The organism is Campylobacter concisus (assembly GCF_015230015.1).
GTDB classification, from domain to species: Bacteria; Campylobacterota; Campylobacteria; order Campylobacterales; family Campylobacteraceae; genus Campylobacter_A; species Campylobacter_A concisus_AF.
The window spans coordinates 1-84,269 of the sequence record NZ_JAAKZC010000008.1 but is presented as its reverse complement, the minus strand read 5'-3'; the positions used below and the strand labels follow the sequence as shown (position 1 = coordinate 84,269).

General features: G+C 39.1%; 84 protein-coding genes, 6 tRNA genes and 1 pseudogene. 23 read left to right on the top strand and 68 right to left on the bottom strand.

Features of this window, described 5'->3' with window-relative positions; genetic code table 11:
* Positions 1-273: 273 nt before the first annotated feature.
* From G6W42_RS05985 to mqnE, 5 genes are read right to left on the bottom strand one after another with little or no spacing between them, the layout of a single operon-like run.
* Entirely contained in the window at positions 274-960 is a 687-nt protein-coding gene (locus tag G6W42_RS05985) for a type II secretion system protein (RefSeq protein WP_194173312.1), read from the bottom strand.
* A 3-nt stretch (positions 961-963) separates the two neighbouring features.
* The gene (locus G6W42_RS05980) at positions 964-2,181 is read right to left on the bottom strand and encodes a hypothetical protein (RefSeq protein ID WP_194173311.1); all 1,218 of its coding nucleotides are present in this window, start codon (positions 2,179-2,181) and stop codon (positions 964-966) included.
* 9 nt (positions 2,182-2,190) lie between these two features.
* On the bottom strand, positions 2,191-2,631 hold the full coding sequence (locus G6W42_RS05975) for a phosphoribosyltransferase (protein ID WP_103636256.1): 441 nt from the start codon (positions 2,629-2,631) through the stop codon (positions 2,191-2,193).
* A 13-nt stretch (positions 2,632-2,644) separates the two neighbouring features.
* Positions 2,645-3,937, bottom strand: a complete 1,293-nt coding sequence (locus G6W42_RS05970; RefSeq protein ID WP_194173310.1) for an NCS2 family permease — start codon at positions 3,935-3,937, stop codon at positions 2,645-2,647.
* A gap of 11 nt (positions 3,938-3,948) precedes the next feature.
* Positions 3,949-5,013 (bottom strand): aminofutalosine synthase MqnE, encoded by a 1,065-nt coding sequence (gene mqnE, locus G6W42_RS05965; protein ID WP_194173315.1) that lies wholly within the window; start codon positions 5,011-5,013, stop codon positions 3,949-3,951.
* A 110-nt stretch (positions 5,014-5,123) separates the two neighbouring features.
* Between mqnE and G6W42_RS05960 the strand changes: the two genes are divergently transcribed.
* From G6W42_RS05960 to G6W42_RS10365, 7 genes and pseudogenes are all read left to right on the top strand, one after another.
* Complete coding sequence (locus G6W42_RS05960; protein ID WP_194173309.1) at positions 5,124-7,622, top strand: HD domain-containing protein; 2,499 nt, start codon at positions 5,124-5,126, stop codon at positions 7,620-7,622.
* Positions 7,623-7,625: 3 nt separating this feature from the next.
* Positions 7,626-9,437 carry a glutamine--fructose-6-phosphate transaminase (isomerizing) gene (glmS, locus tag G6W42_RS05955; protein WP_194173308.1) on the top strand — a complete coding sequence of 604 codons (1,812 nt, stop codon included), beginning with the start codon at positions 7,626-7,628 and terminating at the stop codon, positions 9,435-9,437.
* Between the two features lie 146 nt (positions 9,438-9,583).
* Positions 9,584-10,372 (top strand): peptidoglycan-binding protein, encoded by a 789-nt coding sequence (locus G6W42_RS05950; protein ID WP_194173307.1) that lies wholly within the window; start codon positions 9,584-9,586, stop codon positions 10,370-10,372.
* 1 nt (position 10,373) lies between these two features.
* On the top strand, positions 10,374-10,796 hold the full coding sequence (locus G6W42_RS05945; protein ID WP_103641681.1) for a gamma-glutamyl phosphate reductase: 423 nt from the start codon (positions 10,374-10,376) through the stop codon (positions 10,794-10,796).
* Between the two features lie 137 nt (positions 10,797-10,933).
* Positions 10,934-11,164, top strand: a pseudogene (locus G6W42_RS10820) (DUF4172 domain-containing protein); the annotation flags it as partial.
* Positions 11,165-11,242: 78 nt separating this feature from the next.
* Complete coding sequence (locus G6W42_RS10520) at positions 11,243-11,464, top strand: hypothetical protein (protein WP_242042702.1); 222 nt, start codon at positions 11,243-11,245, stop codon at positions 11,462-11,464.
* A 97-nt stretch (positions 11,465-11,561) separates the two neighbouring features.
* On the top strand, positions 11,562-11,783 hold the full coding sequence (locus G6W42_RS10365; protein WP_196779949.1) for a hypothetical protein: 222 nt from the start codon (positions 11,562-11,564) through the stop codon (positions 11,781-11,783).
* Positions 11,784-11,814: 31 nt separating this feature from the next.
* Here the strand turns inward: G6W42_RS10365 and G6W42_RS05930 are convergent, their stop codons facing one another.
* Together G6W42_RS05930 and G6W42_RS05925 are read right to left on the bottom strand one after the other, a co-directional pair.
* The gene (locus G6W42_RS05930) at positions 11,815-12,309 is read right to left on the bottom strand and encodes a hypothetical protein (protein WP_194173306.1); all 495 of its coding nucleotides are present in this window, start codon (positions 12,307-12,309) and stop codon (positions 11,815-11,817) included.
* Between the two features lie 11 nt (positions 12,310-12,320).
* Positions 12,321-13,520 carry a tetrahydrodipicolinate N-succinyltransferase N-terminal domain-containing protein gene (locus tag G6W42_RS05925; RefSeq protein WP_194173305.1) on the bottom strand — a complete coding sequence of 400 codons (1,200 nt, stop codon included), beginning with the start codon at positions 13,518-13,520 and terminating at the stop codon, positions 12,321-12,323.
* 161 nt (positions 13,521-13,681) lie between these two features.
* Between G6W42_RS05925 and G6W42_RS10515 the strand changes: the two genes are divergently transcribed.
* Both G6W42_RS10515 and G6W42_RS10510 read left to right on the top strand, forming a co-directional pair.
* Positions 13,682-13,912: a hypothetical protein gene (locus G6W42_RS10515; RefSeq protein ID WP_242042701.1), complete on the top strand. Its 231-nt coding sequence runs from the start codon at positions 13,682-13,684 to the stop codon at positions 13,910-13,912.
* 20 nt (positions 13,913-13,932) lie between these two features.
* Positions 13,933-14,079 carry a DUF1440 domain-containing protein gene (locus G6W42_RS10510; RefSeq protein WP_242042703.1) on the top strand — a complete coding sequence of 49 codons (147 nt, stop codon included), beginning with the start codon at positions 13,933-13,935 and terminating at the stop codon, positions 14,077-14,079.
* A gap of 195 nt (positions 14,080-14,274) precedes the next feature.
* On the opposite strand, the gene G6W42_RS05915 is transcribed toward G6W42_RS10510, so the two are convergent.
* The 6 genes from G6W42_RS05915 to thiC form a co-directional block, all read right to left on the bottom strand.
* Positions 14,275-14,964: a cytochrome-c oxidase gene (locus G6W42_RS05915; RefSeq protein WP_194173304.1), complete on the bottom strand. Its 690-nt coding sequence runs from the start codon at positions 14,962-14,964 to the stop codon at positions 14,275-14,277.
* A gap of 123 nt (positions 14,965-15,087) precedes the next feature.
* Positions 15,088-15,552 (bottom strand): hypothetical protein, encoded by a 465-nt coding sequence (locus G6W42_RS05910; protein WP_194173303.1) that lies wholly within the window; start codon positions 15,550-15,552, stop codon positions 15,088-15,090.
* Between the two features lie 121 nt (positions 15,553-15,673).
* Positions 15,674-17,011: a PFL family protein gene (locus G6W42_RS05905; protein WP_194173302.1), complete on the bottom strand. Its 1,338-nt coding sequence runs from the start codon at positions 17,009-17,011 to the stop codon at positions 15,674-15,676.
* Between the two features lie 9 nt (positions 17,012-17,020).
* Positions 17,021-17,287: an ACT domain-containing protein gene (locus G6W42_RS05900; protein ID WP_002939508.1), complete on the bottom strand. Its 267-nt coding sequence runs from the start codon at positions 17,285-17,287 to the stop codon at positions 17,021-17,023.
* 136 nt (positions 17,288-17,423) lie between these two features.
* Positions 17,424-18,524, bottom strand: a complete 1,101-nt coding sequence (locus G6W42_RS05895; protein ID WP_194173301.1) for an Mrp/NBP35 family ATP-binding protein — start codon at positions 18,522-18,524, stop codon at positions 17,424-17,426.
* Positions 18,518-19,816: a phosphomethylpyrimidine synthase ThiC gene (gene thiC / locus G6W42_RS05890; protein WP_194173300.1), complete on the bottom strand. Its 1,299-nt coding sequence runs from the start codon at positions 19,814-19,816 to the stop codon at positions 18,518-18,520. The genes G6W42_RS05895 and thiC overlap by 7 nt, the downstream gene beginning before the upstream one ends.
* 148 nt (positions 19,817-19,964) lie before the next feature.
* Between thiC and G6W42_RS05885 the strand changes: the two genes are divergently transcribed.
* Genes G6W42_RS05885 through G6W42_RS05870 form a run of 4 tightly spaced genes read left to right on the top strand, consistent with a single transcriptional unit; the run spans position 19,965 to position 23,605 of the window.
* Positions 19,965-21,083, top strand: a complete 1,119-nt coding sequence (locus tag G6W42_RS05885; protein ID WP_242042700.1) for a bifunctional 2-C-methyl-D-erythritol 4-phosphate cytidylyltransferase/2-C-methyl-D-erythritol 2,4-cyclodiphosphate synthase — start codon at positions 19,965-19,967, stop codon at positions 21,081-21,083.
* On the top strand, positions 21,080-21,970 hold the full coding sequence (locus G6W42_RS05880) for a response regulator (protein ID WP_194173298.1): 891 nt from the start codon (positions 21,080-21,082) through the stop codon (positions 21,968-21,970). The genes G6W42_RS05885 and G6W42_RS05880 overlap by 4 nt, the downstream gene beginning before the upstream one ends.
* A complete protein-coding gene (locus tag G6W42_RS05875) occupies positions 21,948-23,129 on the top strand; it encodes a sulfate adenylyltransferase (RefSeq protein ID WP_194173297.1) in 1,182 nt (393 codons plus the stop codon). Before G6W42_RS05880 ends, G6W42_RS05875 begins: the two co-directional genes overlap by 23 nt.
* Before the next feature lie 8 nt (positions 23,130-23,137).
* A complete protein-coding gene (locus G6W42_RS05870) occupies positions 23,138-23,605 on the top strand; it encodes a phosphatidylglycerophosphatase A family protein (protein WP_103558370.1) in 468 nt (155 codons plus the stop codon).
* 34 nt (positions 23,606-23,639) lie between these two features.
* Here G6W42_RS05870 and G6W42_RS05865 read toward each other — a convergent pair whose 3' ends face one another.
* The 31 genes from G6W42_RS05865 to G6W42_RS05715 all read right to left on the bottom strand — a co-directional run bounded on the left by G6W42_RS05865 (position 23,640) and on the right by G6W42_RS05715 (position 52,706).
* Positions 23,640-24,245, bottom strand: a complete 606-nt coding sequence (locus tag G6W42_RS05865) for a hypothetical protein (protein ID WP_194173296.1) — start codon at positions 24,243-24,245, stop codon at positions 23,640-23,642.
* Positions 24,246-24,323: 78 nt separating this feature from the next.
* Positions 24,324-24,758 (bottom strand): fatty-acid--CoA ligase, encoded by a 435-nt coding sequence (locus tag G6W42_RS05860; protein WP_194173295.1) that lies wholly within the window; start codon positions 24,756-24,758, stop codon positions 24,324-24,326.
* Complete coding sequence (ccsA, locus tag G6W42_RS05855) at positions 24,759-27,854, bottom strand: cytochrome c biogenesis protein CcsA (protein ID WP_194173294.1); 3,096 nt, start codon at positions 27,852-27,854, stop codon at positions 24,759-24,761.
* A 45-nt stretch (positions 27,855-27,899) separates the two neighbouring features.
* Positions 27,900-28,457, bottom strand: coding sequence for a c-type cytochrome (locus tag G6W42_RS05850; protein ID WP_194173293.1), 558 nt, complete (start codon positions 28,455-28,457; stop codon positions 27,900-27,902).
* Between the two features lie 93 nt (positions 28,458-28,550).
* Complete coding sequence (locus G6W42_RS05845; RefSeq protein ID WP_194173292.1) at positions 28,551-29,768, bottom strand: major outer membrane protein; 1,218 nt, start codon at positions 29,766-29,768, stop codon at positions 28,551-28,553.
* A 268-nt stretch (positions 29,769-30,036) separates the two neighbouring features.
* On the bottom strand, positions 30,037-30,474 hold the full coding sequence (locus tag G6W42_RS05840; RefSeq protein ID WP_194173291.1) for a hypothetical protein: 438 nt from the start codon (positions 30,472-30,474) through the stop codon (positions 30,037-30,039).
* Positions 30,475-30,599: 125 nt separating this feature from the next.
* Positions 30,600-31,187: a hydrogenase-4 component G gene (locus G6W42_RS05835; protein ID WP_194173290.1), complete on the bottom strand. Its 588-nt coding sequence runs from the start codon at positions 31,185-31,187 to the stop codon at positions 30,600-30,602.
* Between the two features lie 83 nt (positions 31,188-31,270).
* Positions 31,271-31,705, bottom strand: a complete 435-nt coding sequence (locus G6W42_RS05830) for a Dps family protein (RefSeq protein WP_194173289.1) — start codon at positions 31,703-31,705, stop codon at positions 31,271-31,273.
* Positions 31,706-31,857: 152 nt separating this feature from the next.
* Complete coding sequence (locus G6W42_RS05825; protein WP_194173288.1) at positions 31,858-32,235, bottom strand: rhodanese-like domain-containing protein; 378 nt, start codon at positions 32,233-32,235, stop codon at positions 31,858-31,860.
* 225 nt (positions 32,236-32,460) lie between these two features.
* Positions 32,461-32,537 (bottom strand) — tRNA-Arg (locus G6W42_RS05820).
* A 78-nt stretch (positions 32,538-32,615) separates the two neighbouring features.
* Positions 32,616-34,694 carry an elongation factor G gene (fusA, locus tag G6W42_RS05815; protein WP_021090006.1) on the bottom strand — a complete coding sequence of 693 codons (2,079 nt, stop codon included), beginning with the start codon at positions 34,692-34,694 and terminating at the stop codon, positions 32,616-32,618.
* Between the two features lie 12 nt (positions 34,695-34,706).
* On the bottom strand, positions 34,707-35,177 hold the full coding sequence (rpsG, locus tag G6W42_RS05810; protein ID WP_002941142.1) for a 30S ribosomal protein S7: 471 nt from the start codon (positions 35,175-35,177) through the stop codon (positions 34,707-34,709).
* A 78-nt stretch (positions 35,178-35,255) separates the two neighbouring features.
* Positions 35,256-35,651: a 30S ribosomal protein S12 gene (gene rpsL, locus G6W42_RS05805; RefSeq protein WP_002941121.1), complete on the bottom strand. Its 396-nt coding sequence runs from the start codon at positions 35,649-35,651 to the stop codon at positions 35,256-35,258.
* Between the two features lie 80 nt (positions 35,652-35,731).
* Entirely contained in the window at positions 35,732-36,865 is a 1,134-nt protein-coding gene (iadA, locus tag G6W42_RS05800) for a beta-aspartyl-peptidase (RefSeq protein ID WP_194173287.1), read from the bottom strand.
* Complete coding sequence (gene nhaC / locus G6W42_RS05795) at positions 36,862-38,274, bottom strand: Na+/H+ antiporter NhaC (protein WP_194173286.1); 1,413 nt, start codon at positions 38,272-38,274, stop codon at positions 36,862-36,864. The genes iadA and nhaC overlap by 4 nt, the downstream gene beginning before the upstream one ends.
* Before the next feature lie 136 nt (positions 38,275-38,410).
* A complete protein-coding gene (locus tag G6W42_RS05790) occupies positions 38,411-38,800 on the bottom strand; it encodes a DoxX family protein (RefSeq protein ID WP_194173285.1) in 390 nt (129 codons plus the stop codon).
* A gap of 133 nt (positions 38,801-38,933) precedes the next feature.
* Positions 38,934-43,448, bottom strand: a complete 4,515-nt coding sequence (gene rpoC / locus G6W42_RS05785; RefSeq protein ID WP_194173284.1) for a DNA-directed RNA polymerase subunit beta' — start codon at positions 43,446-43,448, stop codon at positions 38,934-38,936.
* The gene (gene rpoB, locus G6W42_RS05780) at positions 43,435-47,580 is read right to left on the bottom strand and encodes a DNA-directed RNA polymerase subunit beta (RefSeq protein ID WP_194173283.1); all 4,146 of its coding nucleotides are present in this window, start codon (positions 47,578-47,580) and stop codon (positions 43,435-43,437) included. Before rpoB ends, rpoC begins: the two co-directional genes overlap by 14 nt.
* Before the next feature lie 118 nt (positions 47,581-47,698).
* A complete protein-coding gene (rplL, locus tag G6W42_RS05775) occupies positions 47,699-48,076 on the bottom strand; it encodes a 50S ribosomal protein L7/L12 (protein ID WP_012001504.1) in 378 nt (125 codons plus the stop codon).
* A gap of 27 nt (positions 48,077-48,103) precedes the next feature.
* Positions 48,104-48,589, bottom strand: a complete 486-nt coding sequence (gene rplJ, locus G6W42_RS05770; protein WP_103572171.1) for a 50S ribosomal protein L10 — start codon at positions 48,587-48,589, stop codon at positions 48,104-48,106.
* A gap of 103 nt (positions 48,590-48,692) precedes the next feature.
* A complete protein-coding gene (gene rplA, locus G6W42_RS05765) occupies positions 48,693-49,394 on the bottom strand; it encodes a 50S ribosomal protein L1 (protein ID WP_194173282.1) in 702 nt (233 codons plus the stop codon).
* A 59-nt stretch (positions 49,395-49,453) separates the two neighbouring features.
* Positions 49,454-49,879, bottom strand: a complete 426-nt coding sequence (gene rplK / locus G6W42_RS05760) for a 50S ribosomal protein L11 (RefSeq protein WP_002941145.1) — start codon at positions 49,877-49,879, stop codon at positions 49,454-49,456.
* Between the two features lie 10 nt (positions 49,880-49,889).
* The gene (gene nusG, locus G6W42_RS05755; RefSeq protein ID WP_180385147.1) at positions 49,890-50,423 is read right to left on the bottom strand and encodes a transcription termination/antitermination protein NusG; all 534 of its coding nucleotides are present in this window, start codon (positions 50,421-50,423) and stop codon (positions 49,890-49,892) included.
* A gap of 11 nt (positions 50,424-50,434) precedes the next feature.
* The gene (gene secE / locus G6W42_RS05750; RefSeq protein WP_187422320.1) at positions 50,435-50,614 is read right to left on the bottom strand and encodes a preprotein translocase subunit SecE; all 180 of its coding nucleotides are present in this window, start codon (positions 50,612-50,614) and stop codon (positions 50,435-50,437) included.
* A gap of 17 nt (positions 50,615-50,631) precedes the next feature.
* Positions 50,632-50,707: transfer RNA gene (locus G6W42_RS05745), tRNA-Trp, on the bottom strand.
* 19 nt (positions 50,708-50,726) lie between these two features.
* Entirely contained in the window at positions 50,727-50,885 is a 159-nt protein-coding gene (rpmG, locus tag G6W42_RS05740) for a 50S ribosomal protein L33 (protein WP_002941157.1), read from the bottom strand.
* Between the two features lie 53 nt (positions 50,886-50,938).
* Positions 50,939-52,138, bottom strand: coding sequence for an elongation factor Tu (tuf, locus tag G6W42_RS05735; protein WP_002941132.1), 1,200 nt, complete (start codon positions 52,136-52,138; stop codon positions 50,939-50,941).
* Positions 52,139-52,210: 72 nt separating this feature from the next.
* Positions 52,211-52,285: transfer RNA gene (locus tag G6W42_RS05730), tRNA-Thr, on the bottom strand.
* Positions 52,286-52,409: 124 nt separating this feature from the next.
* Positions 52,410-52,486 (bottom strand) — tRNA-Gly (locus G6W42_RS05725).
* Between the two features lie 7 nt (positions 52,487-52,493).
* A tRNA-Tyr gene (locus tag G6W42_RS05720) sits at positions 52,494-52,578 on the bottom strand.
* A gap of 52 nt (positions 52,579-52,630) precedes the next feature.
* A tRNA-Thr gene (locus G6W42_RS05715) sits at positions 52,631-52,706 on the bottom strand.
* A 258-nt stretch (positions 52,707-52,964) separates the two neighbouring features.
* Here G6W42_RS05715 and G6W42_RS05710 point away from each other — a divergent pair.
* Complete coding sequence (locus tag G6W42_RS05710; protein ID WP_002941090.1) at positions 52,965-53,213, top strand: hypothetical protein; 249 nt, start codon at positions 52,965-52,967, stop codon at positions 53,211-53,213.
* Here G6W42_RS05710 and G6W42_RS05705 read toward each other — a convergent pair.
* The 12 genes from G6W42_RS05705 to hemB form a co-directional block, all read right to left on the bottom strand.
* A complete protein-coding gene (locus G6W42_RS05705; protein WP_223227820.1) occupies positions 53,210-53,704 on the bottom strand; it encodes a transglutaminase-like cysteine peptidase in 495 nt (164 codons plus the stop codon). The genes G6W42_RS05710 and G6W42_RS05705 overlap by 4 nt on opposite strands.
* Positions 53,705-53,828: 124 nt before the next feature.
* Complete coding sequence (locus tag G6W42_RS05700) at positions 53,829-54,464, bottom strand: response regulator transcription factor (protein ID WP_194173281.1); 636 nt, start codon at positions 54,462-54,464, stop codon at positions 53,829-53,831.
* A gap of 17 nt (positions 54,465-54,481) precedes the next feature.
* Entirely contained in the window at positions 54,482-54,979 is a 498-nt protein-coding gene (locus G6W42_RS05695) for a DUF5416 family protein (RefSeq protein WP_194173280.1), read from the bottom strand.
* Entirely contained in the window at positions 54,979-56,445 is a 1,467-nt protein-coding gene (locus G6W42_RS05690; RefSeq protein WP_194173279.1) for an HlyD family type I secretion periplasmic adaptor subunit, read from the bottom strand. The genes G6W42_RS05695 and G6W42_RS05690 overlap by 1 nt, the downstream gene beginning before the upstream one ends.
* Before the next feature lie 2 nt (positions 56,446-56,447).
* On the bottom strand, positions 56,448-58,586 hold the full coding sequence (locus G6W42_RS05685) for a type I secretion system permease/ATPase (protein WP_194173278.1): 2,139 nt from the start codon (positions 58,584-58,586) through the stop codon (positions 56,448-56,450).
* A 3-nt stretch (positions 58,587-58,589) separates the two neighbouring features.
* Positions 58,590-60,539, bottom strand: coding sequence for a bifunctional diguanylate cyclase/phosphodiesterase (locus G6W42_RS05680; protein WP_194173277.1), 1,950 nt, complete (start codon positions 60,537-60,539; stop codon positions 58,590-58,592).
* Positions 60,536-61,195: a transglutaminase-like cysteine peptidase gene (locus tag G6W42_RS05675; protein WP_194173276.1), complete on the bottom strand. Its 660-nt coding sequence runs from the start codon at positions 61,193-61,195 to the stop codon at positions 60,536-60,538. Before G6W42_RS05675 ends, G6W42_RS05680 begins: the two co-directional genes overlap by 4 nt.
* A 20-nt stretch (positions 61,196-61,215) precedes the next feature.
* Positions 61,216-62,895: a TolC family outer membrane protein gene (locus tag G6W42_RS05670; protein ID WP_194173275.1), complete on the bottom strand. Its 1,680-nt coding sequence runs from the start codon at positions 62,893-62,895 to the stop codon at positions 61,216-61,218.
* Positions 62,896-63,007: 112 nt separating this feature from the next.
* Positions 63,008-64,369, bottom strand: coding sequence for an oxygen-independent coproporphyrinogen III oxidase (gene hemN, locus G6W42_RS05665; protein WP_194173274.1), 1,362 nt, complete (start codon positions 64,367-64,369; stop codon positions 63,008-63,010).
* Complete coding sequence (locus G6W42_RS05660; RefSeq protein ID WP_194173273.1) at positions 64,362-64,847, bottom strand: DUF2603 domain-containing protein; 486 nt, start codon at positions 64,845-64,847, stop codon at positions 64,362-64,364. Before G6W42_RS05660 ends, hemN begins: the two co-directional genes overlap by 8 nt.
* Complete coding sequence (argF, locus tag G6W42_RS05655) at positions 64,844-65,761, bottom strand: ornithine carbamoyltransferase (RefSeq protein ID WP_194173272.1); 918 nt, start codon at positions 65,759-65,761, stop codon at positions 64,844-64,846. The genes G6W42_RS05660 and argF overlap by 4 nt, the downstream gene beginning before the upstream one ends.
* Position 65,762: 1 nt before the next feature.
* A complete protein-coding gene (hemB, locus tag G6W42_RS05650) occupies positions 65,763-66,734 on the bottom strand; it encodes a porphobilinogen synthase (RefSeq protein ID WP_194173271.1) in 972 nt (323 codons plus the stop codon).
* A gap of 68 nt (positions 66,735-66,802) precedes the next feature.
* Between hemB and ribA the strand changes: the two genes are divergently transcribed.
* From ribA to htpX, 5 genes are read left to right on the top strand one after another with little or no spacing between them, the layout of a single operon-like run.
* Positions 66,803-67,366 carry a GTP cyclohydrolase II gene (gene ribA / locus G6W42_RS05645; protein ID WP_194173270.1) on the top strand — a complete coding sequence of 188 codons (564 nt, stop codon included), beginning with the start codon at positions 66,803-66,805 and terminating at the stop codon, positions 67,364-67,366.
* On the top strand, positions 67,366-67,932 hold the full coding sequence (gene rsmG / locus G6W42_RS05640) for a 16S rRNA (guanine(527)-N(7))-methyltransferase RsmG (RefSeq protein ID WP_194173269.1): 567 nt from the start codon (positions 67,366-67,368) through the stop codon (positions 67,930-67,932). Before ribA ends, rsmG begins: the two co-directional genes overlap by 1 nt.
* The gene (locus tag G6W42_RS05635) at positions 67,929-68,123 is read left to right on the top strand and encodes a hypothetical protein (protein WP_009294554.1); all 195 of its coding nucleotides are present in this window, start codon (positions 67,929-67,931) and stop codon (positions 68,121-68,123) included. The genes rsmG and G6W42_RS05635 overlap by 4 nt, the downstream gene beginning before the upstream one ends.
* Complete coding sequence (locus G6W42_RS05630; RefSeq protein ID WP_194173268.1) at positions 68,120-68,482, top strand: hypothetical protein; 363 nt, start codon at positions 68,120-68,122, stop codon at positions 68,480-68,482. The genes G6W42_RS05635 and G6W42_RS05630 overlap by 4 nt, the downstream gene beginning before the upstream one ends.
* Positions 68,483-68,490: 8 nt before the next feature.
* On the top strand, positions 68,491-69,357 hold the full coding sequence (gene htpX, locus G6W42_RS05625; protein WP_194173267.1) for a zinc metalloprotease HtpX: 867 nt from the start codon (positions 68,491-68,493) through the stop codon (positions 69,355-69,357).
* Positions 69,358-70,037: 680 nt separating this feature from the next.
* Here the strand turns inward: htpX and G6W42_RS05620 are convergent.
* From G6W42_RS05620 to G6W42_RS05600, 5 genes are read right to left on the bottom strand one after another with little or no spacing between them, the layout of a single operon-like run.
* Entirely contained in the window at positions 70,038-70,379 is a 342-nt protein-coding gene (locus G6W42_RS05620; RefSeq protein ID WP_194173266.1) for a hypothetical protein, read from the bottom strand.
* Between the two features lie 50 nt (positions 70,380-70,429).
* Positions 70,430-70,861 carry a hypothetical protein gene (locus tag G6W42_RS05615; protein ID WP_194173265.1) on the bottom strand — a complete coding sequence of 144 codons (432 nt, stop codon included), beginning with the start codon at positions 70,859-70,861 and terminating at the stop codon, positions 70,430-70,432.
* A gap of 9 nt (positions 70,862-70,870) precedes the next feature.
* Complete coding sequence (locus G6W42_RS05610; RefSeq protein ID WP_194173264.1) at positions 70,871-71,884, bottom strand: alanine racemase; 1,014 nt, start codon at positions 71,882-71,884, stop codon at positions 70,871-70,873.
* Positions 71,877-72,116, bottom strand: a complete 240-nt coding sequence (gene cmeU / locus G6W42_RS05605; protein WP_004317595.1) for a CmeU family protein — start codon at positions 72,114-72,116, stop codon at positions 71,877-71,879. The genes G6W42_RS05610 and cmeU overlap by 8 nt, the downstream gene beginning before the upstream one ends.
* Before the next feature lie 2 nt (positions 72,117-72,118).
* Positions 72,119-73,084 carry a L,D-transpeptidase family protein gene (locus G6W42_RS05600; protein WP_194173263.1) on the bottom strand — a complete coding sequence of 322 codons (966 nt, stop codon included), beginning with the start codon at positions 73,082-73,084 and terminating at the stop codon, positions 72,119-72,121.
* Positions 73,085-73,221: 137 nt separating this feature from the next.
* Here G6W42_RS05600 and G6W42_RS05595 point away from each other — a divergent pair, with 137 nt between their 5' ends.
* From G6W42_RS05595 to G6W42_RS05580, 4 genes are all read left to right on the top strand, one after another.
* Positions 73,222-73,644: a copper chaperone PCu(A)C gene (locus G6W42_RS05595; protein WP_004317624.1), complete on the top strand. Its 423-nt coding sequence runs from the start codon at positions 73,222-73,224 to the stop codon at positions 73,642-73,644.
* Positions 73,644-74,108: a hypothetical protein gene (locus G6W42_RS05590; RefSeq protein ID WP_004317570.1), complete on the top strand. Its 465-nt coding sequence runs from the start codon at positions 73,644-73,646 to the stop codon at positions 74,106-74,108. Before G6W42_RS05595 ends, G6W42_RS05590 begins: the two co-directional genes overlap by 1 nt.
* A 9-nt stretch (positions 74,109-74,117) precedes the next feature.
* On the top strand, positions 74,118-74,660 hold the full coding sequence (locus G6W42_RS05585) for an SCO family protein (protein ID WP_004317554.1): 543 nt from the start codon (positions 74,118-74,120) through the stop codon (positions 74,658-74,660).
* Positions 74,661-74,777: 117 nt separating this feature from the next.
* The gene (locus tag G6W42_RS05580; protein WP_194173262.1) at positions 74,778-76,727 is read left to right on the top strand and encodes a methyl-accepting chemotaxis protein; all 1,950 of its coding nucleotides are present in this window, start codon (positions 74,778-74,780) and stop codon (positions 76,725-76,727) included.
* Positions 76,728-77,469: 742 nt separating this feature from the next.
* Here G6W42_RS05580 and G6W42_RS05575 read toward each other — a convergent pair.
* The 7 genes from G6W42_RS05575 to napA are packed head-to-tail and all read right to left on the bottom strand — an operon-like array spanning position 77,470 to position 84,069.
* Positions 77,470-77,811 carry a chaperone NapD gene (locus tag G6W42_RS05575; RefSeq protein ID WP_002939660.1) on the bottom strand — a complete coding sequence of 114 codons (342 nt, stop codon included), beginning with the start codon at positions 77,809-77,811 and terminating at the stop codon, positions 77,470-77,472.
* Positions 77,808-78,743, bottom strand: a complete 936-nt coding sequence (locus G6W42_RS05570) for a WD40 repeat domain-containing protein (RefSeq protein WP_194173261.1) — start codon at positions 78,741-78,743, stop codon at positions 77,808-77,810. The genes G6W42_RS05575 and G6W42_RS05570 overlap by 4 nt, the downstream gene beginning before the upstream one ends.
* The gene (locus tag G6W42_RS05565) at positions 78,740-79,207 is read right to left on the bottom strand and encodes a 4Fe-4S ferredoxin (RefSeq protein WP_194173260.1); all 468 of its coding nucleotides are present in this window, start codon (positions 79,205-79,207) and stop codon (positions 78,740-78,742) included. The genes G6W42_RS05570 and G6W42_RS05565 overlap by 4 nt, the downstream gene beginning before the upstream one ends.
* On the bottom strand, positions 79,207-79,734 hold the full coding sequence (locus G6W42_RS05560; protein WP_194173259.1) for a nitrate reductase cytochrome c-type subunit: 528 nt from the start codon (positions 79,732-79,734) through the stop codon (positions 79,207-79,209). The genes G6W42_RS05565 and G6W42_RS05560 overlap by 1 nt, the downstream gene beginning before the upstream one ends.
* The gene (gene napH / locus G6W42_RS05555) at positions 79,731-80,522 is read right to left on the bottom strand and encodes a quinol dehydrogenase ferredoxin subunit NapH (protein ID WP_194173258.1); all 792 of its coding nucleotides are present in this window, start codon (positions 80,520-80,522) and stop codon (positions 79,731-79,733) included. Before napH ends, G6W42_RS05560 begins: the two co-directional genes overlap by 4 nt.
* Positions 80,519-81,277 (bottom strand): ferredoxin-type protein NapG, encoded by a 759-nt coding sequence (napG, locus tag G6W42_RS05550; protein WP_196779951.1) that lies wholly within the window; start codon positions 81,275-81,277, stop codon positions 80,519-80,521. Before napG ends, napH begins: the two co-directional genes overlap by 4 nt.
* An 11-nt stretch (positions 81,278-81,288) precedes the next feature.
* Entirely contained in the window at positions 81,289-84,069 is a 2,781-nt protein-coding gene (napA, locus tag G6W42_RS05545; RefSeq protein WP_194173256.1) for a nitrate reductase catalytic subunit NapA, read from the bottom strand.
* Between the last annotated feature and the right edge of the window lie 200 nt (positions 84,070-84,269).

The following is an 84,269-nucleotide window of genomic DNA, read 5'->3' as shown; positions in this document are numbered from 1 at the left end:
AAAAAACTTTTAGTTTTTATATTAGTTTGTCTAATCTATTATTTAATCATAATAGACTGGCTCAATCGATCACTTGTTTAGATTTCAAAGATTGACTAATAGTTTAACAATTATAAGTTAAAAGAACAACGATAAGAAAAAGGCTTTATTAACGTTGAAGTTAAAGGTGGTTTCTCGTTTCGTGAGCTGGAATTATATATGAGGGATGCTTAAATGCAGATTAAAAAATGGCAACTTTTTTAAAAAATAAAAACTATAAATTTTTAATCAAATTTAACTATTCTCTTTTATGGATGCAAAACCACTTTCTTTTTCTATAGTAATGGTTGTTTGATTGCCACGTTTATCAGTTATTGTTATACTGCAATCTTTTTTAACAAGTCTATCATATGGTCGCTTTATACCACCACCAACAGTGCTTATTGTCCACATCGGTCGTCCTATTTCATCAAAAGCGATTTTTTTCTTAGCATTTCCTTTTACACATCCGCCAGATAGAGTTACATTTATTATGCCAAATCTTTTTTCTATATTTAGCTCTTTGTTTATCTTTTTGCAGTCACTGCCTGACATACCACTCCAACCAGCTGTTAGTAACTTTCCAGTCTTATAAATATCACTTGCAAACTCATCTTGTGAATTTGGATTTCCAGTCATACTTTTATCATAATAAACACTATATTTCCAAGTTTGCTCATTATTTTTATCAACCGAACAGTCATCTATTTTATCTTTAGCAAAAGCTATCGTCCAACGCTGTTTTGCCCATTCTTTTTCAGTAATAGAATACTTATCATCCTGCATGGCGAGGTGTTGAGTATATCTTATATGAGTTAGGATCTGATTTGCGGCTTCTCTTGAGGCATTTCTATTTAGTTTTGGGATCATAATGGCAGCTAAAATTCCAACAACAACAATAACAAAAACAAGCTCTATCATCGTAAAAGCTCTTTTTTTCATAGCTTATCGTTCCTTGATATTGAAATTTGCAACTACTTTTCCCATTTTTTCTATACTAAATTTTGACTCCTCATCTAAATCGGCACTTGCTAATAAATTTTTAGAGTAGCTTTTTGTTTTTATCCCATAAAATTTAAGCCTAAGAGCAAGCCTTGTGTCATCAGTCGCAATATCTTGCACTCCAGCCTCTTTTAGCTTATCTGCTAGCTCTTTTGCTACATCAAATTTATAAGTAAGGTGTTTTGTGGGATCATTTAAAAATAGATAAAAAATTTGATTAAAGATGATCGCTGACCAGTTAAATATCAAAAAAAGCATCACTAAGCTAGTGCAAATTTTATGTACTTTTCTAAATTTTGGCAGCCTCACGCGATATGAATTGAAAAAAACTCTTACCATAAGTGGCGTTGCGATCACGCAAAATGGTAAAAATTGCTCAAGCTCTAGCCTTTGGCGCACAGAGACTATCATACAAAAGCAAAATGAGCAAATGGCGATAAACCACAAAAGATCCTTCTTTTCCTTAACCCAAATTCTATAAATCGTATATACAAAAAAGATAAAGACAAATGGCGAAAATACAGCAGCAAATATACCAAAAGTATCGATAAAGTGCCCGCTTGGTCTGCCATTTGTTTCAAAGCCAAAAAAGCAAAGTGTTAGCAAAAATAAAACGGCACTTAGCCAAGCAAGAGGCGGCTTTCTTTTATAAAGTGCAAATATAAAAAATCCTGCATAAAATATCAAGAAGTCGCCATCTATGAAAAAGGCTAGGCAGAAAAACGCAGTAAATAAAATTTTACTTCTAATGTGAAAAAGGTATATACACAAAAGCGCTAAAGTGATGCAAATTCCAGCGTTATTTATGATAAGGGCTGAAGCTAATGTGCCAGGAAGCAGCACAAAAAGCAGGACCGCCACGATCCTGTCAAACTCCAGCTTAATGTAAAATTTACTCACCTTATACATCAAAACCACGCTTGCGATGTGAAAAAAGATCATCACGCCTCGCACAGCAAGGTCATTTTGACCAAAAAAATGGGCGCTTAGTTTTAAGATGTAGCCAAGAAGGCTGTGCTTTTGAAAAAAAATTTCAGCCTCGTTGTAGCTTATGCTGAGAGAATTTGCCGCATAAAGTAGAAATACAAAATCAATCAAGCATATCAAAAATACGCTAAAAGCAATGTGCCTGCTAGCAAATTCTCTAACTCTTTCTAACAAATTTTGCCCTTAAATATGTATATCCCAGAAAAACTCAACCCAGTCATGAGCCTCTTTTACCTTAAATTCAGGCAAAAGCAGAGCCTTCTCTTTATAAAATACAGTAGCTATCTTTATATCTAAATTTGGATAGCGTTTAAGCAGCTCTCTTTTTATCTCGACCATGCTCTCGCCGCTATCGATGATATCATCAACAAGCAAAATTTTAGTGTATCTGCTAAGATCTGGCACGTTAAAAATTTGTATCGTATCAAGCTTATTTGTATCTTCATAATGGATAGAATTTAAAGTAAATAAATTTCTATTTTCAAGCGCAACGGCTAGCGAGTGACCAAGCGTTAGACCGCCTCTTGCCACAGCTAGTATCACCTCTGGATCAAACTCATCTTTTATCTGTTTTGCCATCCTTTTGGCATCAACGGCAAATTCATCATAGCTATAAAATATCATCTTTCATCCTTAATCAATGCACTAAAAATACGATAAAACTAATGAGCGCTAGCACAACTACGCCTAAATTTATATCGCTAAATTCTCTCTTTATGAGCTTAACTATGACGTATGACATAAAGCCAAATGCAAGGCCGTTTGTGATCGAGTAAGTAAGCGGGATGAGCACAACTATGAAAAATGTCGCAACAGCTATGGCTGGATCTTTGAAATTTATGCTAGCAAGCTCGGCAAACATAAGCACGCCGACCATTACGAGGATCGGATAGATGGCATTGCCAGGGATCGCTTTAAAAAGTGGCAACATAAATAATGTAAGTATAAATAAAAGTCCGCAAAATACAGCCGTTAGACCAGTCCTACCGCCCTCTTCTACGCCGCTTGCGCTCTCTACAAACGATGTGGTCGTACTTACACCTACAAGCGAGCCAGCTGCAGTAGCAACAGCGTCAGCTTCAAGAGTTTTTTCAAGTTTTACGACGCCATCTTTTTTGTTTTCGTCAAATATCCCAGCCCTCGTGCCAACGCCAGCTAGCGTGCCTATCGAGTCAAAAAGATCAGTCACAAAAAACGTGATAACAACTGGTAGTAAGGCTAGGCTAAAGGCGCCTTTTATATCAAGCTCTAAAAATATCGGTGAGATAGAGGCTGGAGTTGAGAAAATTTCTTTTGGATGAGGAGCGATGCCAAGCACCCAAGCTATCACTGAAGTAGCAAGCACAGCTAGGATAAATGCGCCCTTTATCTTCCACGCCCAAAAGCAAACAACCAAAAATAGCCCCAAAACGCCAAGAAGCACGTTTGGATCTTTGAAATTTCCTATGCCAACTAAAACCGCATCGTTATTTACGATAAAGCCCATTTGCTGAAATGCCACAAAGCTTATAAACGTGCCTATACCAGCGCTTATCGCTCTTCTTAGATCAAGTGGGATGGATCTTATTATCCACATTCTAAAATTTGTAAAAGATAAGACGACAAATATCACGCCACTTAAGAAAACAACGCCAAGAGCCGTTTGCCAAGGCACTTTCATACCGATGCAAAGACCAAATGTAAAATAAGCGTTAAGCCCCATACCAACGCTCATCGCAACTGGCGTATTCGCCCAAAGACCATTTAATACAGTAGAAAATATGGTAATTAGCGCTGTTGCAGTGATTAGTGCCTCATAAGGCATGCCAGTTTTGCTCATAATGATCGCATTTACCGGCACTATATACATCATCGCTAAAAATGTCGTAAGTCCCGCTCCAAATTCCTGCTTCACACTCGTTTTGTTTTGTGCTAAGTCAAAAAATTTCACCCCAAGCTCCTTTAGTAAATTTTAAGTTCGTTATACAAGCTATCACGCTCAACCGGCGTAAAACCAGATGTTTTAATAAGATCGCAAAATGTCTTTAGTGTAACGCCATTTGCGCTGTTTGCGCCAGCTGCACTTTGGATACTCTCTTTTTCTATCGTACCATCAAGATCATCAGCGCCAAATTCCTGAGCGATCATCGCTAAATTTAGCGTCGAAGTAGCCCAGTACGCCTTTATATGTGGGACGTTATCAAGCACCAAGCGAGATATCGCCATAGTCTTTAAAATTTCAGCTGATCCTAGAAATTTAACATCTTTTAAATAGTTATTTTCTCTTTGATATACAAGCGGGATAAACGCGTTAAAACCGCCAGTTTCGTCCTGCAAGTCTCTGATCCTTAGCATGTGATCGATCCTATTTTCGCGGCTTTCTATGTGTCCAAAAAGCATTGTCGCATTGCTTTGCTTGCCGTGATTGTGCCACATTTTATGAATTTTGAGCCAGTTTTCGCTACTTACTTTGCCTTTGCAAATTTTAGCCCTGACCTCTTCGTCAAAAATTTCAGCCCCACCGCCTGGCATGCTATCGACTCCGTATTCAAGCATCTTTTCTATCACCTCATCGTAGCTTAAGCCGTAATGCCTTGATAAAAAATCAATCTCAGCCGCCGTCATCGCCTTTACGTGAAGCTCTGGATGAGCTGCCTTTATCTTTTTAAAAATTTCTAAGTACCACTGCCAACCGCTAGTTGCGTTGTGGGCGGAGACTATGTGTATCTCTTTTACGCCGTGGCTCACGCTCTCATCAACGATCTTTAAAATTTCTTCGTGGCTCATTAGGTATGGATTTGGATTTTTTCTGTGGGCTGAAAATGCGCAAAATTTACAGATGTCAGCACAGATATTTGTTGGATTGATATGGCGATTTACGTTAAAAAAGACCTTATTGCCGTGCAGTTTTCTGCGCTTTTTGTCGGCAAATTTAGCCAAGGTAAAAAGATCAAGCTCATAAAGCGAAAAAGCCTCTTGCTTGCTTAATCTCTCGCCACTTTCTAGTTTTTGTAATAGATTCATTATTTATATCGTCCTAAAGCTGAACTTAAGGCTTTATTATAAGCAAATAAAGCTTTGTTTTTGCAAAAATTATGTAACATTTGCCAAGATATTTTTAACAATGGAAACACTAAATGCTAGCTGATAAAAGTGCCAAAAATAGCGATAATTATTCAAAGATCAAAGAGAAATTTCTTGATTTTAAGGCAAATTTGCCAAAACATTTTCAAAAAAATCAAGGCAGAAATTTCACAAATTTCTTAGCCAAAGAGTATGATGATTTTATAAAATCTTATTTAAATGAAACTATGCGAGAATTTTTTGATGAGTTTGTACCACAAAACGACAGCTTTGCCTTTAGCGTTCTAGCCACTGGCAAATACGCCCAAACGCTACTTAGCGCAAATAGCGAGCTTGAAATTTTGCTAGTTTATAAAAATTTAAAGGGCTACAATATAAAAAATTTCTTAAAAGAATTTTCTGAAATTTTAGATAGCTCTGGCATGAAATTTGTGATAAAAAGCGCCGAAGTGGATGAAATTTTTATAAATTTCAAAGATGACCTTAAATTTAAAAGTGAAACCTCGCAACTTCGCTACATTTGCGGCTCAAAAAGCTTATATCGCTTAGTAAAAAGCGAGATCGTAAAGATAAAAGAATTTGATAAAAAGGCCTTTTTAAACTACCATTTAAAGGCATTTTTGCCATTTTCTAGCATAAGCTACTTGGCACAAGAGCCAAATTTAAAAAGTGGCTTTGGCGGGATCGATGAAATTTACCACTTAAACTGCATACTAAACTGCCTAGATAGCGATGTTTCGGTTAGATCGCAAGCCCTTAAAGTGATGAATGAAAAAGAGATAGCAAGTTTTAATCTAAATGTGGATTTTTTACTAAGCTTGCTAAGTGCTTTAAATTTAACTCAAAACACCGATACTTTCAGCGCTTCAAGTGTTGAGATCACGACAAATTTCATGCAGACAAAGTCTAAAAAGCTGCAAGACAACGAGAGCGTCATCAGCCAAAAGATGCTAAGCTCGATGAATAACGTAGCCATTTATTCAAGATTTATCGCAGCTTCGCTTTGCAGGCCATTTTTCAAAAGCGAGTTAAGCTTCGAGCAAAGAAAATTTGCTAGGCTAAAAAATGGCTTTTACGATATAAATGGCGTCATCTACGTGCCACTTCACAAAAAGCCAGCCCTTATCGAGGATCTCATAAATGAGCTTTTAGAGCTAAAAGATGTGGATTATAAATTTGATATAAGCGCGATCTTTTATATCAAGCGAGCCATCATCACGAAAGATGGCTTAGAGCGCGCTATCAGCGAGTTTAAGAAGATATTTTTAAGAGAAAATTCCTACGCCATCTTAAAGTCCTTGCTCGATGCACAGATGATACAAATTTTGATAAAACCGATGGAGCACATCTCCCAGCTAGCAGAATATGACGGCTATCACGAATTTACGGTTGATGAGCATAGCATTTTAAGCGTCAAATTTCTTGAAAATATAAAAGATAAATTTATAAAAAATCTCTACGCTGAGCTTTGCTTGGAGGGCAAAACGATGCTAAAGATCGTGACGCTTATGCATGACGTTGGCAAAGGACTTGGCGGAAAAGATCACGCAAACATCGGCGCAAACATCTTTAGAGCCTACGCGAACAAGCTAAATTTAAGTCAAAAAGCTATCAACATCGGTGTCATCTTGATAAAATATCACACTCTAATGAGCAACGTCTCAAACAGAGAGGACATCTACTCGCAGCGCGTCATATTTGCCTTCATCTCAAAGCTTGGCGACAAGCAGGTTTTAAAGCTACTTTACATCCTTAGCTACTGCGTGATAAACGCCACAAATGAGAGGCTTTACAACGCCTATACAGCAAAGCTTTTAAGAGAACTTTATGAAATTTCTCTTAGTGCATTTAGCGATGAAAATTTACTAGATGAAGCGACAAGGCGAGTAAAAAAAGAGCAGTCTATAAAACGAAATAGCGAGTTTTTGGCGCTTGAGCCAAAGCTACAAGAGAAAATTTTCAAGATCACATCAAATTTGGTCTTTACAAAATATAGCGCGAGCGAGATCATAAATTTAAGCAAAGTAGCTGACAGCTTAAACGAAACAGAAATTTTCATAAACAATAGTAAAAATTTAAGCATTCAAATTTATACAAACAAGAGCCTAAATTTAAGCGCCCTGCTCTATGAATTTGCCAAATTTGACCTTGCGTATATGGAGATATTTGAGCTATTTGAGAAGAAATTTTATATCAGGCTTGACTTTAACCAAAATGTAAAAAACCATGAGCTTGAAAATACTAAAATTTTAGCCCTAAAATCTCTAAATAGCGAGGTTTTAAGAGAGCCTTTGAAACCAAATATTAACAAAGATGAGATAAACTTCGAGCTAAATCACTCAAAAGATTATGCCAAACTTAGCATCAACGCAAAAGATCAGCGCGGGCTAATGGCTTATGTGATGAGTGTTTTTGACAGGCTTCATTTTCAAGTCACGAGTGCGAGAATTCAGACGGTTAAAAATAGAACGAGAAATCTCTTTTTGATCGAGAAAAACGAGCGACTTGAGAGTAAAGGCGATGAGATATTAAATTTATTAATAAGCGAGTAAAACATGTGTGGAATCGTAGGATACATCGGAGATAGAGAGAAAAAAGAGGTCATTTTAAGCGGTCTAAAAGAGCTTGAGTATCGCGGATACGACAGCGCTGGCATGGCTGTGATGAGTGAAGGCAAGATCGACTTTTTCAAAGCGGTCGGTAAGCTTGAAAATTTAGCCCTAAAAACGCAGGAATTCACATCAACTGGCTTTGGCGTGGCGATAGGTCACACACGCTGGGCAACTCACGGCAAACCAACTGAGATAAATGCTCACCCACACCTTGGCGAGCACTCATTTGTCGTTCATAACGGCATCATCGAAAACTATAAAGAGCTTAAAGATGAGCTTGAAGTAAAGGGCGTGAAATTTGTCAGCCAAACCGACACCGAAGTGATCGTGCATCTTTTTGAAGAAATTTTAAAAGAGAAAAAAGACCCATTTAAAGCTTATGAGGCGACTATCGCAAAGCTAAGAGGCGCTTATGCGACGCTACTTATCACCAAAACTGCACCTGATAAGATATTTTTCGCAAAAGACGCCGCACCTATGGCGATAGGAAAGAGCAATGAAAAAGAGCTATATTTTGCCTCATCGGACGCGCCGTTAATTGGCAACGCAACCGAAGTAGCCTACCTAGATGATAACAACTACGGCTACGTGAGCCTAGATGAGATCGCTGTTTTTAAAGACGGCAAAAAGGCTAGCATAACCTTTAATGCTTTGCCAAAAGATAAGAGCTATGCCCAAAAAGAGGGCTATACATTTTTCATGGAGAAAGAAATTTACGAGCAAGGTGCAGTCGTATCTGAAACCATCATGGGCAGAGTTAAAAATCACAAAGTCACCCTTGAAAATTTAGACGATGAGTACCTAAAAGGCATTGATGATGTCGTGCTTTGTGCGTGCGGCACGAGCTATCATGCAGCGCTAACTGCAAGCTATCTTTTTGAAAGACTTGCTAAAGTCAGGACAAAGGTCGAAGTGGCAAGCGAATTTAGATATAGAAAGCCTTATCTAAACAAAAACTCGCTTTTTATCGTCATCTCACAAAGTGGCGAGACAGCTGATACTCTTGAGGCACTTAGGATCGCAAAAGAGGCTGGGCTAAAGACGCTTGCAATTTGCAACGTCGATAACTCTTCTATCGTTAGACTAGCTGATAATACGCTTCTAACTCGCGCTGGCATCGAAAAAGGTGTGGCAAGTACAAAGGCTTTTGCAACGCAGATCATTGTGCTTTGGATGCTTGTACTTCAAATGGCTTCTGCAAAGGGATCTATAAGCAAAAAAGAGCTTGATCACGAGATCAAAACACTTCTTCACATCCCACAAATTTTAAATATAGATAACACTTTGCAAGAGAAGCTACACCGCCTAAGCAAGCACTATTTGCACGGTCATGGCTTCTTCTTCATCGGTAGAGACATCTTCTATCCGCTAGCACTTGAAGGTGCGTTAAAACTTAAAGAGATTTCATATCTTCACGCCGAGGGCTATCCATCAGGCGAGATGAAGCACGGACCTATCGCGCTTGCAGATGAGAAGCTATTTACGATCGCTTTAATGCCTCAAAATTTGTTATATGAAAAAACAAAGAGCAATGTCGAAGAGCTTGCTGCAAGAGATGCATATATCCTAGCGATAAGTCCGCTTGAGCTTGAACTAAGCGATGACTACGTAAAAACGAGTGTTCAAGATCACTATATGAGCGAATTTTTCGAGATGATGCTTGTGCTTCAGCTACTTGCACTTGAAATTTCTGTTAGACTTGGCAACAATGTTGATATGCCAAGAAACCTCGCAAAAAGCGTAACTGTAGAGTAATTTATATGGCTGGCATCTTGCTGGCCGCTTAAATTTTTGTAAAAAATAGTTTTGTATTATGTTATTAAGCACAAATTTTATATTAATATTTTTCTAATATTTACTCATATATAATTCTAAAACCAACTTAAATATTAAGGATAAAAATGAAGTTAAGTTCATCTTTACTAAGCGTGGGTCTTGGAGTTTTACTTCTAAGTGGTTGCGCAACTGGTAACAACAATGGCGTAACTGGCAGTGCTGCTGGTAGCAACAACAATAATGCTAACACAAAAATAGAAAAGTGTAGTAGCACTATTGGAACACTCGCGTTTTATGAAGACCAAAATTCAGACTGGTATTCATATTTAACACACAACTACAAGCTCACATCAACCATTCCTGTTCTGCGCCTTCTTGCACAACAAACTGGCTGCTTTGTTATAGTTGAGCGTGGTGCTATGATGGATAATATGATGCAAGAGCGTGCACTTGATAGATCAGGCGAACTACGTAGCGGTTCTGGCTTTGGCAAAGGCAAAATGGTAGCGGCTGATTATACTATTCGCCCTGAAATTTTCTTTAGTAACGAAGATACAGGTGGCGTAGGCGGTGTTGTTGGAGCACTTTTTGGTAGTGTAGCAGGTGCTATAGCTGGTGGTTTTTCGACAAAAGAGACACAGACTACATTGGTTCTTATAGAAAATCGTTCGGGTGTTCAATTAGCAGCAGCCATTGGCTCAGCTTCTAGCACTGACTTCTTTGGCATGGGTGGCGGCGCTGGCGCTTCTCTTGGTGCTGGACTTGGCGCATATTCAAGAACACCTGAGGGAAAAACACTTGTAAATGCCTTCCTTGATTCAATGAATCAATTAGTTATCGCTCTAAAAGACTACAAAGCACAAACCGTAAAAGGTGGTCTTGGCAAAGGTGGAAGCCTAAAAGTAGGAGATTAATATGAAATTTATAGCCATTTTATTTTGTTCATTAACTTTTTTGTTTTCTATGAGTTACGAAAAAAAAGTTGAAGCTAGGCTTTGTGGTCTTATAAATCAAAGAGAAATGGCTAAAATTTATGGCGACATAAGAAGTATTGATAGCTTTGATAAAAAAATAGAAAGCTATAAATTTCGCAACGGAATAGAAAAATTTGACGAGGATAGTTGTCGTGCAAATGGCTACTATCCTGTTGATCCAAACTATGCACCATATCCTCCTAACTACCGCCCATACTATCAAAATGAGTACGAAAGATTTGATAGATTTCAGCGTGGTTACCGTGGAGGCTACTACAACGACGATGACTATGATGATGGTTTTGATCGTGGTTATAGACGTGGTTATAAGGATGCCAGAAGAGATTATAGGCTAGGTAGATAATCTTATCTAGCCTTAACTTTCCTTAGCTCTCTTTTATAATAAAAAACGATTTTTACAAATAGCAAATCAAAAGCAACACATATACCAAATTTTACTGCCAAAAATAAGTTCAGTGCATTGAGTAAAAATTACAAAACCTGTGGATATGGCAACATACTAACTACCCAAATTTCTCTTTCGATAAAAGAGAGATAGACACCATCATAAAAAAGCTAGAGCAAAATCACGAAATTTTAAAAGAGATAACAAATAAAATCAACAGAAACGATCTTTTAAAGGCGCAAATTAGCACACTTGAAGATAAAATAATAAGCTCATCTCTCATAGAGGGCGAGAAACTTAATAGATCAAGCATTCGCTCATCGGGAAAAAAGAGACTAGATGAAAATTTTGACTGGCCAGCTGACACTTATGCGACTAGACATAGCGATAATCTAGTCTCGCTAATGCTTGATACAATTTTAAACAAAGCTCCTATGAACTTCGAGCGGCTACATGGCTGGCACAATGCCTTGTTTGAATATAGCCAAAGCAAAGCTTACAAGATAAAAAGAGCTAAATTTAGAGATGATGAGATGAGCGTAGTCTCAGCTCCTTCAAAAAATGTGCAAATCCACTATGAAGCCTTGCCAGCAGAGCGCGTAGAATATGAGATGAGAAATTTTTAAATTTTATCAATAAAAGCTTCGAAAACGCCTATGTAAAAAGCGCCTTAGCGCACATTTGGTTTGTGATCATCCATCCTTATGATGACGGCAACGACTCATGGCAAGGGCTTTGGCACACTACTGCTTGGCTAGTGAAAGCATTAAGCCGTTTTCTATCCCGAGCATTATTTACGCAAATAAAAAAGTTTATTATGAAATTTTAGAGCAAACAACAAAGCTTGAAAATAATTCAAATTTTGACTTTACGACATGGATAAAGTGGCATTTAGAGGCGGTAAATAGAGCCATAAGACAAGCTATAAGCTCATTAAAAAGATAAAATTTCTATCAAAATTTAAGAGCCAAAGCCCTTAAATTTTATCTTTAGTTAGGATTTTTGCGAGCTGCTCTTTGATCTCGTCATCAAATTCACTAACACTTATCACGCTTCTGCTCTCACACATCTTAGCGTCATTTACCTCACAGTAGCCACTTAGCGCGTTTTTGTATCCACCCCTTATGCAAGCCTCTCTATCTTCTAAAAATCCAGCCCCACCAAGGATCAGCACGCCAAGGTCAAAGCCGATCTTAAATTTTGCGCTTGCCGAGCTTTTTATCCAGCTTAAAAATATCTCATCATATCTTAGTCCAAGCGCACCAACGCCATCTGGCACGACCAATATATCCACGCCATAAAGGCTCTCGGCGTAAATTTCAGGATGAAGTCTAACGCCAAATTCATCGACTATTTCAGGCTTTAGAGCGTAGGTTTTGATGTTAAAACCTTCAAATTTATGTAAAAAATCATAAATTTTGGCAAAGCTTAACAAATTTATCTTGTCAAACATCAAAATGCCAACTTTCATGTTAGCTCCTTTTAATGAAGTGCCTCATTTAGCTTGATCGCCCTTTTGCTCGCACTCGCGGTGATCTGTCCTGTTTGGCTATTTTGTCTAAAATGAAGCCCGTTTAGCCCGCCAAGCTCAAGCGCTTTGTAAATTTCAGCTTCAAATTTAAACTCTGGATTTATCTTAGCTAGCTTTTCGCGCTCGCTTGCCGAGATATAGACCTTTGTGCCCTCAAGCACCGCTATGCCAGCATCCACGATGCAGTTATCACCAAGTGGCACGCCAGTGACTGAGTTTGCGCCGAGCAAGCAGTGTTTGCCGATGCTTACAGGGTTGCCGTTTGTGCCGCTTAGCACGCCAAGTATGCTCGCACCTCCGCCAACGTCACTACCCTCGCCCACTACGACAGAGCTGCTGACCCTGCCCTCGACCATCACGCCGCCAGTCGTACCTGCGTTAAAGTTGATGTAAGCAGCCCCTGGCATGACGACCGTGCCAGGATGCACAGCAGCACCCATGCGGACTTTGGCAGCGTCTAAAATTCTCGTGTTATCAGCTGGGATGATGTGACTTAAAAATCTTGGAAATTTATCCACGCTCACGATCACTGGATACTCGCCAAACATCTTTAGAGAAATTTCATTTTCTCTTAGCCACTCAAGCTCGATCGGTATGTTTTGGCTAGTCCATGCGACATTTGGTAGCACTCCAAATGCTCCATCAAGCACGATCGTCCTAGGTGCGACCTTGCCAAGTGAGATCAAGTAGAGCTTGAGATAGACGGCCTCCACGCTAAGTGGCTTTGCGTCGTCGAACAAAAATACAAGCTTAAATTTATTCTCATTTAGCTCAAGATCGTCCTCAAATGCCATCTTCACAGCGTGTAAATTCTCCACATTTTTGTGTGATTTTATATCTTTTTCAAAGACGCTAAAGAGCTTGCCAGCCTTTTTTGCCACCTTTGGTGTGAGATCGGCTACGAACTCGTGAACGCTAAAATCAACCTCAACATCGCACTTTTGCAAGGCATAGATAAAGGCAGCCGCGCTTAAAAAGCTCTCTTTATAATTTACAACGGCGTAACTTGCTTGCAAAATTTTGTCGCTATTTTTTTGTCCGCGATCGACTCTTGCGATACCAAAAGCGAGCGGGTCTTTGTAGCCATCTTTTTTTCTAAATTCTTCAAAAAATTCCTTAAATTCGTTTGCGTCTTTGAACTCTTTAGACATCTATTCTCCTTTAATTTTTTTCTTAGTCTAGCCAAAAATGGCTAAAAATTTTATGATTTTAAAGCATTTGAGTTTTTGATAAATTTATAAATTATAATAATGATTAATCTTATCATAAAGAAAATAGAAACAAAATGGCACGAATTTTACAAGGAGAGAAAATGTCAAATTTAGCTACCAAACCAAAATTTGCCTTAGCTGCGTTGATCGGCCTCGTCGCTGGCGTAGTTTCGGCTTTTGTCAAATGGGGCGCAGAAGTGCCGCTTCCACTAAAAACCACTTGGATATGTTTAAGAAAGTGCCGTCAGAGCGGCAGATGCGATCGACTGCTCGAGAAATTTTCTAAATCCCCTTATGTATTTTTTCAAATGCTGCTATTTACGAGTTTGTAGGGCATGCCTTTAACTACGTGATGCTAACGCACATCATATTTTCAGTCATCTTTGCCGTTGGTTACTGCATTGTGGCTGAGAAATTTCCAAAGATCACGATGTGGCAAAGCGTAATGGCAGGCATTTTAGCAACTATCGCAATTCATGGCATCTCACTGCCACTCTAGACACTTCCTTGGCATGAGTATGTCTCTGAGTTTGTAGGTCACATGATCTGGTTTTAGTCTATAGAGATCATCCGCCACGATCTAAGAGCTAGGATCACACAAGAAAAAGATCCAAGCGACTGCTACAACGCATAGCTTGTAAATTTGCTGTCTTAGGCGCAAAACCTAAAACAGCAACTAAATTTAGCCCGCCACTTAAAAGCAGAATTTCTCATCAGTGCCATTTTGCTTGCGCATAGCTTTAAAGTTAGCAAGGTTATCCTTATCCAAAAAGTAATCTTTCTCTTTTTTATTGCGACTTTCTAGCTTTTCTATGCCTTTTGCAAGGGCTGCTTTTCTGTCTTCGTGAGGTGAGCTAAATTCTGGAGAAAACATCGCTTCATAGGCATTTTTCTTAGTCCATTCAAGCGCTTTGTCAGCGATCTCTTGTTGTTTTTTGATATCGCAAAATGCATAAGGATTGACCACGTCGCCAACAAGCTTCATAAACGCTCCTATCGCAGCCACCACGTCAGTAAATTTCTCACCCTCCATGTCTATGACGCCTCTTAGCAATATCGCGCGGTTTTTTGCCACGTAAAACCAAAATACCGCATCATCGCGAAGTCCGAGGTCATAAGCGCGAGCTGAGAGAACAAAAAGAGTTATCGGAGATACCATTTGCGGAGCGTCCTGCACGATCTTTTCAGCCTTTTTGAAGTCCTCTTCTTTGCCGCTTTTTAAAAGCTCATCTATCTTGTCATAGACCTTCACAAACTCCACTTTGCCAGCACTTGCTGAGTAGTATGGTGTCACGTAGATATCCACACTTCTTACCTTGCCGTCATTTGCTGCTGCGCTTCCTATACTAAGGCAAAGTGCCGCTAAAAATCCCAAAATTTTCATCTAAGCTCCTTAATGCATAAATTTTGGTGCTATTTTAACCAAAAGCAGTTGAAAAGTTGGGGTAAATTTAGGAGGCAAACTCTATTTTTATGAATAAAAGAGACAAAAAAATACAGAAATCTCCTAACGAACAATTTTATTAATTTCTCTTTTTAGCCTATCTTCTTCTTTTTCTTTTTTCATAATAATGTCTGCTTTTTCACGCAATTCCATCCTTCTTTTTATTGCTTTTAATCTAGCAAATCTATTAAATTTACTTTTATATTTAAATGAAAAGTAGAAATGCGGTGCCAAGAGCAAGATTACCACTATCAATGGAATATAGTCGTTAATAGTAGGGCTATATCTATCAAATATTTTAAATATGCAAATTGCAAGCACGACAAGGGTAAGAAACCAGAATGAATATGTTGAATTTAACGCCCATACGATATCTTTTATACGCCACTTTATTTTTAATATTTTATTTTGAAGATAAAGCTCTATCAGTAATATTATGGGCGAGAGAAAAAACAAAATAAGCATCTTAACTACTGGAGTCGAGATTATTACTGATTGACCTACCCTATCTGTTCGAATACGTGGCATAGAAAATTCTTTATATATTGTAATTTATGAAAGATTGAATTATAACAAAAAATAAATAAAAATTAATTATTTTTAAATAAGCAAATTCATTAAAGTCCGCAAATTTAAAGCGGACTTTGAATTAGTTTTTAAAACTATGAATAGGCGCTGGAATTTGTCCGCCACGAGCGATGAAGTCTGCACTTGAAGCCTTATTTATCTTCATCACAGGTGCTCTTCCTAAAAGACCGCCAAACTCGATCATATCGCCCTCTTTACCTAAAGGTATGATACGAACAGCCGTTGTTTTTTGATTTATAACGCCGATAGCCACCTCATCAGCGATCATCGCAGCAATACTTTGGCTTGGCGTATCTGCAGGTATGGCGATCATATCAAGTCCCACCGAGCATATCGCCGTCATCGCTTCAAGCTTTTCTAAATTTAGTGATCCCGCGCGCACCGCAGCTATCATGCCCTCATCTTCTGAAACTGGGATAAAAGCACCACTTAGACCGCCCACTTGATTGCACGCCATAACTCCGCCTTTTTTGACCGCATCATTTAGGAGAGCAAGTGCTGCAGTCGTGCCGTGCGTACCAACAGCCTCTAGCCCCATCTCCTCAAGCACACGAGCCACCGAGTCGCCCACAGCTGGCGTTGGAGCAAGAGAGAGATCGACGATACCAAATTTAACCCCAAGGCGCTCGCTAGCCATTTGACCGACTAGCTGGCCGATACGAGTGATCTTAAAAGCTGTCTTTTTCACAGTCTCAGCCACCACGTCAAAGCTCTCACCACGCACCTTTTCAAGCGCTCTTTTTACGACACCTGGGCCTGAAACGCCGACATTTATCACCACATCAGCCTCGCCCACGCCGTGAAATGCGCCAGCCATGAAAGGGTTGTCCTCGACTGCGTTTGCAAAGACAACAAGCTTCGCACAGCCCATCTCTGAAGCTGCCGCCGTCTCTTTTATGATACGTCCCATGTCACGTACTGCGCTCATATTTATACCACTTTTTGTTGAGCCGACATTGACGCTTGAGCACACTTTTGCGGTCTGTGCGAGTGCTTGTGGGATAGAATTTATCAAAATTTCATCGCCCTTTTGATAGCCCTTTTGCACTAGAGCTGAAAAACCACCTATAAAATCAATACCAACTTCAATAGCCGCCCTATCAAGCGTCTTTGCGATCATCACGTAGTCTTTTGCATCCGTTGCGGCGCCGATTATCGAGATAGGCGTCACGCTCACTCTTTTATTGACGATTGGTATGCCTAGTTCAGCGGAAATTTCGTTGCCCACACGAACTAGGTCTTTGGCTTTAGTGGTGATTTTTGCGTAAATTTTGTCGCAGGCCTTGCCCATGTCAGGATCGATGCAGTCAAGCAAACTGATGCCCATCGTGATCGTTCTGATGTCAAAATTTTGCTCCTCGATCATCGAGATCGTTTCGGTTACGTTTTTAATATCCATCTTTTGTCCTTAAATTTTGTGCATAGCATCAAAAATGGCTGAGCTTTGGATATTTATCTTTACTTTTAGGCTCTCTCCAAGCTTATCTAGCTCCGCTCTTAGGGCCGTAAAGTCCTTATTTTCATCACTTGAAACCACCGCCATCATCGTGAAAAAGTCGCTCAAAATAGTCTGGCTTATATCATCTATGTTTAGCCCTAGCTCGCTAAGCTTTGCTGAAACGCCAGCAACGATGCCTACCCTATCTTTTCCGACTACGGTTACGATCGCTTTCATCTTTTCTCCTGTTAAATTTTAAATTTTCTATATAAAGTGCATTTTGGCTCCAAAATTTAAGCCCTGCATCAAGCAAAGCCAAATTTTGGTAGCCAAATTTAATTAAAATTTGCTCTAAATTTTATCTTTTACAAATTTACTTCGAGCAAGCACTCTTGCCGTCATTTACTGGCTGGATCGCTGAGTTGTCAGCCCCGCCGCCGTTATTTATATTTTCTATTATCTCCCAAAGCCTTACAGCTGCGCTCTCATAGCGCTTTGCAGTGACTGAGTTTGGCTCGTAAAAGCTAACTGGCTTGCCACTATCGCCGCCCACACGAACTGCTGGCTCGATAGGAATTTCGGCTAAAATTTGAGTGTTGTAAGCCTTTGCCACCTCTTCAGTCGTGCCTTTGCCAAAGATATCATACTCTTTGCCGTTATCTGGGCAGATGAAGCCACTCATGTTCTCTATGACACCAGCGATTGGGATGTGAAGCTTCTCAAACATATCAAGCGCACGTTTGCTATCATCAAGTGCGACCACTTGTGGCGTTGTGACGCAGACACCTGCCGTTACTGGCACGCTTTGAGCTAGAGTTAGCTGCGCGTCACCCGTTCCTGGAGGCATGTCAAGAAATAGCACGTCAAGCTCGCTCCAAAGCACGTCTCTTAGCAACTGCTCGATCGCTTTCATGATCATCGAACCTCTCCAAATAAGACTCATGCCCTCTTCCATTAAAACACCCATACTCATCATCTCGACACCATGGCTAAGGATTGGTTTTAACTTATTGCCAACGACTTGTGGCTGAGTATTTACTTCGCCAAGCATTCTTGGGATATTTGGTCCGTAGATATCAGCGTCTAAAATTCCCACTTTTTTGCCTAGTTTTGCCATTGAGATGGCTAAATTTAGCGTTGTGGTTGATTTGCCAACGCCGCCTTTCCCTGAGCTTACCATTACGAAATTTTTAACTTGAGGTGCTATATTTTTGCCACTTTGGCTGTTACTTTTCTCCTCAGGCATCTTTGGCTGGATCAAATTTAGCACGTACTCGTTTGAGCCCATGACACGTTTTATGTCCGCTTTTAGCTCATTTGCCACGTCAGAGCTTGAGCTAACGATCTCGACTTCGATTAAAATTTTATCGCCGATCTGCACATTTTTTACAAAGCCAAAGCTAACTATATCCTTCTCAAATCCCGGATATATGACACCTTTTAGTCTGTTTAAGACCTCTTCTTTATTTAACATTTTTCTCCTTTTTCTAGATCTTTTGAAATTTTATATGCACAAAATTTTGGTCCGCACATCGAACAAAAATGCGCGCTCTTAAACGCATCTTCTGGCAAGCTCTCATCGTGAAGCTCTCTAGCCTTTTTTGGATCAAAGCTAAGCTCAAACTGCTTGTTCCAGTCAAATGCGTATCTCGCGTCACTCATCGCATGGTCTTTTTCGATAGCTCCAGCCTTGCCAAGCGCGACGTCTGCGGCATGAGCTGCTATCTTGTGAGCTACGATGCCCTCTCTTACGTCATTTTCGTTTGGTAAGCCAAGGTGCTCTTTTTGCGTCACGTAGCAAAGCATGCTAGCGCCGTGATATGCTGCCATCGTGCCGCCTATTGCCGACGTGATATGGTCATACCCAGCACCAATATCGCTAACAAGCGGCCCAAGCACGTAAAATGGGGCGTCATGGCAGAGCTCTTGTTCGATTTTCATATTATACTCAATTTGACTTAATGGCACATGACCAGGACCCTCTATCATCACCTGCACATCTTTCTGCCACGCACGAAGTGTTAGCTCTCCAAGCACCTTTAGCTCGCTAAGCTGCGCCTCATCTGTCGCGTCATAAAGACATCCCGGGCGAAGTCCATCACCAAGCGAGAGCGAGACGTCATATCTAGCGCAAATTTCTAAAATTTGATCAAAAATTTCATAAAATGGATTTTGCCTATTTAGCTTTGACATGTAGCTAGCGCTTAGGCTGCCACCGCGGCTTACTATGCCCATTTTACGCTTTTTAACAAGCGGTAAAAACTCGCGCAAAAAGCCAGCATGTATCGTAAAGTAACTAACCCCTTGCCTTGCTTGCTTCTCTAGCACGCTTAAAATTAGCTCATTTGTGATATTTGTAACCTCTTTTGCCTCTTTTAAAATTTCATACATCGGCACTGTGCCAACTGGCACGCTTGAGTGCTCGATGATAGCGCTTCTAATGGCATCCAAATCGCCGTCCGTGCTTAGATCCATAACCGTATCAGCACCAAACTCTAAGCAAATTTCAAGCTTTCTAAGCTCCGCGCAAATGTCGCTGCTTAGGCTTGAGTTGCCGATATTTGCATTAACCTTTGTCTTTAGCTTTCTGCCTATGCCCATTGGCTTTAAATTTGTGTGATTTACATTTGCTGGGATGATGATCCTGCCGTTTGCCACCTCATCCATGAGCAAATTTTCGCCTATCCCCTCGACCTTAGCCACATAGCTCATCTCCTTTGTGAGCTCACCACGCCTAGCATAATACATCTGCGTCTTATCTCTCATGAGTAGCCTTTTTAAATTTATAAAAAGCTAATTTTAGTCCTTTTTATATTTGAACTAACTAAATAAATCTAAATTTCTACTCTTTTTTAAAAAGATTTTTTCAAGTTTTAGAATGTATAATTCCGTAACAATCTTCAAAGGAGCTACCTTGCTTGATATCTCACTTATAATGCTTGGAGCCGGAAATTCTAGCCGTTTTGAGCTACCTGTAAAGAAACAATGGCTTCGTATAGGCAGTGACCCACTTTGGCTATTTGCTACTAAAAATTTGAGTAACTTTTACACATTTAAAGAGATCATCGTCGTTAGTAAAGAGTGCAAATATATGTCTAAATTTGCTCCAAATTATAAATTTGTTGATGGCGGCGAGACAAGACAAGATAGCCTAAAAAACGCACTTGAGCTAGTAAGTAGCGAATTTGTCCTAGTTAGTGACATCGCGCGCCCTTGCATATCAAGCGAGCTCTTTCACAAGATCATCGAGGCGGCCACTCAGGCTGACTGCGTAGTGCCTGCGCTAAAGATCGCTGACACTGCCTATCTTGGCGAAAATGCAATCGATAGAGAGAAGGTAAAGCTTATCCAAACACCGCAGCTCTCGCGCACAGCACTTCTTAAAAAAGCTCTTAGTAGCGGTGAAATTTACACAGATGATAGCTCGGCTATGAGAGCCATAGGCGCAAGTGTTTGGCACATCTTGGGCGATGAGATGGCTAGAAAGATCACTTTTAAAGAGGACCTTGCCAAAATTTCAGCCCTAAAAGCACCAGAAAACGAGCTCTTTGTAGGAAACGGCTTTGACGTGCATGAGTTTGAAAAGGGCCGTCCGCTTGTGCTTTGTGGCGAAAAGATCGACTATGAGTTTGGGCTAAAGGCTCACAGCGACGGCGACGTGGCACTTCATGCGCTAACAGACGCCATCTTGGGAGCTGCTGGGCTTGGCGACATAGGCGAACTTTTTCCTGATACGGACGCTAAATTTAAAGATATTAGCTCTATTTATCTGCTGCAAGAGGCCTATAAAAGAGTGCAAAGCGTGGGCTTTGTGCTAACAAATGCTGATATCACGATAATGGCTCAAAAGCCAAAACTTTCAAAACTAAAATCAAAAATGGAGGCAAACATCGCGCAGGCTTTAAATTTAAGCCAGAGCCGCATAAATGTAAAGGCGACGACGACTGAGGGGCTTGGCTTTGTCGGTAGATGTGAGGGGATCGCTGTCATGGCAAGTGCTAGCCTTAAATTTTACAACTGGACACAAATATGAAAATTTTAATAGTAGAAAACGAAATTTACCTAGCTGGCTCGATGGCTAGCAAACTAGCTGACTTTGGCTACGACTGCGAGATCGCAAAGAGCGTCAAAGAGGCTTTGAAATTTGAAAATTTTGACGTAGTGTTACTTTCTACCACACTCCCGGGGCAAGACTTCTACCCTGTCATAGAGAAATTTAAAAGCTCTATCATCATCTTACTCATCGCCTACATCAACAGCGACACCGTGCTAAAGCCGATACAAGCGGGCGCGGTGGATTACATCCAAAAGCCATTTATGATAGAAGAGCTTGTTAGAAAGATAAGACATTTTGAAGAGTTTAGAGGCTTTAAAAACGAGATCAAAAACTACGAAAACTATATAAATTTCGCCCTAAAAGACTACGAGATACCTTGTTTTGAAGCTAAAAAGATCAAATTTCCACTTCTTTTAAAATCAAGCAAAAATGGCTACAGCGATAAATTTATCTTTAACTATGTAAAGGCAAACAAAACGCCATTTTTGTTTTTGGGCAAAGCCTGTTTTAGCGAGCTTGAAAAAGCACTTTCTCAAAGTGGCAACGAGCTAATATACATCACAAATCTTGAAGAGCTAAAAGAGGATGAAAAAGAGAAAATTTTAGAGCTTTGCAAAAAGAAAAAAGTAGCTATCCAAACTAGCGATTTTGCGCAAAGTGCGCCATTTGAGGAGCTTGAACTCTCAATCCGAGATAAAAACTTTGACATCGGCGAGATCGTCACGATCGATGAATATATAAAATATATCATAGTCAATTATCAAGATAAATTCCCCGACACCGAGCTAAGCAAAAAGCTTGGAATTTCTAGAAAATCACTTTGGGAAAAGAGAAAAAAATATGACGTCAGCAAGAAAAAGTAGTGAAATTTCTATAAACACAGAAGTTTTTGGCGCCTTAGAGCTTATCAAAAACAAAATTCTCTCAAATTTTAGTGCCCTGATGAACGATGAGCAGATCAAAGAGGTGGCAAAAAAGGGCTACTTTAACGGCGAGCCGATGCCATACTCTTTTGGCTTTGCCCCATTTGGCGAGATCAATCAAAATATCGCTAGCAAGCTGCATGCTGGGCAAAGAGTAAATTTAAATATGGACGGCAATATCGTTGGGCACATCGACGTAGCAAAGGTCTTTAAATTTGACGAGAGCATGCGAGCTAAAAATATATTTTTAGCAAATGAATCAAACAGCGAAATGTCGCTAAATTTAGGCAAATACGGTATAAGTGGCGAGTTTGAGCTATATGATGAGAGCTTGCAAATAAGCAAAGATGCGCTAAATGAGCTGATAAGAGAGAGTGGCGCAAAGAAAATAACGGCTGTCTTTTTAACAGCTGATCCATTTAACCGTGCGCATGAACGCCTAGTTAGGATGACCATCGACAAGGCCGATCTAGTCGTCGTTTTTCTGGTAAGAACGCGCGAAGAGAGGCATATTGATTACGAGATCAGAAAGCAGGTGCTTGACTTTTTCAACCAAAACTATCTGCCAACAAAAAAGGTCTTTGTCTTTGCACTAAAAAACACGACCCTTTTTAGCTCACACGCCAATCCGACACTTGAGTGCATCGCAGCCTCAAGGCTTGGAGCAAACAAGCTTGTCATCGGACAAAACCACTCTGGCATCGGAATGTTTTTTGACCACAACGAAGCGCACACGATCCTTGATATCTACAAAAACGACCTAAATTTAGACGTGATCGTCCTTCCTGAGCTAGTTTATTGCAACAAGTGTAAGACGCTAGTTAGTACCAAAAGCTGCCCGCACGGACAGCATCACCAGATCAAATACCACCCAGACGTGATCAAAGAGCTGCTATTTAACGGCATCATGCCACCAGCCATACTAGTAAGACCTGAAATTTCAGCGCTCATCTTAAGCAAGCTTTATGTAAATCGCTTCAAAGATATACAAAAGCTCTGCGACGATCTTTTTGTAAATTCTGGTTTGCTTGAAAACAAGACCGACCGAGACTTTTACGAGGAGCTCATGAAGCTTTATCAGACATCATCACTCACTTAAGGAAATTTATGCAAAAGCTATTTTTGACATTTTTTGGATTTGGACTTTTACCAAAGGCGCCTGGCACTTGGGGCTCGGTGGCTGGAGCTGTGGCAGCTTATTTTGTGTTATATTTTTTCTCAGCGACCACGCTTTTACTGGCTAGCATTTTGCTATTTTTGGTAAGCATTAGTGTTATTGATGATTTTGAAAAAAAGGTAAATTCACACGACGAGAGCTTTATCGTGATCGACGAAGTTGCCGGCGTTTGGCTCGCTATCGCCATTAGCGGAGCGACGATCTCTCAGCTAGTTCTCTCTCTCGTACTTTTTAGGGTGCTTGATATCAAAAAACCATCGATCATTGGCAGGATCGACCGCAACGTAAAGGGCGGACTTGGCGTTATGGGCGATGATATGGTCGCTGGATTTTTCGCTGGCATTATTAGCGCGATGATATATGGCGTAGCTATGAAATTTGGCGTAGTTTTACCGTAAGCCAAGCTAGCTATCTTGCTGGCTCTTTTTAAATTTAGCCCTCTCTGCTCTTTTTCCATTTTAAAAACTCATCCCACTCTTCTTTTGAGACTAGAACTTTGTCGCTAAAATTTTTCTCATCCTTGCCGAGAAATTTGTCTTTGTCATAAATTTTTCTAAAGACGATCATATTATAAAGTGAAAATCTAAGCTCTTCAAAAAGGCTTAAATTTTTAACATTTTCAGGGGTTATCTCATTGCCATTTTTATCGCTATTTTTACCACCAAAAAACAGCAAATAAACAAGCGGAGTCATAAAGTTAAATCTTAAAAGTAACGCCAAGAAGCAGTTTATAAAGCCGTGATTGTATTTAATGCAAACACAAAAACCAAAAACAGCGTAAATAGCCATTATAAAAAGCATGACATAAAATATGTAAGATAGCCCAGTATCGTTTGAAATGCCAAAATACTCGGCCGCTTCACTAAAAATAGCTACAGATATAGGAAATATCACGAGCGGAAAGATAAGATGTAGGCCAACTAGGTCAAATTTACTCAGATAAACTTTTATATTTCGCCTGCCAGCCAAGATCATAAACAAAATAGCTAGCACTATCGGCACGAAGATCAAACTAGCATAGAGATCATTGATGTCCAAATTGCACTCCTATTTTTGCTTTGTAAATTTGAGTTTTGCTAACGACGTTTTGCGTTCTTAAATTTAAAAAAGCTAAATTTACCTACGATTTTTGCGGTTTTCTATGCCTATCCTCTCGCTATCTTCGATCTCTGCAACATAGCTTGGATTTTTCTTTTTAGCCTCTTTGTCTAAAAAGCTAATAAGCTTTGCATCGGCATTTTGGTGAGAGCAGATGAGGATTATAAAATTTATGTAGTTGCTAGCTTCTTTTGGAGCGACCTGATTTTTTTTCGCTGGTATTATAAATTTCTCTCCAAAAATTTGTATAAGCTCGAAAAGCTCATTTTTGCTTAGAGTTTTATCGCTAGCAAGTTCTTCAAGCTTTTCGATCGTGATCTCTTCTTCGATTTGGAGCTCTGGACCTCTTGCCAAGACTTGATGATCTTTGTTTTTTAGCAAAAGATAGATTAGAGCACAAATGGCCACTATAAGCAAAAAAACAAAAAAGACTATCAAGCCTTTAAGAAGCATCTATAGCCTTGTGCAAAGAGAGCGTTTTGTAAATGCAAGAACGCTCATCGCTATCATTGCAATGATGCTTATCCAGACGAAATCAGGCACCGGAAGCGGATCTCCAGCTGCGTATGAGTGCATGCCAGCTAGATAGAAATTTACTCCAAAATAGGTCATTATGATCGACCAATAGGCAAAAAATGATGCAACAGCAAATGCGTATTGATTATTAAGCTTTGGTATAAATCTCATGTGAAGCACTGCCGCATAGACAAGGATCGAAACTAGCGCCCAAGTCTCCTTGCTATCCCAGCCCCAGTATCTACCCCAACTCTCATTTGCCCAAACGCCACCCAAAAAGTTTCCAAGCGTGAGCAAGCTAAGACCTAGTATCATCGCCATCTCATTTATGCGTGTTGCTTCAGTGATATTGCGCGCGATCTCTGCATTTGGCTTTTTCTTGTTTTGCAAGATGATAAGCAGCAAAGTAAAGCCTCCAAGCAGTGAGCAAAGACCTAAAAATCCATAACTTGCAGTTATGATAGAGACGTGGATAGTTAGCCAGTAGCTCTGAAGTACAGGCACAAGTGTCGTGATCTGCGGATCCATCCAGCTAAGGTGAGCGACAAACAGCGTAACGCCAGCTAATATAGATGTAAGCGCAAGTGCGATCGGACTACGTTTTGCAAAGATGATGCCTGAAAGTCCAAGCGCCCAAGCGATATAGACCATCGACTCGTAGGCGTTACTCCAAGGGGCGTGCTCGGCGATGTACCAGCGAAGTCCAAGACCTACTGTGTGCGCAAGAAAAGCTAGTAAATTTATAATATATACGGCTTTAACTATGCCATTTATCTGCACTTTTGGTGCTAGCATCTTGACAAAAACAAATAGTAAAAGCGCAAGTCCAGCCAAAAGATATATCGGCGTCAAGCGGTCAAATACTTGAAATTTATTAAATAGAATTTCTATGTCTATCTTTTTCTCACTTGGCATGACGGCAGAGCCGTATTTGTGCTGATAGGCTGAAATTTTCTCAAGCGCCGCATCCGCCTTACTCCAGTCATTATCCTTTGAGGCTGCATCAACAGCTGAAAAATACTCTCTCATCATGCCAACTACTAGCTCAGCCTCTTTTGGCGAGAAGTACATCATCGCACTAGCTGGCGAATACCAAGAATTTGATGGATCATCTTGTTTTGGGAAAATTTTGAAAATTTCACCGATAAATATCATATAAAATACATTTAGTCTCTCGTCGATCTTTATCACATCTTTGTCAAAAGTATTGCGTGAGCCTGGGTGTTTGCGGTTTGCTATCTCGGCAAATTTTGTTAGTTTATACTCGCTTCTACCATCTTTTGTCGCTTTAAAAAATTCATCAAAGCTTGCGTATCTTGCATTTTCATTGACGCCTAGCTCTTTTTTTAGCTCCTTGCTTTGACCAAGTGCGATGATCTTCTCATTTCGCCAAAAATCAGGCGTTACCATTATAGAAAGCATCGCTTGGTTTGAATTTAGGCTACCTATGCTCTCGCCTCTGTGAATTTTGTTTAAAACCTCTTTGCTAAGCGTATCAAATGGTTTCATCCTGCCATCTGGACTTTGCACGATAAGCCTAGCAAGCTTGTCTGCATGCTCTTTGCTGATGTGCGGTAAGAAGTCCTCAGCCTTTAGCGAGCTAAAATTTAAGCCTAAAAGCAAGACCGCTATGAGTGCAGCTACTTTTTTGCCGCTTTTTGTTGATTCATTATCTATTAGTTTTGCTAGCTTTCTAAAGCGGCTGTTAGGGTTTATGACATTTAGCAAGAAGCCAAGACCTAGCAAAAAGTAGCCGATATATGTCGGGATCTTGCCTGGGTCTTTATTGACAGAGAGGATCGTGCCTTTCTCGTCAGTATCGTATGAGCTTTGGAAAAATCTATATCCATCATAATCAAGCACGTGGTTCATATAAATTCTATAATCAAACCCCGGATCATTTGTGCCATCTTTTACCACAACCTCGCTTGAGTAGCTCATAGGAGAATTTGAGCCAGGATATCTTTTTAGCTCAAAGTCCTTTAGGTAGAGGCTAAATGGGAGTTTTATCTGCTGAGCTCCCCATGAAGCGTTAAATTTCTGTCCAGCCACGGCGATACGTGAAGGCTCCATTAGGTTGTAAAATACATGCATCTCTCTACTCTCACCTTTGTAGTTTAGCTCAGCTATCAACGCATTAAACTCGCTATCCTTTGAGCTAACTAGCTTTCTTGTGGCGTGCGCTGAGACTAGCCTTGGGGCGAAATTTATATTTGAGATAGTATATAAGCTGCCTGTGCCAAATTCATTCACGCTGCCAGCTTTTAGCTCAGTTTTTGAGCTATCTACCATAGTAAATTTTGAAAGATCAACATTTGAAGTAACTGTGAAATTTCCATCATTTAGTCTAAAAAGAACATATTTTTTATTTTCATCTGGCTTGGCATTAAAGATAAAGCTGATATCCCCAACCCTCGCCTCTTCTTCTTCAAGTAAAAATATCTCTTCACTTTCGCTCTCGTTTGAGACTACAAACTCAACGACAGGCTTTCCGCTATCATCATTTACAAATTTATAACTTGCATTTGGCACAAATTCTTTAAATTTTAAACTGGCCTCACCGTCTGCTGTTTTTAGCTTTAGATCAAAGCCCTTCTTTACATCAGCAAGTCCTAAAGGCATAGCTGAGCTGATCTCCTCGCCTTTGTCGTTAAGCGCTGTTAAATTTATATACGAAACCTTCGTACTAACGACGTTTGAAGCAGTGTTTTCACGTATATGCATATCAGCTTCAAAGCCAAGGTATCTTGTGATGCCAGCACCTATTAAGATGACGATAAAACCTATGTGAAATATGAGCGATGGCAGTTTTTTAGGATCGATTAGGTTGTATCTAAAGATGTTAAAGGCTAAATTTATACCAAGAAGTAGTTGAATGAGCGCAAACCAGCCAGCCCCATAAACATAGTACCAAGCTGCTTCAGTGCTAGTTTTGCTCTCTATTATTGTGGCGGCTCCACTAGCTATGGCAAAGATTATCATCAAAACGATAGCTGAGCCCATACTTAAAAATAATGTTTTTGGATTTAACATCTGCTTCCTTTTATTTATATTGTGGCAAAGCTACCAAAGTGAAATTTATCTTAAATAACTGCCCTGCTTTGTTTCGGTTGAAACTGGTTTATTTTCGTTTGTATCTTGATCTGCAAGTGCGTCTTTACCTTTTAGATAAGCTAGTATTGCACCTAAGTCATTGTTTGAGACGATCTTGGCCTGGTTTTGCATCACGTTTTTACCGCTACCACCAAAGCTTGAGTCACTTCTATAAGAGATGATACTATCTTCTATATCTTTAGCATCCATGTTTTTAAGTGGTGTTGAGCCAAATGGTCTTTTATCTGCGCTTTCACCATGGCAGCTAGCACATTGTTTCTCATAAAGCTCTTTTCCTAAAGATACGCTATATCTACCTTTTCTATCAACGCCAAATTTTAAAATTCTATTATCTTTATAGCGTCTTGGATCTTCATCGACATAGACATTTATTTTTTCATTTCTGTCATTAGCCTGCTTTTTTGCCATTTCGGCAAGCTCTTTACCAAACTCACCACGAGCTTCTATATAATAAACCTGAGAAGCTGCAAAGGCATTTGCCACCAAAAAACACGCCAAAAAAGAAATTTTGATATTTTTCATGAGTTTCCTTGAAATTTTGCTCTAAATTTAAAAATCCCGGATCAGATTGCTCCGACCCGGGATTATATCATAAGTTGATTAACGAGCTATGAATTAGAATGAGTATTTAGCTTCAAATCTAAATTTGTCAGTTCTCTCTTTATCTCCGTCATGCTCTTTTTCTGTTGTAAAGGCATAGAATGAGCTAAACGCTAGCTTTTTGCTGTATTGATAAGCAAATCTTGGAACAAATTGTTGAATTTTAGTCTTCTCGTTTGTTTTATAGTGACCTTTAATATAATCTAGACCAACTTTAAATTTATCAAAATTATATGCACTTTTTGCATAGAAAAAGCTACCTTTACCTTCTGCATGTGTCCAGTCAAATACATCTTCACCAGCGTCAATCAAACCACCTTGATCTTCAAATGTAAATATTGAATATTTACCATCTTGATAGTTCTGTGTTTTATAACCGATATAACCAGCAGCTAGATCAAAGCCATATAATGAAGTTGAGAGCTCGCCAGCATAGAAATTGCCGTCTTCATAATTAAGAGCATTTTTTGCATCTTTATCTACTTGGCTACCCGCATAATTAATTCTTGCACCTAAAGACACATCATTATTTATAGCAAAATTTGCTGAAACATCACCTGCAAGAACATCAGCTAAGTTCGTTAAACTACCATACCATAGTTGAAAGTTAATAGGATCATATGAACCAGCGATACCAGCTGCATATAGATTACCAACATCATAACCTTTTAAAAAGTTAGTTTCTACTTCGTACAATTCACCATTGCTAAAGTTTTGTGTTCCTTCAAGTGCATCAAATGCTAAAGCTGTTAAAGTAAGACCTTCGATATCTTCATTAACTACTCTTATGCCAGTACCTACTTCATCATCAGTAAAATATGAGCCGACCTCTTGCTTACCAGCTGTTATAGTAGTGTTACCAGCTTTATATCCAAGATAGAATTGATGAACTCTAAAAGGTGTTGTTGTATTTGTTGCATCTGTTCCTGCAGTAACACCATCACCTGAATTATCAGTAGCGTTGTATCTTAGACCAATAACACCAAAGAAGTTATCATCAATAGCAGCTTTAAAGTTAGTAATCATTCTAAATTCATGATTAGCTTCACTTTCTTTATCTGGTTTTTGATAGCTTGGACCACTGTTTTTTACATATTTATTAGTATATCTATATCTTGCAAATCCTGAAAGATCTACGTTTTTTATAGCTTCTTCAAGTGGAGTTGCACTTGCAACGCTTGAAAATGCACCTAAAGCAACCAATGCAGCTAAACTAATTTTTGTTAGTTTCATTTTTTCTCCTTTTAAGGTTTTTGTGATGACGATTATAATCAATAAATTTTAATATGAAGCTTAAAAAATCATAAAATTTTGCACTTTTGTTACCGATCGTTTACCGATTTTGACCAAAAAGAGGTATATTTTGATAATTTTAACTTCAAAAACGGCATTTTTTAAAAGGGAGTAAAAAGAAAAAGGGGCCGTTGCTTTGCCCCTTAAAAGGAGTTCTAGTTTTGATTGCTGATGAAATTATATACGCTAGCAGTAAATCAACGGTAATCTAAAAAGAAATTTTCTCCTCTTTTGGTATATCTATATTTGTTTTTATATTTTTTCTTTTAACGACTACTTCATTTTGTGGTTTTCTTATGCCATTATACGCACCTTTAGAGCCACCCTCTTTTATAAGAAGCATGTCTATGAGCTTATCTGCGTAAAAAGTCGCATAGACAAGATCGCCCTTATCGTAATAATATCTGTTTGCACAAAAATTTGCTTTGTTTAGTTTGTGATTTTTCACATCGCTAGCTACTATCTCGTAGCAATATTTCGAATCTTTATAGCTGACATCTTTTATAAAGCCCTTGATGGAGCTTTTTGCAATTGTAGTTTTAGTAGCTTGCCTTGGTTGCTTGCGGACTGGTGGATTGTCATCAAAAAACGAACATCCCAAAAACATAGTAGCTACTGCTAAAGGAAGTAAAATTTTAGCTTTCATCTTTTCTCCTTAATGTAAAGAGCAAAGTATAGCTTTTAAGATTAAATAAAATTTGCGAGTTTTAAAATTTGAGTTTTGTACTTACATTAATGTATATAAATTTCTTGGGAGAGACCCCAAGAAATTTAGGCTGATACGTTTAAAACATTACCGCCAAGCTCGGCGATCTTTTTATCAAGCGTCTCAAGTGTCTTTTCGATAGTCTTTTGTGAAATTTCAGGAAGCTCTCCACCCCAAATTTTCTTTGCGTCTTCAAAGCCTTTTGCCACGCCCTCTCTGCCAGCTTTTAGCTTCTCAATATCATCACCTGCACCATTTAGTACAAAGCCAGCTATCCTCTCAGCTGTATTTGCGATACCAAAAAAGCCATTTTCACTAACTAGCTCATTTGCCTCATCACTACTTAGCTCTCCCAGAGCTTTACCATTGTAGCCGACGCCTGCCAGATCAAGGCTAGATAAAATGTCTGATAAATTTTCAGGCACGTTAAAGCTTAGACCGCCTTGTGCTAGTAAATTTGAGCTAGCGCTTTGAGTGATCTCTTTTTGATACTGCAAAAAATAGCTATTTGATATCTCTTTTGCGCTTAAATTTGAAACATCGGGCTGCTTTTTAGAAACCTCTTTTTCATCTTTGTGAAGTGAAATTTCTGATTTTACATTTTCTTTTACACTTGAAGTGTTATATGAACTTGCGATTTGACTGATTTGCATATTTGGCTCCTCTAAGTTTATAAAAACTATATCGCCAAAAGGTAGAATTTATTTAGAGTAAAGCGGGAGAGCTCCCGCTGTGATTATTTGCCAAGTGTTGCGTTTAGCATCCAGATAGCTTTTTCAAATTTAGCTATTTGATCTTGTGCGTACATCTGAGTTGTTGTGTCGCCCTCAGCAAGCTCATCAAGTTTTTTAAATTCGCCCAAAAGGTGCTTGTAATCAACCAAAACAATATCCAAAACTTCAGTCGGAGTGTAGTTTTCTTTTGGCTCGTGTTTTATGTGAGCAACTTTTGCTAGCTCCTCAGCCTTGACGATAGGTCTGCCACCAAGCATAAGAGCTCTCTCAGCTGCGTCATCAAAAATCTCACTCATATCCTCATAGGCTTTTTCTGTATACTCGTGGACGCTAAAAAATTGGATGCCTTTTACATTCCAGTGAAGATCGTGAAATTTGATATAAAGTGCATTTGCATCAGCCTGAATTGTGTTTAACTGTAAAATAACTTTTGACATTTTGTCTCCTTTTTTATTGTTTAAATGTGATGAAATTATATTGACTTAGAGTTAATCACTGGTTAATCAAATAATAAAATTTATTATTTAGTATAAATTTTGACTACAAAATAAATTTATCCTGTAGTCAAATGTGAAATTTAGAAATTTGTCTATTTTTTATAAGGTGTAGTTTTGTAGCCTTGCTCGATCAAACTACTCATACCACCATCTAAATTTATAATCTTAAGATCTGAGCTATCTATCGCTGCAGCTGCTGCTGTGCTCCTTCTGCCACTTCTACAAACAAGAGCGATAGGCTTTTTGATATCAACTGCCTTTGAAAGCTCATCTAAAAATGCACTCTTGTCGCTTGGATCAAAAGTGATGGTCTTCGCACCAGCTATGATGCCAGTCTCTTGCCACTCAGATGGAGTTCTAATATCGACAATCTGATCATATTTTTTGATCTCATCTGGGCTTATATTAACGGTTTTGATGTCAGCTGACAACATACAACAAACAGCTCCTAAAAGTAAAATTTTTTTCATCTACTCTCCTTAAATAAATTTTTGAAATGTTAGCATGGATTATTAAATATATAAAATTTTTGTTGATAAAATTTATTAATAATAAACCATACAAATAATTCATTAAGAAGAAAAATAAATTTATTTATATGTCAAAGCTAGTTACTTATAAAAAATATAAAATTTAATATGAAAGGTTAAAACGCTCTTACAAAGATTGTTGCGACATAGTATTTAAAGCAGGAATGGTGTCCCCAGCGAGGTTCGAACTCACGACCTCAGAATTAGGAATTCTGCGCTCTATCCAGCTGAGCTATGAGGACAAATTTGCAAGTTAGTTTAAATTTTTATCCAAGTGATTAAATTTTAAAGGGCAGATCACTCTGCCCTATTTTGACTAATTAGCCATTTCTCTTTTTAATAATCTCCTCACTTACGTTTTTAGGAACTTCCTCGTAGTGATCAAATTCCATTGAGTAAGTCGCACGACCTTGAGTCATTGAGCGAAGATCTGTTGAGTAGCCAAACATTTGCGCTAGTGGGCAGTAAGCTGCAATGATTTTTACACCATTTCTATCATCCATTGAATTTACTTGGCCACGGCGTTTGTTAAGGTCACCGATAACATCACCCATATACTCTTCTGGAGTCTCAACTTCAACTTTCATCATAGGCTCAAGAATAACCGCACCTGCTTTTCTAGCACCCTCTTTAAAGCCCATTGAAGCAGCAAGTTTAAATGCCATTTCAGATGAGTCAACTTCGTGGTAGCTACCATCAAATAGTGTAACTTTAACATCTTCAACTGGATATCCAGCAAGAACACCGCTTTGAAGTGCTTCTTTACAACCTTTTTCAACAGCTGGGATATATTCTTTTGGAACAACACCACCTTTGATATCATTAACAAATTCAAATCCACTAGCAGCTGGAAGCGGCTCGATCCGTAAGAATACGTGACCATATTGACCACGACCACCTGATTGTTTTGCGTACTTGTACTCTTGCTCAACTGCCTTACGGATAGTCTCGCGATAAGCAACTTGTGGTTGTCCAACTTCAGCATCTACTTTAAATTCACGAAGCATACGATCAACAATGATCTCTAGGTGAAGCTCACCCATACCGCTAATAATAGTTTGTCCGCTCTCTTCATCAGTACTAACTCTAAAACTTGGATCTTCTTGAGCTAGTTTTTGAAGTGCTATTGCCATTTTTTCCTGGTCTGCCTTTGTTTTTGGCTCAACTGCAACGCTAATAACTGGCTCTGGGAAGTCCATTCTCTCAAGGATAACTTTATCTTTTTCGCTTGCAAGAGTATCACCAGTTAGAGTATTTTTTAGACCAACAACAGCACCGATTTCACCAGCAAAAAGCTCGGTAATCTCTTCACGTTTATTTGAGTGCATTTTTAGTAAGCGGCCGATTCTCTCTTTGCAGTCTTGAACTGTGTTGTAAGCGTAGCTACCACTTTCAAGGCTTCCTCTATAAACACGGATAAATGTTAGCTGTCCAACAAATGGGTCAGTCATGATCTTAAACGCAAGAGCGGCAAATTCGCCATCATCTGTACTTTCAACAGTCACTTCAGTACCATCTTCATAAACACCATTTATCGCTGCAATCTCATCTGGAGCTGGTAAATAATCAACAACAGCATCAAGTAGAGGCTGGATGCCTTTGTTCTTAAACGCAGTTCCGCAAAGCATAGGCGTGATAGTCATTCTTAAGCAGCCTGCTTTTATACCTTTTTTGATCTCTTCTTCAGTCAGCTCTTCACCTGCAAAGAATTTCTCCATCAAACTATCATCTGTCTCAGAAACAGCTTCGATTAGTTTTGCGCGGTATTCTTCAGCCTTATCTTTGACTTCAGCTGGAATTTCTTCTTCAACATAATCAGTTGGCTTTTTCTCGTCATTCCAAACGTATGCTTTCATTCTTACAAGATCAACCACGCCTTTAAAGTTATCCTCTGCACCGATTGGAATTTGAATAGGCACTGGATTTGCTTTTAATCTTTCTCTGATTTGCTCTTCAACTCTAAAGAAATTTGCACCAATTCTGTCCATTTTATTGACAAAAACGATTCTTGGTACGTGATATTTATTTGCTTGTCTCCAAACAGTTTCAGACTGTGGCTGAACACCACCAACAGAACAAAATACCGCAACAGCACCGTCAAGAACACGCATAGAACGCTCAACTTCGATAGTAAAGTCAACGTGTCCCGGAGTGTCGATTAGGTTTACTTGGTAGCCCTTCCAAAACGCTGTAGTTGCAGCCGATGTAATAGTAATACCACGCTCTTTTTCTTGCTCCATCCAGTCCATAGTAGCAGCACCATCATGAACCTCACCTATCTTATGGCTCATACCAGTGAAGAACAAAATTCTCTCGCTGGTAGTTGTTTTTCCAGCATCAATGTGAGCCGCAATACCGATATTTCTTACCTTATGTAAAGGCGTTTTTCTCTCTGCCATACTAATTCTTTCTTACCAGCGGTAGTGAGCAAATGCTTTATTAGCCTCTGCCATCTTGTAAGTATCTTCCTTCTTCTTGAAAGATGCACCTTTTGAATTTGCCGCATCTAAAAGCTCATTTGCTAGTTTATCAACCATTGTTCTTTCGCTTCTTTTTCTAGCAAAAGTTATAAGCCAGCGGATAGCAAGAGCTTGTTGGCGAGCTGGGCGAACCTCAACTGGCACTTGATAAGTAGCACCACCAACACGGCGTGATTTAACTTCTAAAATAGGTTTTACATTTTCGATAGCGTCGTTAAAAACGTCGATGCCTTTAACCTCAGCATTTTTCTTTTCGATAGCTTTAATAGCACCATACATTATCTCTGTAGCGACGCTTTTTTTGCCATCATACATAAGAGAATTAATAAATTTAGTGATTATTTTATTTCCGTAAATCGGATCAGGTAAAACTTCCCTTACAGGAGCTTTTCTTCTTCTCATTTTGATTTTTCCTTCAAATTTTTATGAAATTTTACTCAAACGTTTGCAAATTTAAGCAACGTCTGCGAACCTAATTTTTTACTTTTTTGGAGCAGCAGCGCCAGCTTTAGGGCGTTTTGCACCATATTTAGAACGAGAAACTGTTCTTTTTGCAACACCAGCAGTATCAAGTGCGCCACGAACGATGTGATATTTAACACCTGGTAAGTCTTTAACCCTACCGCCGCGAACTAAAACGATACTGTGTTCTTGTAGGTTGTGACCTTCACCGCCGATATAGCTGATGACTTCAAAACCGCTTGTAAGCCTAACTTTGGCAACTTTCCTCAAAGCTGAGTTTGGTTTTTTAGGAGTTGTAGTATAAACCCTAGTGCAAACTCCTCTTCTTTGAGGGCACTCTTTTAACGCTGGAGATTTTGACTTAACAGTCACTTTCTTGCGTTCATTTCTGACCAATTGATTTATGGTTGGCACAATAATTCCTTTCAACTAAATTTATTAAAAAGACCTAATTTTATTTAAAAAAAGCTTAAATAACGGTTAATAAGTTAGTTTTATTCATAAGTTCCTTTTTTTATAAAACCACTGTCATCTTTTAAAATTTTACCCTTTGCAACGACAAATTTAATATCAAGCTCATCACCCACTAGTAAAATATCCGCATCAAAGCCCTCTTTTATCTCGCCTTTTTTGTTTTGCAAGGCCACGCTTCTTGCCACGTTTGTCGTAAAATATGGCAACGCTTCTTCGATACTAAAGCCATCTTTTATAAAATTTATAAACTCTTCATATAGGCTCTTAACGCTAGCGATGCCTATTTTTAGTAAATTTCCTTCGCTATCATAGCTAGAGTAGCTGCCAAAGCCGTCTGAGCTAATGGTTATCTTATTTGTCGGTAAATTCTCTTTTTTGATGCGCTTTACAGCTTCAAGTGGCGTAAGACCCGGCATGCAGGTAAAGTCGATATATCCGCCATCTTTTATAAATTTAAAGCTTTGTTTAAAAAGCTCTTCGTTTCTATTTATGTGCGTTGGCTGAAATAGAGTGATCGGCATGTCATACTCATTTAACACTTCGTAGATCAAATTTAAACCCTTCTTGCCGTCACCCATGTGAAGCGTGGTGTGGCCTGACTTTGAGCTGATCATACCAGCGACCCTGCCGGCTGAAACGATGTGAGCTAGCTCATCTTTACTCACGCTTGATGAGCGGTGGTCGCTTATAGCTAGCTTGGTTCCGATTATGAGATCAACAAAGACAATATCTTTTTCGATCTCACCAGTTATGGTTGGCGTTTTGGAGCTGTATGCGCCTGTGTGAGCGTAGCATGTGATGCCCTCGTCGTTTAGTGCGTGAGCTTTTGCGACTAAATTTTCAACGCTTCTTGTCGTGCTGTCAGTTCCAAGTAGGCCAACTGCTGTCGTTATGCCAGCTTCTATTAAATTTGATAGCATGATCTCAGGCACCCTAGTCTTAAAGCCGCCCTCTCCGCCGCCTCCAGTGATATGCACGTGCTTATCGATAAGACCTGGTATGGCTACTAAATTTGAAGCGTCGATCACCTTTACATTTGGTAAATTTGGCTCTATATTTTCAGCTATGCAGACGATCTTGCCGTTACATATAAATATATCTTTTGTGCCGAGAAATTTTGGCGAGTAAATTTTGGCATTTTTTATAAGTATCATTTGGCATCCTTATTTATCTTAGCTATGCCGATGCCAGTAAGTGCTAAAATGATAGCAAAGACAACGCCCATGTAGTTTAGTATCGCCCAAGGCAAGTACTCTACCGTTGGCACTCCAAGTGTAGCTGTCATATATGCGCCTGCTGCTGACCAAGGTATGAGCGGGACGATAACGGTGCCAGAGTCTTCAAGTGTTCTTGATAGGTTTTTGGCTGCTAAATTTTTCTCTTTATAAAAGTCCTTAAACATCTCGCCAGGAATGAGGATAGAAAGATATGAGCTACCTGTGACAAATGCGACAGTTAGGCATGATCCGATAGTCGAGATGATGACGCCTGCTGTTGATTTGACCTTTGCCATGATGGTGTGAAGCACCTTTGTAAGCATGCCAGTTTTTGAGATGATACCAGCAAAGCCCATAGCGCAGATGACTAGGATGGTGGTTGAATTTACCGAGCTCACGCCGCCTCTATTTAGAAGCTTCGTGATATCTTTTGAAAACTCCATATTAATGCCGCTCATCGTGACGTTAAAGCCAGTCATCACTGAGATAAAGCCATTTTTAAAGCTAAAATCTTGAACGATCACACCAAGAAGCACTGAAAATAGAGATGCGATGATCATTACTGGGATGGTTGGCCACTTTAGCACCGAGCCAGCCAAGACAAAAAGCACAGGCAAAAGCAAGATGATGTTCCAGTGAAAAATTTTATCAAGCTGACCTTGAAGCGCCAAAACCGACTCTGAAACATTTGCGCCACTACTTGCAGCCTCGCTTCCAAAAAATAGATAAGCCGCTATCGCAACGATAGTTGCTGGGATAGTTGTATAAAACATATGTCTGATGTGCTCATAAAGCTCTGAGCCAGCTGCTATCGGAGCTAGATTTGTCGTATCTGAGAGCGGAGAGAGCTTGTCGCCAAAGTAAGCTCCTGCGACTACCGCGCCAGCAGTTGCGGCTAAATTTACATCAAGACCTTGAGCTATGCCCATAATAGCGACGCCAACTGTGCCAGCAGAACCCCAAGACGTGCCAGTTACAGTTGAGATGATAGCTGCGATGACAAAAGCGGTTAGGACTAGATACTGCGGACTTATAAGATCCACACCGTAGTAGATGATCATAGGGATGGTGCCTGAAAATACCCATGAGCCAATAAGCAGACCGACCGCCCAAAGTATCATAAGTGCCGGGAGTGAGCTTGAAATTTTCTCTATCACCCCTTCTTGAAGCTCGCTCCAGCTATATCCTAGTCTCCAAGCGATGCCACCAGCCACGAGGGCAGCTATCAAAATGATCGGCTCAACCTTTAGCTTCATATAACCAACGCCAAGCGCAAGACCTACGATCATAACCAAGATAGGCGTAAGGGCTAGCAGAAACGAAGGCTCTTTTTTTGTCTGTTCCATCGTGTATCCTTTAAATTTGAGATAATTTTCAAATTTAAAGGCAATAAACTTAAAGTGTTATAAAAAAATAAACTAAATTTAAATTTTAAATAAAATGTGTGAAAATTTAGCACATTTAATATGTGCTAAATTTAGATCAGTCTTGCTTGATAGCGTATTTGCCGCTGCCAGTTGAGATGATGCAAAGTGATATAGCGATATAAAGATATATAAGCTCTGCTTTAAAACCATTTACATTAGTTAGTTCAAGTAAATTTGATAAACCAAAATATGAATACAAAATGACAAGACTAGAGCCAAAAACTAGGAGCGCGCCAAGCCTTGAGTAAAAGCCAACAGCGATCATTATAGGGGCCAAAACCTCGCTAAGATAAGCAAAATATGCCAGAAAACTAGGTAGCCCAGCATCAATTAAAATGCTCTTTACGCCGCCAAGCCCGTGTAAAATTTTGCCAAAGCCGTGCATAAAAAGGCAAATTCCAAGGCCTAAACGCAAAAATAAAAGACCAAGATCGACATTTTTCATAATATCTCCGTTACATATTTTTAGTTAGGGATTTTATTTAATATTGATTAACGGCTTGTAAATTTTGAAATTTTCTAAATTTAAGTGGATAAATTTATAAGAGAATTAAGCCCCAAAAACGGGGCTTAATATATTAGTTTTCTTTGATCTTTATCTTTTTATCTTTGTAAAAACCAGTACCAACTGGGATCATACGTCCAAGGATGACATTCTCTTTTAGATCTTCAAGATAGTCAAATTTAGCAGCGATTGAGGCTTCTGTTAAGACCTTAGTTGTCTCTTGGAATGACGCAGCAGAGATCACACTATCACTTCCGATAGCTGCTCTTGTAACACCAAGGAGGATCGGCTCAGCGATAGCTGGCTCGCCACCCATTTTCATAATGCGCTCATTCTCTTCTTTAAATTTGTTTCTTGAAACCATGTCACCGACGATGAAATTTGTATTTCCACTATCGACTATTTTGACTTGGCGTAGCATTTGAGAGACAATGATCTCGATGTGCTTATCAGCGATCGCAACACCTTGGCGGCGATAAACTTGCTGAATTTCACTGATTAGATAGTAGTGAAGTGCCTTTTCGCCAAGAATTCTTAAGATATCATGGCTTGAGATAAGTCCGTCTGTCAGTTTCTCACCGGCATGGACAAATTCGCCATCTCTTACTTGGATCTGACGGCTCTTTTCGATCAAATACTCAGCTGTCGTGCCATCTTCTGCTTGGATAATGATGCGCTCTTTTGAGCGAAGTGGCTTGTCAAATCTAACAACGCCATCGATCTCTGCAACGATAGCTGTATTTTTAGGGCGTCTTGCTTCAAATAGCTCACTAACCCTTGGAAGACCACCAGTGATATCTTTTGACTTAGCAACAGCTTTTGGAGTTTTAGCCAAAATGTCAGCCTGAGCTACTTCATCGCCACTTGAAACAAAGATCGCAGTTTTTGGATCAAGTGGATACTTGATCAAATGTCCACTCTTTGTAGTGATAATGATCGCTGGTTTTACGCCACTTGGCAGATACTCATTGATAACAAGACGTCTTTGACCAGTTGCCTCGTCAGCTTGCTCAGTCGCGCTATATCCTGGCTCGACATCCTCAAAGCTAACCACACCAGCTTCTTCTGCGATAGTTGGAGTTGAGTATGGATCCCACTCAGCGATTATTAGCTTGTCATCTTTTTCAGGTAGTGAGACCACTGTCGCTCTTTCTACCGCATCATTATCTGATACTTGAATGATAGAATTTCTTGGGATGTAGTGGCGAACTGCTTCACGTCCATCCTTATCAGAAACGACAACAAAGAAGCCTTTTTCAGTTACTTTGTGACCTTTTTTGATATCTTTTAGTCTATCAAGGAAGTCGCCTTTTAGTATGAAAAATTTAACAACACCATTTGCGTCAGCTAAAATTTTGCGAGTTACTGGATCGCCGTCTGAAATTTTAAGCTCACTTGCGTATGGGATACGATTTGGAATATTCCAACCCTCTTTTATGATCTCGACAATACTCTCATTCTCTTTTACTTTGTCGCCATTTACGTAAGGGATATACATCTTGCCTTCGATCTTACCGCTAACACCAGCTAGTTCATTTGGCTTAGCAAGGTCGTTTCTTCTGATAGTATATTTAATCTCTTCTTTTTTGCCTTTGATCACGATATTTACGTCTTCGTGAGCATATTCGATCTCGATTTTACCATCAATTGTTGATTTTATCTTTGGCTCAACAAGTAGTACAGCTGCACTTCTTCTGTTTGCAACGATCTTCTTGCCGTTGTTCTCGTATGTACTAAGGTTGTAATACCTAATAAAGCCCTCTTTTTGAGCAATGACTTGGCGGTCTTGTTGCTCAGTAGAAGCCGTACCACCAATGTGGAATGTTCTTAGCGTTAGCTGAGTACCTGGCTCACCGATTGATTGAGCCGAGATGATACCAACAGCCTCGCCTGGTTTTACAAGTTTGCCCTCACCCAAATTTAAGCCGTAGCATTTTGCGCAAACGCCTTTTGGCGCCTTGCATGTGATAGGTGTTCTAATGCTTACTGATTTTATGCCAGCTTCTGTTATAGCCTTAGCTTTCTCTTCATCAAGCAATGTGCCTTCACTAAATAAAATTTCATTTGTTATAGGATCGATCACATCATCTGCTAAAACACGGCCTAATACTCTCTCTTCAAGGCTCTCTATTAGCTCGCCACTCTCTGTGATATCTGTGATCTCAACGCCCTCGTGAGTACCGCAGTCGTGCATTGTCACTTTAACGTTTTGAGCAACGTCGATTAGCTTTCTTGTTAGGTAACCAGCGTTGGCAGTTTTTAGCGCGGTATCTGCAAGACCTTTTCTAGCTCCGTGGGTTGAGTTGAAGTACTCCATTATGTTTAGACCTTCACGGAAGTTTGAAATGATCGGTGTTTCGATAATCGAGCCGTCCGGTTTTGCCATAAGACCACGCATACCAGCTAGCTGGCGAATTTGCGCTGCACTACCTCTTGCACCTGAGTCAGCCATCATATAAATTGAGTTAAATCCACCCTTGTCACTTTGAATAAGCTTCATCATCTCGCTTGCGACGCTATTGTTTGTATCTGTCCAGATATCGATGATCTTATTGTATCTCTCACTATCTGTTAAAAGACCAGCGCCATATTGCTTTTGAATTTCACGAACTTTTTTCTTAGCTTCGTCGATATACTTTTGCTTGCTATCTGGCACGATGATGTCTGCGATAGAGATAGAAATTCCCGCTTTTGTAGCATATCTAAAGCCTAAATTTTTAAGCTTATCAAGGAAGTCGGCCGTTACTTCAAGGCCGCCATTTCTATAAACATAATCAACCAAATTTGCAATGTCTTTTTTCTTCATGATCTTATTCCACATATTATCAGGGACAAAATCAGGTAGTATCGCTCTTAGGATCAAGCGACCAGCCGTTGTAAAGATGATCTTGTTATCAACCATTGTTTTGATCTTAGCGTGAAGGCCAAGAGTATTAGCCTCTTCAGCGATCATTACTTCATCAACGCTTGAGAAAATTTTATTTGCACCTTTTTCGTCATTTCTCTCTAAGCTTAGGTAATAAATTCCCAAAACCATATCTTGTGAAGGGACTGTGATGGCCTTACCGCTTGCAGGAAGCAAGATGTTCATTGAGCTAAGCATCAAAATTTTGCACTCAGCGATAGCCTCTTGAGATAGTGGCACGTGAACAGCCATTTGGTCGCCGTCGAAGTCAGCGTTGAAAGCCGCACAAACTAGTGGGTGAAGCTGGATCGCCTTGCCCTCAACAAGCACTGGGTGAAATGCCTGAATAGAAAGCTTGTGAAGTGTCGGAGCACGGTTTAGCATAACCGGATAGTCCTTAACGACCTCTTCTAGGCACTCCCAAACCTCATTTGTCTTATCCTCTATCATCTTTTTAGCTTGCTTAACAGTTGTCGCATAACCTTTTTCTTCAAGGCGAGCAAGCAAATGTGGCTTAAATAGCTCTAAAGCCATCTTCTTTGGAAGACCGCACTGATCCATCTTTAGCTTTGGACCAACGACGATAACAGAACGTCCAGAGAAATCAACACGCTTACCTAGCAAATTCTGACGGAAACGGCCTTGCTTGCCTTTGATGATCTCGCTTAGTGATTTTAATGGGCGCTTATTTGCACCTTTTACTGCGTTTGCTCTGCGGCCATTGTCAAATAGCGCATCAACAGCCTCTTGAAGCATTCTCTTTTCGTTTCTGATAATGATCTCAGGTGCGTCAAGCTCAAGTAGGCGTTTTAGACGGCTATTTCTATTTATCACACGACGATATAGATCATTTACATCTGAAACAGCAAATTTACCGCCATCAAGATTAACAAGAGGTCTAAGATCAGGTGGAAGAACTGGTAAATTTGTTATCATCATCCACTCTGGGCGGTTGCCTGAATTTAAAAAGCTCTCGATAACCTTTAGACGTTTTACGATAGTCTTTTTCTTGGCCTCAGAATTTGTAGCCTCCATCTCTTCTTGTAGCTGATTTAAAATTTGAGTTAGATCAAGCTCAGCTAGCATATCATAGATGACCTCGCCACCCATTCTAGCACTAAAGCCAGTCTCTTCATATCTTGAAGCTAGGCTTTGATATTGCTCCTCGTTTAAAACATCATATTTTTCAACTTTTTTAGAATTTTCATTGTCATAATAAGCCTCGCCAGCATTATCAACAATGTATGCCTCATAGTAAAGTACGCGCTCAAGGTCTTTCATCTTGATACCAAGAAGCGCACCTATACGGCTTGGCAAGAAATTTACATACCAGATATGAGCCACTGGAGTTACAAGCTCGATGTGACCCATGCGAGAACGACGAACTTTAGATGTTGTTACTTCAACGCCGCACTTTTCGCATTTGATACCTTTGTAGCGCATCTTTTTATATTTACCACAAAGACACTCGTAGTCGCGGATCGGTCCGAAAATTTTGGCACAAAACAGACCGTCACGCTCAGGTTTTAGCGTGCGGTAGTTGATAGTTTCTGGTTTTTTAACCTCGCCATAGCTCCAGGATTTTATCTTCTCAGGACTTGCTAAACGAAGTTGGAAAGCTTCAAAATCACGAGGTCTATGCTCTTCTTTTATCTCAACTGGTTTTAAATTAGTTAGTTTCATTTGTCTCATCCTCATCATATACTTCCACATCAAGAGCTAGTGATTTTAGCTCGTTTGTTAGAACAAAGAACGTCTCAGGGATACCAGTCTCAGGAACGTTTTCACCTCTTGTTAAAGCTTTGTAAGCCGAAAGTCTTCCCTCAACATCGTCTGATTTTACAGTTAGCATCTCTCTTAGTGTATGAGCAGCACCATAAGCCTCAAGTGCCCAAACCTCCATCTCACCAAACCTTTGACCACCAAATAGCGCCTTACCACCGACAGGTTGTTGTGTAACAAGGCTGTATGGTCCAGTACTTCTTGCGTGAACTTTTTCATCAACCAAGTGGTGAAGTTTTAGCATATACATACAACCAACATTAACGCGTTCTCTTATCTTTGAGCCTGTGCGTCCGTCATATAGCTCAGTTTTACCATCGCTATCTATCTTTGCCATCTCAAATAGTTTTGCAAATTCGTCAGCCTTAACGCCTTCAAAAATCGGAGTTGCAAATCTTACGCCATTGCTCCAATCTTTTGCATACTCAAGAAGCTTCTCATCGCTCATCTTACCAAGAGCTTTTTTAGCGTCCATTAGCTTAGCAACACTTGCAATCTCTATCATCTTAGCTCTTAGCTCTTTTATCCACTCGCCTTTTTTGGTCTCAAAAATTTCATTGATCTGCTCGCCTAAGCGGTAACCAACAAGACCAAGGTGGCTCTCTAAAATTTGACCGATGTTCATACGGCTTGGAACGCCTAGTGGGTTTAGCACGATATCAACAATCTGACCGCTTGGAAGATACGGCATATCGACTTCTCTAACTATATTTGAAACGATACCTTTGTTACCGTGACGTCCAGCCATCTTATCGCCAACTTTTAGTTTGCGTTTTGTAGCTATATAAACTTTTACAAGTTTTACAACGCCGCTTGGCAAAATATCATCTTTTTCTAAAATTTCTATCTTAGCGTCGTGCTCTTCTTTAAGCTTTTTCTTCTCATTTTGGAAGTAATTTTTTAGCTCATCATATTTCTTTTGGATATCTTTCGAAAAGCTCTTTACGATAGCATTTAGGGTAAATCTGTTGATATTCTCAAAGTCAGCCTTGTTGATCTTTGAGCCTTTTTTATACTCTTTTTTATTTACCTCTTGATCGCTCGCTAGTGGGTTTTTAGAAAGAAGTGCTGTAACTTTTAGCATCTCTTCGCGGTCTAGCATAAGCAGTCTATCGTGATGCTCTTTTTCTAAAAGCGTCTTCTCTTCTTCATAAGCCTTGTTTGTTCTGCTATCTTTTTCATAGCCTTTTTTAGTGAAAATTTTAACATCAACAACCACGCCTTCCATTGAAGCTGAAGCATAGAGCGATTTATTTACAACATGGCCTGCTTTTTCACCAAAGATAGCACGAAGTAATCTCTCTTCTGGAGTTGGCTTAACTTCGCCTTTTGGAGATACTTTACCAACAAGGATCATGCCAGGCTTGATCTCTGTACCGATTTTAACGATACCACTTTCATCAAGGTGCATAAGCTCCTCTTCTTTGACGTTTGGTATATCTTTTGTTATCTCTTCAACGCCGTCTTTTAGCTCACGAGCCTCGATCTCTTTTTCATAGATATGAACGCTCGTAAAGGCATCTTCACGTATCATTTTTTCACTAATAACGATCGCATCCTCGTAGTTGTAGCCATTCCAAGGCATAAACGCGATTAGTGCGTTTTTACCGATAGCTAGCTCACCTTTTTCCATGCTTGGGCCATCAGCTATGATTTGATTAGCCTGGATCTCGTCGCCTTTTTTAACGATCGGATGTTGTGAAAATGTCGTATTTTGGTTTGTTCTTAAATTTTTCTCTAAAGAGTAGTGATCGATATATGGACCAGCTTCATCTTCACCAAGGATAAAGATGTTTTTATTATCAACCTTTTCAACCACGCCTCCACGTTTTGCTTTTACACTCTCCCAAGCATCTCTTGCGATAACACTCTCCATACCTGTTCCAACAATAGGAGCAGTTGAACGAAGTAGTGGCACTGCTTGACGTTGCATGTTTGAACCCATAAGCGCACGGTTAGCGTCGTCGTGCTCTAGGAATGGGATAAGCGAAGCCGCAACACCAGCTATCATACCAGAGCAAAGGTCGATCAAGGTAACATCTTCTCTACGAGCAAGCATCATCTCGCCCTCTTTTCTGACCTCGATCAAATCCTCAACGATATGTCCATTTTCATCAAGCTTAGTTGATGCTGGAGCGATAACATTACCCTCTTCTTGTGTCGCTGTTAGATAGACTATCTCATCTGTCACCTTGCCATCAACGACCTTTTTATAAGGCGCCTCAACAAAGCCAAGCTCATTTACTTTTGCATAAGTTGAAAGAGTGTTGATAAGACCGATATTTTGACCTTCTGGAGTCTCAACCGGACAAATTCTGCCGTAGTGAGTTGGGTGAACGTCACGCACTTCAAAGCCGGCACGCTCTTTTACCAAGCCGCCCTCACCAAGCGCAGATAGACGGCGCTTATGAGTAACCTCACTAAGTGGGTTTGTCTGATCCATAAACTGACTTAACTGACCGCCTGTGAAAAATTCCATAATTGTTGCTGTAATCATTTTTGGATTGATAAGATCATAAGGCATGATCTCGTCAGTATTGTTGCTCAGGCTTGTAAATTTATCACGGATAGCCTTTTGCATCTTGACAAAGCCAAGGTGTAGCTCACTAGCAAGTAGCTCACCGATAGATCTTATACGGCGGTTACCAAGGTGATCGCGGTCATCAATGTGGCCTTGTCCATTTTTAACTTTTATAAGATATTTTGCAGTTTTGATGATATCTTCGCTAGTTAGCAAAGTAACGTACTCTGGCACATCAAGCGAAAGCTTGTGATTCATCTTCATACGACCAACTTTTGTTAAGTCGTATCTTTCAGGGTTAAATAATATATCATTTACAAAGCTCTTTGCGGCCTCTTTAACTACTGGCTCGCCAGGTCTCATAACCTTATAAATTCTAATCGCAGCAAGGTCATTTTCATCATCAACGCCCTCGGTTTGTTTTAAAACTTTAAGCATATCATTGTCAGCGATAAATGAATTTATGATAGCATCATCAACACCAGCTGCAGAGTTGTTTATGATCTCAATACTTTCATGCTCAGCTAAAATTTTTGCAAGTTTATTCTCATCAAGAGCAGATAGTGTGTCATATAAAATTTCGCCGCTTTCTGTGTTTATCACAGGGTTTGCTAAATACCTGCCGATAAGTGCTTCGATCGGATATTCGACAAATTTAACGCCATCTTCGATTAATTTATCAGCTTTTTTCTTTGTTAGACGCTTGCCAGCTTGATGAAGAACATCGCCCGCTTCATTTTTTATATCATACTCAACTCTTCCTAGATAGTCCTCTGGGTTAAAAAGAGTTAAGAATTTATTATTTTTTATCGTTAAATTTTGTATTGGATAAAATAGCTTAATAATGTCTTGTTTTTTATATCCTAATGCCCTAAACAAGATAGTTACAGGCACTTTTCTGCGCTTATTTATCCTAACATATAAAATATCTTTTGTGTCATATTCAAAGTGTAACCAAGAGCCACGATCTGGGATTATTTGAGCTGTGTAGATAAGTTTATTTGCAACAGTCGCACTCTCTTCTTGTTTAAAGATAACACCAGGACTTCTATGAAGCTGATTTACAACAACACGCTCAACACCATTTATAATAAATGAAATTCTATCTGTCATCAATGGAATTTCACGTATGAAAATTTCTTGCTCTTTTATATCTTTAACGCCAACTTTATCTCCGGTTTTATCATCTTTTTCATGGACGATAAGGCGTATTTTCATTTTTAAATTTACAGAGTATGTAAGACCTCTTTCTATACACTCTCTGATTGTATATTTTGGTTTTCCAATTTCTGAGCTAACATATTCTAAAGTCAAACGATTTTGCGGATCATGTATAGGGAAAATCGACTTAAAAACTTTTTCGATACCGCTTTCTGTTTGATTGTTATTTAGATTTAAAAAATTATCAAAACTCTTTTTTTGTAGTTGTAGTAGGTTCGGAACATCTATCTCTTTAACGACATTAGAGAAGTCAACCCTAAGACGATTTCCTGAGTATAAGCTATTTAACATTGCATCTACCTCGTGGTAATTTTGAAAGAAAAGTATAGCCTTTTAACAAGGCATCTAAAATTTAAAAAAGAGAGAGCCTCTGCCCTCTCTTGAAATATTAAGCCTAAATAATAAAAAATTATTTAAGTTCAACCTTAGCACCAGCCTCTTCAAGCTCTTTTTTAGCTGCTTCAGCTTCGTCTTTGCTAACGCCTTCTTTAAGAACAGATGGAGTTCCTTCAACTGCGTCTTTAGCCTCTTTAAGACCAAGACCAGTAAGTGCTCTAACAACCTTAATAACGTTGATTTTCTTATCACCAGAATCAACCAAAACAATGTTAAATTCTGTTTTTTCTTCAGCAGCAGCTGCACCGCCTGCAGCAACTGCACCGCCAGCTACCATTACAGGAGCTGCGCTAACACCAAATTTCTCTTCAAACTCTTTTACAAGTTCGCTAAGTTCAAGTACAGAAAGATTAGATATAAACTCTAATACGTCTTCTTTTGTAATTGCCATTTTTTATCCTTATTATTTTTAATTTAATTAAGCTGATTGTTCTTTTTTCTCTTTAAGCGCATTCAAACCAATTGTGAAATTTTGAATTGGCGCATTCCAAACTTGCAAAAGCATCGCAATAAGCTCATCACGGCTAGGCATTTTAGATAGAGCTTTAACTTTATCAACGCTTGCAACTTCGCCATCAATATAAGCTGTTTTAATTTTGAAAAAATCAGAATTTGACTCTTCAAATTTTGCGGCTACTTTAGTTACTGCTAATTGATCTTCACTCCAAAGATAGATATTTGTATCTTTGAGTTCCATTCCGACTTTATCAGAATTTTTAAGAGCAATATTTGCAAGAGTATTTTTAATAACTTGAACTTTTACATTTTGTTCTTTTGCAGAATTTCTTAAAACTTCAAGTTTTTTAACTGAAAGACCACGATAGTCACAAACTACAATAGCTTCAGCAGTTTTAAATTCACTCTCTAATTTTGCAACAACTTCAGTTTTTTCGTTACGTGTCACTTTTTCTCCTTTCCGACCGGTAATTTCAAGCAGAGCGGGTCGAATCAATTAAGCCCAATGGCCTCGGCTATCTCCAATCTAAGATATAAATTTCTCTAAATTCTTATTTTAAATCCATAACTTCTTGAGTATCAAGAGTTACAGAAGGGCTCATTGTTAAAGACAATGAAGCATTTTTTACATATCTACCTTTTGCAGTCGCAGGTTTATGCTTATTAATAGCTTTAATAAATGTTGAAATATTTTCATTTAATTGCTCTTTAGTAAAATTGACCTTACCAAGACCTGCATGTATATTTCCTTGCTTATCAACACGGAAATTTACTTGTCCACTTTTTGCATTATTAACAGCTTGTGCAACATCCATTGTAACTGTTTCAGTTTTTGGATTTGGCATTAAACCTTTAGGTCCTAAAATTCTACCAACTTTACCTACAAGACCCATTAAATTTGGAGTAGCTATAAGAACATCAAAGTTCATTATACCTTTTTGGATATCCTCAACTAGATCATCAGCACCAACTATGTCAGCACCAGCAGCTTTTGCCTCATCAGCTTTAGCATCTTTTGCTATAACAGCAACTCTTACAACTTTGCCTGTGCCAGCTGGTAAAACAACTGAACCACGAACCATTTGATCAGCATGTCTTGGATCAACATTTAATTTCAATGCAATCTCAACTGTCTCATTAAATTTAGCAGAAGCTAGAGTTTTAACAGTATCGATAGCCTCGCTAAGGTTATAAATTTTATCTTGCTCTACTTTTTTGAGCAATTCTTGAAATCTCTTACTAGTTTTTCCCATAAATTTCTCCGCATATAAATTGCTTCCGTCTTTTGAAAATCAACCTGACGGTAAAGGTTTTAGTCTACTACTTCGACACCCATTGAACGAGCTGAACCAGCAATAATCTTAGCTGCTTGCTCTTTATCATTTGTATTTAAATCAACAAGTTTTTTCTCAACAATTTCTAAAACTTGAGCTTTTGTTAATTTACCTACTTTATTTTTTAAAGGATTGTCTGTTCCTTTTGTTATACCCGCAGCCTTCTTAATAAGGTCTGTAGCAGGTGGTTGCTTTGTGATAAATGTAAAACTTTTATCAGCATAAACTGTTATAACGACCGGGATATTAAATCCAACCATATCTTTTGTTTTTTCATTAAAGGCTTTACAAAATTCCATAATATTAACGCCCTTTTGTCCTAATGCTGGACCAACTGGCGGGCTAGGATTTGCTTTTGTTGCGGCAATTTGTAATTTTATTTCACCTATAACTTTTTTAGCCATTTCTTGCTCCTTAAATTATCTTCTCAACTTGTGAATACAAAATATCAACAGGGGTACTTCTACCAAAAATAGAAACATTGAGTCTAAGCTTACCATGTATCATATCGTATTCTTCAACGATACCTGTAAAGTTAGCAAAAGGACCTTCTGTTATGCGAACACTTTCACCATCCTCAAAAAATATTTTAGGTTTTGGTGCCGCTCTTTTTTGAACTTTCTCCAAGATAGTATTTATATCTTTTTCAGTCAATGGCGTAGGCTTTTTTGCCTCACCAATAAAACGTCCAACCTTTGGTAAAGACTGAATCTTATGCCAAAGAGCTGTATCAAGATCTAAACATGCAAAAGCATATCCAGGATAAAGAGTTCTTTCATTAATTTTTTGCTTACCGTTTTTTATCTCTATTACGTCTTCTGTAGGAACTATAACTTCTTTTAGTTGATCTTCGATACCGTGATCTCTAACTAAATTTTCAATTCCTCTTTTTACTGCCATTTCGCTACCAGCGTAAGTTTGTATAGCATACCATTTATGTGACATTATTTTTCCTTACCCTATATAACTTTAGAAAGAACAAAGGACATAACAACATCAACAAGAGCTAAAAAAAGTGAAACAACAGCGACCACGATAAAAACTGCAATAAAAGCATTTCTAATTTGTTCTTTAGTAGGAAAGATAACTTTCATTATTTCCAATTTAGATAGCTTTATATAATTTATAAATTTTTCCATAATCTTAACCTTAATTGTGGCAGGGCAAGAGGGATTCGAACCCCCAACCATTGGATTTGGAATCCAGCGCTCTACCGTTGGAGCTATTGCCCTAATAGCTACTTATTCTTAATTAGCTTTTTAACTTAACTTCTTTATGAACAGTATGTTTTTTTAATCTTGGGCAATATTTTTTGAGCTCAACCTTATCTGTAGTGGTTTTGCTGTTTTTTGTAGTAGTATAATTGATATCACCACACTCAGAGCATTTTAAACCGATTTTAATTCTCATATATATTCCTTATAGAAAGCCAAAGGGTTTCCCCTTTGGCATAATTTTATAAATTAACCAAGTATTTTTGAAACAACACCTGAACCAACAGTTCTACCACCTTCACGGATAGCAAAACGAGTACCTTCTTCAAGTGCAACTGGAGCTATAAGCTCAACAGAAATTCTTACGTTATCACCTGGCATAACCATCTCTGTGCCTTCTGGTAATGTAATAGAACCAGTAACGTCAGTTGTTCTTACGTAGAATTGTGGTCTATAGTTGTTAAAGAAAGGAGTATGGCGACCACCCTCTTCTTTAGTTAGGATATACACCTCACCCTCAAATTTTGTGTGAGGAGTAATTGATTTAGGTTTGCAAAGAACCATACCACGTTCAACGTCTTCTTTTTTAGTACCACGAAGAAGAACACCAACGTTATCACCAGCTTCACCTTGATCCATCTCTTTTCTAAACATCTCAACACCAGTAACTGTTGTTGTTTGTGTAGGTTTGATACCAACGATTTCTATAGTGTCACCAACTTTAACAACACCTTTCTCAATTCTACCTGTTACAACTGTACCACGACCTGAGATTGAGAAAACGTCTTCGATTGGCATAAGAAGATCTTTATCTGTAGCACGAACTGGAGTTGGGATATAGCTATCAACTGCATCCATTAGTTCCATAATTTTTGCTGACCATTCACCATCTTGTCCAGCTTTTGCCTCTTCAAGAGCTTTAAGTGCTGAACCAGAAACTATCGGAGTATCATCACCTGGGAAGTTATACTCGTTAAGTAGTTCGCGAATTTCCATTTCAACTAGTTCAAGTAACTCAGCGTCATCAACCATATCTGCTTTGTTCATGAAAACAACAATGTAAGGAACACCAACTTGGCGAGATAGCAAGATGTGCTCTCTAGTTTGTGGCATTGGGCCGTCTGCTGCAGAAACAACAAGAATAGCGCCGTCCATTTGAGCAGCACCTGTAATCATATTTTTTACATAGTCGGCGTGACCTGGGCAGTCAACGTGAGCATAGTGACGTTTTTCTGTCTCATACTCAATGTGTGAAGTAGCAATTGTAATACCACGCTCTTTCTCTTCTGGAGCATTATCAATATTATCATAATCTTTTAGCTCAGCAAGACCTTTGCGTGAAAGAACAGCAGATATTGCAGCTGTTAAAGTAGTTTTACCATGGTCAACGTGACCGATAGTGCCTATGTTTACGTGTGGCTTGTTGCGTGAAAATTTTTCTTTAGCCATCTTTTCCTCCGTTATGATATGTGTCTTTATCTAATTCAAATTCGTATAGTAATATAAAATCATATAAACCAGTGGAGCTCATAGCGGGACTTGAACCCGCGACCTCTTCCTTACCAAGGAAGTGCTCTACCTCTGAGCCATATGAGCGAAAAACGCTTGGCTGAGATGATTTTAATCAACATACAAACAACTAAAAATTCATGAAAATAAAGATGGAATAACTGTGTTTAGTAAAATCTAGATACAGCTCCCAGTTTACTTTCCCAAATTTTGGAGCGGGAAACGGGGCTCGAACCCGCGACCCTCAGCTTGGAAGGCTGATGCTCTAGCCAACTGAGCTACTCCCGCATAACAATGGTGGTGAGACGTGGATTCGAACCACGGAAGACATAGTCAGCAGATTTACAGTCTGCCCTCGTTGGCCGCTTGAGTATCTCACCTTAAACATTAATAAGTTATTTTGGTATTTTCTGGTCAAACACTGTTACAAAATGGAGCTGGTGAACGGACTTGAACCGCCGACCCACTGCTTACAAGGCAGTAGCTCTACCAACTGAGCTACACCAGCACCTGTTTTGTGAAGTGGCAATTATAGCCCAAAATAAAATAAAAGTCAAGAAGATTTTGAAAAATATTTCATCTAATTTTTTTGCAATCAAAAATTTATAAAATTTATAACAAAATTCAAAAACAGCCCACTAATCTGAGCCCCTTTTACCAAAAATCAAAGATAAATTTTACATATATAAAATTTCATATTTTCATAGTTTTATTTTTTTTAAAAGCTAAAATTTCTATAATTACGAAAAATTACAAAGGATTTAATATGCAATTTTTACCTTGGGCGGTAATTTTACTGCTAATTTATGTGATCTACTTCTTAATGATCCGCTATGAAAAAAAGATAGCAACGTTAAGTAAAATGATCGAGCAAAACAGTGATGGCATCAAAGAAAATAGAGACCTTATAGGTCAAAACAGATCACTAATCGAGAAAAATAAACACAACATTGAGAAAAACACCAAAGATATTACAACAAATGTTGAAAAAATAGACATCGACTTGGAAGATTAATTCTTCCAAAATTTCTCTTCTTTTTCCTTCTTTATCAAATTTTCGTAAGTTTGCATTCTTATATTTACGGGCTCTAAATTTATGCCATCTTTTTTTATCTTAAAATATTTTCCATCCATCAAACAATACTCTGGCACAAGGTCATAACGCTTCGAAAGCGGCAAAACTCTAAAGCTTAGATTGTCCAGTATTAAAGGCTCTTTGTGTAAATTTTCCCAAACAGCTAGCACCATATGATATTTTTTTGTGTTTTTTTCCTGAACGACTAGAAGACATTTTTGGTTATCCACGCCAAGATCTTTTAGGCTATCGCGTTTTGATATCGCGTACTCTTCGCAGTCTCCGCCACCTCGCCTTAAAAACTCGCCCCTAGTGCTCCACACATCGACATTTGTATTGTAAAAGTCATCATATCTTGGCATTAAAGAATTTAAGTATGAATTTATAAGCTCTAGCTTTCTTATAAAACTTTCGTGTTCTATTTTTTTCATAAAATTTGCATAGTGATTTAAGATATTTTTGCAAATTTGATTTTTACATTGAGATATATTTTTTGGAGAAATTTCAAAATTATTTGCAAAAAGAGAAGAGATAAAAAACAAAAGAAGCAAAATTTTACGCATGTAGTTGCTTCATCAAAAGTACAAGACCTATTCTATCTTTCACATTTAGCTTGCTGTAAATCGACGTAGTATGCGCCTTTACTGTCCTTAAAGTAATGCCTGTTTGCTCTGAAATTTCATTGTTTGTTAGACCTTGATAGATTAAGTTTGCGATCTCTTTTTCGCGCGAGCTAAGCTCGCTTAGATCAGACTTTTTCTCCAAAGTTTCACCTTCATTATTTATATATGAGCCAGTTAGCTCTCCGATCATCGCTTGGATAAATTCTGGATAAAGCCAAACTTTGCCATTTAAAATCGTCTCAAAGGCATCTTCAAAGTGCGTTTTTCTCATGTGTGAGTTTGCGTATCCTTTAACGCCAAGAGCTAGCAGATGTTTGCCTTCACTAAATTTTGGTTCGTTTGCAAGGATTAGACATTTTACATTTGGAAAACTTTCATGAATCGTTTTAATATTTTCATCAAGGCTATCTTTAAAAGCGTTTGTATCGATACCGACGATATCAACCTCGTCGTTTAAATTTGCAAAAAAATCCTTTTTATTGTGAGTAAATTTCACATCGTCATCTGAAAAATATCCTCGCCAAAGATTATTAAGCGAACCATTTTGAGTAAAAAAAACCACATTCATAACCATATTTCCTTATATCACATATAGGTTTGCTCGTAAATTTTTGACTCATTTACGAAAACGATCACGTGGCGCTCCTTGCCACTATTTGCCTCAAATTTATAGCTAAAAGTAGATAAGAATTTCTCAACCACTTCCCTACTCTCTTTTAAAAATATACTCATCTCAAAACAACCATTTGATATGGCGTATCTATATGGCACACTAAGAGATAGCAAATTTAGATCAAAGTCCAAGCTATCACTATTTTCATCGTAGCCACTAATTGATATCTTAATGCTGCTTACTAGCTCATCTTCCATCTTTAGTCCAGCTAAGCTAATATGCTCTTCTCTTTTTAAATTCATCATCTCATCAAAGCTTTTTTCACAGTCTTTAAAGAGAAATTTAACGACCTCTCTTCCGATTAGATCGCATATTTTGCCATCATTTACAATGACAAATTCATCAGCCAGTTTTGCTCTTGAAATTTGATATTCGCTAAAATTTCGCTCAAAACTAGCTGACTTTTGCATTATCGCTCCGTTAAAGCATTTTGTTTTGCTTTTAAGATAGGTTTTAGCAGATAGTCAAGTATCGTTTTTTTACCAGTGATGATATCAGCTGAAACTATCATACCTACCTTGATCCTAAGTGGCTTCTCTTCGCTACCAAGATAGTTTTTCTCAGTTTCTATCCTAACTAGATAGTAGCTCTCGCCTGTTTTTTCATTTGTCTCGGTATCGGCACTGATCTGTGTTACCTTGCCTTTTAAACCGCCATAAATACTAAAATCATACGCCGTAAATTTAACCATCGTATCAAGTCCAGGTCTTAAGAACGCAACATCAGCTGGCTTAACCTTTACCTCAGCGATGAGTTTATCTTCTAGTGGGACGATCTCTGCGATATTTTCACCTGGCTTGATAACGCCTGAGACGGTATGCACCATCATCTTACTAACGATACCATTTACCGGAGATCTTACATAAGTTCTTTCAACCCTGTCGCTTAGGCTGATTTGCGACTCGTTTATCCTTGCGATCTCAGCGGAGACTTCGTTTAGCTCTTTTTTTGCATTGTTTTTAAATGCTAGCTTTGCCTCTTCTATCTTATTTTTCGCCTCTTTTATGGTTGATTCGACCCTTGGCACGGCAAGCACAGATGCATCAAGCTCGCCCTTTAGGTCATTTACACGTCTTTGAAGCTGGATATACTCGACCTCACTAACAAGACCTTTTTTAAAGATAGGCTCCATGATCGCTTTTTCTTTTAAAACAAGATTATAGCTATTTTGAGTTTGAGAAATTTTATTTCTAAGCTCATTTAGCTCACTTTGGCGTTGATGGATCTGTTCTGTTAGAATTCCTATTTGCTCATTTAAGTGATCTATGTTTGAGTTATGCAAGCTTATCTCGTATCTTACAGCCTTGCTATTATTCGCATCTCTTGTTTCGTTGTAGTCAAATTCTTTATCATTAGCTTCAGCATCAAGCCTCATAAATTTAGCTTGAAGCTCGTCAAGTCTTAGTTTTGACTCGCCATAGCTACTTGTAAAGTTTTTATTATCAAGTCTGATGAGGATCTGATCCTTTTTAACCTCATCACCCTCTTTTACAAAAATTTGATCTACGATACCACCCTCAAGGTTTTGTATCGCTTGGTTTTTGCCTGATGGGATGATCTTGCCGCTACCTCTTGTTATCTCATCTATCTGTGCCCATGAAGCCCACAAAAGTAGCCAAAATACAGTTATACTAACTGCATAAAGTATCTTTTTTGAGGTTGATGGAGCCTTCGCCAAAACTGCCTCTGATAGGCTTGACATAAATTTCAAGTCATAGGCATCGTAGTTTTTTGCTTGGATGTTTGACTTGATGCCATCTATGCTATTTAAAATCTGATCTCCAGCACTTTCTTGCTCTTTTATATCGCTTTTTGAAACTGGCTTTTCGTCTGGCTTTAAATTTTCATTTTGTTGATTTTTTATATCTTCTTGCATAATCACTTCCCACTAAGTCTAGCTAAAACTTCGTCTCTTGGACCATCTAGTAAAATTTTACCGTTATCCATCACTATAAGCCTATCAACAAGATCGAGCATCGATGTTCTATGAGTTACTAAAATCATAGTTTTATTTACGGTATTTACCTTTAAATTTGCTTTTAGCTTGCTCTCAACTGTGTTATCAAGCGAATTTGTAGGCTCGTCAAGCAAGATGATAGGACTATCAAGCAAAAATGCCCTAGCCACAGCTATACTTTGACGCTGACCACCGCTAATGCCATCGCCTCTTTCAAACACTGGCATATCAAAACCAAGTGGATGAGCATTGACATATTCGTCGACGCCACTTACCTTAGCAGCCTTAATGATCTGCATATCATCGACATATGGAGCTTTTTGAACGATATTTTCTCTAACCGTTCCCTTAAATAGCACAACATCTTGCGGCACGTAGCCGATATTTCTTCTAAGGTCAGCTGGGTCTATCTGATTTATATCGATACCATCGATCAGCACTGAGCCCTCGGTCGGTGCGTAAAGGCCTAGGATTATCTTTTGCAAGGTTGTCTTGCCAGAGCCATTTCTACCAATGATGCCTACTTTCTCGCCTGGCTGAATGACAAAATTTATCCTATCAAGTGAGCCTTTTGTGGTGTCTGGATAAGTAAAGCTCACGTTTTTAAACTCTATCTTACCATCAAAAGAATTTCTTCTAACAAATTTCTTACCCTCAGGTCTTTCAACTGGCATCTGCATGATCTTGCTAAGGCTTTGATAAGCTGTCTTTGTCTGCTCAAAATTTGCAGCTAGTGAGGCCACTTGACCCATAGGGGCGATCGCACGAGAACTAAGCATAACAGCAGCGATCAAACCACCCATAGTAAGGTGTGTATCTTGTATCATATAAACGCCAAGCACGATGATAGCGATAGTATTTAACTGTACCAAAAACGACGTAACAGTCGTGATTGAAGTAGTGATTATTTTTGATTTGATACTTCTGTTTGCTATCTCGCCAGTCGCTTCTTCCCAGTTCCACTGCACATGGCCGCTAGCACCAAGAGTTTTAATGGTCTCTAAGCTGCTAAGGCTCTCTATCAAAATTCCATTTTTCATAGCTGAAGCTTCAAATGTGCTTTTAATCGCGTTTTGAAGCGGATCTTTTATAAAAAATGTATAGCACAAAATAGCTATCATAATAACAATAGGCACAAGCACAAGGTAGCTTCCTATAAAGTAGGTAACTATCAAGAAGATTAACGCAAATGGCAGATCCACAATGGCAGCAAGCGACGCAGATGAGAAGAAATTTCTAACTGTGTCAAATTCTTTCAAGTTGCTGGCAAATGAACCAACTGACTTTGGCTTATTGCTAAATTTCATATCCATTACGCGCTCAAACAAGATAGAGCTCATAATGATATCGCTCTTTTTGCCTGCGATCTCAAGAAAATATGAACGAACAAATTTTAAAAATAGATCGATGCCATAAACGACGCTCACGCCAAGCGCTAGAACCCAAAGTGTCTCAACAGCGTTATTTGGCACAACGCGGTCATAGACGTTCATCGTAAAGAGCGGGCTTGCAAGGACAAATAAGTTTATGACAAAGCTTGCTATCACGACATCAAAGTAAATTTTCTTAGATCGCTTTAAAGTACCCCAAAACCAGTGGTCATTGCCAGCGTCTATAAGCTTTGTCGAGCTTGTATCTTCTGGGACAAATTCACGTTTTAGATAGTAAGCATAGCCTAGATACTCATCTTTTAGCTTATTTATTTCTATTGTGCTGGTGCCAGTTGAAAGATCAGGCGTGATGATGTTTGCCATTTTTTTGTCTTCGCTGAAAGATTGCAAGATGCAAGCTTTTTTGCCTCTAAGCATCAAGATACAAGGCAAAACTAAAGGCGAAATTTGATCAAGATCTTTTCTGACAAGAGTAGATGCAAAGCCAGCACGTGAAGCTGCACGAGAAAATAAAGACTTCGAGCTCTTTAGTGAAAAAAGCTCGATCTCTTCGCCATCTTTTACAGGCAGACCGATAGTTAAAGCATCGGCACTATATGGGTTATTGTGAAGTTTGGTAAAGATCACCAAACATTGAAGCAGTTCGTCTTTTATCTTATCGCTATGCATCTATCATCCAATATTTTTGATTTCATCTATGTAAATTCCTTGCATATTTTTAATGCCAAGCTCAATTAGCTTACTCTTTTGCTCTTCACTCTCAACACCGATCGCAATCAAAATGATATCTTTTGAGCTTAAAACAACATCTAGTGATTGTTTTGTATTTGCCCCTGATTTATCACTTAAAAAGTCGATTAAGACGCTTGACTGGATCTTTACGTAGTCTGGATTAAATTCTTTTAATTTCTCAATGCCTTTTGCATTAAGATCAAAGTGGTCAAATCCAAAACCAAAGCCGAGTTCTTTTAATTTTTTAGTAAGTCTAACTATACTTTCGATACTAATATCGTCTTTGTTTGGAATTTCTATATAGTTTTTAGATTTTGAAATTTGAGCGATTTTCTTAAGTGTAGCTTCAAGTTTTGAGAAATTTTCATCCGAGCTTAATATCTCTTTTCCTAAATTTATCGCCAAGCTTCCTTGAGGCAAGATATTTTCAGGCAAAATTCTAGCGATCCTATTTAGGATATGAAGATCAAGCATCGCACCTAAATTTAGCTCATTTACCATCGGCATAAAGTATGATGCCATACGCCATTTACCTTCGCTATCAACGAGCCTTAGATAGAGCTCATACTGCTCAAAGCTTGAGTCAAAGCCAACCACTTTTTGAGCTGCAAATTTAAATTTATCCTCTTTTATAGAGTCAAAGATAAGCTCTTTATATTTTTCTTTACCGATGACTAGAGTATTTTGATTTGCATTAAATTCCTTGCAAGTAAAGCAGCCAGCTAGTCTTGCACTAGCCAATGTAACGTCAGCTGAAGTAAGTAGTGTCCTCATGTCAGTGCTTGGTGAATACTCAACAATAGCAGCATTGACTGGGCATTCGCTATCATTTATAGAGAAATTTACATAGAGTTTTTTAAACTCAGCCATGATCTTATCGTTTAGAGCTGAGAAATTTGATGAGTTTTTACCGTATGACATAACGATAAAATCGTTGTCATTTAACCTTGCGACGATCGCATTTTGGTCATTTTCGGCCGATTTTTCTTGTAAAATTTGAGCTATTTTTATGATGACACTTTGCCATTTCTCAAAACCAAGAACGCCTTTTAATCCAGCTAGATCTTTAAAGCTAACAAGCGATGCAACACCGCTTGAATACTCTTCGCTCGCTAGATACTCGCTAAATTTAGTTTGAAAAAACCTTCTATTGTAAGTGCCACTCATAGAGTCTTTATATAAAAGCTCTTGATACTTGCTAAGCGTAGCAGCCTCTCTTTCAAAGATGTCTTGAACCTTGCTAACCATCGAGTTCATGGCGAGCACCATCTTTTTAAGGTCAGTTGTGAATGGAATTCTCTTTTGAATGATAAATTTATTATCAAGTATCGCTTCAGCTTGATCTTGAACCTTAACAAGTGGTCTAAATATCGCCTTGAGGGCAAAAAATGCCACGATAAGAGCGATGATGATCATTAAAGCTAGAAAGTTAAAAATATTTTTTGAGTTTGAGTAAAGCTCATTGTAAGCAAGTGCCGTGCTACCTTGAACATAGAGTGTGCCAAATTTTGCCCAGCCAGTCATGATCTCACTTGTTGCCACTGGAGCTTCAAATTTAGCGATCTTATAAAACCACTCAGGGATATCCTTAACGATAGTTTGTTGAGAATTTTCTATAAGTACCTTACCATCGACATCTTCAAGTTTAATGAGCTTGTATCTACCGCTATCAAACATAGAATTTATCATCGTTTGCGCCAAAGACATATCCTCAGGATCGACAATCGGCTTTAAAGCAAGTCCAAGTGAGTTTGCTGTGTGTCTTGCGTTTTCACCGAGCTGGTCGTTGATGTATCCATTTAGGCTCTTAAAATTTAAGTAGCCAACAGCCATAAAAATCACGATGCCAAAAGCTATCACAGCGATCATAATCTGTTTAAATAGCGTCATAAATCCTCTTTTCCTATCCTATCTATTAGTTCCATCCACTTAGGATTTTGTTTTTTATTTCCACCTGGTATTGCCTGACCAAGACCTTCTTGTTTTGCTAAGTATAGCGAATCACCGTTGAAACTATAAACTGGCACGAGGTCTGTTCTTTGAGTTGCGATTTTTATTTTACCATTTATGTTGTCTAAAATTAATGGAATAGACTTTGGTGTGTCATAATATGCCAAAACCATATGTGCTTGGTTGTATCTTAAGGCTTTAACGTATGTGAAGTATAATTTTTGAGTTGGAATTCCAAGTTGCTTTAGGGTGAAATACTTTGCGATAACGTAGTCTTCGCAGTCACCAGCGCCTTTTCCTACAAATTCCATTCTGGTAGCCCAGTAATCTTTTTTATGCCAAAGTTGCATATCATCAACCCACCTAAAAGAGTTAAAAAAATCATTTACTTTTATTAATTTCTCTTGTTCGGTTGCATCTTGCAATGAAGTCATTAAAGAATTTAATGCCGATGCCCTTCTTCTTGCATCTTCTCCATAAATTTTAGCCACCTTTGCTATCGTTGTTTGTTTTATAAAATCTCCGATAGCATTTAATGCTAATAACGAAAAAAGGACGCTTAATGTAAGCGTCCAAAATTTTGCTTTGACCCTCATGGTCATCACTTTTTAAATTTTTATCTTAAGTCGTTTTGAATACTGCAAGCGCCTTGGATATATCTCTTCGCAAAGCCTGGCTCAAAACTATCTGAAACCATACCCATATTATCTAGCAATCTATATTTTGCATATGAAAGCGCTGTTTCAGTTGTAGCGATCTCTTTTAATGCTGTGTTGTACTCATTCTCGGCATCAAGTAGGTTGATAAGGTCACGGCGGCCGATTCTAAACTCATCTTGGTAAGCATCAAGTGTAGCTTTTGCATACTCAACGTGTTGATTTAGATATCCCATTTTCTCTTGGTTAAGAACGTAGTTTTGCCATGAGAATTCTAAAGACTCTTTAAGCTCTCTTACAAGGTTATCCATAGTTTGTTGCTCTTGTTGAACAGCAAGTTGGCTCTTCTCTTTATCTAGCTTATCATTACCTTTGTTGTAAAGGTTATAGTTTAGTCTTAAAAGAGCATCAAATGTTTGCTCTTCATAATCATCATATAAAACATTTGAGTGATCATAAGCACCAGATACAACAAGATCTAGTTTTGGTAAGAATGGTGCATTTTTCTCTTTTACAACAGACTCAGCCATAGCAATGTTTGATCTTTGAACTAGAAGTGTTGGGTTACAAAGAACAGCTTTGTCATAAACTGCCTCTTTTGTGCTTGGTAATGGCAGGTTAAACTCAGGCATTACTAGGTTTTTAGCAGCAACTTTTCTTCCATATAATTTTTCAAATGTAGAAAGCGCGTCCTCATAGTTGTTTTTAGCAGCTATGTAGTTTGATTGAGCCAAAGTATAGCGAGATCCAGCTTGTCTCTCTTCAGAAGCTACGCCGTAACCTGATCTTGCTCTATCTTTGATTTGGCTATAAATTTCTTCATGGCTTTTTACATTTTCTTCTTCAATGTCAAGAATTCTCTTTGTTTGAAGAACTTGTAGATAAGCATTTGCAGCGCTTAGTGTTAGTCTATCTGCAGCTTGAGCTACTGTGTAAGCAGCTGAGTCAAGTCTTGCGCTTTGAGAGTTGATTCTGTTTTTATCAGCGCCGCCATTGTAAAGGTTTTCAACTAAAGTTAAAGATGCACCAGATACTCTGCCATCGCCTCTTCTTGTTGTAAGACCATCATCAAGACGTTTTCTCTCATATCCTACTCTAGCAGCTGCATCAAGTGTTGGGTAATAAGCATTTTTAGCTATTTTTAGATCTTTACCAACTTGTAAGTAGTTAAATTCTGTAGCTTTTAAGCTTGGGTTTTCATTTAAAATAGTTTTTACAACTTGATCCAAAGTCAATACACTATCATCAGCTTGTGCTGTAGCTGCTGCTTTAGGCTCAGTTGATATAGTTTGCTCTATATTAGATTTTTTAGCTGATTGAGCATTTGCGACAGGTGACTTAGCTCTCATTAAAGCATCTTTATAACCTGACTCATTTTGAACTTTAGCCAACAACTCATTAGCTTCATTTTCAGAAACAGGAGTCGTATCAACATATAGAAATTTTCTTCCACCAACTTCATAAACGCCAGTAGTTAATCTGCTATCTGATATTTTGCTGTTTACTTTGCTAACAGCACTATCGATTCTAGCAGCGCTATCATCTTGAGCGAATGAAGCTAGAAAAATCCTATAAGGGACATCTTGAGCGGACAGCAATGTTGCTGCGGCCAAAGCACTAATTGCTAACATCTTTTTCATGACTAGATCCTTTTACCTTTTTATTGTCAAGCTTTGGCTCGACTTTTAGTGCGAATTATACACCAAGAAATATTAAATGCATTTTAAACACTCTATGACAAAAAAATAATTTTTAAATTGTCTTAGAAAATCGCCTTAAATTCTCCGGAATTTTCTTAAGATACTCATCAAAACACATTGCAATATTTCGTATTATCAGCGCTCCTGTCTCATTTACGCTGATTTTATCTGTCGCAACATCGACAAATTCACTTAAACTCTTTAGCTCTTCAAGCTCATTTTTGAAATGTTCAAAGAAATTTATATGAAATTCATCCTCGACTGCCTTGATATTAAGCCCGAAATTACTCATCAAACTCATTATCACGCTCTTTCTAAGCAAATCTTCATCACTTAGATAATTTCCCTTCGCATACGGCAGTTTCCCACTATCGATCGCTTTTTCATACTCGTCCATATCTTTATGATTTTGCGCGTAGTGTCTTTTGCACTCACCAATACTTGTCACGCCAATGCCAATGAGATCAGCACCGCCCTTTGTCGTATAGCCCTGGAAATTTCTATGCAAAGTGCCATTTGCCAAAGCGCCAAAAAGCTCATCATTTGGCTTTGCAAAGTGATCCATTCCTATCATTTTGTAGCCATTTTTAGTTAAAAATTCAGCTGTAAATTTTAAAATTTCAAGCTTCACTTCTGGATTTGGCAAGGTTGTCTCGTCAAATTTACGCATCGACTTTTTTATCCACGGCACGTGAGCGTAGTTAAATACTGCAAGCCTATCTGGATCAAGAGTAAGAGCAAGCTCAAGCGTCTTTTTAAAGCTCTCTAGACTTTGATATGGTAGGCCATAAATTAGGTCCATATTGATTGATTTTATGCCCTTCTCTCTAGCCATTTTTACGGCATTTTGAGTGATCTCATAGGGCTGAATTCTATGAATTTCTTTTTGCACCTTCTCATCAAAGTCTTGTACGCCGTAGCTTATGCGGTTAAAGCCGTGAGATATGAGCACATCAAGCTGCTCGTTTGTCAAAAATCTCGGGTCTATCTCGCAGCTTATCTCAGCCTCTTTTGAGAAATTTTTAAATTTAGCCTTGATAAGTTTGATGATCTCATCAAGCTGAGCGGCGTTATAAAATGTCGGTGTGCCGCCACCAAAGTGCATCTGCAAGACCTCAGTGCTTGTATCTAGGTGGCGAGCTAAAATTTCAAGCTCTTTTTCTATGTATCTTATATATCTCTCTTTGCGATCCTCTTTGCTTGTGTAGATGACATTACAGCCACAAAAATAGCAAGCACTCCTACAAAAAGGAAGGTGCAAATAGAGCGAGAGCGGCCTTTTTTTATCGCGGTTTTCAAGCTCTTTTATATAAGCCTCATAGCTAAATTTATCGCTAAACTCCGGTGCTGTTGGATAGCTCGTATATCTTGGCCCTGGCCTTGAATACTTCACATACGCACTAAAATCAATCATCTGCCCTGCTCCTTGCCATTTGGATCATCTCTTTTATATCTACAAATAAATTTGGATGCTCTTTTTTTATATTTTTTACCAGCTTATCAAGGTCGATGTTAAACTGCCTGCTCTTTTTATCGTGAGCGATCTTTTTGATCTCATCCATCGCAACCACCCAAACATCGCTAAAATCAACTGGGATATTCTGCCAGATCGTCTTTTCAAGTCTTAGGTCAAAATTCTCTTTTTGCGTCTCTTTTAAAGCCTCTATCAAAGCTGAGAGCGATTGTACTGAAACGACCGTGTGTAAATTTTGATTTTCATCAATACCAAACCACGGCTCTTTTGAGTCCCAAGAGCCACTTTTTAAATTTAAGATATGCTCGTTTGGATTTTTCGTTGAAACTATCTCAAAAACCGTTTTTTCAGGGCTACTTAGCCCAAGGTTGTTGCCGATCTCATCTATCTCATCATATATACTTTTCTCTTCACTCATCTTCTTCTCTCATCTAACCAGACCATCACGCCTTTTTGGGCATGAAGTCTATTTTCCGCCTCGCTAAAAATTTCATCCGCATGCCTCTCAAAGACCGCCTCGCTAACCTCGTAGCCTCTATAAGCTGGCAAGCAGTGCAAAAATATCGCATCTTTTTTAGCTAAGCTCATCAAATTTTCATCCACGCAGTATCCAGCAAAGTCTTTTAGCCTTTTTTCTTTCTCGCCCTCTTGTCCCATAGATACCCAAGTGTCCGTAGTCACTACATCGGCACCATCTACCGCTTCTTTTATATCATTTGTGATAAAAATTTTCGCCCCTGAAATTTTTGCGTTTTCCTGAGCTATTTTTAAAATTTCAGCGTCCGCCTCATAGCCTTTTGGTGTGGCAACTCTTAGCTCAAGACCAAGTTTGCTTGCTAGCATGAGCCATGAGTGAGTCATATTATTGCCATCTCCTACGTAGGCAACCTTCTCGCCTGCGCTAAATTCAAGCATGGTTAGATAGTCCGCCATTAGCTGCACTGGGTGAAATTTATCGCTTAAGCCATTTATCACTGGCACGCTTGAAAATTTAGCAAATTCCTCTAGCGTCTCGTGCTTATCAACCCTAAGCATCGCCATGTCGCACATCCTGCTTATCACTCTAGCAGTATCTCGTATGGGCTCGCCGCGGCCTATTTGTATATCATTTTTACTTAAAAATAGCGCATATCCGCCAAGCTCATGCATGCCAACATCAAAGCTCACCCTCGTTCTAGTCGAGCTTTTTTCAAATATCATCGCAAGCTTTTGATCTTTTAGATATGGCTTAAATTCTCTAGCCTTCGCCTCTTTTTTGATCTTGCGGGCTAAATTTATCATTTCTAAAATTTCATCTTTGCTAAAGTCATTTAGCGTCAAAAAGTGCCTCATCTTAGCCCCTTAAAATTTTAGCTGCTTCTTTTGCGTGGTATGAGATGATCAAATTTGCCCCTGCTCTTTTAAAGCCGATAAGCGTCTCCATCATAACACGCTCGTAGTCGATGATGCCAGCTTTTGCGCCAGCTTTTAGCAGTGCGTACTCGCCGCTTACGTTATATACGCAGATCGGCAGAAGCGTCAAATTTCTAAGCTCTCTAACGACATCAAGATAGGCAAGCGCTGGCTTTACCATCAAGATATCAGCGCCTTGCGCCTCGTCCTGCAAGCTCTCATTTATAGCCTCTAGGCGGTTTGCGCTGTCCATTTGATAGCTCTTTCTATCGCCAAAGCTTGGTGCGCTCTGCGCCACATCACGAAATGGTCCGTAGTAGGCTGAGGCAAATTTGGTCGAGTAAGCCATCACTGGTAAATTTTCAAAGCCATTGCTATCAAGCGCCTCTCTTAGCGTAGCGATGATGCCGTCCATCATACCGCTTGGTGCGATCATGTCGGCGCCATTTTGAGCGTGTATCAGGGCTTGTTTGGCTGAGATTTCAAGCGTTGCGTCATTGTCGATGGTGTTATGTACGTAGTCGATTATGCCGCAGTGGCCGTGGTCTGTATACTCGCAAAAGCAAAGATCGGTGATGACAAATAAATTTGGAAATTTATCCTTTATAGCTCTAAGCGCTGTTGCGATGATGCCATCGTTGCTTAGTGCGTCGCTGCCAACGCTATCTTTTAGGCTTGGTATGCCAAATAAAATGATCGATTTTATGCCTAAATTTACTATCTCTTCACACTCTTTTAAAATCTCATCGATACTCATTTGATAAACGCCTGGCATCGAAGAAATTTCATTTTTAATGCCTTTGCCTTCGACCACAAAGAGCGGATAGATGAAGTCATTTACGCTAAGACTAGTCTCTCTTACCATCTCTCTTAGGGCTGGATTTATTCTTAATCTTCTAAAACGTTTAAACATATTTTTGCCTTTTCTTTGTTAAAATGCGTGATTTTTAGCTAGTTTAGCACAGTTGGAGTAAATTTAAAATGAAAATAGAAATTTCAAACGCCGCAAATCTACCCTCGAGATTTGGCACTTATAAGGTTCAAGCCTTCAAAGAAGGGGAAAAAGAGCACCTTGCGATCTATAAAGAGCCTTTAAGCGAAGTTGTAAATCTTAGAATTCACTCTGAGTGCCTAACTGGCGATGCGATCGGGAGCCTAAAGTGCGACTGTCGCGACCAGCTCGAAGCGAGCCTAAAATATATCGAAGAAAATGGCGGCATGGTCATCTACCTGCGTCAAGAGGGCAGAAATATCGGGCTTTTAAACAAGATAAATGCCTACAACCTCCAAGACAAGGGCTTTGATACCATTGAGGCTAATCACCAACTAGGTTTTAAGGCTGATGAGAGGACATACGAAGTGGTTGATTTTATCCTAAATCACTACGGCATAAAAGAGGTAAATTTACTCACAAACAACCCATTAAAACTTCACGGACTAAGCTCAGTAAAGATTGTAAAACGCGTGCCTATCGTCATAAAACCAAATAAATTTAACGAGGGCTACTTAAAGGTCAAAAAAGAGCAAATGGGACACATCTTGTGATGAAAAATGAGCTCTGCTTGCCAGCTGAATTTAACGAAAAAGTAAAGGCTTACGCTCAAATTTTTGCTAAATTTAACAAAGTTCATAGCTTAAGCAACTATAAAGATATAAGCGAGCAGGTGCTTGATAGCATAAAACCGCTTGAAATTTTTGACCTAAGTGCCAAAACTGCGATCGATGTTGGTAGCGGAGCTGGCTTCCCAGCGATATTTTTAGCACTTGCGATGCCACAAACAAAGTGGCACCTTTTTGAGCCGATAGCTAAAAAGTCATCGTTTCTAAGCTACGCTAAGATCGAGCTTGGCATAGAAAATTTAGAAGTTCATAGCCAAAAGATCGAGCTTGCAGATAAATTTGCAGCTGATCTCATCACCTCAAGGGCTCTTAGCAAGACAAAAGAGCTTATAAAAATTTGCAAGGGATTTTATGATGAGAGCACTAAATTTCTCATCTACAAGGGTTCTAGCGTCATGGATGAAATTTCAGGCATCAACGCGCAAATTTATAATGAAAAAAACAGAAACTACATATATTTTAATCTCAAAAATCAAGGGGAAAAACGTTGAAATACTTGCTTTTTGTAGCGATTTTGGTTGCGATTTACATCATATTTTTTAAAAATAGAAAAAAAAGCGACAAGATAAGCACCAGTAACTTCGAAGAATGCAGCAAATGCGGTGTCTTTAGCGACATCGATCAAATGGTGCTGCGAGACGGAAAATACATCTGCAAAGAGTGCATAAAGGGTGAGAGATGAAAATTTTAGGTGATGAGCTGATAAAATTTGAGCCGCTGTTTCTTTGCAAAAGCGAAGATGAAATTTCAAACAGCAGGCAAAATCTCTTTAAATTTGATAGAAATTTGATAAAAAAAGCGCTAGAAGCTGAAGCAAACTTTAGCATCATTGCAAATGACATAAACGAAGCTATAGTTGCAAACGCCGCTGGAGCAAAATTTATTATTGCCGATATTACGCTAGCTAAAGATCTGGCAAAAGTTGCGCAAAACTACTTATTTGACGCGCTTATCGCTGTTTTGATAGAAAGTGAAGCAAGCCTTTGCGAGCTTGCGAAATTTGAGATCGACGCGGCGATCTTGCCAAATGCTATAAAATAAGGAAAAAAATGGAAATTTTCAAAACTGCTTTTTTAATGGTTGCTTTAATGCTTGTTTTCATCGCTGTTGGCGGCTATGTGGGAGGCGAGCAAGGCATGATGATCGCCTTTTTGATGGCAGCTGGTATGAACTTATTTTCTTACTTTTTTAGCGACAAACTCGTGCTTAAGCGATATAACGCCATCCCTGTTGATGAGAGCAACGCTCATGGCCTTTACGAGATAGTCTCACGCCTCACACAAAAGGCAAATTTGCCGATGCCAAAAATTTACATCATCCCTGAAGAGGTGCCAAATGCCTTTGCCACAGGCCGCAATCCAAGCCATGCAGCCGTTGCGGTAACCGAGGGGCTTTTAAAAATTTTAAATGAAAACGAGATCGAGGGCGTACTAGCTCACGAGCTAAGCCACGTAAGGCACTACGACATCCTAACTGGCTCAGTCGCTGCCATCCTAGCTGGGGCTATCGCGATGGTCGCAAATTTTGCCAAGATAGGCACCCTCGCCGGTCAAAATCAAAATTCGCAGCGAAACGCCAACCCAGTGATTATGCTAATCATCGCCGTTGTGATGCCTCTGGCTGCCACGGTCATCCAAATGGCGATCTCAAGGGAGCGCGAGTACAAGGCGGACAAAGGCGCAGCCTATCTAACAGGGCACCCAGAGTGGCTAGCTAGCGCACTAACAAAGCTTGAAAACTACTCGAATTCTTACGTCATGCAAAACGCAAGCGAGCAAAGCGCGCATATGTTTATCGTAAATCCATTTGGCTCGCTAACTAGCAAGCTTAGCGTGCTTTTTAGAACGCACCCAAGCACTAGCGACAGGATCGCTGAGCTTCAAAGGCTAGAACGAGAGATAAAAAGAGGTATGTAAAATTTTAGCTCTTAGTAAAATTTGGGCTAAATCTCTTTTTTTGGTTTAAATTTTAAATATAGATAGTCAAATTTTAAAATTTTATAAGCGAGCAATTTCGGCTCTAAAATTTGAGCTAAGCTGTAGGCGAAGTTAAAATTTAGCAGTCGCTCATGCAAGCGTGTGAGACTTTAATAAATTTTAAAATTAGAGCTGGCATATCACGGCTCTAAATTTAGTGCTAAACATGGTGAAGCCTAGATTTAGTAGTCTGATAAGGCGAGCGAGTAAAGTTTTAAAATTTGTCTTGCGATGCATGCATTTTATTGAAATTCCAGTAACTTTAAAATTCCATGAACGAGTAATTTCGACTCTAAAATTTGAGCTAAGCTGTAAGCGAAGCCAAATTTTAGTAGTCAATTCTTGCGAGTGAATGAAATTTTAAAATTTGCAAAGCAACCTAATTAAATTTAAATGTTTATTTCTTTGTTAAGGGGGAAGAGGCTTGAATTACGATCTGCTTGCAGTTGCGAGCTAGTGAAGCAAAGAAGCTCCCTTCCCCCTTAACAATCCCCTAACTCCGACGACGTTAGAAGTGGCATGCAACAGTGGACGCACTGCATGCGGTTTTGTTAAAATTTACAAATACAGTTTGGCTAAAAACTAAATTTAAAAGCCAAAAACTGAATTAACCCCAAATTTCACTGGAGTCTTTTGCAGTCTTCGTCTCTTATGGTGTATTCAAAAAGTAGTTCGCCGTTTTCTGAGTAGAAAATTTCATCCAGGCTAACGCCGATACTTAGCATATTTAAAATTTCTTTGTCCTTGCAAGCGGTTCTTAAATTCTCTTTTTTTATAGCCTCGCTAAATTCCAAAAGCTCTTTTTCTTCAAGCCTTTTGATCTCTTGCTTTCTTGCGTGTTTAACGGCGTATCTGTAGATGAGCGTGTCGCCAACGTTTAAGATATCGTTAAGCGTTAGCGTCGGCGTGCAGATAAATGGGAGCTTTTTTTTGTAGTATGTTGCGTGATTTTTCGCTGCCATATCTGGCGTAATAGCCAGAGCTAGCGAACAAAAAACCAGAGCAAAAAGGGCTACTCGCAACTACTCTTATCCAGCTTCAAATCAAAAAGATGTCTGCCCTCAAAGCCATAGCTACCACTTAGCGTGATGCCGCGATTTAGCGCAGCTCTTGCCATGCCTGAGTTGCAAAGTGCCTCTTTTCCGTTTTGGTAAAATTCATCTTTTAAAGCCAAAATTTGAGCCTTGTTGTAGCCTTTTAACTTCTTTGTCTTAGTCTCATTTAAGACAAACTCGCCATGTATGTTTAGCCCGTCGCTACTTACATCTTTTAGCGTGATCATCTCATCGACCCTACTTGGTAAATTTGGCTTTGCAGTTTGGACGACAAAGGTTGGGATCTGCTTTGTGTCAAGCTGATTTAGTATCTGCTCATAAACTTTAAACTCACTCTCTTGCACGCCAAAAGCAAGGCTTGCAAGAGCTAATAAAACGATCTTTTTCACATATTACCTTTATATAAATTTTCTAGTGATATTTGGCGAGAGTTTGACCAAGATGTCGTAGTTTATCGTGCCAAAAAACTCCGCCCAAACGTTTGCGTCCTCAAAGACACAGACCCACTCGCCACTATCTTTACAGCTAAAGCTATCCATCGAAATTTTGCCAAGCACCATCTCGCCGTTTGCAAGTCTTAGCTCTCCTAGCCCGTTGTATCTTAGTAGCCCGTCGCCATATCCAAGATCATAAGTAGCGACATTTATGTCATCTTTAGCTATAAATTTAGCCCCATATCCCACACTTTGACCACTTTTTAAAACACGCCTGCTAACACGCTTTGCCCAAAGTGAAAGCACTGGCTTTAGCCCCAAAGAGCCATTAAACTGAGCATATCCATACTGAGCGATGCCAATGCGCACCATCTCATCTTCTATCTGGCTCGCTCTTTCAAGGGCAGCTGAGTTGTGAGAGTGAAAGATCGGTTTTTTTATACCAAACTCATCACAAAGAGCTAAAATTTTCGCCTTTGCGGCGTTAAAATTTTCTCTTTGCACGAAATAATCAGCATTTAGCTCATCGCTTGCGCGAAAGTGCGTATAAGCGCCAAGAAGCTCTAAATTTCTCCTGGCTAAAATTTCAAATGCATAATCAAGCTCGCTTATATCAAGCCCATTTCTATGCATGCCAGTGTCGATGGCAAGGTTGATCTTTGTATTTTCTTTTATCTTTAAAAGTGCGTCTATGTCGTTTATGGCGTAGGTAAATTTAGCACTCTCATCGCCTGTTGGGATGTGCGAGAGGATCAAGATATTTTCAAAGATATCAGCGATCTCATTTGCTTCAAATTCGCTCTTTACAGCGCAGTTTTTTATACCAAATTTCTTAGCCTCGCTAGCTATCAGCCTTACGCCGTGTCCATAAGCGTTATCTTTTAGCACGACGATCACTTTTTCTTTTCCACCAGCTTTGTCACAAATTTTAGTTAGATTGTGGATGTAAGCTGCTTTGTTTAGGCGTATCTCAGACATTGAAATTCACATTATAAGCTTTATAAACGTCAGGCAAGAGCTTTCTTACGTTGTAGTCAAATGCATAAAATTTAGCATAAATTTCTTTTAGATCAGCCTCTTTAACCTTGCTAAAGTCAAAGACATCAGTGCCATTTTTCTTTGGCACTTGGCGGTCTAGCTCAGCAAAAAAAGCAGACCTCGCCTCTAAAATTTTCTCTATCTTTTCTTTTACTTCTTGAGATTTTTCCACTTCTACTCCTCTATAAAAATTTTCATCTCATCGCCGTAAAGCTTGACGTAAAGGGTCTTTTGACCTGCAAATTTATGTGTATCCGAGGCATAATCCTCATAAAAGCTCACGCGAAAAAGTTTGTCGTTTTTAAGGTTTGGATAAGGTGTGATGAGAAAATTTGAAAAAACGATATGTTTTTTCTCTTTTTTAGAAAAGATCGCACGCTTCATATTTTTAAAATTTTCTAAGCTCATGCCGTCATATCGCTCAAAATCTTTATCATAAAATTTCAAATAGCTATCGATGTTACTCTCGCTCCAAGTCTTTTTCCAGTTAAGAATTCCAGAGATGATCACCGCTATGTCGTTCACGCTTGCTTCTGGGCGCTTGTCCTCATAGATAAAAGCGAGCGTTTTTTTGTGGTCTATCACTTCGTCAAATTTCATCAAAATGTCATTTTGCATAGCTACGCAGCCTTTTGTCTTTAGCTCATCTGTCCTTTGACCATCGAGCGGATAGCCATGTATCCAGATGCCACTGCCATTACGTTTGGCAAGTTTATCAAGTAAATTTGGATATGAAAGAGAAAAAGCAAGAGGTCCAAGATATCTGTCATTTGGCGTAAATCTACGTGTGAGCTGATAGACGCCAACTGGCGTTTTTAGGTCGCCCTCAAGCAGTTTATCGCCATTTTTACCAACGATGACGCTTGAGCTAAAGAGTTTTTTTGTAACTCCGTCTTTATAAGAGATGACCTCAAGCTCTTTATCAGTCTTATCAACCACGCTTAGAAGTATCTCGTTGTCGTAATATCCGTATCTAACGTCCTTGTCTTTGAGCTTGTTTAGCCAGTAGTCCTTACTTAAAATGTTCTTTTCAATGGCTTCTATGACAGCAGATGGACCATTTTTTAAGTAAATTTCTTCGTAATTTTGGGCAAAAAGACAAGGCGCTAACGCGATGAAGAAAAATAGTATCTTTTTCAAGTGAAGTGTCCCAAAAAGTAAAATTTAGTGCGTAATTATAACCTAAAAAATTTCAATTTTTAAATTTTAAAGGGAATTTTAGTTTCTTTATATGTATAATCTGAAAACCATTATTAATTTACCATAAAGGAAAAAATATGAAAAAACTTGTTTTTGGTGCTATGCTAGCAGCTTCTACTCTTATGGCGGCTGACATCAGCCTAGAAAATGTCAGAGCAAGAGACACAAAGCCTGGCACAAACAATAGCGCTATTTTTATGAATATCAAAAACGCTTCAAATGCCGATGTAAAGCTAGTTGGCGTTCATTCAAGTGTTTGCAAAAGCACTGAAATTCACACTCACAAGATGGAAAATGGCATGATGGCTATGGTTCAAGTTGAAGACGCCGTTATCCCAAAAAATGGCGAGACTAAGCTAGCACCTGGCGGTCTTCACATCATGCTTATGGATCTAAACAAGCCCATAAAAGATGGCGACAAGGTTGATTTGGAGCTTAAATTTAGCAACGGCGAGAGCATCAAGCTTGATAGTATCGGAGTAACCAAAAACTTTAAATAATGAAAAAAATTCTAATCCTTTTTTCACTCATCTTTATCGTAGCAGGCGCTTTTTGGATAGGTCATAAATTTATGGTCAGCAAAGAGGATCCGCCCGAATTTGCCGATATAAATACATCGCTTGATCCTCTAAAATGCGATCTAAACAAAGATGCTTGCGAGGTGAAATTTAATGGCGTTAAGCTAAAGATAGACATCTCGCCAAGACCGATCTTTGCGATGAGGCCATTTAGCTTTAAGATCATTAATGGCAAAAATTTAGGGCTAAAAGATCCAAATCTTGTAATCGATGGCATAAATATGAACATGGGTTCTATAAAGGCAAGGCTTGATCAAAGAGGCGATAATCTAATAGCCCAAGTCGTGCTAAGTGCTTGTGTGGTCGATCTTATGAGGTATAGATTTAAGCTGCTTGATGGCGAAAAAGAGACTGGATTTTTTGTAGATCTTGATCTAAAAATGTAAGGGCAAATGATGAAAAAGACACTTTGGGGCTTAATGATAATCTTAATATGTGCTGGTCTTGCGATGCTTTTTATAAAGCCAAACAAGTATGATTTTAAGGCGCTTTCAGAGCATGGCGAAGTGAGCCTTAAAAACTATAATGGCAAATATAAAGCGATATATTTTGGTTATCTTTACTGCCCCGATGTCTGCCCTACTACGCTCTCTCTTGTAGGCGATGAGCTAAATAAACTAAAAAGAGACGACTTTGAGCTACTTTTCATCACTCTTGATCCTGAGCGTGACACGCCTGAAAATTTAACCCTAATGGCAAAAAATTTCTACAAAGATGCAGACGGAATAAAGATGAATGATCTGCCAAAAGTCGCTAAAAACTACGGCGTAAAATACCAAAAAGTACGCCTTAAAAACTCTGCCATGGGCTACTCTGTCGCTCACAGCTCTGCTATCTATCTGCTAGATAAAGATGGGAATTTCTACGGCGAAATTTCAAATTTAACTAGTGAAAATATCAGAGAAAATCTTTTAAATTTGATAAAAAATAGACCTTAAATTTATCTTTTAGATCAAAACTTCTTATTTTTAAAGAAAAACTTCTTAAACAGCTATACAATTCTTTTTAAACTAGCCGATATAGAAAAAATGTAAATCATATGTAAAGGAATTCGTGTGAAGTCAATCACCAATAAAATAGCACTAATGCTAATAGTTGCTCTATGTATATCGTTTGTGGCTATGTCGGCCGCTAGTTACTATACTGCTCAGAGTAAAACCATCGAGCTAGTCATCCAATCTCAACGTCAAATTCTAAAAGATGTAAAAAACGCTATGAATACATTTTTTGACGAGAATACACATGCCGCAAATGGCATCGCCCAAAGGCTAGAAAAGTTAGAGGACAGAAGTCAGATAAATGAAATTTTAAGCACAGGCAAGCTTATCGTATCGCCTGAGATAGAGAGAATTTTTGTGGGATACGAGAGCGATGGTGCGATGTACCGCTCAAATGGCAAGAATGAGATGCCAAAAGACAATGGCTATGATCCAAGAACAAGAGACTGGTATAAGATCGCAAAAGGCGCAAAAGCAACTTTTTCTGATCCTTATAAATCATCAAGCTCAAATGCCATGATGATAGCATTTTCAGCACCTATCGGTGATAAAGGTGTCGCTGCCATGAATGCTGATATTTCAAGTCTCAGTGAAGAGATCATGAGTATCAGCAAGACTGATTATAGCTATGCTTACGTGATAGATAAAGATGGCAAGATCATCATCCACCCTGACAAAGATCTAGTCGGTAAAGACAATCCAACCACAAGCAAGCTGGTCGCTAGATATAAAAATAAAGAATTTAATGAAAACGGTCTAATTGCCTATAAAAACACAAAGGGTGAGGATAGATATGCTGACTTTATAGAGCTAAACGATCGTGGCTGGCTGGCCATATCTGCTATGCAAAAAGATGTATTTACGTCAAATACTATGCCCCTCCTAAAGATCCAGCTAATCCTAGCAGTGCTATTTATCGTTATCCTCTCAGCATTTGTCTATTTCTTACTTAAAAAGTCTCTTAACCCTATAAAAACTATCCAGTCTAAGCTTGATGATCTATTTAAATTTGTAACTTACGAAGCAAAAGCACCAAGCAAGCTAGAGGTAAGATCAAATGATGAATTTGGCGAGATGAGCAAGGCGATAAATGAAAACATCGACAAAGTCGTAGCTGGTATCAAAAAAGATAGCACTATGATAGATGAGCTAAACAAGGTAGCAAATTTAATGATCAAAGGCAACCTTGGAGCAAAGATAGGCTCAACTCCAAACAACCCATCGCTAAATGAGCTAAAAGAGCTACTAAATAAATTCTTTACATCTATCTCAGCAAATTTAAAGGGCATAACAAATGTTCTTAGCTCATATACTAAAAACGACTTTACTGCAAAGGTTGAGATAAACGAAGAGCTAGAGGCTGATTTAAAGGCTATGATACTTGGAGTATCAAATATGGGTGAAGTAATTTGCACTATGCTAAACTCAAATTTAAATGATGCTCAGATGCTTGAAGAAAAGGCTACAACTCTGGCTTTGGCTATGAAAGAGCTTACACAAGGTGCTAGCACACAAGCAAGCTCACTTCAAGAAAGTGCAGCAGCAGTTGAGCAAATGTCAAGCTCAATGAATGCCATCTCTCAAAAGACAGCTGATGTTATAAGACAAAGTGATGAAATTAAAAACATCATAACTATCATTAGAGATATAGCAGATCAAACAAACCTTCTAGCACTTAATGCTGCAATAGAAGCAGCCAGAGCAGGAGAGCATGGTAGAGGATTTGCAGTTGTTGCTGATGAAGTTAGAAAACTAGCTGAAAGAACTCAAAAATCTCTAGGTGAGATAGAAGCAAATACAAATGTATTAGCTCAATCAATAAATGAGATGAGTGAATCAATCAAAGAGCAAAGCGAAGGTATAAATATGATAAATCAATCAGTTGCTCAAATAGATCACCTAACAAAAGAAAACGTTGTAATTGCAAATAGGGCTAATGAAGTAACAAGCGATGTTGATAACATGGCAAAGACAATAGTAAGTGAAGTAAGAAAGAATAAATTTTAATCAAACTACTTCATAAATCTTCATAAACTCCAACCTGGTTTAGACTGGGTTGGGATTTTTTAAACTTTTTAATTCTAAACTTTAAATTTAACATACAAAAAGCTTCAGATAAATTTTAAAAATTTATGAGCGAGCATATCACGGCTCTAAATTTAGTGCTAAACGAAGTGCAGCCTAGATTTAGTAGTCTGCTAAGGCGAGTGAGTAAAGTTTTAAAATTTACAAAACAATTCAATTAAATTTGTAATTTTTTATCCAAAAGGGAGACAAGGGGACTCGAGTTACGAGGCCGTCCCCTTATCCCCCTTTTTAAATCCCCTAAACCCCTCGCACGTTAGAAGTGCATGCGATAGCACTATCGTGCCGCATGCGTTTTGCTATCAAGTAAGTTTTCGCAAATTTTAAAATTTCATGAACGAGTAATTTCGGCTCTAAAATTTGAGCTAAGCTGTAAGCGAAGCCAAATTTTAGTAGTCAATTCTTGCAAGTGAGTGGAATTTTAAAATTTGCGAAATGGATTTTTAAAATTTAAAGCTTTATTTCTTTGTTAAGGGGGAAGAGGCTTGAATTACGAAGTCGCTCCCTTCCCCCTTAACAATCCCCTAACCCCTACGACGTTATAGGTAGCATGCTTCAGTGCTTTGCACTGCATGCGGTTTGTGCAATAGAAAGTCAGGTAAATTTATCTAGATGCAGACAAGTGGCTTGAATTTAATAAGTTGCTAGAGTGACCGAGTAAATTTCACCTCACCTTATAATGCACGCTACCGCCATATGCGATGTCTTCGGCTTTTACATCATCGCTTGTTAAGATTTCACTTATCTTGCCGTTTGCTTCAAGCCTCTCTCTATTCTCCTGAGCGTCTTCTTGATAGCTATAAACCATCGCAACGCTCACCACGCCGCTAATGCCCTCTATCATCTTAAAAACTCTGATCTCATCTTCGATGCTCTCTGAGCTAACGACCACAACGATCCTATCTTCTGCGTCAGTGATGATCTCGCACTCTTTTAGCTTGCTTATCTCGCCTTTTACGCTCTCATTTTTATTATCTGTATAGACTATCAGGCTTGAAATATTCATCTAACTCTCCAAAATAAAATTTTCTTCTCATAAGCAGAGGTCACAACCTCGTTGTCGCTTATGAAAACTATGCTATTTATCGTGCTTTGACCAGTTTTTAGCATCGCGATCTTATCTAAAGTAACGCTATCAACTAAATTTACATCGCTCATCTCATCGCTCATATATGCAGCGATCTTGCCGTCGCTACTAAGCCCCACGCCATAAACCAAAAAGCCAGTATTTATCTTTTTTAGCGTTCCAGCAGAGAAGATGCCAACGATCCTGTCGGTGCCTCCACTTATCATGACGCCATTTTTATAAGCGATGTCGTAGATATTATCAGTGTGGATATCTAAAATTTTGTCCATTTTTTTAGTACGAACATTGTAAAAATAGACCTTGCCACTCTCACAAGCGATCGCTAGCGTGCCTCTATCCTCGCTTATCTCCATGTCTGAGAGCATTGCGATAGAGATCTTAAAACTATCATAAATTTCGCCACTTTTTAGGTTTAAAAAGTAAATTTCATTGCTGATTGAGGCAAGTGCTATATGCTCATCATCTAAAAATAGAGCCTTTTTTATCGCTTGATTAGCCATTTTTATGCTTCTTATCTGCCCATTTTCTCTTATATAAAGTACCTTTGTAACGTAGTCGCCCTCGCTTAGGATGAGTATCTTGCCATTTAGCTCATCGACATTTAAAATTTTTGGTCTTTCATGGTCGCTAACGTAGATTTTTATATCATCCATTTTAATAATCTCGTCAAATTTAGACTCTTTTGGATCATAAATTTCAACCGTGCCACCATCAGTTGCGATAAAAAGCTTGCCATTTATCAGCGTAGTATTAAGCACGTTTGCACTAGCTTCTATCTCTTTAATAGGCGTTGTGATCTCATTTGCAAAGACAAAATTTAACAAGCAAAAAAGAAAAAATAAAACTCTCATAAAGCCTCCATCTCAAGCGAATTTTTAAAACAAACATCAAAGCACTCGCCGCAGCTGACGCAATTTTGATTGATTATAGGGCGAAAAACACCAAGAAACTCAACTGCTTTAAATTTACAAGCATCAAGACAGTTGTAGCAAATCGTGTCATTCCACGCTAGGCAGCTAGCGACATTGATGCTAACCTTTGCATTTATGCTCTTCGGCGAGCTTAAATTTAGTGCCAGGTGACCGCTACTTTGACAAGCTTTCGCGCACTCTTCGCAAAAGTCGCAGCCTAGCTTTTTAACTTTAAAAACAACTCTTTCATTTTCAAAGCTAAGAAGCTCTTTTTCACAGGCACTTACGCAGCTAGCCTCACAGCCAGCGCAGTCAAATTCGCCGCTAAAAAAGGGTGGATCTATAAATTTGGGAGCAGGTTTTGCCCCCAAAATTTTACTAAAAAGCTCTCGCCTGCTTTGCATTATCTAACGCCGTCATTTAAGACGTCAAGTAAATTTGACTTATGTGAGCCGTTTTTATCTCTAAAGTCAGGCTTAAATTTATTGCCAACAAGCTGCGTTACGCCATTTTGTTGCTCGACGTGGCAAGTTGTGCAGTTATATCTCTCATCATCAAGCTTGCCTGCAAGATCTTTTTTATTTCTGATGTCATAAAGGTGAGAAGCCGGGATAGGAGTAGCTCCGCTATCTTTTGCAAACTCAGGCATGTGGCAGGTTACGCACATATTTGAATCTTTTGTGATAGGCACCAAACCCTCAGTGTCGTGTGGGATAAATGGAGGTGCATTTTCAAAAGATCTGTCAAATCTCTTTGCCATACCGGCTGGCTCTTTTGTGTAGTTGATGTCTTTTAAAACAACGTCTTTATCATCTAACAAATCGACATTTCTAAAGCCGATTTGCGAATCACTAATGCTTGGATTATTCAATGCACATGCCGCTAAAAAGGCAGCGCATAGTGCTCCAAGCGCCATTATTTTCATTTTCATTTTTCTCTCCTTAAATTTCTAATACTAAAATTTAACGCCCCGTCACCGCAAACGTCGATGCATCTACCGCAGCTTATGCACTCGCTTGAGCTAACCTCGCGGCTCTCTTTACCGATCATATCTAGCACTTGCACCTCTGGGCAGATGAGCTTGCACTTCATGCATTTTGTGCAGGCATTTGCGTCGTGTTTTACTCTAATAAGAGCCAGTTTTGATATCACAGCGTAAAATGCACCAAGCGGGCAGACATGTGAGCAAATTCCACGCTTTAGCACGAACATATCAAAGGCCACTATGCCAAGGGCGATGCCAATGGCACTAACTGAGCCATAAATAATGCCGCGCTGGATGATACCAACAAAGCTAATGCTCTCAAACGCTGGTAGCGAGAGAGCTAGGCTTAAGATAAGAGTGAGCGCTAGCAAGTAGTAGCGTAAATTTTTACTTACGTTTAAAATTTTTTCACCCTTAAAGCCAAATTTCTCTCTTAACTTGTAAGCAATGTCGGTTAGTAAATTTACTGGGCAAACCCACGAGCAAAATGCCCTAGAAGCGATGAGTGCGTAAAATGCAAAGACGATGATCGCACCGATTATTGCATTTATGCCTACGCTAAAGCCAGCCAGTAAAATTTGAAGCACCGCAAATGGATCGCTTAGTGGAATTTGTCCAAAAAGCGAAGATGAGCTTAAATTTCCGCTAAGTATCTTAACTCCATAAACATTTCCTAGGATAAATAGCACTAGGATAGAAATTTGAGTTATTCGTCTTAAGATTAAAAATTTCATAGCTCACCGCCATTTAGATAGTCAGTCGCCTTTTTGATGTCGAGCTTTATCTTGCTGTTGGCATCATCCACGCGCCTTTCATCTTCTTTTACCCAGCCTTTGACGTAGTTATCGCCAACTTTACCAAGCACAACCTCACGGTTTAGCACGGTAATGGCTGCTTTTTCGGTGATACAGGCTCGCTCGCATACGCCACAGCCCGTGCAGATATCACTATCAACTACTGGGAGTAAAAACGCATGCTTTTGCGTCCTTTCGTTGCGGCGATACTCGAGATATAGGGCTTTGTCTAAAAGCGGACAGGCTCTGTAGCAAGCATCACACTGTATGCCCCAGTATGCCACGCAGTTTTTCATATCGACCACTGCAACGCCCATTTTGGCTTTGTTGATATCGAGTTTGCCAGCTGTGCTAACTAAATTTGCGTCCAGTGCCCCAGTCGGACAGGCTGGCACGCAAGGGATATGCTCGCACATATAGCAAGGAATTTTTCTAGGCTCAAAATAAGGCGTACCAATACTTATGCCATCTTCAAGAGTAGCAAGTTTTAGCGTATCAAATGGACAGGCCTCTACGCAAAGTCCGCACTTGATACAGCTCTTTAAAAACTGCTTCTCCGCTTTCGCACCAGGCGGTCTAAGAAGTATAAGCGGTGAGGCTTTGGCACTAAGCGACCATATAAAGCCTCCACCAAGTGCCAAGATCGCTGCCTTAGCTCCAAATTTCAAAGCTTCACGCCTACTTGAAAATTCCATATCAGCCACTTTTACGCCTTGTAAATTTTAACCGCACATTTTTTATAGTCAGTCTCTTTTGAGATCGGGCAAGTAGCGTCAAGGCAGACTTTATTTATAAATACGTTTTCATCAAAGAAAGGCACATAAACAAGACCTACTGGTGGCTTATTTCTACCTTTTAGATCTACTCTTGCTTTTACCTTGCCACGGCGTGACTCGACCCAAACGATCTCGTTTTGAAGCACGCCAAGCTTTTTAGCGTCGTCTTCGTGCATGTAGCAAAGTGCCTCTGGAACGGCTCTATAAAGCTCAGGAACACGCATAGTCATCGTGCCTGTATGCCAGTGCTCTAGAACACGGCCAGTACATAGCCAGAATGGATAATCTTTGCTTGGCATCTCGCATGGATCCATGTAAGGGCGGAAGAAAATTTTCGCTTTGTTTGCAAGAGGAGTTTTCTCTTGATTTTTTACGCCTTTTAGATCGCCTGTTGGAAGAGCTGCGTTTTTGTTGCCGTAGAATGCAAATTTATCATTTGGAGCGGCTTTTTTAGCGTATGGGTCAAATTTAGTGTTAAATCTCCACTGAGTCTCTTTACCATCGACAACTGGCCATCTAAGACCTCTTACCCTGTGGTAAGTGTCAAAGTCAGCTAGGTCGTGACCATGGCCAACGCCAAATTTTCTATACTCTTCCCAAAGATATTTGTGGATGAAAAATCCATATCCTTTAAATTCTTTACCATCTGAGCCGATCACTTTTCTGCTGTCGCCAAAGACTTCTGTGTTGTCATAGTTTTCCATGATCGGATCGTTTGCGCTAAATTTCTTAGCATCTTCATTTGCAAAAAGCACGTCAAATAGCGTATCTTCTTCGCTATATCCCATAGCTTTTGCAGCCTCAAGCACGCTTGGAAGTGTCACTTTGTCATTTAGCTTTTTCTCGCCCCAAACATCTTTTAGTTTAAAGCGCTTACTAAACTCAAGCATCTGCCAGATATCAGGCATCGCTTCGCCAACAGGGAGTACTTGCTGTCTCCAGTGCTGTGTCCTTCTCTCAGCATTACCGTATGCACCCCATTTTTCGTAGATCATCGCAGTTGGGAGGATAAGGTCGGCTACTTTTGCAGAAATTCCTGGATAAGGGTCACTTACGACTATGAAGTTGTCCATTTCGCGAGCTGCTTTGATCCAGTGGTTTGCGTTTGCAGTGTTTTGCCATGGGTTATTTACTTGAACCCAGATAAATTTGACCTTGCCATCTTCAAGATCACGCATCATTTTTACGTAGTGTGAGCCTGGTACGGCATTTAGTGTGCCAGCAGGTAGTTTCCAAAGTTTTTCAGTGATCTCTCTGTGTTTTGGATTGCCAACAACCATGTCAGCTGGCAAGCGGTGAACGAATGTTCCAACCTCTCTTGCTGTTCCGCACGCACTTGGTTGGCCAGTTAGAGAAAAGGCACCTGAGCCTGGAAGTGCTTGCTTGCCAAGCAAGAAATGCACCATATAAGCTTGCTCATTTACCCATGTACCGCGTTGGTGTTGGTTAAAGCCCATAGTCCAGAAGCTAACGACTTTGCGATTTTTCTCGATGTAAAGATCAGCAAGTGCTTTTAATTTTTTCTTAAATTCATTGATATCTTCGTTTGGATCGCCTTTTGCTACCTTAGCTGTAAAGTCAAGTGTGTAAGGCGCAAGAGCTTTTTTAAACTCTTCAAATGTTATTTGCCAGTGATCGCCAGCTTTTGCAGCATTTTTATTTTCTAGTGTATCGCCAGCCTTTAGGCCAAGATAAGAAAGCGTGACGCCCTCAGCCTCGCTTAGCACCTTTGACTTCTCAGTCGCAGCTGTGTCTAGCTCGCTTGGAGCATATTTTTTGTGGTGGATGTCTGGGCGAAGACCATATCCGATATCAACTGGGCCAGCTGTGAAGACGCAGTGTTTTTTAACAAATTCTTCATCTATCATCTCAGGGTGGTTATAAACTATCTCACGAGCGATGTAGTTCCAGATCGCAAGGTCAGATGACGGAGCAAAAATGATCTCGATATCGGCTAAATTTGATGTTCTAGTTGAGTAAGTACTTAAATTTACGACCTTTACTCTATCAGGATCGCTAAGCTTTCTATCGCTCACGCGCGCCCAAAGGATCGGGTGCATCTCAGCCATATTTGCGCCCCAAGCTATGATGGTATCAGTTAGCTCGATGTCATCAAAGCAGCCTGATGGCTCATCGATACCAAAAACTTGCATAAAACCAAGAACCGCACTTGCCATACAGTGTCTTGCGTTTGGATCGATGCTGTTGCTTCTAAAGCCACCTTTCATAAGCTTAACAGCAGCGTAACCTTCTGGAATAGTATATTGACCAGAACCTAAAACTCCGATACCGTGAGGTCCTAGTTCATCATATGCTTTTCTAAACTGAGCTTCCATCACGTCAAATGCTTGCTTCCAGCTTACTTGCTTGAATTTGCCTTTTTTGTCAAATTCACCCTTTTCATTTACGCGTAAAAGTGGATGAGTGATCCTATCTTCGCCGTACATGATCTTAGCGTTAAAGTAGCCTTTGATGCAGTTTAGACCGCGGTTTACTGGCGCTTCTGGATCGCCTTTTACAGCTACTATCTTGCCCTCTTTTGTAGCAACCATGATGCCACATCCGGTTCCACAAAATCTACAGGCAGCCTTATCCCAACGCCAGCCTTTTTCAGCTTCGCTTGCCGCACTTAGCGAGCTTGGCACAGCGATGCCAGCACTAGCACAAGCAGCACTAGCTGCAGCACTTTTGATGAAATCTCGTCGATTCATTTTTTCTCCTTCAAAGATTTAAAACAAGGTTAGATAGATATTAGCTTTGAAAAGCTTATTTACCCCTGATTTACGTAGATAAAAATTTCAATAAACTTAAGGTATGAAATTACATATTAGTTTAAGAAAATTTATATAAATAGCCCTTTATAAAAGAGGAGAGATGATAATTTAAAGCAATTTTTTTATATATCTATAGG

Coding starts and splice junctions, on each gene's coding strand:
- G6W42_RS05985 (WP_194173312.1), bottom strand. CDS start 960: ATGAAAAAAAGAGCTTTTACGATGATAGAGCTTGTTTTTGTTATTGTT.
- G6W42_RS05975 (WP_103636256.1), bottom strand. CDS start 2,631: ATGATATTTTATAGCTATGATGAATTTGCCGTTGATGCCAAAAGGATG.
- G6W42_RS05960 (WP_194173309.1), top strand. CDS start 5,124: ATGCTAGCTGATAAAAGTGCCAAAAATAGCGATAATTATTCAAAGATC.
- glmS (WP_194173308.1), top strand. CDS start 7,626: ATGTGTGGAATCGTAGGATACATCGGAGATAGAGAGAAAAAAGAGGTC.
- G6W42_RS05950 (WP_194173307.1), top strand. CDS start 9,584: ATGAAGTTAAGTTCATCTTTACTAAGCGTGGGTCTTGGAGTTTTACTT.
- G6W42_RS05945 (WP_103641681.1), top strand. CDS start 10,374: ATGAAATTTATAGCCATTTTATTTTGTTCATTAACTTTTTTGTTTTCT.
- G6W42_RS10520 (WP_242042702.1), top strand. CDS start 11,243: ATGCTTGATACAATTTTAAACAAAGCTCCTATGAACTTCGAGCGGCTA.
- G6W42_RS10365 (WP_196779949.1), top strand. CDS start 11,562: ATGGCAAGGGCTTTGGCACACTACTGCTTGGCTAGTGAAAGCATTAAG.
- G6W42_RS05930 (WP_194173306.1), bottom strand. CDS start 12,309: ATGAAAGTTGGCATTTTGATGTTTGACAAGATAAATTTGTTAAGCTTT.
- G6W42_RS05925 (WP_194173305.1), bottom strand. CDS start 13,520: ATGTCTAAAGAGTTCAAAGACGCAAACGAATTTAAGGAATTTTTTGAA.
- G6W42_RS10515 (WP_242042701.1), top strand. CDS start 13,682: ATGTCAAATTTAGCTACCAAACCAAAATTTGCCTTAGCTGCGTTGATC.
- G6W42_RS10510 (WP_242042703.1), top strand. CDS start 13,933: ATGCTAACGCACATCATATTTTCAGTCATCTTTGCCGTTGGTTACTGC.
- G6W42_RS05915 (WP_194173304.1), bottom strand. CDS start 14,964: ATGAAAATTTTGGGATTTTTAGCGGCACTTTGCCTTAGTATAGGAAGC.
- G6W42_RS05910 (WP_194173303.1), bottom strand. CDS start 15,552: ATGCCACGTATTCGAACAGATAGGGTAGGTCAATCAGTAATAATCTCG.
- G6W42_RS05905 (WP_194173302.1), bottom strand. CDS start 17,011: ATGGATATTAAAAACGTAACCGAAACGATCTCGATGATCGAGGAGCAA.
- G6W42_RS05900 (WP_002939508.1), bottom strand. CDS start 17,287: ATGAAAGCGATCGTAACCGTAGTCGGAAAAGATAGGGTAGGCATCGTT.
- G6W42_RS05895 (WP_194173301.1), bottom strand. CDS start 18,524: ATGTTAAATAAAGAAGAGGTCTTAAACAGACTAAAAGGTGTCATATAT.
- thiC (WP_194173300.1), bottom strand. CDS start 19,816: ATGAGAGATAAGACGCAGATGTATTATGCTAGGCGTGGTGAGCTCACA.
- G6W42_RS05880 (WP_194173298.1), top strand. CDS start 21,080: ATGAAAATTTTAATAGTAGAAAACGAAATTTACCTAGCTGGCTCGATG.
- G6W42_RS05875 (WP_194173297.1), top strand. CDS start 21,948: ATGACGTCAGCAAGAAAAAGTAGTGAAATTTCTATAAACACAGAAGTT.
- G6W42_RS05870 (WP_103558370.1), top strand. CDS start 23,138: ATGCAAAAGCTATTTTTGACATTTTTTGGATTTGGACTTTTACCAAAG.
- G6W42_RS05860 (WP_194173295.1), bottom strand. CDS start 24,758: ATGCTTCTTAAAGGCTTGATAGTCTTTTTTGTTTTTTTGCTTATAGTG.
- ccsA (WP_194173294.1), bottom strand. CDS start 27,854: ATGTTAAATCCAAAAACATTATTTTTAAGTATGGGCTCAGCTATCGTT.
- G6W42_RS05850 (WP_194173293.1), bottom strand. CDS start 28,457: ATGAAAAATATCAAAATTTCTTTTTTGGCGTGTTTTTTGGTGGCAAAT.
- G6W42_RS05845 (WP_194173292.1), bottom strand. CDS start 29,768: ATGAAACTAACAAAAATTAGTTTAGCTGCATTGGTTGCTTTAGGTGCA.
- G6W42_RS05840 (WP_194173291.1), bottom strand. CDS start 30,474: ATGAAAGCTAAAATTTTACTTCCTTTAGCAGTAGCTACTATGTTTTTG.
- G6W42_RS05835 (WP_194173290.1), bottom strand. CDS start 31,187: ATGCAAATCAGTCAAATCGCAAGTTCATATAACACTTCAAGTGTAAAA.
- G6W42_RS05830 (WP_194173289.1), bottom strand. CDS start 31,705: ATGTCAAAAGTTATTTTACAGTTAAACACAATTCAGGCTGATGCAAAT.
- G6W42_RS05825 (WP_194173288.1), bottom strand. CDS start 32,235: ATGAAAAAAATTTTACTTTTAGGAGCTGTTTGTTGTATGTTGTCAGCT.
- fusA (WP_021090006.1), bottom strand. CDS start 34,694: ATGGCAGAGAGAAAAACGCCTTTACATAAGGTAAGAAATATCGGTATT.
- rpsG (WP_002941142.1), bottom strand. CDS start 35,177: ATGAGAAGAAGAAAAGCTCCTGTAAGGGAAGTTTTACCTGATCCGATT.
- iadA (WP_194173287.1), bottom strand. CDS start 36,865: ATGATACTTATAAAAAATGCCAAAATTTACTCGCCAAAATTTCTCGGC.
- nhaC (WP_194173286.1), bottom strand. CDS start 38,274: ATGGAACAGACAAAAAAAGAGCCTTCGTTTCTGCTAGCCCTTACGCCT.
- G6W42_RS05790 (WP_194173285.1), bottom strand. CDS start 38,800: ATGAAAAATGTCGATCTTGGTCTTTTATTTTTGCGTTTAGGCCTTGGA.
- rpoC (WP_194173284.1), bottom strand. CDS start 43,448: ATGAAACTAACTAATTTAAAACCAGTTGAGATAAAAGAAGAGCATAGA.
- rpoB (WP_194173283.1), bottom strand. CDS start 47,580: ATGTTAAATAGCTTATACTCAGGAAATCGTCTTAGGGTTGACTTCTCT.
- rplL (WP_012001504.1), bottom strand. CDS start 48,076: ATGGCAATTACAAAAGAAGACGTATTAGAGTTTATATCTAATCTTTCT.
- rplA (WP_194173282.1), bottom strand. CDS start 49,394: ATGGGAAAAACTAGTAAGAGATTTCAAGAATTGCTCAAAAAAGTAGAG.
- rplK (WP_002941145.1), bottom strand. CDS start 49,879: ATGGCTAAAAAAGTTATAGGTGAAATAAAATTACAAATTGCCGCAACA.
- secE (WP_187422320.1), bottom strand. CDS start 50,614: ATGGAAAAATTTATAAATTATATAAAGCTATCTAAATTGGAAATAATG.
- rpmG (WP_002941157.1), bottom strand. CDS start 50,885: ATGAGAATTAAAATCGGTTTAAAATGCTCTGAGTGTGGTGATATCAAT.
- tuf (WP_002941132.1), bottom strand. CDS start 52,138: ATGGCTAAAGAAAAATTTTCACGCAACAAGCCACACGTAAACATAGGC.
- G6W42_RS05710 (WP_002941090.1), top strand. CDS start 52,965: ATGCAATTTTTACCTTGGGCGGTAATTTTACTGCTAATTTATGTGATC.
- G6W42_RS05705 (WP_223227820.1), bottom strand. CDS start 53,704: ATGAAAAAAATAGAACACGAAAGTTTTATAAGAAAGCTAGAGCTTATA.
- G6W42_RS05700 (WP_194173281.1), bottom strand. CDS start 54,464: ATGAATGTGGTTTTTTTTACTCAAAATGGTTCGCTTAATAATCTTTGG.
- G6W42_RS05695 (WP_194173280.1), bottom strand. CDS start 54,979: ATGCAAAAGTCAGCTAGTTTTGAGCGAAATTTTAGCGAATATCAAATT.
- G6W42_RS05690 (WP_194173279.1), bottom strand. CDS start 56,445: ATGCAAGAAGATATAAAAAATCAACAAAATGAAAATTTAAAGCCAGAC.
- G6W42_RS05685 (WP_194173278.1), bottom strand. CDS start 58,586: ATGCATAGCGATAAGATAAAAGACGAACTGCTTCAATGTTTGGTGATC.
- G6W42_RS05680 (WP_194173277.1), bottom strand. CDS start 60,539: ATGACGCTATTTAAACAGATTATGATCGCTGTGATAGCTTTTGGCATC.
- G6W42_RS05675 (WP_194173276.1), bottom strand. CDS start 61,195: ATGAGGGTCAAAGCAAAATTTTGGACGCTTACATTAAGCGTCCTTTTT.
- G6W42_RS05670 (WP_194173275.1), bottom strand. CDS start 62,895: ATGAAAAAGATGTTAGCAATTAGTGCTTTGGCCGCAGCAACATTGCTG.
- hemN (WP_194173274.1), bottom strand. CDS start 64,369: ATGATTGATTTTAGTGCGTATGTGAAGTATTCAAGGCCAGGGCCAAGA.
- G6W42_RS05660 (WP_194173273.1), bottom strand. CDS start 64,847: ATGAGTGAAGAGAAAAGTATATATGATGAGATAGATGAGATCGGCAAC.
- argF (WP_194173272.1), bottom strand. CDS start 65,761: ATGAGGCACTTTTTGACGCTAAATGACTTTAGCAAAGATGAAATTTTA.
- hemB (WP_194173271.1), bottom strand. CDS start 66,734: ATGTTTAAACGTTTTAGAAGATTAAGAATAAATCCAGCCCTAAGAGAG.
- ribA (WP_194173270.1), top strand. CDS start 66,803: ATGAAAATAGAAATTTCAAACGCCGCAAATCTACCCTCGAGATTTGGC.
- rsmG (WP_194173269.1), top strand. CDS start 67,366: ATGAAAAATGAGCTCTGCTTGCCAGCTGAATTTAACGAAAAAGTAAAG.
- G6W42_RS05630 (WP_194173268.1), top strand. CDS start 68,120: ATGAAAATTTTAGGTGATGAGCTGATAAAATTTGAGCCGCTGTTTCTT.
- htpX (WP_194173267.1), top strand. CDS start 68,491: ATGGAAATTTTCAAAACTGCTTTTTTAATGGTTGCTTTAATGCTTGTT.
- G6W42_RS05620 (WP_194173266.1), bottom strand. CDS start 70,379: ATGGCAGCGAAAAATCACGCAACATACTACAAAAAAAAGCTCCCATTT.
- G6W42_RS05610 (WP_194173264.1), bottom strand. CDS start 71,884: ATGTCTGAGATACGCCTAAACAAAGCAGCTTACATCCACAATCTAACT.
- G6W42_RS05595 (WP_004317624.1), top strand. CDS start 73,222: ATGAAAAAACTTGTTTTTGGTGCTATGCTAGCAGCTTCTACTCTTATG.
- G6W42_RS05590 (WP_004317570.1), top strand. CDS start 73,644: ATGAAAAAAATTCTAATCCTTTTTTCACTCATCTTTATCGTAGCAGGC.
- G6W42_RS05585 (WP_004317554.1), top strand. CDS start 74,118: ATGAAAAAGACACTTTGGGGCTTAATGATAATCTTAATATGTGCTGGT.
- G6W42_RS05575 (WP_002939660.1), bottom strand. CDS start 77,811: ATGAATATTTCAAGCCTGATAGTCTATACAGATAATAAAAATGAGAGC.
- G6W42_RS05570 (WP_194173261.1), bottom strand. CDS start 78,743: ATGAGAGTTTTATTTTTTCTTTTTTGCTTGTTAAATTTTGTCTTTGCA.
- G6W42_RS05565 (WP_194173260.1), bottom strand. CDS start 79,207: ATGCAAAGCAGGCGAGAGCTTTTTAGTAAAATTTTGGGGGCAAAACCT.
- G6W42_RS05560 (WP_194173259.1), bottom strand. CDS start 79,734: ATGAAAATGAAAATAATGGCGCTTGGAGCACTATGCGCTGCCTTTTTA.
- napH (WP_194173258.1), bottom strand. CDS start 80,522: ATGAAATTTTTAATCTTAAGACGAATAACTCAAATTTCTATCCTAGTG.
- napG (WP_196779951.1), bottom strand. CDS start 81,277: ATGGAATTTTCAAGTAGGCGTGAAGCTTTGAAATTTGGAGCTAAGGCA.
- napA (WP_194173256.1), bottom strand. CDS start 84,069: ATGAATCGACGAGATTTCATCAAAAGTGCTGCAGCTAGTGCTGCTTGT.